The sequence below is a fragment of the Xanthomonas sp. NCPPB 1062 genome, assembly GCF_041481705.2.
Classification (GTDB): Bacteria; Pseudomonadota; Gammaproteobacteria; order Xanthomonadales; family Xanthomonadaceae; genus Xanthomonas; species Xanthomonas euvesicatoria.
In genome coordinates, this window is sequence record NZ_CM192987.1 from 2,678,537 (window position 1) to 2,791,584 (window position 113,048).

Annotated in this window: 99 protein-coding genes, 1 tRNA gene, 4 other RNA genes and 1 pseudogene (1 of these 105 cut by a window edge); 48 read left to right on the forward strand and 57 right to left on the reverse strand. The window is 65.7% G+C overall.

Features of this window, described 5'->3' with window-relative positions:
• Window positions 1-172, reverse strand: the 5' portion of a protein-coding gene (locus ACCQ16_RS11800; RefSeq protein WP_008573404.1) for an N-acetylornithine carbamoyltransferase. Its footprint begins 860 nt before the window's first position; the window shows 172 of its 1,032 coding nt (coding positions 1-172); it begins with the start codon at window positions 170-172; its stop codon lies beyond the left edge, outside the window.
• Between the two features lie 312 nt (window positions 173-484).
• Complete coding sequence (locus ACCQ16_RS11805; RefSeq protein ID WP_029819580.1) at window positions 485-979, reverse strand: hypothetical protein; 495 nt, start codon at window positions 977-979, stop codon at window positions 485-487.
• A gap of 177 nt (window positions 980-1,156) precedes the next feature.
• Between ACCQ16_RS11805 and cysS the strand changes: the two genes are divergently transcribed.
• The 3 genes from cysS (at window position 1,157) to ACCQ16_RS11820 (ending at window position 4,531) form a co-directional block, all read left to right on the forward strand.
• On the forward strand, window positions 1,157-2,581 hold the full coding sequence (cysS, locus tag ACCQ16_RS11810; RefSeq protein WP_039417123.1) for a cysteine--tRNA ligase: 1,425 nt from the start codon (window positions 1,157-1,159) through the stop codon (window positions 2,579-2,581).
• Window positions 2,582-2,846: 265 nt separating this feature from the next.
• The gene (locus tag ACCQ16_RS11815; RefSeq protein ID WP_008573408.1) at window positions 2,847-3,284 is read left to right on the forward strand and encodes a SufE family protein; all 438 of its coding nucleotides are present in this window, start codon (window positions 2,847-2,849) and stop codon (window positions 3,282-3,284) included.
• Window positions 3,281-4,531, forward strand: coding sequence for an MFS transporter (locus ACCQ16_RS11820; RefSeq protein WP_008573410.1), 1,251 nt, complete (start codon window positions 3,281-3,283; stop codon window positions 4,529-4,531). The genes ACCQ16_RS11815 and ACCQ16_RS11820 overlap by 4 nt, the downstream gene beginning before the upstream one ends.
• 214 nt (window positions 4,532-4,745) lie before the next feature.
• Here ACCQ16_RS11820 and dksA read toward each other — a convergent pair whose 3' ends face one another.
• The gene (gene dksA / locus ACCQ16_RS11825; RefSeq protein WP_228956689.1) at window positions 4,746-5,330 is read right to left on the reverse strand and encodes an RNA polymerase-binding protein DksA; all 585 of its coding nucleotides are present in this window, start codon (window positions 5,328-5,330) and stop codon (window positions 4,746-4,748) included.
• Here dksA and ACCQ16_RS11830 point away from each other — a divergent pair.
• The 8 genes from ACCQ16_RS11830 (at window position 5,224) to eutC (ending at window position 12,971) form a co-directional block, all read left to right on the forward strand.
• A complete protein-coding gene (locus ACCQ16_RS11830; protein ID WP_033478741.1) occupies window positions 5,224-5,871 on the forward strand; it encodes a hypothetical protein in 648 nt (215 codons plus the stop codon). The genes dksA and ACCQ16_RS11830 overlap by 107 nt on opposite strands.
• Window positions 5,871-6,164: a membrane protein insertion efficiency factor YidD gene (yidD, locus tag ACCQ16_RS11835; protein ID WP_011347711.1), complete on the forward strand. Its 294-nt coding sequence runs from the start codon at window positions 5,871-5,873 to the stop codon at window positions 6,162-6,164. Before ACCQ16_RS11830 ends, yidD begins: the two co-directional genes overlap by 1 nt.
• Complete coding sequence (locus tag ACCQ16_RS11840; protein WP_008573418.1) at window positions 6,161-7,510, forward strand: dihydroorotase; 1,350 nt, start codon at window positions 6,161-6,163, stop codon at window positions 7,508-7,510. The genes yidD and ACCQ16_RS11840 overlap by 4 nt, the downstream gene beginning before the upstream one ends.
• Window positions 7,510-8,352: a M23 family metallopeptidase gene (locus ACCQ16_RS11845; RefSeq protein ID WP_008573419.1), complete on the forward strand. Its 843-nt coding sequence runs from the start codon at window positions 7,510-7,512 to the stop codon at window positions 8,350-8,352. Before ACCQ16_RS11840 ends, ACCQ16_RS11845 begins: the two co-directional genes overlap by 1 nt.
• Before the next feature lie 118 nt (window positions 8,353-8,470).
• Window positions 8,471-8,971: a VOC family protein gene (locus ACCQ16_RS11850; RefSeq protein WP_051370116.1), complete on the forward strand. Its 501-nt coding sequence runs from the start codon at window positions 8,471-8,473 to the stop codon at window positions 8,969-8,971.
• A 417-nt stretch (window positions 8,972-9,388) separates the two neighbouring features.
• Window positions 9,389-10,753 (forward strand): ethanolamine permease, encoded by a 1,365-nt coding sequence (gene eat, locus ACCQ16_RS11855; RefSeq protein ID WP_014090351.1) that lies wholly within the window; start codon window positions 9,389-9,391, stop codon window positions 10,751-10,753.
• Window positions 10,750-12,159 (forward strand): ethanolamine ammonia-lyase subunit EutB, encoded by a 1,410-nt coding sequence (locus ACCQ16_RS11860; protein WP_277572720.1) that lies wholly within the window; start codon window positions 10,750-10,752, stop codon window positions 12,157-12,159. The genes eat and ACCQ16_RS11860 overlap by 4 nt, the downstream gene beginning before the upstream one ends.
• Entirely contained in the window at window positions 12,156-12,971 is an 816-nt protein-coding gene (eutC, locus tag ACCQ16_RS11865) for an ethanolamine ammonia-lyase subunit EutC (protein ID WP_136732629.1), read from the forward strand. Before ACCQ16_RS11860 ends, eutC begins: the two co-directional genes overlap by 4 nt.
• A 54-nt stretch (window positions 12,972-13,025) precedes the next feature.
• Here the strand turns inward: eutC and ACCQ16_RS11870 are convergent, their stop codons facing one another.
• The 3 genes from ACCQ16_RS11870 to ACCQ16_RS11880 all read right to left on the reverse strand — a co-directional run bounded on the left by ACCQ16_RS11870 (window position 13,026) and on the right by ACCQ16_RS11880 (window position 14,914).
• Complete coding sequence (locus ACCQ16_RS11870; protein ID WP_008573429.1) at window positions 13,026-13,316, reverse strand: hypothetical protein; 291 nt, start codon at window positions 13,314-13,316, stop codon at window positions 13,026-13,028.
• A 93-nt stretch (window positions 13,317-13,409) separates the two neighbouring features.
• Entirely contained in the window at window positions 13,410-14,291 is an 882-nt protein-coding gene (locus tag ACCQ16_RS11875) for an MBL fold metallo-hydrolase (protein WP_029819591.1), read from the reverse strand.
• A 119-nt stretch (window positions 14,292-14,410) separates the two neighbouring features.
• Window positions 14,411-14,914 carry a pyridoxamine 5'-phosphate oxidase family protein gene (locus ACCQ16_RS11880; RefSeq protein WP_008573434.1) on the reverse strand — a complete coding sequence of 168 codons (504 nt, stop codon included), beginning with the start codon at window positions 14,912-14,914 and terminating at the stop codon, window positions 14,411-14,413.
• A gap of 419 nt (window positions 14,915-15,333) precedes the next feature.
• Between ACCQ16_RS11880 and ACCQ16_RS11885 the strand changes: the two genes are divergently transcribed.
• A complete protein-coding gene (locus ACCQ16_RS11885; protein ID WP_218496398.1) occupies window positions 15,334-16,515 on the forward strand; it encodes a putative acyl-CoA thioester hydrolase in 1,182 nt (393 codons plus the stop codon).
• A 326-nt stretch (window positions 16,516-16,841) separates the two neighbouring features.
• Here the strand turns inward: ACCQ16_RS11885 and ACCQ16_RS11890 are convergent, their stop codons facing one another.
• The 6 genes from ACCQ16_RS11890 to efp form a co-directional block, all read right to left on the reverse strand.
• Window positions 16,842-17,531: an isoprenoid biosynthesis enzyme family protein gene (locus tag ACCQ16_RS11890; protein WP_008573439.1), complete on the reverse strand. Its 690-nt coding sequence runs from the start codon at window positions 17,529-17,531 to the stop codon at window positions 16,842-16,844.
• Window positions 17,532-17,559: 28 nt separating this feature from the next.
• Entirely contained in the window at window positions 17,560-18,252 is a 693-nt protein-coding gene (locus tag ACCQ16_RS11895; protein ID WP_277572719.1) for a phosphoglycolate phosphatase, read from the reverse strand.
• Window positions 18,253-18,337: 85 nt separating this feature from the next.
• Entirely contained in the window at window positions 18,338-19,057 is a 720-nt protein-coding gene (gene ubiG / locus ACCQ16_RS11900; RefSeq protein WP_277572718.1) for a bifunctional 2-polyprenyl-6-hydroxyphenol methylase/3-demethylubiquinol 3-O-methyltransferase UbiG, read from the reverse strand.
• Window positions 19,058-19,087: 30 nt separating this feature from the next.
• Window positions 19,088-20,425, reverse strand: coding sequence for a TRZ/ATZ family hydrolase (locus tag ACCQ16_RS11905; protein WP_277572717.1), 1,338 nt, complete (start codon window positions 20,423-20,425; stop codon window positions 19,088-19,090).
• A gap of 17 nt (window positions 20,426-20,442) precedes the next feature.
• On the reverse strand, window positions 20,443-21,423 hold the full coding sequence (locus ACCQ16_RS11910; RefSeq protein ID WP_506175197.1) for a PA3715 family protein: 981 nt from the start codon (window positions 21,421-21,423) through the stop codon (window positions 20,443-20,445).
• A 5-nt stretch (window positions 21,424-21,428) separates the two neighbouring features.
• Window positions 21,429-21,995 carry an elongation factor P gene (gene efp / locus ACCQ16_RS11915; protein ID WP_007962665.1) on the reverse strand — a complete coding sequence of 189 codons (567 nt, stop codon included), beginning with the start codon at window positions 21,993-21,995 and terminating at the stop codon, window positions 21,429-21,431.
• A 102-nt stretch (window positions 21,996-22,097) separates the two neighbouring features.
• On the opposite strand from efp, the gene epmB reads away from it, so the two are divergent.
• On the forward strand, window positions 22,098-23,126 hold the full coding sequence (gene epmB, locus ACCQ16_RS11920) for an EF-P beta-lysylation protein EpmB (protein WP_277572716.1): 1,029 nt from the start codon (window positions 22,098-22,100) through the stop codon (window positions 23,124-23,126).
• A gap of 232 nt (window positions 23,127-23,358) precedes the next feature.
• Here the strand turns inward: epmB and ACCQ16_RS11925 are convergent, their stop codons facing one another.
• The 3 genes from ACCQ16_RS11925 to ACCQ16_RS11935 are packed head-to-tail and all read right to left on the reverse strand — an operon-like array spanning window position 23,359 to window position 27,218.
• Window positions 23,359-25,476, reverse strand: coding sequence for a putative bifunctional diguanylate cyclase/phosphodiesterase (locus ACCQ16_RS11925; protein ID WP_277572715.1), 2,118 nt, complete (start codon window positions 25,474-25,476; stop codon window positions 23,359-23,361).
• Window positions 25,473-26,402 (reverse strand): phosphate/phosphite/phosphonate ABC transporter substrate-binding protein, encoded by a 930-nt coding sequence (locus ACCQ16_RS11930; RefSeq protein WP_014090361.1) that lies wholly within the window; start codon window positions 26,400-26,402, stop codon window positions 25,473-25,475. The genes ACCQ16_RS11925 and ACCQ16_RS11930 overlap by 4 nt, the downstream gene beginning before the upstream one ends.
• Before the next feature lie 51 nt (window positions 26,403-26,453).
• Window positions 26,454-27,218 (reverse strand): RNA methyltransferase, encoded by a 765-nt coding sequence (locus ACCQ16_RS11935; RefSeq protein WP_033479051.1) that lies wholly within the window; start codon window positions 27,216-27,218, stop codon window positions 26,454-26,456.
• Between the two features lie 117 nt (window positions 27,219-27,335).
• Between ACCQ16_RS11935 and ACCQ16_RS11940 the strand changes: the two genes are divergently transcribed.
• The gene (locus ACCQ16_RS11940) at window positions 27,336-28,169 is read left to right on the forward strand and encodes an inositol monophosphatase family protein (RefSeq protein WP_005913068.1); all 834 of its coding nucleotides are present in this window, start codon (window positions 27,336-27,338) and stop codon (window positions 28,167-28,169) included.
• A gap of 197 nt (window positions 28,170-28,366) precedes the next feature.
• Here ACCQ16_RS11940 and ACCQ16_RS11945 read toward each other — a convergent pair whose 3' ends face one another.
• Window positions 28,367-28,978: a superoxide dismutase gene (locus ACCQ16_RS11945; protein ID WP_003486056.1), complete on the reverse strand. Its 612-nt coding sequence runs from the start codon at window positions 28,976-28,978 to the stop codon at window positions 28,367-28,369.
• A 251-nt stretch (window positions 28,979-29,229) separates the two neighbouring features.
• Between ACCQ16_RS11945 and ACCQ16_RS11950 the strand changes: the two genes are divergently transcribed.
• Entirely contained in the window at window positions 29,230-29,670 is a 441-nt protein-coding gene (locus tag ACCQ16_RS11950) for a guanyl-specific ribonuclease (RefSeq protein ID WP_218490461.1), read from the forward strand.
• Entirely contained in the window at window positions 29,667-30,092 is a 426-nt protein-coding gene (locus tag ACCQ16_RS11955; protein WP_277572714.1) for a barstar family protein, read from the forward strand. Before ACCQ16_RS11950 ends, ACCQ16_RS11955 begins: the two co-directional genes overlap by 4 nt.
• A 285-nt stretch (window positions 30,093-30,377) precedes the next feature.
• On the opposite strand, the gene ACCQ16_RS11960 is transcribed toward ACCQ16_RS11955, so the two are convergent.
• Window positions 30,378-32,267 (reverse strand): ATP-binding cassette domain-containing protein, encoded by a 1,890-nt coding sequence (locus tag ACCQ16_RS11960; RefSeq protein WP_218496391.1) that lies wholly within the window; start codon window positions 32,265-32,267, stop codon window positions 30,378-30,380.
• 110 nt (window positions 32,268-32,377) lie between these two features.
• Here ACCQ16_RS11960 and dbpA point away from each other — a divergent pair, with 110 nt between their 5' ends.
• On the forward strand, window positions 32,378-33,754 hold the full coding sequence (gene dbpA, locus ACCQ16_RS11965; protein ID WP_277572713.1) for an ATP-dependent RNA helicase DbpA: 1,377 nt from the start codon (window positions 32,378-32,380) through the stop codon (window positions 33,752-33,754).
• Window positions 33,755-33,855: 101 nt separating this feature from the next.
• On the opposite strand, the gene ACCQ16_RS11970 is transcribed toward dbpA, so the two are convergent.
• The gene (locus tag ACCQ16_RS11970) at window positions 33,856-34,416 is read right to left on the reverse strand and encodes an adenine phosphoribosyltransferase (protein ID WP_014090366.1); all 561 of its coding nucleotides are present in this window, start codon (window positions 34,414-34,416) and stop codon (window positions 33,856-33,858) included.
• Between the two features lie 94 nt (window positions 34,417-34,510).
• Window positions 34,511-36,067 (reverse strand): protein adenylyltransferase SelO, encoded by a 1,557-nt coding sequence (locus ACCQ16_RS11975; protein WP_127167144.1) that lies wholly within the window; start codon window positions 36,065-36,067, stop codon window positions 34,511-34,513.
• Between the two features lie 281 nt (window positions 36,068-36,348).
• On the opposite strand from ACCQ16_RS11975, the gene ACCQ16_RS11980 reads away from it, so the two are divergent.
• Complete coding sequence (locus tag ACCQ16_RS11980; protein WP_372379966.1) at window positions 36,349-37,224, forward strand: alpha/beta hydrolase; 876 nt, start codon at window positions 36,349-36,351, stop codon at window positions 37,222-37,224.
• Between the two features lie 213 nt (window positions 37,225-37,437).
• Here ACCQ16_RS11980 and ACCQ16_RS11985 read toward each other — a convergent pair whose 3' ends face one another.
• Together ACCQ16_RS11985 and ACCQ16_RS11990 are read right to left on the reverse strand one after the other, a co-directional pair.
• Window positions 37,438-38,136 carry a glutathione S-transferase gene (locus tag ACCQ16_RS11985; RefSeq protein ID WP_277572711.1) on the reverse strand — a complete coding sequence of 233 codons (699 nt, stop codon included), beginning with the start codon at window positions 38,134-38,136 and terminating at the stop codon, window positions 37,438-37,440.
• A 171-nt stretch (window positions 38,137-38,307) separates the two neighbouring features.
• On the reverse strand, window positions 38,308-38,517 hold the full coding sequence (locus ACCQ16_RS11990) for a cold-shock protein (RefSeq protein WP_008576153.1): 210 nt from the start codon (window positions 38,515-38,517) through the stop codon (window positions 38,308-38,310).
• 552 nt (window positions 38,518-39,069) lie between these two features.
• On the opposite strand from ACCQ16_RS11990, the gene ACCQ16_RS11995 reads away from it, so the two are divergent.
• From ACCQ16_RS11995 to ACCQ16_RS12005, 3 genes are all read left to right on the forward strand, one after another.
• Entirely contained in the window at window positions 39,070-39,618 is a 549-nt protein-coding gene (locus ACCQ16_RS11995) for a YaeQ family protein (RefSeq protein WP_008576151.1), read from the forward strand.
• Entirely contained in the window at window positions 39,615-40,796 is a 1,182-nt protein-coding gene (locus tag ACCQ16_RS12000; protein WP_031423053.1) for a BaiN/RdsA family NAD(P)/FAD-dependent oxidoreductase, read from the forward strand. The genes ACCQ16_RS11995 and ACCQ16_RS12000 overlap by 4 nt, the downstream gene beginning before the upstream one ends.
• A 216-nt stretch (window positions 40,797-41,012) precedes the next feature.
• Window positions 41,013-43,082, forward strand: coding sequence for a GGDEF/EAL domain-containing response regulator (locus tag ACCQ16_RS12005; RefSeq protein ID WP_008576147.1), 2,070 nt, complete (start codon window positions 41,013-41,015; stop codon window positions 43,080-43,082).
• Between the two features lie 99 nt (window positions 43,083-43,181).
• On the opposite strand, the gene htpX is transcribed toward ACCQ16_RS12005, so the two are convergent.
• On the reverse strand, window positions 43,182-44,060 hold the full coding sequence (htpX, locus tag ACCQ16_RS12010; RefSeq protein WP_008576145.1) for a protease HtpX: 879 nt from the start codon (window positions 44,058-44,060) through the stop codon (window positions 43,182-43,184).
• A 97-nt stretch (window positions 44,061-44,157) separates the two neighbouring features.
• Here htpX and gluQRS point away from each other — a divergent pair, with 97 nt between their 5' ends.
• The 4 genes from gluQRS to ACCQ16_RS12030 all read left to right on the forward strand — a co-directional run bounded on the left by gluQRS (window position 44,158) and on the right by ACCQ16_RS12030 (window position 46,746).
• Window positions 44,158-45,057, forward strand: a complete 900-nt coding sequence (gluQRS, locus tag ACCQ16_RS12015; protein ID WP_277572710.1) for a tRNA glutamyl-Q(34) synthetase GluQRS — start codon at window positions 44,158-44,160, stop codon at window positions 45,055-45,057.
• 82 nt (window positions 45,058-45,139) lie between these two features.
• Window positions 45,140-45,880 carry a beta-ketoacyl-ACP reductase gene (locus ACCQ16_RS12020; RefSeq protein WP_011347745.1) on the forward strand — a complete coding sequence of 247 codons (741 nt, stop codon included), beginning with the start codon at window positions 45,140-45,142 and terminating at the stop codon, window positions 45,878-45,880.
• Between the two features lie 159 nt (window positions 45,881-46,039).
• Window positions 46,040-46,615, forward strand: coding sequence for a polyhydroxyalkanoate synthesis repressor PhaR (phaR, locus tag ACCQ16_RS12025; protein ID WP_031423057.1), 576 nt, complete (start codon window positions 46,040-46,042; stop codon window positions 46,613-46,615).
• 56 nt (window positions 46,616-46,671) lie between these two features.
• A non-coding RNA gene (locus tag ACCQ16_RS12030) (sX9 sRNA) lies at window positions 46,672-46,746 on the forward strand.
• Window positions 46,747-46,799: 53 nt separating this feature from the next.
• Here the strand turns inward: ACCQ16_RS12030 and ACCQ16_RS12035 are convergent.
• The 6 genes from ACCQ16_RS12035 to ACCQ16_RS12060 form a co-directional block, all read right to left on the reverse strand.
• Complete coding sequence (locus ACCQ16_RS12035; protein WP_218490454.1) at window positions 46,800-47,774, reverse strand: TraB/GumN family protein; 975 nt, start codon at window positions 47,772-47,774, stop codon at window positions 46,800-46,802.
• Window positions 47,775-47,807: 33 nt separating this feature from the next.
• On the reverse strand, window positions 47,808-48,743 hold the full coding sequence (locus ACCQ16_RS12040) for a DUF1684 domain-containing protein (RefSeq protein WP_277572709.1): 936 nt from the start codon (window positions 48,741-48,743) through the stop codon (window positions 47,808-47,810).
• Window positions 48,743-50,620, reverse strand: coding sequence for a DNA mismatch repair endonuclease MutL (gene mutL, locus ACCQ16_RS12045; protein WP_031423060.1), 1,878 nt, complete (start codon window positions 50,618-50,620; stop codon window positions 48,743-48,745). Before mutL ends, ACCQ16_RS12040 begins: the two co-directional genes overlap by 1 nt.
• A gap of 138 nt (window positions 50,621-50,758) precedes the next feature.
• Window positions 50,759-52,459: an N-acetylmuramoyl-L-alanine amidase gene (locus ACCQ16_RS12050; protein ID WP_277572708.1), complete on the reverse strand. Its 1,701-nt coding sequence runs from the start codon at window positions 52,457-52,459 to the stop codon at window positions 50,759-50,761.
• A 70-nt stretch (window positions 52,460-52,529) separates the two neighbouring features.
• Window positions 52,530-53,030 (reverse strand): tRNA (adenosine(37)-N6)-threonylcarbamoyltransferase complex ATPase subunit type 1 TsaE, encoded by a 501-nt coding sequence (gene tsaE / locus ACCQ16_RS12055; RefSeq protein WP_029819613.1) that lies wholly within the window; start codon window positions 53,028-53,030, stop codon window positions 52,530-52,532.
• Window positions 53,027-54,514, reverse strand: coding sequence for an NAD(P)H-hydrate dehydratase (locus ACCQ16_RS12060; RefSeq protein WP_277572707.1), 1,488 nt, complete (start codon window positions 54,512-54,514; stop codon window positions 53,027-53,029). The genes tsaE and ACCQ16_RS12060 overlap by 4 nt, the downstream gene beginning before the upstream one ends.
• 24 nt (window positions 54,515-54,538) lie before the next feature.
• Here ACCQ16_RS12060 and queG point away from each other — a divergent pair, with 24 nt between their 5' ends.
• Together queG and xseA are read left to right on the forward strand one after the other, a co-directional pair.
• Entirely contained in the window at window positions 54,539-55,606 is a 1,068-nt protein-coding gene (queG, locus tag ACCQ16_RS12065; RefSeq protein WP_011347753.1) for a tRNA epoxyqueuosine(34) reductase QueG, read from the forward strand.
• Between the two features lie 123 nt (window positions 55,607-55,729).
• Complete coding sequence (gene xseA, locus ACCQ16_RS12070) at window positions 55,730-57,067, forward strand: exodeoxyribonuclease VII large subunit (RefSeq protein ID WP_277572706.1); 1,338 nt, start codon at window positions 55,730-55,732, stop codon at window positions 57,065-57,067.
• Window positions 57,068-57,359: 292 nt separating this feature from the next.
• Here xseA and ACCQ16_RS12075 read toward each other — a convergent pair whose 3' ends face one another.
• The 3 genes from ACCQ16_RS12075 to ACCQ16_RS12085 form a co-directional block, all read right to left on the reverse strand.
• A complete protein-coding gene (locus tag ACCQ16_RS12075; protein ID WP_014090381.1) occupies window positions 57,360-58,622 on the reverse strand; it encodes a virulence factor in 1,263 nt (420 codons plus the stop codon).
• Between the two features lie 496 nt (window positions 58,623-59,118).
• The gene (locus ACCQ16_RS12080) at window positions 59,119-60,948 is read right to left on the reverse strand and encodes a formylglycine-generating enzyme family protein (RefSeq protein ID WP_228729617.1); all 1,830 of its coding nucleotides are present in this window, start codon (window positions 60,946-60,948) and stop codon (window positions 59,119-59,121) included.
• Window positions 60,940-61,015, reverse strand: a non-coding RNA gene (locus ACCQ16_RS12085) — sX9 sRNA. The genes ACCQ16_RS12080 and ACCQ16_RS12085 overlap by 9 nt, the downstream gene beginning before the upstream one ends.
• A 207-nt stretch (window positions 61,016-61,222) precedes the next feature.
• Here ACCQ16_RS12085 and rnd point away from each other — a divergent pair.
• Window positions 61,223-62,314 (forward strand): ribonuclease D, encoded by a 1,092-nt coding sequence (gene rnd / locus ACCQ16_RS12090; RefSeq protein ID WP_277572705.1) that lies wholly within the window; start codon window positions 61,223-61,225, stop codon window positions 62,312-62,314.
• 203 nt (window positions 62,315-62,517) lie between these two features.
• Here the strand turns inward: rnd and ligD are convergent, their stop codons facing one another.
• Window positions 62,518-65,136 (reverse strand): DNA ligase D, encoded by a 2,619-nt coding sequence (ligD, locus tag ACCQ16_RS12095; RefSeq protein ID WP_372379968.1) that lies wholly within the window; start codon window positions 65,134-65,136, stop codon window positions 62,518-62,520.
• A gap of 14 nt (window positions 65,137-65,150) precedes the next feature.
• Entirely contained in the window at window positions 65,151-65,327 is a 177-nt protein-coding gene (locus ACCQ16_RS12100) for a DUF3606 domain-containing protein (RefSeq protein ID WP_008576119.1), read from the reverse strand.
• Between the two features lie 219 nt (window positions 65,328-65,546).
• Between ACCQ16_RS12100 and ACCQ16_RS12105 the strand changes: the two genes are divergently transcribed.
• The 4 genes from ACCQ16_RS12105 to ACCQ16_RS12120 all read left to right on the forward strand — a co-directional run bounded on the left by ACCQ16_RS12105 (window position 65,547) and on the right by ACCQ16_RS12120 (window position 67,831).
• Window positions 65,547-65,948 carry an H-NS histone family protein gene (locus ACCQ16_RS12105; RefSeq protein WP_014090386.1) on the forward strand — a complete coding sequence of 134 codons (402 nt, stop codon included), beginning with the start codon at window positions 65,547-65,549 and terminating at the stop codon, window positions 65,946-65,948.
• Window positions 65,949-66,040: 92 nt separating this feature from the next.
• Window positions 66,041-66,116 (forward strand) — tRNA-Ala (locus tag ACCQ16_RS12110).
• 149 nt (window positions 66,117-66,265) lie between these two features.
• Entirely contained in the window at window positions 66,266-66,442 is a 177-nt protein-coding gene (locus ACCQ16_RS12115; protein ID WP_008576117.1) for a hypothetical protein, read from the forward strand.
• 282 nt (window positions 66,443-66,724) lie between these two features.
• Window positions 66,725-67,831 (forward strand): sensor domain-containing diguanylate cyclase, encoded by a 1,107-nt coding sequence (locus ACCQ16_RS12120; protein WP_031423069.1) that lies wholly within the window; start codon window positions 66,725-66,727, stop codon window positions 67,829-67,831.
• Window positions 67,832-67,873: 42 nt separating this feature from the next.
• Here ACCQ16_RS12120 and ACCQ16_RS12125 read toward each other — a convergent pair whose 3' ends face one another.
• Window positions 67,874-68,383: a chemotaxis protein CheW gene (locus tag ACCQ16_RS12125; RefSeq protein ID WP_011347768.1), complete on the reverse strand. Its 510-nt coding sequence runs from the start codon at window positions 68,381-68,383 to the stop codon at window positions 67,874-67,876.
• A gap of 11 nt (window positions 68,384-68,394) precedes the next feature.
• Window positions 68,395-70,053: a methyl-accepting chemotaxis protein gene (locus ACCQ16_RS12130; RefSeq protein ID WP_277572703.1), complete on the reverse strand. Its 1,659-nt coding sequence runs from the start codon at window positions 70,051-70,053 to the stop codon at window positions 68,395-68,397.
• A 312-nt stretch (window positions 70,054-70,365) separates the two neighbouring features.
• On the opposite strand from ACCQ16_RS12130, the gene ACCQ16_RS12135 reads away from it, so the two are divergent.
• Complete coding sequence (locus ACCQ16_RS12135; protein ID WP_211242527.1) at window positions 70,366-70,971, forward strand: DNA-3-methyladenine glycosylase; 606 nt, start codon at window positions 70,366-70,368, stop codon at window positions 70,969-70,971.
• On the opposite strand, the gene ACCQ16_RS12140 is transcribed toward ACCQ16_RS12135, so the two are convergent.
• The gene (locus ACCQ16_RS12140) at window positions 70,911-75,305 is read right to left on the reverse strand and encodes a DEAD/DEAH box helicase (protein WP_372379969.1); all 4,395 of its coding nucleotides are present in this window, start codon (window positions 75,303-75,305) and stop codon (window positions 70,911-70,913) included. The genes ACCQ16_RS12135 and ACCQ16_RS12140 overlap by 61 nt on opposite strands.
• A gap of 188 nt (window positions 75,306-75,493) precedes the next feature.
• On the opposite strand from ACCQ16_RS12140, the gene ACCQ16_RS12145 reads away from it, so the two are divergent.
• Window positions 75,494-75,569: non-coding RNA, sX9 sRNA (locus tag ACCQ16_RS12145), on the forward strand.
• A 76-nt stretch (window positions 75,570-75,645) separates the two neighbouring features.
• Window positions 75,646-76,026, forward strand: coding sequence for a DUF3301 domain-containing protein (locus tag ACCQ16_RS12150; RefSeq protein ID WP_008571309.1), 381 nt, complete (start codon window positions 75,646-75,648; stop codon window positions 76,024-76,026).
• A 192-nt stretch (window positions 76,027-76,218) separates the two neighbouring features.
• Here the strand turns inward: ACCQ16_RS12150 and ACCQ16_RS12155 are convergent, their stop codons facing one another.
• The 8 genes from ACCQ16_RS12155 to ACCQ16_RS12190 all read right to left on the reverse strand — a co-directional run bounded on the left by ACCQ16_RS12155 (window position 76,219) and on the right by ACCQ16_RS12190 (window position 83,606).
• Window positions 76,219-76,551 (reverse strand): hypothetical protein, encoded by a 333-nt coding sequence (locus ACCQ16_RS12155; RefSeq protein ID WP_277572701.1) that lies wholly within the window; start codon window positions 76,549-76,551, stop codon window positions 76,219-76,221.
• Window positions 76,552-76,741: 190 nt separating this feature from the next.
• Window positions 76,742-77,182 carry a ClpXP protease specificity-enhancing factor gene (locus ACCQ16_RS12160; protein WP_008571311.1) on the reverse strand — a complete coding sequence of 147 codons (441 nt, stop codon included), beginning with the start codon at window positions 77,180-77,182 and terminating at the stop codon, window positions 76,742-76,744.
• 78 nt (window positions 77,183-77,260) lie between these two features.
• Window positions 77,261-77,896 carry a glutathione S-transferase N-terminal domain-containing protein gene (locus ACCQ16_RS12165; RefSeq protein ID WP_005915265.1) on the reverse strand — a complete coding sequence of 212 codons (636 nt, stop codon included), beginning with the start codon at window positions 77,894-77,896 and terminating at the stop codon, window positions 77,261-77,263.
• A 409-nt stretch (window positions 77,897-78,305) separates the two neighbouring features.
• Window positions 78,306-79,064, reverse strand: coding sequence for a cytochrome c1 (locus ACCQ16_RS12170; protein WP_014090392.1), 759 nt, complete (start codon window positions 79,062-79,064; stop codon window positions 78,306-78,308).
• A complete protein-coding gene (locus ACCQ16_RS12175; protein WP_008571315.1) occupies window positions 79,057-80,316 on the reverse strand; it encodes a cytochrome b in 1,260 nt (419 codons plus the stop codon). The genes ACCQ16_RS12170 and ACCQ16_RS12175 overlap by 8 nt, the downstream gene beginning before the upstream one ends.
• Entirely contained in the window at window positions 80,316-80,960 is a 645-nt protein-coding gene (gene petA / locus ACCQ16_RS12180; protein WP_011347774.1) for a ubiquinol-cytochrome c reductase iron-sulfur subunit, read from the reverse strand. Before petA ends, ACCQ16_RS12175 begins: the two co-directional genes overlap by 1 nt.
• 506 nt (window positions 80,961-81,466) lie before the next feature.
• The gene (locus tag ACCQ16_RS12185) at window positions 81,467-82,450 is read right to left on the reverse strand and encodes a lytic transglycosylase domain-containing protein (protein ID WP_011347775.1); all 984 of its coding nucleotides are present in this window, start codon (window positions 82,448-82,450) and stop codon (window positions 81,467-81,469) included.
• 190 nt (window positions 82,451-82,640) lie between these two features.
• Complete coding sequence (locus ACCQ16_RS12190) at window positions 82,641-83,606, reverse strand: helix-turn-helix transcriptional regulator (RefSeq protein WP_014090394.1); 966 nt, start codon at window positions 83,604-83,606, stop codon at window positions 82,641-82,643.
• Between the two features lie 103 nt (window positions 83,607-83,709).
• On the opposite strand from ACCQ16_RS12190, the gene ACCQ16_RS12195 reads away from it, so the two are divergent.
• The 9 genes from ACCQ16_RS12195 to ACCQ16_RS12235 all read left to right on the forward strand — a co-directional run bounded on the left by ACCQ16_RS12195 (window position 83,710) and on the right by ACCQ16_RS12235 (window position 92,164).
• The gene (locus ACCQ16_RS12195; RefSeq protein WP_057681931.1) at window positions 83,710-84,354 is read left to right on the forward strand and encodes a glutathione S-transferase family protein; all 645 of its coding nucleotides are present in this window, start codon (window positions 83,710-83,712) and stop codon (window positions 84,352-84,354) included.
• Window positions 84,355-84,392: 38 nt separating this feature from the next.
• The gene (miaB, locus tag ACCQ16_RS12200) at window positions 84,393-85,847 is read left to right on the forward strand and encodes a tRNA (N6-isopentenyl adenosine(37)-C2)-methylthiotransferase MiaB (RefSeq protein WP_029819632.1); all 1,455 of its coding nucleotides are present in this window, start codon (window positions 84,393-84,395) and stop codon (window positions 85,845-85,847) included.
• Window positions 85,848-86,270: 423 nt separating this feature from the next.
• A complete protein-coding gene (locus ACCQ16_RS12205; RefSeq protein ID WP_008571321.1) occupies window positions 86,271-87,254 on the forward strand; it encodes a PhoH family protein in 984 nt (327 codons plus the stop codon).
• A 2-nt stretch (window positions 87,255-87,256) separates the two neighbouring features.
• Window positions 87,257-87,802 carry a hypothetical protein gene (locus ACCQ16_RS12210; RefSeq protein ID WP_031423083.1) on the forward strand — a complete coding sequence of 182 codons (546 nt, stop codon included), beginning with the start codon at window positions 87,257-87,259 and terminating at the stop codon, window positions 87,800-87,802.
• Window positions 87,803-87,901: 99 nt separating this feature from the next.
• On the forward strand, window positions 87,902-88,387 hold the full coding sequence (gene ybeY, locus ACCQ16_RS12215) for an rRNA maturation RNase YbeY (RefSeq protein WP_008571323.1): 486 nt from the start codon (window positions 87,902-87,904) through the stop codon (window positions 88,385-88,387).
• A complete protein-coding gene (locus ACCQ16_RS12220; protein WP_011347782.1) occupies window positions 88,387-88,905 on the forward strand; it encodes a hypothetical protein in 519 nt (172 codons plus the stop codon). Before ybeY ends, ACCQ16_RS12220 begins: the two co-directional genes overlap by 1 nt.
• 95 nt (window positions 88,906-89,000) lie before the next feature.
• The gene (locus ACCQ16_RS12225) at window positions 89,001-89,879 is read left to right on the forward strand and encodes a CorC family transporter (protein ID WP_008571326.1); all 879 of its coding nucleotides are present in this window, start codon (window positions 89,001-89,003) and stop codon (window positions 89,877-89,879) included.
• 14 nt (window positions 89,880-89,893) lie between these two features.
• A complete protein-coding gene (locus ACCQ16_RS12230) occupies window positions 89,894-91,147 on the forward strand; it encodes a lipoprotein N-acyltransferase Lnb domain-containing protein (RefSeq protein ID WP_277572791.1) in 1,254 nt (417 codons plus the stop codon).
• Between the two features lie 15 nt (window positions 91,148-91,162).
• Window positions 91,163-92,164, forward strand: a complete 1,002-nt coding sequence (locus tag ACCQ16_RS12235; RefSeq protein WP_011347784.1) for a magnesium and cobalt transport protein CorA — start codon at window positions 91,163-91,165, stop codon at window positions 92,162-92,164.
• Between the two features lie 186 nt (window positions 92,165-92,350).
• Here ACCQ16_RS12235 and ACCQ16_RS12240 read toward each other — a convergent pair whose 3' ends face one another.
• The 12 genes and pseudogenes from ACCQ16_RS12240 to ACCQ16_RS12295 form a co-directional block, all read right to left on the reverse strand.
• Window positions 92,351-93,742, reverse strand: coding sequence for an NAD-dependent succinate-semialdehyde dehydrogenase (locus tag ACCQ16_RS12240; RefSeq protein WP_277572700.1), 1,392 nt, complete (start codon window positions 93,740-93,742; stop codon window positions 92,351-92,353).
• A 183-nt stretch (window positions 93,743-93,925) separates the two neighbouring features.
• Entirely contained in the window at window positions 93,926-94,774 is an 849-nt protein-coding gene (locus ACCQ16_RS12245; protein WP_008571331.1) for an ABC transporter permease subunit, read from the reverse strand.
• Window positions 94,771-95,682 (reverse strand): ABC transporter permease subunit, encoded by a 912-nt coding sequence (locus tag ACCQ16_RS12250; protein ID WP_029819636.1) that lies wholly within the window; start codon window positions 95,680-95,682, stop codon window positions 94,771-94,773. The genes ACCQ16_RS12245 and ACCQ16_RS12250 overlap by 4 nt, the downstream gene beginning before the upstream one ends.
• Window positions 95,674-95,749, reverse strand: a non-coding RNA gene (locus ACCQ16_RS12255) — sX9 sRNA. The genes ACCQ16_RS12250 and ACCQ16_RS12255 overlap by 9 nt, the downstream gene beginning before the upstream one ends.
• 61 nt (window positions 95,750-95,810) lie before the next feature.
• Window positions 95,811-96,944: an ABC transporter ATP-binding protein gene (locus ACCQ16_RS12260; protein WP_017112535.1), complete on the reverse strand. Its 1,134-nt coding sequence runs from the start codon at window positions 96,942-96,944 to the stop codon at window positions 95,811-95,813.
• Between the two features lie 113 nt (window positions 96,945-97,057).
• Window positions 97,058-98,548: an efflux transporter outer membrane subunit gene (locus tag ACCQ16_RS12265; protein WP_162998437.1), complete on the reverse strand. Its 1,491-nt coding sequence runs from the start codon at window positions 98,546-98,548 to the stop codon at window positions 97,058-97,060.
• A 4-nt stretch (window positions 98,549-98,552) separates the two neighbouring features.
• Window positions 98,553-100,139, reverse strand: coding sequence for an MDR family MFS transporter (locus ACCQ16_RS12270; RefSeq protein ID WP_011347790.1), 1,587 nt, complete (start codon window positions 100,137-100,139; stop codon window positions 98,553-98,555).
• Window positions 100,136-101,338 carry an HlyD family secretion protein gene (locus ACCQ16_RS12275; protein ID WP_008571337.1) on the reverse strand — a complete coding sequence of 401 codons (1,203 nt, stop codon included), beginning with the start codon at window positions 101,336-101,338 and terminating at the stop codon, window positions 100,136-100,138. The genes ACCQ16_RS12270 and ACCQ16_RS12275 overlap by 4 nt, the downstream gene beginning before the upstream one ends.
• Window positions 101,339-101,587: 249 nt before the next feature.
• Window positions 101,588-102,703, reverse strand: a complete 1,116-nt coding sequence (locus ACCQ16_RS12280) for a polyamine ABC transporter substrate-binding protein (protein WP_008571338.1) — start codon at window positions 102,701-102,703, stop codon at window positions 101,588-101,590.
• A gap of 219 nt (window positions 102,704-102,922) precedes the next feature.
• Window positions 102,923-104,289, reverse strand: a pseudogene (locus ACCQ16_RS12285) (aspartate aminotransferase family protein).
• A 215-nt stretch (window positions 104,290-104,504) separates the two neighbouring features.
• A complete protein-coding gene (locus ACCQ16_RS12290; RefSeq protein WP_008571340.1) occupies window positions 104,505-105,890 on the reverse strand; it encodes a glutamine synthetase family protein in 1,386 nt (461 codons plus the stop codon).
• A gap of 6 nt (window positions 105,891-105,896) precedes the next feature.
• Entirely contained in the window at window positions 105,897-106,652 is a 756-nt protein-coding gene (locus ACCQ16_RS12295; protein ID WP_014090405.1) for a gamma-glutamyl-gamma-aminobutyrate hydrolase family protein, read from the reverse strand.
• Between the two features lie 143 nt (window positions 106,653-106,795).
• Between ACCQ16_RS12295 and ACCQ16_RS12300 the strand changes: the two genes are divergently transcribed.
• From ACCQ16_RS12300 to ACCQ16_RS12315, 4 genes are all read left to right on the forward strand, one after another.
• Window positions 106,796-108,175 (forward strand): glutamine synthetase family protein, encoded by a 1,380-nt coding sequence (locus tag ACCQ16_RS12300; protein ID WP_218196151.1) that lies wholly within the window; start codon window positions 106,796-106,798, stop codon window positions 108,173-108,175.
• On the forward strand, window positions 108,172-109,491 hold the full coding sequence (locus tag ACCQ16_RS12305) for an NAD(P)/FAD-dependent oxidoreductase (protein ID WP_218196152.1): 1,320 nt from the start codon (window positions 108,172-108,174) through the stop codon (window positions 109,489-109,491). Before ACCQ16_RS12300 ends, ACCQ16_RS12305 begins: the two co-directional genes overlap by 4 nt.
• Before the next feature lie 84 nt (window positions 109,492-109,575).
• Window positions 109,576-110,874 (forward strand): diguanylate cyclase, encoded by a 1,299-nt coding sequence (locus ACCQ16_RS12310; protein ID WP_011347797.1) that lies wholly within the window; start codon window positions 109,576-109,578, stop codon window positions 110,872-110,874.
• A 129-nt stretch (window positions 110,875-111,003) separates the two neighbouring features.
• Window positions 111,004-111,465 (forward strand): bacteriohemerythrin, encoded by a 462-nt coding sequence (locus ACCQ16_RS12315; protein ID WP_005915313.1) that lies wholly within the window; start codon window positions 111,004-111,006, stop codon window positions 111,463-111,465.
• Window positions 111,466-111,584: 119 nt separating this feature from the next.
• Here ACCQ16_RS12315 and ACCQ16_RS12320 read toward each other — a convergent pair whose 3' ends face one another.
• Window positions 111,585-112,865 (reverse strand): MFS transporter, encoded by a 1,281-nt coding sequence (locus tag ACCQ16_RS12320; RefSeq protein WP_008571345.1) that lies wholly within the window; start codon window positions 112,863-112,865, stop codon window positions 111,585-111,587.
• Window positions 112,866-113,048 lie beyond the last annotated feature (183 nt).

Below are 113,048 nucleotides of genomic sequence, written 5' to 3' on the forward strand. Positions count from 1 at the left end.
GCTCGAAGCTGGTACGGGTGCGCATGGACGGGTTGAAGAACACCAGCGCAATCGACTTGCCCTTCAGCTCGCTTCCCAGCTTGTTGCGTTTGAACAACGCGGCCTGGGTCAACAGCGCGTCCAGCTCGGCGCGGCTCCAGTCCTGGGTGTTCAAGAAGTGCTTCAGTGACATCGATCGATCCTTTGCTGCGTGCTACTGCTGCGTTGGTCCGCCAGGAGCGACGGGGTGCGCGACATGCGCGTTTCTTGCCGTTGAAACTTTTGTGACGCCAAAACGAAAAAACCCAGCCTGGGGGCTGGGTCTTCAACGTCGGAACAGCAAACGCCCCGGCTTACCCAGCGAAAATGTGGGATTCCGGTCGGCGGGCACGCGAGGTCATGCCGGAGGCCATCCGGGCGGCGCTGGTGTCGTGCTGAAAGGCGTTTGCTTGCATAGGGCGCGAATCCTCGCACGCATGTGGGCACGGCGCAACCGCTGCGCATCTCATCGCGGCGGCGCGACGATGGCGTCGGGAATGTACGGCGTCACCGAGACCCGGATGCGCAGCCGATTGCCCGGATCTTCGGGCAGGCGCGAACGGTATTTGGTGCCCTTGTAGACATAGTCCACGTCGAAGGCGATCGGCCGGCGGAACTCGCGCGGCACTTCCACCACCTTGCAGTTGCGCCGCGTGCTGGTCGGCGGCACCGCAGCGGGCGCGGCCGGTTCGGGGCGACGTGAGAACATTTCCTTGACCGAATCGACCATGCGGTTGATGCGGCCCTCGTCCTCGGCCGGCGCTGCCGCAGCCTGTGCCGCCTGCTCGGCTTCGCATTGCTCTTCGATACGCGTGGCGCGAAGCGTCTGGTAGACCGGCTCGACATTGAGCACCTGCGCATAATCCAGTTTCACGTTCTCGATCACCACGACCCGGTTCTTGGGGTCGGGCTCTGCCGCATACGCCGGAATCACTTGCCCGGCAAACGTACACAGCAGCATGAAGAACGGAGAAGGTCGCATCAGTACCGGGAACGCGCAGCCAGGCAGTACGTAAGTGTATGGAGCTTGCGGCCGCCTGGGCTGAACGCAACCCATCCGGTGGCCATCGTCGGGCTGGCGATTCGCCATCCCGCCACAACGGGCTAGAATCGCGCGATTGCCCTTTTTCGGATGCCGATGAGCCTGCGCCTGCACAACAACCTGACGCGGCGGGTCGAGCCGTTTGCGCCGCTCGATCCGTCCAGCCCCACCCTGTACGTCTGCGGTCCCACCGTCTACAACTACGCGCATATCGGCAACGCTCGCGGCCCGGTGGTCTTCGATGTGCTTGCCGCGTTGCTGCGCCGACGCTACGGCGCGCTGCGCTACGCGCGCAACATCACCGACGTGGACGACAAGATCAACGCCGCCGCGCAGGCGCAGGGCGTGCCGATTTCGACGATCACCGACCGCTTCGCGGCGATCTACCGGCAGGACATGGCGGCGCTTGGCGTGGTTCCACCGGACATCGAACCGGAGGCCACCGCGCACATCCCGCAGATCGTGGCGATGATCGAGCAGCTGATCGCCACTGGGCATGCCTATGCCGCGGAAGGCCACGTGCTGTTTTCGGTCTCCAGCTTCGAGGACTACGGCAAGCTCTCGCGGCGCGACCCGGACGAAATGTTGGCCGGCGCACGCGTGGACGTGGCGCCATACAAGCGCGACCCCGGCGACTTCGTGCTGTGGAAACCCTCCAGCGACGACCTGCCCGGCTGGCCATCGCCCTGGGGCCGCGGCCGGCCGGGTTGGCATATCGAATGCTCGGCGATGGCCGCCGCCCATCTGGGGCCGACCATCGACATCCACGCCGGCGGTGTGGACCTGCAGTTCCCGCATCACGAAAACGAGATTGCGCAGAGCGAGTGCGCGCATGGCGGTGCCACCTTTGCGCGCTTCTGGCTGCACAACGGCATGCTCAATTTCAGCGGCGCGAAGATGAGCAAGTCGCTGGGCAATATCGAAACCGTGCACGAGCTCATCGCCAGGCATCCGCCCGAAGCGCTGCGCTATGCGCTGTTGAGCGCGCACTACCGTCAGCCGCTGGACTGGTCGGATGGGTTGATCGAGCAGGCCAAAAACACGCTGGACCGCCTGTATGGAACGTTGCGGGATCTGGCTGCGCTGGAAGCGGAAAGCGGCAGCGATCTGGCGGTATCCATGACGATTCCCGCCGAGGTGGAGTCCGCTCTGGATGACGATCTCAACACGCCGCTGGCCTTGTCCGTCATGGCAAGCATCGCCTCCGATGCGCGTGCATTGCGCAGCGACCTGATGCAAAGCGGCCAAGCATCGGCGCGCATGATCGAGCTGCATGCGGCGCGCGCCAAGTTGCTCGGTGCCGGAATGGCACTGGGGTTGCTGCAACAAGACCCGGCTGCATGGTTCTCGCGCGGCACCGACGCCGGCGACGATGCACGCATCACCGCATTGGTGGAAGAACGCAGCGCGGCGAAGAAAGCCAAGGATTTCGCCCGCGCCGACGCCATCCGCAAGCAACTTGCCGAAGAGGGTATCGTGCTGGAAGACACGCCGCAGGGCGTGCGTTGGAAGCGTGCTTGATCCTTCTCACGTCTTCCTGCGGGAGAAAGTGCCCCCGCAGGCGGATGAGGGTGCGCTGCGGCGACAAGCAACCGTCGGTCATGGCAAACGCGTCGCCACGCGCCAGCCAAAAAGAATGACCGACGGCCCTCGCAGGCTGCCCTGCCCTGGCACCTGTGGACAGATGCAGTGGCCACAGCGCTCCAAGGCCAGGTGCCAGTGGCGCACACCGTGCCTTCTCGCCCCGCGGGAGAGGGACTTGATCGAATTGATTCTGGATTTTTAGATGACCACCTCCCCCTTCCCGCTTGAACCGACTGCTACCGAGGCGCAGGCCGCCATTGCCGAGGAATTTTCCTTCTTTGGCGACTGGTCCGAGCGCTACCAGTACCTGATCGACCTTGGCCGCAAGTTGCCCGCCTTCCCGGAACAGTGGAAAACCGAAGAGCACCGCCTGCACGGCTGCCAATCGATGGTCTGGATCGTGCCGGAGGGCAACGCCGAGCGGCTGGATTTCCATGCCGTCAGCGATTCGGCCATTGTCTCCGGGCTGATCTACCTTGCGCTGCGCGTGTATTCAGGGCGTAGCGCGCAAGAGATCCTGGCTACCGAGCCTGACTACATCGCCGGGATCGGCCTGGCCAAGCATCTGTCGCCGACCCGCAGCAACGGCGTGGCAGCGATGCTGGCCTTCATCCGCGATACCGCGCGCGCGCAGCAGTGAGCACGCCCGCCCCATCGCCCGCCGATTCGCTGCGGACGCTGCTCGCCCATCCAGGCTTCGGCCTGGTGCTGCTGTACCGCGTGGCGGCGATGCTGTCCTACCAGATCGTCGCGGTGACAGTCGGTTGGCATATTTACGAAATGACCGGCAACCCGCTCTCGTTGGGGCTGATCGGCCTGGCGGAAATCCTGCCGTTCTTCTGCATCGCCCCCTTTGCCGGCTACCTGGTCGATCACCTGCCGCGCCGCCGGCTGGGCATGGTCGCCGTGCTGGGCTTGGTCGCAACCGCGCTGTTGCTGTTGGCGATCACGCAAGGCTGGCTGCCGGTCAAAGGCGTGTGGCCCATCTATGCCGCCATCTCGCTCACCGGCGCGGCGCGCTCTTTCTTGTCGCCGGTCTACAACGCCTTGTTCGCACGGGCGCTGCCGCGCGACGCATTCGCACGCGGCGCCAGCATCGGCAGCGTCACCTTCCAGGCCGGCATGGTGATCGGCCCGGCGCTGGGCGGCGTGCTGGTCGGCTGGGGCGGCAAGGGCCTGGCCTACGGGGTCGCCGCCAGCGTGGCGATGCTGGCGATCCTGGCGTTGGCTTTGTTACGTGTCAGCGAGCCGGTCAGCGCCGGCCCGCGTGCGCCGATCTTCCGCAGCATCGCCGAAGGCGCGCAGTTCGTACTGTCCAACCAGATCATGCTGGGCGCCATGGCGCTGGACATGTTCTCGGTCCTGCTTGGCGGCGCGGTGTCGATGTTGCCGGCCTTCATCCACGACATCCTGCACTACGGCCCGGAAGGCCTGGGCATCCTGCGCGGTGCGCCGGCGCTGGGTTCGATCGTGGTTGGCGTGTGGCTGGCGCGGCACCCGCTGCAGCGCAATGCCGGACGCGTGCTGCTGCTGTCGGTGGCCGGCTTCGGGCTCTGCACCATCGCCTTCGGACTGTCGCGCCATTTCTGGCTGTCAGCGGCGATCCTGCTGGTGTACGGCATGTGCGATGGCGTCTCGGTGGTGGTGCGCCAGACCATCCTGCAGTTGGCCACCCCCGATGCCATGCGTGGCCGGGTGTCTTCGATCAACGGCATCTTCATCGGCTCGTCCAACGAGTTGGGCGCGTTCTACGACGGCGTCATGGCGCGCCTGGTCGGCCTGGTGCCGGCGGTGGTCATCGGCGGCTGCGTCACCCTGGGCGTGGTGGCCACCACCGCCTGGAAGGCGCCGCGCCTGCGCAAGCTGGACCTGCGCGATCTGCAGTGAGCGGCGCGATCGCGTGATTGCCGGTGCCCACTGCGCCGCTGTGGTGGCAAGGGGCTCGTGTTGCGGACCGCGCTCACGTGCCGCATGCAGCTGCGTGCGGCGGCGTCTCGCCAATGGGCGCTGCCTGACTCTCGGCCAGGCGCCAATACAACGAATCAGGCGACCATAAAAAACCCCGCACATGGCGGGGTCTTTCGGTGAGCCAGGCGGACGATCAGTCGCCCTGCTGCTTCTGCAAGTGCTCCCAACGCTCCTGGGCATCGATGGTGCGCTCGGCAGTCAGACGCGCTTCCAGGCGGTCCAGGCCAATCTCTTCACCGGTGTCCACGCAGTAGCCGTAGTCACCGTCTTCCAGACGCTTGAGCGTGCTGTCGATCTTGGAAATCAGCTTGCGGGCGCGATCACGCGCACGCAGTTCCAGCGAGTTTTCGGTCTCGCGGGTGGCACGTTCGGCTTCGTCGCCGATGTCGCGTACTTCTTCGCGCAGGTTTTCGATGGTCTGCTTGGATTCCTCCACCATCTCGTTGCGCCAGCTCTGCAGACGCTGGCGGAAATATTCCTGCTGCAACTTGTTCATGTACTCCTCGTCCGCGGAAGGCTTGTAGCCCTGCGGCAGGATCGGGCGACCGGTTGCTTCGTCGGTCTTGTACTCGACCACCTTGTACTTGGTCTTGGGAGCCGCGCTGGACGGCTTGGACGTCACGGCCACGGCCACCTTGCCGACCGGACGGGTCGCAGCAGGCTTGGCGGGGGCTTCGGTTTTAGTTGGCGTTTTTGCGGAAGATTTCGAAACGGGCACGGGATTCTTAGATGACGGGGTCGCAGGCTTTGCCGGCTTCGCAGGGACGGCCTTGGGGACCGGTGCGGGCGCGGGCTTTTCAGCCTTGACCGGGACTGACTTGGCCGGAGCCGGCTTGGTGGCCGGCTTCGGTACGGACTTGGACGCCACCGGCTTGGCGGCCGGTTTGGCGGCAGCCGGAGCTGCCTTTTTCGCCGCCGGCTTGGCAGCACTCTTGGCGACGGGTTTCACTGACTTGGGGGCTGCGGACGCGGTGGTCTTGGAAGCCGGCGCCGGCTTGGCAGCGGCTTTCTTCGCAGGTGCCTTCTTCGCGGGTGCCTTCTTGGCAGCCGGCTGCTTGGCCGGCGGTTTTGCGGCCGGTTTCGCAGCAGCGGACGTCGCTGCCTTTTTCGCAACGGGTTTGGCGGACTTCTTGGCGGCCTCTACGGCCTTTTTTGCAGGTTTTTTAGCAGCCACGAAACGCTCATCCTTGGTTCCCCCGGGGCCCGGGAAAGCGGGCCTTTATAACGTACCCCGCGGACCCCCGGCAACCACCTATTAATGCAAGTGGCATATCATTGGCAAGTGATCTCACGCCTGCTCATCGCGCTGCTGCGCGTCTACAAGCTCGTCATCAGCCCCCTGCTCGGGCCGCGTTGCCGTTTTGCACCAAGCTGCTCGGACTACGCGATGACCGCCATCGGCCGCTTCGGCCCGCTGCGCGGCAGTTGGCTTGCCGCGCGCAGGCTCGGCCGCTGTCATCCCTTCCATCCGGGCGGATTCGATCCGGTGCCCGATGCACCCGCCTCGCCCTCCCCGTCTTCTTCCTGCAGCTGCAAAGGACCCCATCCATGAGCCGAACCGTCATCGTCAATGCCCGCCTGGTCAACGAAGGCAAGGAGTTCGACGCCGATCTCCTGATCGAGGGCGGCCGCATCGCCAAGATCGACAGCAAGATCGCCCCTGCCCCTGGTGATACCGTCGTGGATGCCGCCGGACGCTGGGTGCTGCCAGGCATGATCGACGACCAGGTGCACTTCCGCGAACCTGGCCTGACCCACAAGGGAGACATCGCGACCGAATCCGGCGCCGCGGTGGCTGGTGGCCTGACCAGCTTCATGGACATGCCCAACACCAATCCGCCGACCCTGGATGCCGCCGCACTGCAGGCCAAGTACGACGCCGCTGCCGGGCGCGCCTGGGCCAACTACGGCTTCTACATGGGTGCCAGCAACGACAACCTGGCCCACATCCAGTCGCTGGACCCCAAGACTGCACCGGGCATCAAGGTGTTCATGGGCGCCTCCACCGGCAACATGCTGGTCGATAACCCGGAAACGCTGGACGCCATCTTCCGCGACGCACCCACGCCGATCATCACCCACTGCGAAGACACCCCGACCATCGACGCGACGATGGCGCAGTACAAGGAAAAGTATGGCGATGCGCTGACACCGGAGATGCACCCGGACATCCGTTCGCGTCAGGCCTGCCTGAAGTCCTCGCAGCTGGCGGTCTCGCTGGCGCGCAAGCACAACACCCGCCTGCACGTGCTGCACATTTCCACCGCCGACGAGCTGGCGCTGTTCGAAGCCGGCCCGCTGGTCGATGCCGATGGCAAGCTGCGCAAGCGCATTACCGCCGAGACCTGCATCCACTTTCTGCGCTTTGATCGCAGCGATTACGCACGACTGGGCAACCTGATCAAGTGCAACCCTGCGATCAAGGACGCCGAAGATCGTCTGGCGCTCATCGATGCGCTGGCCGAAGATGTCATCGACGTGCTCGCCACCGACCACGCCCCGCACACCTGGGAAGAAAAGCAAAAGCCCTATGCGCAGGCGCCCTCGGGCCTGCCGCTGGTGCAGTACGCGCTGGTCGCGGCACTGGAGCTGGTGCACGAAGGCAAGTTGCCGATCACCCGTATCGTGCAGAAGTTCGCGCATGCGCCGGCCCAGTTGTTCGATGTGCAAGAGCGCGGCTTCCTGCGCGAAGGCTATTTCGCCGACCTGGTGATGATCGACAACACCCCGTTTACCGTGAAGCGCGAGCAGGTGCTGTCCAAGTGCGGCTGGTCGCCATTCGAGGGCACCACCTTCCGTTCGCGCATCGCTGCGACGTGGGTCAACGGCCAGCAGGTGTGGGATGGCGAACAGCTGGTGGGCAGCGCTGCCGGCCAGCGCCTGACCTTCGACCGCTGATGCGCGCAGCCCTGTTTGGTGCCTGGTTGATCCTGGCGCCGGTCGCGCTGGTTGCAGGTCGCGCCCAAGCGCAGGGTGCGGCCGCCGCAACCGATGTCGTATTTCCGCAAAGCGCGTCGCAAGGCGCGCTGGTGATCGGCAAGGTGCCGGCAGGCAGCAAGGTGCAATATGCCGGCCGCAGCTTGCGTGTGAGCGGTTATGGAAGCGTCGTGTTCGGGATCGGCCGCGATGCGACCGGGCCCTTGCAGGTGCAGATCACCCAACCCGATGGCAGCACGCGCACCGTGAGCATCGCAGTAACGCCGCGCGACTGGCCGGTGGAACGCGTCAATGGCGTGCCGCCGAAGACGGTCAACCCGCCGGCCGAGATTGCCGCGCGCATCAAACGCGAACAGGCGCAGGTCACGGCGGCGCGCGACCGCGATGACGCACGCACCGATTTCGCCCAACCCTTCATCTGGCCGGTGCAGGGACGTATCAGCGGCCGCTTCGGCAATGCACGCGTGTACAACGGCCAGCCGGGCGCCGGCCATTCGGGCATGGACATCGCCGTGCCCACCGGCACCCCGGTGAAGGCACCGGCTGCCGGCGTGGTGACGTTCGCGGCGCCGGACCTGTATCTCACCGGCGGCACGGTGCTGCTGGATCACGGCTTCGGGGTGAGCTCGAATTTCCTGCACTTGTCGCGTATCGACGTGAAGGTGGGCGACCGGGTCGAGCAAGGCCAGGTGATTGCCGCGGTTGGTGCCACCGGGCGTGCCACCGGGCCGCATCTGCATTGGGGGATGAACTGGTTCGACACCCGCATCGATCCGTTGCTGGTGCTTGAGCGGACGAAGTAGAGCGTTCGAAAGATCGCCTCTTTGACGTGCGGTGGCATTGAAGACGCTGTTCTACGCTTCCTAGAAGAGCCTGCTTGGCCAGCCCGGTCTTCTGCTGACTCGAGTTTCCCTCACACAAATTATCGCGTCCCGGACGTACTGGAACGGAGCCGCAACAGTGGATGGCAATGCAGGCGTGGCCAACGTTGATCACATCGGGTTTGCCGTTTCATCTCTTGACGAGGCTATCCGGTTCTGGACCGAGGCCCTGGGGTTTACGCTCGAACGACAGGCACAGATGGGCGGCGATTTCCTGCATCAGGTCACCGGCGTGGATGATCCGAGCGTGCGAACGGCAATCGTGAAGGCTCCGGACGGATTCATCGTCGAGTTGCTGCAATATTCCAAAGGTCGTCGGAATGGGCAGTCGCCGGACAGCGCGGGTGCGATCGGGGCCGCCCATCTGGCGCTGACCGTCCGGGACATCCATGCGGCCATCTGCCGTGTCGAGGCGGCCGGATGGAAGGCGAAGGGCAAGCCGCTGCCGATTCCGGGAGGTCCGAGAACAGGAACGCTCACCGCCTACGTGTCCGGTCCCGACCATATTTCCATCGAGTTCATGCAGCCTGCTGGACCGTGACAGGACCGGCGCGCCCCGACTACCGGCGCAGTCGTCAGGGGGATGACACCGAATGGTCGCATCCCCGCCCCGTTGATGGACCATGATCCCGATCCGCCTTAGCGTGCGGCTGCAGAGTCATTCTGCGATGACCCCACTATTTGATGCATCGCGACCACTGAATCAGGCCCCCTCGATTTAACAACGGGCCACACCCTGCGACGACAGAAGAAAAACGCAACCCACGACCATTGCGCCGGAACGCTACACACCCGGTCGGCGGCGACCTACCCGTCGTGCTTGTGTCCGCCAGCGGGCTTTGCGGTATAACCGAAACGACCGTCGTGCGTCGCTGCAGGTGGACGCTTGGGCTGCCGACGGTCGGTCCGTCGCTTCGGCGTCGGGCGTGCTTCATCTCCCCTCCCCCGACTGCAGGAGATGTGCGACATGCGCAACGAGCACCTCAAACCGACCCTGGGTACCTGGCAGTTGTGGGGCATCGCGGTGGGGCTGGTGATTTCAGGCGAGTATTTCGGCTGGAGTTACGGCTGGGGCACCGCCGGTACGCTCGGCTTTCTGGTGACCACGCTGCTGGTCGCAGTGATGTACACCTGTTTCATCTTCAGCTTCACCGAATTGACCACCGCCATTCCCAATGCGGGCGGGCCCTTCGCCTATAGCCTGCGCGCGTTCGGGACCTATGGCGGCATGCTGGCCGGCCTGGCCACGTTGATCGAATTCGTCTTCGCGCCGCCGGCTATCGCGATGGCGATCGGCGCGTATCTGAATGTGCAGTACCCCACGCTGGATCCGCGTCTTGCAGCGGTTGGCGCCTACCTGGTCTTCATGAGCTTGAACATTGTCGGCGTGGCGATTGCAGCCACCTTCGAGCTGATCGTGACCTTGCTGGCGGTGATCGAACTACTGGTGTTCATGGGCGTGGTGGCACCGGGTTTCAGCGTGGCGCGCTTCGCGGCCAATGGCTGGGCCGGCAGCGACGTGTTCGGGCCGGCCGCCATTTCCGGCATCTTCGCTGCGATCCCGTTTGCGATCTGGTTCTTCCTGGCGATCGAAGGCGCGGCGATGGCGGCCGAAGAAGCCAAAGACCCCAGGCGCACGATTCCGCGCGCCTACATCGCCGGCATTCTCACCCTGGTGGTGTTGGCGCTGGGCGTGATGGTGTTTGCCGGCGGCGTCGGCGACTGGCGCCAGCTGTCCAACATCAACGATCCGCTGCCGCAGGCGATGAAGGCCGTGGTCGGCAACAGTTCCACCTGGTTGCACATGTTGGTGTGGATCGGCTTGTTCGGGTTGGTGGCGAGTTTCCACGGCATCATCCTGGGCTATTCGCGTCAGTTCTTTGCGCTGGCGCGTGCCGGCTTCCTGCCACATGGGCTGGCCAGGCTCTCGCGTTTTCGCACGCCGCATCGCGCCATCCTGGCCGGCGGCGTCATCGGCATTGCTGCTATCTGCAGCGACAGCGTGGTCAAGATCCAGGGCATGTCGTTGACCGCAGCGATGATCACCATGTCGGTGTTCGGCGCGATCGTGATGTATGTGATGAGCATGCTCAGCCTGTTCAGGCTGCGTCGCGCCGAACCGGGATTGGAGCGTAGTTTCCGCGCACCGTGGTACCCGGTGGTGCCGGCCATTGCGCTGCTGCTGGCACTGGTGTGCCTGGTGGCGATGGTGTGGTTCAACCCGATCGTGGCATTGATCTTCCTGGGCCTGCTGCTGTTCGGCGCGGCGTGTTGCGTCCTGAGCCTGCGCACGCAACACACGCCTGTGGCCAGCGCCGGATGAGCGGCTTTGCCTTCACCGCAGGCGGCGAACGCTTTCAGTTTGCCGATCTGAAGCAGCTGCTGGCCAAGGCGACGCCTGCGCGCTCCGGCGACCAGCTGGCCGGTCTTGCCGCCGACTCCGGTCTGCAGCGCGTGGCCGCACAGATGGCGCTGGCCGATCTGCCGCTACGGCACTTCCTCGACGAAGCAGTGGTGCCGTATGAAGCAGACGAAGTCACCCGGCTGATCATCGACCAGCACGATGCCGCTGCATTTGCCGCCGTGGCGCATCTCACCGTGGGCGGCTTTCGCGATTGGCTGCTGAGTGCGCAGGCCGACGAAGCTGCATTGACCGCGTTGGCACCCGGCCTGACGCCGGAAATGGTGGCCGCGGTGTCCAAATTGATGCGGGTGCAGGACCTGATCCTGGTGGCGCAGAAAACCCGGGTCGTCACCCGCTTTCGCAACACGCTGGGGTTGCGCGGACGCCTGTCGACGCGCCTGCAGCCCAACCACCCCACCGATGATGCAACCGGCATCGCCGCCAGCGTGCTCGACGGCTTGTTGTACGGCAACGGCGATGCGGTGATCGGCATCAACTCGGCCAGCGACAGCCTGGCCGCGACCACGGCCCTGTTGCGCATGCTCGATGCGGTGATCAGTGGGTATCAGATTCCCACGCAATCGTGCGTGCTTGCGCACATCACCACCACCATCGAAGCGATCGGCCGCGGCGTGCCGGTGGATCTGGTGTTTCAGTCCATCGCCGGCACCGAGGCGGCCAATGCCAGCTTCGGCATCAACCTGGCCTTGCTGCAGGAAGGGTATGAAGCGGGCCTGTCGTTGCGGCGCGGCAACGTCGGCGACAACGTGATGTACTTCGAAACCGGCCAGGGCAGCGCGTTGTCGGCCAATGCGCACCACGGCGTGGATCAGCAGACCTGCGAGGTGCGCGCCTATGCGGTAGCGCGCCACTACAAACCGCTGCTGGTAAACACCGTGGTGGGCTTCATCGGGCCGGAATATCTCTACGACGGCAAGCAGATCGTCCGCGCCGGGCTGGAGGATCACTTCTGCGGCAAGTTGCTCGGCGTGCCGATGGGCTGTGACATCTGCTACACCAACCATGCCGAAGCCGATCAGGACGACATGGACGTGTTGCTCACCCTGCTCGGTACTGCCGGCATCAACTTCATCATGGGCATCCCCGGCTCGGACGATGTGATGTTGAACTACCAGACCACCTCGTTTCACGATGCGCTGTATGCGCGCCAGGCACTCGGCCTGCGCGCCGCACCCGAGTTCGAACGGTGGCTGGAGCAGCACGACATCCTGCGGCTGCGCGATGGCCGCTTCGAGCTTGGCAGCGAGGTACCGGCGCCATTTCGGCTTGCATTGGCACAGGCCAGGGGTAGAGCGGCGCCATGAGCGCACCCTCCACACCGCCCCGCGATGCCTGGGCGCACCTGCGCCAACTGACGCCCGCGCGCATTGCGCTGGGCCGGGTGGGGACCAGCCTGCCTACGGACGCGCACCTGGAGTTCCAGCTGGCGCATGCGCAGGCACGCGACGCGGTGCATTTGGCCTTCGACCCGGCACCGCTGCAGGCCGCGCTGGAGCAACGCGGGCGCAGCAGCATCCTGCTGCAGAGCGCTGCCACCGATCGTCATCAGTATCTGCAACGTCCCGATCTGGGAAGGCGCCTGGCCGAAGATGCCGCCGCCCAGCTACGCGGCCTCACGGCCGTGCATGGCGGCGGACAGGATGTTGCGGTGGTCATCGCCGATGGGCTGTCTGCGCTGGCCGTGCATCGGCATGCCGCGCGCATGCTCGACCAGATCGATGCACTGGCATCGCAGGAAGGCTGGTCGCTCGCGCCGGCGGTGCTGGTGGCGCAAGGGCGCGTGGCGATCGGCGATGAGGTCGGCGAACTGCTCAACGCGCGCGCCGTGATCGTGCTGATCGGCGAAAGGCCGGGCCTGAGCTCGCCCGACAGCCTGGGCCTGTATCTCACCTACACGCCCCGCGTCGGGCTCACCGATGCAGCGCGCAACTGCATTTCCAACATTCGCGCCGAAGGACTGAGTTACGCCGAGGCGACCCACAAATTGGCGTATCTGCTGCGCGAGGCATTTCGCCGCAGACTCTCTGGCGTGCAGTTGAAAGACGAAGCCGAACAACCTGCGTCGCTGGCAGGGCCTGCCGACATCGCGCCGCGCACGTTCTTGCTGCCTGACTGAACTGCGCGGCGTGTGCTGACCAGGAGTCACACCGCGCAATTCGCAATCAATCCATCACTTCAATGCCCCATCCTGCGTGTTGCTGGCGGCATAGGTGCTGGTCTGCAGTTCGTTGTCATGCGGATGACGTAAGGCGTTGCGTACATCATCGGGAAGCTTGTCGACATCCAGCATCACCTTTCCCGAGTGCACATCACGCACCACCGAGGCAGGCAGCACGAAGTCGCCGCCATTTTCGATATTGATGACCAGTTCGTCCCCATCGTTGCGGATGTCGCGGACGGCACCGACGCCGACTTCGCCATCGCGTAGAAATACCATCTGGCCAATTTCGATCTGCTGCATGTTCAATCTCCTGGAATGGCGTCATCACGCAAGCGCGCTGTGCCGGTGGCAGATCATCGCGCTGCGGTGCGTTGGCGCGTGGTGAAGTGCGGATCACTGCGGCGTGGGTGCGTGCAGCAAGGCGCCGCTCGGCAGGCGGGCCGGCTGCCCGACGATACGCTCGAACTCGCTCACATCGTGCGAACAGAACACCTCCACCTCACCTGCATGCTGTTGCCGTAGAGCGCGCAGGCGCTGCTGGTTGCTCAAGCGCGCGGCGCGGTCCTTCTCCAACATCCATTGATATGCGCGCAGCCCTGGCGTGCAGTAAGGCGCGTCCGGATCCATTTCGCGATGGAAGAAATATGCATCGCCTGCCAGCAGCAGCCATCGTGCCGGCGTGTGCACCGCAACCGCGGCATGACCCAGCGTGTGCCCGGGAAGCGGCACCATCAGCAGCTCTGGCGGTAATCCATGCAGGTCGCGCACGCACTCCAGCCCCATCCAGCGCTCGCCTGCTGCACCGTCGTAGGTGCGCCACTGCCCGCGCGTAGACCACTGTTGCGGACGAAAGCGTTGGCGATCCATCCAGGTGCGCTGTGCCAGTGCGGCATCGCGTTCGCTCGTCATCATGTGCACGCGCGCATGCGGAAAGTCGTCCAGCCCGCCGGCGTGGTCGAAATCCAGATGGGTCAGCACGATGTGCCGCACATCGCGCGGGTCCAGCCCCAGCCGTTGTATCTGCCGGATTGCGGTCATCTCCTCGCGCAAGTCCGGCTTGACCAAGGCCAGAAAAAACCGACTCAGGCGCGCACCTGGCTCGGCCACATCGCGCAGGCCGAAACCGGTATCGATCAGTACCAACCCGGCGCTGGTTTCCACCAACAAGCAATGGCAACACAGATGGCCGCGATCCAGGACGCCTGGCGTACGTCCGTCCATGAGATGGCCGCCCAGCGGACAGGTGGAGATGCAGTTGAGGTGATGCACGCGCATCGGCACGCTCCGCTTGGCGGGCCAGCGTGGCAATGCGGCCGTCGCACAGCGGTGAGCGGAGCAAATCGCGCAACCAGCGCGCACACGCCACCTTGACGGTGGCGCGTGCGCCCCAGATTTCAGCGCAGCGGAACGTCCGCCACCTTGTCCTGATAATCCTTCTTCGGGTCGACGCCCAACAACACCTTGATCCCTGCCAGCAGGCTCGACTCGTTGAGCCAGATCTGCGCATGGTCGGCGTCCAGGCGCAGCAGCGCCAAGTTCGGATCGGTCTTGCCGCCTTCGTACCACGCAGCGACATATGGATTCCACAACCGGTCGACCATGGCCGGATCGGTGTCTTCGCGCAGCGAGCCGCTGATGCTGGCGAACAAATCGTGGCCCTTGCTGCTGAAGGCGCCGATGACGCGGCGGCCCTGCCCCAGCATGGCGATCAGCGCGTTGTCCTTGGATGTGAAGAACCAGATCGGTCCACCGCTATCGCCTTCGATCTGTGCGGTCATCGGACGCGCATGACCGTCTTCGACACCGTCCAGGCCCAGCATCACGGTGCGATCGGATTTGAGCGCCTTCCAGAATTTTTCCTGCAACTCTTTGGTGTCTGCCATTTCGATTCCTGACATGCGCGCGTACGCGGGTGAGTCAGTCTGAAAGGCCCTGCGCCCACGGCATGTGAGGACGCATCTCGAATCGCCGTCATTGTGCAACCGCAATATGGTCCGCGTGCGACATGGCCTGTAGCGCCAGTACCGGCCCGCAAAGCGTGACCGATTCGCAGTTCCGGCACATTGGCCGATACGTCATCAGCCGAAAAACGAACACGGCAGTAGGATCGGCCGGCCGCTGGTGCGGCACGAACGAGAACCGCGCATGGCAACGACCGTCGTTGCACCTGCGCTGCATTGCTTCCGAATCCTGAAGCGGCCGGACACCTGTTGCGATCGTTTATCAGGCGAGCGCGCACCGGCGTCGTCGTCGCTCCTGGCTTGCCGGCATCTGCAGCGTATTGCGCATACGTCCCCTTCTGAGAGAGCGCCACCACATGTCTGCAACGCACATCCGTTCGACCTGTCTCGCTGCCGCAGTGCTGAGCCTTGTTAGCGCCACTGCGCTGGCATTGACCGGCACTGCCACACGGCCGCAACTCACCAGCAGCGAAGCGAGCAGTTATACGATCGCCAAAGCCTTGGCCAAAGCCGGGCCGATCAGCGCATTGGTGACCGATAACTGGAACCCCACCGCAGGTGTCGCCCTACTCAGTGCCGATTACGCAGTGGCGGCCGACGGCTCAACACGCTACCGCACCGTGCAATCTGCCATCGACGCTGCCGTGGCTGCCGGCGGCACCACACGTCGCTATATCAGCATCAAGGCGGGCACTTACACCGAGCTGGTCTGCGTGCCGAACAATGCGCCACCGCTGACGCTGTTCGGGCTGGGCACAAATACCGGCGACACCGTCATCCGCTTCAACAATGCCAACCCCACTCCCAAGCCAGCCGGCACCGCAAGCCACCCGTGTGCGAGCAATGCGTCGGCGACCACGGTTGGCACCTCCAACAGCGCGACGTTCACGGTGCGCGCGGCGAATTTCGAGGCGCGCCACCTGCGCGTGGACAACAACTATGTGGAAGGCACCTACACCGACAACAATCAATCGGCGGTGGCGCTGGCTGTGCGTGGCGACAAGGCCAACTTCCAGGATGTCCTGGTGACCGGCAACCAGGACACCTTGTTGATCAGCGCGACCAGCGCGTCCAATGTGATCCGGGCGTATTTCAAGAACAGCACCATCGAAGGCGATGTCGATTTCATCTTCGGCTCCGGCGTCGGTGTTTTCGATGGCGCCACCATCCGTTCCACCGGCGCACGCCTGGGCAGCAGCCGCGGCGGCTATATTTTTGCGCCCAGCACGCGTCCTGGCAGCAGCTACGGATTTCTGGCGATCAACAGCAGCTTTACCGGTGTCTCCGGCTCCCCGGACAACAACACCTATCTTGGACGTGCGTGGGACGAGAGCGTCGGCAGCCTGAGTTCTTACGTCAACGGCACTTCGCCCAACGGCCAGGTGACGGTACGTGACTCGACCCTGGGCAGCCATATCCGCAAGACCGCGCCATGGAATGCATCAACGGTCGGCCGCCCGTATTGCAGCAGCAACTGCACCAATTCGGCCAACCGTTTCTACGAATACAACAATAGCGGGTCCGGCGCGGCCAACTGAGTCGGCGCTTCACCGCAACTGCGCCGCAAGCCCGGCATTGCCCGTGCTTGCGGCCTCGCGCGACGAGCTGGAATTCCTGCCGGGATCCCTGCGTGTGCGTGGCGTCGCGCGGGTCGTCTCGGCCGCGACAACGGCAGCGCACCGGCTGCCGATAAGAGTGCGTGCGAACGGCCTGACTGCGTCGCAAGGCCTACGCACGATTGGCGCTGTCATTACCTTAGCGCTGTGCTGCCAATCGGCCCGCTCCGAACACGACAGACTGGGCCGCCGCGCCCGTCACGCCACACACGCGCATGCTGCGCACGCAGCTGACGTACCGGCGCCGCTTAATCGGTGCCGCTGGCGGCACGCCAGCTATGCCAGAGCTGTTGCATCGGCGGCGGGTACGCAGGCTTGCCCGCCAGCTCGCGCTGCAGGCGCAGCCGTGCCAGACGCGACCACACCCGGTGCGGCCGCGCCAACGCGACCTTGCGCGGCCAGGCCTGCAGCAGCTGCGTGCGCCAGGCGGACGTGGCAACGCCACCGGGCGCTGCGCCGTCGCCGGCCACGCGTTGGCGTGCATCCAGCCATTGCACCGCCACCGCACTGGCATCGCCAGGCCGTGCCCGTGCGAACAGCACCGCTTCCACCGCAATCACCGCCTCGGCGAACGTGCGCAGTGCCCCTAGCGCGTGCTGCAGCGATTGTGGCTGGACGCGCGCGGCCTGCATGGCCGGCAAGGTGTCGGCCAGCTGTGACCACGGCGCACGCACCGGCTCAAGCACGCGCCCCAACGGATGGCGCGAGCGCTGGCTCGACCAGTCACGCAGCTCCTGCTGCCACCACGCCAGCTTGGCATCGGCCGGCAACGGGTCGCCGGCGATATTCATGATGTCTTCCCATTCCTGCAGCAACGCGAACCAGGCAACTGCCAGACGGCGTTGCGGCTCAGGCACGAACGGTTCGGCAACCGACCATTCCGGCCAGCGGGTGGCCCACTTGTCGAGAAAACTGTCGAGCGCGCTGGATTGGCTCATGGCGGGTCCGGAAAAATACGAAGAAAGATCAGATCTGCGGCCACGTTGCCGCATTCCAAAGTGCCTGCGGCTGCTCGACCAGCACATCGGCCTGCCAGTGCGTCGGGTCGTCGTCGTCTAGACGATAGCCCCACAACGCCGCGACCGACGCCATCGCCGCCGCGCGCGCAGCCACGATGTCGCGCTCATCGTCGCCCACATACACGCATTGCGCAGGTGCAACGCCGATGCGTTCTGCGGCTATCACCAGCGGCAACGGATGCGGTTTGCGCTCGGCCAGCGTGTCGCCACCAATCAGCACCGCGCAGCGCTGCTCCCAGCCCAACTGCGGCAGGATCAGGCGTGCCAGATATTCGGGCTTGTTGGTGACGATGCCCCACACGCAGCCGGCATCCTCCAGCCGCACCAGCATCTGTTCGATGCCATCGAACAGCTGCGATTGCGTGCCGATCAGGCCTTCGTAGCGCTGCAGGAATTCCGGCAGCAGCGCCGCGCTCGCCGCGGCATCGAGCTCGGCAAAGGCCACGCCGAGCATCGCACGCGCACCTTTGGAAACCACCGGGCGCAGCGACGCCAACGCAAGTGGTGCACGCCCACGCGCATCCAGCATGGCGTTGACTGTCGCGAGCATGTCCGGCGCGCTGTCCAGCAAGGTGCCATCCAGATCGAACAACGCCGCACGCGGGAAACTCACCACAGCGCCACGGGCATGCAACTGCATGCACTCCACCCGAAACGAGAAAATCTCAAACCCTCAGCGAACCGCCTTTGCGATTCCCGACTCCCGATTCCCGATTCCCCGCCCATCACGGCTTCACCGCATACGCCAGGTAATTCACCTCGGTACGCGAGGACAGGCGGGCGCGATTGCGCCACGGCTCGTACAGCATGCCGCTGACGTCTTCGAGCTGCAGCCCGGCGTTGCGCAGCCACGCCGCAAGCTCGGCCGGCTTGATGAAATCCTTGTAGTGGTGCGTGCCCTTGGGCAGCAGACGCGCGATGTATTCGGCGCCCACCACCGCCAGCGCGAACGCGGCAGGGGTGCGATTGAGCGTGGACAGGAACAGCTTGCCGCCCGGCTTGAGCAGGCTGGCGCAGGCACGAATGATCGCGGTCGGATCCGGCACGTGTTCGAGCATTTCCATGCAGGTCACCGCATCGAAGCTGCCCGGCTGTTCGGCGGCCAGGTCTTCCACCGATTGCACGCGATAGTCGACCTGCACGCCCGATTCCAGGCTGTGCAGACGCGCCACCTTCACCAGTTCCGGCGCCAGGTCGATCGCAGTCACCTGCGCGCCCAGACGTGCCATCGATTCGCTGAGCAACCCGCCACCGCAGCCGACATCGAGCGCGCGCGCACCGGCAAGTTCCAGCCGCGTGGACACATACTCCAGACGCACAGGATTGAGCGCATGCAGCGGCTTCTGCGGGCCGTCGGCATCCCACCAGCGGTTGGCCAGCGCGGCGAATTTATCCAGCTCGCTCTGATGGAAATTGCTGGATTTGGCGTGCGTATTCGAATTCATGCGGGGGCTCCGTGATGCGGTGACGCGCGCTCAGGCGCGGACGGTGCGGATGCGTTCGCGCCACTGCCGCGCATTGGCGAGAAGGGCGGCGGTATCCATGTCGATGAGCTCGCGCTGCACCAGTTTGGGCTTTCCGGCGATCCACACATCGGTGACCTGATGGCGGCCAGCCGCGTAGATCAGCTGCGACAGCACATGATGCAGCGGCTGGGTTTCCAGTGCGGCCAGATCCACGCAGATCAGGTCGGCCTGCTTGCCGATCTCGATCGAACCGATCCTGTCGCCGAAGCCCAAGGCACGCGCGCCGCCTAACGTGGCCGCACGCAACGTGGTCGCCGCGTCCAGCGCGGTCGCATCGTTGGCCACGGCCTTGGCCAGAATGGCGGCGGTACGGTTTTCGCTGAACATGTCCAGGTCGTTGTTGCTGGCACAGCCGTCGGTGCCGATGGCCAGATTCACGCCCGCACGCTGCAGCGCGCATGCCGGGCAAAAGCCCGAAGCGAGCTTGAGATTGGATTCGGGGCAATGCACCACGCTGACGCCGCGCTCGGCGCACAGATGGATTTCCGCATCGGTGAGCTGGGTCATGTGCACCGCGATCAGGCGGTCGTTGACCAGGCCCAGGCGATCCAGCCGCGCCAGCGGGCGCTGGCCGTACTGCTTGATCGAATCGGCCACTTCCTGCGCGGTTTCGTGCGTATGCAGATGCACCGGGATGTCGAGCTGGTCGGCCAGCATGCGTACGCGTTCGAAGTTGGCATCGTTCACGGTATACGGCGCATGCGGCGCGAACGCGGTGCTGATCAACGGATCGTCGCGCCATTGGTCGTGCAGTTCGCCGGCACGCGCGAAGTATTCGTCGTCCGACGATGCCCATGCGGTCGGGAAATCGATGATCACCGCGCCCACCAGCGCACGGAAGCCGTGCTGCTTGTAGACGGCCGCCTGCACATCGGCGAAGAAGTAGTTTTCGTTAACGCAGGTCGTACCACCGCGCAGCATTTCGGCGATTGCCAGCGTGGTGCCATCAGCCACGAATTCCGGCCCGATCACCGCCGCTTCCACCGGCCAGATGTGCTGCTGCAACCACACCATCAGCGGCAGGTCGTCGGCGACGCCGCGCAGCAGCGTCATCGGATTATGCGTATGCGCATTGACCAGTCCCGGCATCAACGCCGCATCGGGCCGCGACACGGTCTGCTTGGGCGCAAAACGCGTGCGTGCTTCGGCAGCCGGCAGCACGGCAACGATGACGCCGTGACTGACCGCGACCGCGTGGTCTTCCAGCACCACCGCATGCGGTTCGATCGGCACGACGTAGCCGGCCTCGATCAGCAGGTCGCAGGGTTCGGGCGGAGCGTTGGTCATGAGTGGATCCATTGAAGTTAGTTGCCGAACGGCCAGGAGTCGTCGGAGCGTGACACAGGCGCATACCGCGTGCCGTCGTAGCGCAGCACCTGGCGCTGGCGGTGCGTGCGCTCGATGTCGTCTGCATCCTCGACGGTGGTGGAAGTCACCAGGTTGGCAGTGACTGCGATGTCGGCATAGCCCGCGTGGACCGGCGCGTCCATCGACAGGGTGAGCGTGCCGCGCTCGGTCACCACACCCGTCGCGCCCCAGTTGCACGGTTCGCCTTTTACCCGCCGCCAGACAGTGAGATCCCGCTGCAGCACCGGGCGCAACCGGCGCTGTTCGCGCACCAGCAAGATCAATGCATCGTTGCTGTCGAAATCCGGACAACTGGGCCCGCGCGCAACGCTGTGCACCACCACGCCAACCGCACGCACGCCCTGCGCCAGGTCATAGCGTGCGGTATCCAGGCGCAGACTGTCGGCAGCAAGTTCGAAGCCGGCATCTTCGCCCATGTCCTGCGTGTACAAGGCAACGACCTGGGCAGTGCGGGCATCGAGCATGGCAACGCGCAACTCAAGGTTGCGTTCGCCTGCCTCGGTGGCGGCATCGCTGGCGAACGCAATGGCCGCCAGCCGTATCGATGGGTCGTACGGCCACGGCTTGCAGGTCTGCGCCACGGCATGGTCGACCGGCACCGCCCCTGCGGCGCCGGACGCCGCGCCAGCTGCCACCGCCGCCACGATTTGCGCGTCGCAGGCGGTGGCGGCGGCGGTTTGCGCAAGCACCGGACACGCCGCCAGCAGGCCGCTCAGCCCGGCCAGCAACGCGACGCACGCGGCCGTCAGGTGCGAGCCAATGGCGCACGGGACCGGCAGTGCACGCGTGGCCCATGCAGATTCCAGACACCGGCCGCCCAGGCCTGGCAACGGCGCAGTCGTTTCTTCGGCTGCTCCTGGCGTCATCAGGACACTGGCGCTGCGTACTGCTCGACCGGACCGGCGTCCCAGGCGCATCTGGATTACTTGACGCGCGCCGAGTATTCGCCCGAACGGGTATCGACCTTGATGATCTCGTCCTGGTTGACGAACAGCGGCACGCGCACCACCGCGCCGGTTTCCAGCGTGGCCGGCTTGCCGCCGCCGCCGGAGGTGTCGCCGCGCACGCCCGGATCGGTCTCGGTGATCTTCAGCTCGACGAAGTTCGGCGGCTGCACCCAGATCGGGGTGCCGTTCCACAAGGTCACGATGCAGTCTTCCTCGCCCTTGAGCCACTTGTCGGCGCCGCCCATGCCGGCCTTGTCGGTCTGCACCTGCTCGAAGGTTTCCGGGTCCATGAAGTGCCAGTACTCGCCATCGCTGTAGAGGTAGCGCATGTCGGTATCGACCACGTCGGCCACTTCCACATCGTCGGTCGCCTTCATGGTCATTTCGACCACGCGACCGGACTTGATGAAGCGGTACTTCATGCGGGTGAAGGCCTGGCCCTTGCCCGGCTTGACGTATTCGGTCTCGGTGATGACCGCCGGCTCGTTGTTGACCAGGATCTTCATGCCGTTCTTGACGTCGTTCATGCCAACAGTGGCCATGGTGCAGCTCCTCGATAAGACCACGACCCGCCACGCGGTGGCAGGTCGGATTAGAATGGGGCGCCCGCCGCAACCGGCGGGCATTTGGTTTTGTGACCGCACATGATAACCGCAGCCCCCCTCGCCTTACAGCCATCCCCGCCCCCCGCCCTGCAGCCAGCGCGCTGGCAACAGCAGTGGCGCGACGCCGTGCGCGACCCGCGCGTGCTGCTGCAGCTGCTGGGCCTGGATGCGCAAGCGGCGGCAATCAGCGCTGCCGCCGCCGCCCAGTTTCCACTGCGGGTGCCGCGCGCCTTCGTGGCGCGCATGCGCCATGGCGACCTGCACGACCCGCTGCTGCGCCAGGTGCTGCCGCTGGATGCGGAAATGCAGCCGGTGCCGGGCTTCGGCCTGGATGCGGTGGGCGATGCCGCCGCCCGGACCGCTGCCGGGGTGATCCAGAAATACCGCGGCCGTGCCCTGCTGATCGCCACCGGCAGCTGCGCGGTGCACTGCCGCTACTGCTTCCGCCGCCACTTTCCGTATGCCGAAGAGACCGCTGCGCGCGATGGCTGGCGTGAAGCGGTGGCCGCGATCGCCGCCGACCCCGGCATCGAGGAAGTGCTGCTTTCCGGCGGCGACCCGCTCTCGTTGGCCACACCCAAGCTGGTCGAACTCACCGACGCCCTGGCGCCCATCCCGCATCTCAAGCGCCTGCGCATCCACAGCCGCCTGCCGATCGTGCTGCCGGAGCGCGTGGATGCGCCACTGCAGGCCTGGCTGCGCAGCCTACCGTGGCCGGTGGCGTTCGTACTGCATGCCAACCATGCCAACGAATTCGACCCCGCGGTAGACGCCGCCGTGCGGGGGCTGCGCGACACCGGCGCACACTTGCTCAACCAGGCCGTGCTGTTGCGTGGCGTCAACGACAGCGTGGATGCGCTGGCGGCGCTGAGCGAGCGCAGCTTTGCCGCCGGCGTGCTGCCCTACTACCTGCATCAGCTCGACCGGGTCGCCGGGGTGGCGCATTTCGAAGTGGACGATGCGCGCGCGCGCGCGCTGCATGCCGAGCTGGCTGCCCGCCTGTCCGGCTACCTGGTCCCGCGGCTGGTGCGTGAAATCCCCGGCGATACCGGCAAGCGGCCGCTGTAACCGCCCGGACCTCAGCGCAACCGGTCGTAGGAGCGCACCCGGGCGCGATGGAGCTTTATCCAGTAAAGCCCGATCGCGCTCAGGTGCGCTCCTACGCTGTTATCCGGCACTGCGCGAAGTCCCCAGTGATGATCGCTGCAACGACCCAGACACGCTCTTCGCAGGAGCGCACCCGGGCGCGATGGCGCTTTACCGGTGACGCCCGTCGCGCTCAGGCGCGCTCCGAGGGCACTCACCCCGCCGCGATCAGCTTGACCATATCGGCCGGGCTCAACGGCCTGCTGAACCAATAGCCCTGCCCCAGGTCGCAACCGCGCTCGCGCAACAGATTGAATTGCGCTTCCTGCTCGATGCCTTCGGCAACCACGGTGATTCCCAGCGAGTGCGCCATGTTGATGATCGCGGTGGTCAGCGCCAGATCGTCCGGGTCGCGCTGCAGGTCGGCAACGAAACTCTTGTCGATCTTGACCCCGTCCACCGGCACCTGACGCAGATGGCTCAAGCCGGAGAAGCCGGTGCCGAAATCGTCCAGCCATACCTTCACGCCGGTGCGGTGCAGTTGGTCGAGCAGGCTGGCCGCCATCATCTCGTCGCCGATCACCGCGGTCTCGGTCAGCTCCAGATGCAGGCGCGCGGCCGGCAGCCCCGACTCGGCCAGGCACCCGGCCACGGTGTCGATCAGCGCACCGCTGCGCAGTTGCCGCGGCGAAACATTGACCGACACGAACAAACCCTCGCCCACCACTGGCCACTGCGCCGCCTCCAGGCAGGCCGCGCGCAGCACCTTGGGGCCGATTACTTCGATCAGGCCGCTCTGCTCGGCAATATCGATAAAGGTGGACGGCGCGATCGTTCCCAGCGCCGGATGCTGCCAGCGCAGCAGCACCTCCACGCCCACCAGCACACGGTCGCTGGTGCGGTAGATCGGCTGGTAGACCAGGCGCAGCTCGTCGCGTTCCCAGGCCCCGCGCAACTCGTGCTCCATGTGCACGCGGCGCTCCACCGCGTGATCGGCGGCGCGGCTGTAGAAGCGATGGCAGTTCTTGCCGGCGACCTTGGCCTGGTACATGGCGATGTCGCCGTTCTTCAGCAGCGCGGTGGCATCGCGCGCATCATCGGGGAACAGCGTGATGCCGATCGAGGTCCCCAGGAACACCTCGCGGCCCTGCACGTTCAACGGCCGGCTCAGTTCGTGCACCAGCCGGTCGGCCAGTTGCGCCGCCAGCAGGCTGACATCGCCGCTCTGCAGCAGGATCACGAACTCATCGCCGCCAAAGCGCGCCAGAATCGCATCGTCGCCGCCCAGCGCGGCAACTGCGCGGCTGATGCGGCTGGCGAACTGCAGCAAGGCCTCGTCGCCGGCCTCATGGCCAAGCGTGTCGTTGACGCGTTTGAAGTCGTCGATATCGGCAAACAGCAAGGCCAGCTTGCTGTCGGTGCTGCGCGCGGTGTGGAGCAGATGATCCAGACCCTCGCGAAAGCCCAGCCGGTTGGTCAGCCCGGTCAACGCGTCGGTGTAGGCCATGTGCCGCACTTCGCGGTCGTGCCGGGCGATGCTTTCGCTCATGCGCCCGAACGCGGAAATCAACTCGCCGATCTCGTCGTTGCGGGGGTGCGGCGGCAGCTGCACCGCATAGTCGCCCCGTTCGATCTGCCTTGCCGCTGCCGCCAGCAACCGAATCGGCGCCACCAGCGTGCGCTGCACGTAGATGGCCAGCAACACGCCCAGCCCGACCAGCGCAGCCAGCAGGACCAGCAACCAGCCCAGATCACGCTTGCCGATGGCGTTGAGGTTCTGCACCAGGGTGAGATTGGCGCCGGATTCGATCTTGCGCACCCGCTCGCGCGACATGCCCACGCGCACGCCACCGATGCGCTGGTCGCCGATCTTGATCGGCACCGTCACATCCAGCACCTCCGGCGAGGACTGCAACACCATCGCCTGCGCCGCCAGCGCCTTGGCGGCGAGCGGATCGGTCATGGCCTGCCCGTAACGCTGCAAGGTCGGCGTGCCGTCGTGCACCAGCCGGCCATGGCGGTCGAACACCAGCACATAGCTCACCACCTGCTGGCGCGAGGCATTGCGCACCAGCGCACCCATCGCGCCCAGGTCCGAGTAATACAAGGGGTTGGCCAAGCCGGAAGCCAGCTCGGTCGCCAGCGTTTCGCCGCGCGTGCGCAGGCTGCGATCGAACAGCTCGTGCAGGATCTGCGCACTCAAGCCGCGCACCTCGCGCTGCATCGCGCTTTGTCGCTGCAGCAGCGAAGCCAGGATCGCACCGACCAGCAGCAGCGTCAGCGCCATCACCAAGAGAAAGCGTGCCTGCAAGCCGAAGCGCACCTGAGTCATTCCACGTGATCCCTGACGCGTTGCACGCCCGCGCTCAACTCTTGCAGACGTCGGCGGCTAGCGGGATCCAGCGGATGGAACCCGGTAGTGTCGAAAAAGCGCTTCAGCGCCGGGCCCGCCTTGGGGTCGGAGGCGGCCTGCAGCAACACCACCCGCAGACGCTGCTCCACGGCCGGGTCCATTCCTGCGCGCACCATTTCCACCGCGCGCGGCACCGGCGCAGTGCGGTGCACGATGCGGAAGTCGCGCTTGAACACCGGTGGCATGTGGCGTTCGTCGTCCCAATCGACGTTGCTGAGCGCGCCCACGTCGATCAGATGTTTGTGCACGAACGCGGCAACGTTCAATTTCGACCCCACCATCAGATAGCCGGCCGATCCGCGTGCCGGGGTGTCGTCGGCCGACAGCAGCACATCGCATGCGATGCCGTTGCGCAGCAGTTCGAGCAACGGTAGCAGGTAGCCGCTGGTGGACGAGGCGTTCTGCAATGCCAGGGTATGGCCGCGCAACTGCGACAGCGACTGGATCGAGCTGTCGCGGCGCACGAAGAACACCGTGTGGAAGTCGCGCAGTCCGCCACGCTCGGTCATGAGCAAGGGATGCGCGCTGCCGCGCTGTTCCAGCAGCATCGCCGCGCCGGTCGTTTCGCTGACCCAATCGACCCGGCCGCGCCGCAGATAGCTGGACATCTGGCGCGCATCGGGCGCCATCAGGATTTCGCCGCGGCGGATCCCGACCTCGCGCATGCGCGGCACCACGTAATCCAGCAAGGGCTTGAGCTGCTCGTAATGGCTGGCGGGATCATCGCTGATCCGTCCAAGCACCAGGACCGAGGAAGGCGCTGCCGCAGCCGTCACGGCCAAGCCTGCCCCGGCAATCAGCCAGCAGGCAATCAGACACCATCGTAGACCGCGCAAAACGGACACTCCCCTAGAGCCGCGGACAGCCTAGCCGAATCTTTGAAGATGTGACAGACGTCAGTTTCCGGCCTGCTTGGCAAGCATGGCCATGCGCTGCGCATCGGACAGGATGCCGCGAATCAGCCGCACCTCCTGCTCGGTCATCTCTGCGCGCAGCAACAACCGGCGCAACTTGCGCATCGCCGACTCCGGCGCACGGCCCTTGTGGAAGTCGATCTCGTCCAGCGTGTCGCCCAGCTGGCCGAACATCCCTTCCAGCTGTGCGTGGCTGGCCGGCCCGTCGCGCAAGCCCGGAGCCGCTGCCGGCGCGCGTTCGGCCTCGCCTGCCGCCAGCTGCGCCAGTCGCACCTCGTACGCCAGCACCTGCACGGCCGCGGCCAGATTGAGCGAACTGAACTGCGGATCGGAGGGAATGTGGACCGCGGCGTGGCACAGCTGCAGCTCGTCGTTGGTCAGACCGGTGCGCTCGCGGCCGAACACGAAGGCCACCTCGGCCGGCTCGCCCGCCTTGGCCAGGGCACGCTGCGCGCCCTCGTCCGGCAGCAGTTCTTCCAGCGCTACCCGGCGCGCGCGCGCAGTGCAGCCAATCACCAGCGTGCAGTCGGCCACCGCCTCGCCCAGTGTCGCGAAGATCGGCGCCTGGCTCAGCACGTCTTCTGCGCCGGCCGAGCGCCGATAGGCGTCTTCGTCGAGTGCGCGCTCCGGTGCCACCAGCACCAGGCGCGAAACCCCCATGGTCTTCATCGCACGCGCTGCAGCGCCGATGTTGCCTGGATGCTGGGTACCCACAAGAACGAATCGGATGCGCTGGCTGACGGACATGAACGGAGATCGGGAAGCTGTTCGGCCGTAGATGGTAAACTGCGCGGCCGGCTTTCGCGCCGGACCGCTCTTTTACCTTCGCCATTGTCCGATTCTGCCTTCACGGGAGCTTTCACCATGCAGAAACCCGCCGTCACCGTCATGGTCAAAGCCGCCCGCCTCGCCGGCAATGTGCTGTTGCGCGGCATCAACAAGCTCGATGCGCTCAATGTGGTGCAGAAAGGCCGCATGGACTACGCCAGCGAAGTCGATGCCGATGCCGAGAAGGTCATCATCAAGGAACTCAAGCGCGGCTACCCCGAGTACGCCGTGTTCGGCGAAGAAGGCGGCGTGCAGGGCGGCAAGAGTGGCCGCTACACCTGGGTCATCGATCCACTGGACGGCACCAGCAATTATCTGCGCGGCTTCCCGCACTACTGCGTGTCCATCGCACTGGTGGAAAATGGCGAACCGACCGATGCGGTGATCTTCGACCCGCTGCGCAACGAGCTGTTCACTGCCAGCCGCGGCGCAGGCGCGGTGCTCAATGACCGCCGCATACGTATCGCAGAGCGCAAGGATCTGGAAGGCGCAATGGTCCACACCGGCTTCCCGCCGCGCGAGCGTGCGCGCGCCAGTGCGCAGCTCAAGTGCGTGGATGCGCTGCTGGTGCAGGCCGAAGACGTGCGCCGCACCGGCTCGGCAGCGCTGGACCTGGCCTATGTGGCCTGCGGCCGCGCCGACGCCTATTTCGAAGCGGGCGTCAAAGCCTGGGACATCGCCGCTGGTGTGCTGCTGGTACGCGAGGCCGGTGGCCGCGTTTGCGACTACAAGGGCGCCACCCCGCCGCGCATGGACAACATGGGCCCTGAGACGCAGCAAATCGTGGCCGGCAACATCAAGATCAGCGACGCGTTGCAGAAGGTCATCGTCAACACCGGCTACGCCCGCGAGTTCGACGCCAAGTTCTGATCGACCCGTTCGCACTACCGCTGCCCGGCAGACATCGGAACACGCCCGAGCACGGAGGCTTCCCTGCAAGGCCTCTCGCGACCGGGGTCGCTCCTACCCACAGCGCAGTAAACGTACAAGGCCGGGATCGCTCCCGGCCTTGTACGTTGGGTGCCGCTGTCACAGCGCTAGGCAGTGCCTGGCGCCGGTGCAGGACCTCAGGCGATCGCGGCGTGGTAGCGGCGCTCGACTTCTTCCCAATTGACGGCGTTGTAGAACGCGCCGATGTATTCCGGGCGACGGTTCTGGTACTTCAGGTAGTACGCGTGTTCCCACACGTCCAGACCCAGGATCGGGGTGTTGCCCTCGAATAGCGGGCTGTCCTGGTTGGCGGTGCTTTCCACCACCAGCTTCTTGTCGGGGGTCACGCTCAACCACGCCCAACCCGAGCCAAAGCGGCTGACGGCGGCCTTGGTGAAGGCTTCCTTGAATTTCTCGAAACCACCGAGATCCTTGTCGATCGCCTTGGCGACCTCGCCCTTGGGCTCGCCGCCACCGTTGGGCGACAGCACGGTCCAGAACAGGGAGTGGTTGGCGTGGCCGCCGCCATTGTTGCGCACCGGGCCCTGCAGGTTTTCCGGCAGGCTCTTCAGCTTGGAGACCAGTTCTTCGATCGGCAGATCGGCGTACTCGGTCCCTTCCAGCGCCGCGTTGACGTTGTTGATGTAGGTCTGGTGATGCTTGGTGTGATGGATTTCCATCGTTTGCGCATCGATGTTCGGTTCCAGCGCGTCGTAGGCGTAGGGCAACTGCGGAAGTGTGTAAGCCATGCGTATCTCCTGGACTTGCCGCCCGGCGAAGACCGGGCGTTGCGGGGTGAATGGTAAGGACGGCGGCAGCGCTTACCAAGGGTGCTGGCAGGGAAACTTCATCCCATCGCATGCCGCACGATGTTCGCCGCACACCTTGCACCAAGTCCCGGTTACTTGGGCGTGAACCGTCCCGGCGCCGGCCACGTTCAAAGTCGACACAGTCGCGCATCGGCATACTTGCTCTGCCGTATCCATTTCGGACTGTCTTCATGCGCAAGCCCGCTTTGCTCGTTGTCGCCATCGCGCTGCTCGTCGCCGGCCTGTGGGGCATGCGCACGATGCAGACGCCCAAGCCGCAGTTCGCGCCGCAACTCAACGCCCCGATCGCCGCGGACGCGCCGACGCGCGAGGTGCCGCGCCTGCCCGCCTTTCTGCCGACCGAGGCGATGGCCACCATCGTGTTGATCCAGCGCGGTGGCCCGTTTCCGCATCCGCAGGATGGCAGCATGTTCGGCAACCGCGAGCATCGCCTGCCCGAACGTCCGCGTGGCTATTACCGCGAATACACTGTCGATACCCCCGGCAGCCCGGATCGCGGCGCGCGCCGCATCGTCACCGGCGGCACTCCGCCCGAGGCGTGGTACTACAGCGACGATCATTACCAGAGCTTCAAGGCCTTCGATGGCCCGACCCCGGACCAGGCACCATGAACGCTGGCGACTTCGCGCTGGATCTGTCCGATCCGCAGCAGTCGGGGGTGTATCAGGCCGAGACCGACGATCTGGACACCATGGCAGCGCTTGCGCGCGATGCCGGCCTACGCATCGTGCGCGTGGATCTGGCCGCCTGCAGCGACAAACGCATGCTGCTGATGCGCCTGGCCACGCAACTGGATTTCCCGGCCAGCTTCGGCCGCAATTGGGACGCGCTCAGCGATGCCCTGCGCGACCTGGCGTGGCTGCCTTCGCCACATGGCTATGCGCTGCTCATCGACGGCGCCCAGGCGCTGGCCAGCACGGCACCCAACGACCGCGACACCTTGCTGGACATCCTCGATGACGTCGCCAACGCCTGGGCAGCACGCGGGCTGACCTTTGCGGCGTTCGTTGCGCCCGCAAGCGCCTGCGACTGAGAGCAGCCAACAGCACGCCTGCGCAGCCGGCGGAGCGGACACGCCTGGCGCCGGCACCACATGCCCCGTGCAGAAGCGATGGCTGCCTGCATGCCGCCCGCACCGACCTGATGAGCGCTCGCGATGTAGGCACCGCGCGGCGCGGTCGATCAGCGCTGGTATTTCCGGCGAACACGGATCGCCACGCACCCGCATCGGCCTGCATCCAGGCGCGATGGCAGACCACCATCGCCCTTCGTCGCGCCAGACGCGCGAACGGCACGCATTGCGCGTGCCGACCGACGATCAACTATCCAGCTCGCTCCAGCGCGCGTACGCCGCATCCAGGTGCTTTTGCGCATCGGCCAATGCTGCGGTGTGGGCCGCCATCGCCGCACTGTCGCGCTGATAGAAGGCCGGCTCGTTCATCGCCTCGGTGAGCGTGGCCACTTGCTGCTCCAGCGTCTCGATCAGGGCCGGCAGTCGCTCCAGCTCGCGTGCATCCTTGTAGCTGAGCTTGCGCTTGGGGGCGGTGTCCGCCGGCACTGCAGCCACGGGCGCGGTCGCCACCGCAGTGGCCGATGCCTTGGCCACCGCCATCGCATTGCCGACCGGCGTACGGCGCTGGCGCAGCGAATCGCTGTATCCGCCGACGTAATCGCCGATCAGGCCATCGCCCTCCATCACCAGCGTGGAGGTCACCACGTTGTCGAGGAAGTCGCGGTCATGGCTGACCAGCAGCAAGGTTCCGCTGTATTCGCCCAGCAATTCTTCCAGCAGCTCCAGCGTTTCCACGTCCAGGTCGTTGGTCGGTTCGTCCATCACCAGCAGGTTGGACGGCTGCGCGAACAGACGTGCCAGCAATAGGCGATTGCGCTCGCCACCGGACAGGCGCGTGATCGGCGCGCGCGCGCGCTCGGGGGTGAACAAGAAATCCTGCAGATAGGCATGCACGTGCTTGCGCTTGCCGTTGATTTCCAGGAAATCGCGGCCTTCGGCTACGTTTTCGATCGCGCTCCAGTCTTCGCGCAGGGTGGAACGGTATTGGTCGAAATACGCAATCTGCAGATTGGTACCGATGCGGATTTCGCCCTGCTGCGGCTGCAGATCGCCCAGCAACAGCTTGAGCAAGGTGGTCTTGCCGCTGCCGTTGGGGCCGATCAGGCCGATGCGGTCGCCACGCTGGATAATGGTGGAAAAATCCTTGACCATCGTGCGCGCACCGAACGCGAAGCCAACCTCCTTGGCCTCGATCACCTTCTTGCCGGACGACTCGCCCTGCGAGACTTCCATGCGCACGTTGCCGGTGAGCTCGCGCCGCTGCACGCGCTCGTTGCGCATCGATTCCAGGCGCCGCACGCGGCCCTCGTCGCGGGTGCGCCGCGCCTTGATGCCCTGACGGATCCAGATCTCTTCCTGCGCCAGCAACTTGTCGAAGCGCGCATTCTCCTGCGCCTGCGCATTGAGCCGTTCCTCGCGGCGGCGCTCGTAGTTGGCCCAGTCGCCCGGCCAGCTGGTGACCTGGCCGCGATCGATCTCGACGATGCGGGTGGCCAACGCACGCAGGAAGCGCCGGTCGTGGGTGACGAACAGCACGCTGCCGCTCCAGCCCTTCAGGAAGGTTTCCAGCCAATCGATGGCTTCGATATCCAGATGGTTGGTCGGTTCGTCCAGCAGCAGCACATCCGGCGAGGACACCAGCGAACGCGCCAACAGCACGCGTCGCTTCATACCGCCGGACAGCCGCGCGAACTCCGCATCGCCGTCCAGTTCCAGCTTGGTCAGCGTCTCGGTGACGCGTTGATCCAGCGCCCACCCGTCGGCCGCATCGATCTTGGCCTGCACCTTGCCGAACGCATCGGCGTCGAACACCTCGGCATGGCTGAGTTGATGGAATTCGGCCAGCCAATGACCCAACTCGCCCAGACCATCGGCCACCACGTCGAACACGCTGCCGCCGGTCCCTTGCGGTACCTCCTGCTCCAGCCGCGCGATGCGCACACCCTGTTGCACGCGCACTTCGCCATCGTCGGGCTTGAGCTCGCCGGCGATCAGTTTCATCAAGGTCGATTTGCCGGCGCCGTTGCGGCCGATCAAGGCGATACGCTCGCCCGGCTCGATCGTGAGGTCGGTTTTTTCCAGCAACAAGGGGCCGCCGACGCTGTAGTCGACGCTTTGCAGAGTGATTAAAGGCATGGCGCAATTGTACGGGATTGGTGATTGGGGATTCGGGATTGGCAAAAGCGCACGCTGTCACGGTGACGAATCCCGAATCCCTACTCCCCAATCCCGGGCTAAAATGCGCCATGAACGAATTCTGCGCGCTGCCGCTGTCGCCGGCCCTGGCCCCCGGCATCGACGCCCTTGGCTACACCGTCCTGACTCCCATCCAGGCGCAAAGCCTGCCGCCGATCCTGCAGGGGCTCGATGTCATCGCCCAGGCGCCGACCGGCAGCGGCAAGACCGCCGCGTTCGGGCTTGGCCTGCTGCAAAAGCTCGACCCTGCAGTGACCCGCGCACAGGCGCTGGTGATCTGCCCCACCCGCGAATTGGCCGACCAGGTCGGCAAGCAGCTGCGCAAGCTCGCCACCGGCATTCCCAACATGAAGCTGGTGGTGCTCACCGGCGGCATGCCGCTGGGCCCGCAGTTGGCCTCGCTGGACGCGCACCACCCGCAAGTGGTGGTGGGCACGCCCGGTCGCATCCAGGAACTGGCCCGCAAACGCGCCCTGCATCTGGGCGGCGTGCGCACGCTGGTGCTGGACGAGGCCGACCGCATGCTCGACATGGGCTTCGAAGAACCCATCCGCGAGATTGCCGGCCGTTGCGACAAACACCGCCAAAGCCTGCTGTTTTCGGCCACGTTCCCGGACAGTATCCGCGCGCTCGCACGCGAGCTGTTGAAGGAGCCGGTTGAGATCACGGTGGAAGGCGCCGATAGCGCACCGGAGATCGATCAGCAGTTCTTCGAGGTCGACCCGACCTATCGGCAAAAGGCCGTTGCCGGCCTGCTGCTGCGTTTCAATCCCGAGTCCAGCGTGGTGTTCTGCAATACCCGCAAGGAAGTGGACGAGGTGGCTGGCTCGCTGCAGGAATTCGGTTTCTCTGCGCTTGCCTTGCATGGCGACATGGAACAGCGCGACCGTGACGAAGTGCTGGTGCGCTTCGTCAACCGCAGCTGCAACGTGCTGGTGGCCAGCGACGTGGCCGCTCGCGGGCTGGACGTGGAAGACCTCTCGGCGGTGGTCAACTACGAGCTGCCCACCGATACCGAGACCTACCGCCATCGCATTGGCCGTACCGCACGTGCCGGCAAGCATGGACTGGCGCTGAGCCTGGTCGCCCCGCGCGAAACTGCCCGCGCGCAGGCACTGGAAGCCGAACAGGGCCAACCCTTGAAGTGGTCGCGTGCGCCACTGGCCACCGCGCGCCCGGCGCAACTGCCGCAGGCGGCAATGACCACCTTGCGCATCGATGGCGGCAAGACCGACAAGCTGCGTGCCGGCGACATCCTGGGCGCCCTGACTGGCGAAGCCGGGCTCTCGGGCGCGGCAATCGGCAAGATCGCCATCTACCCTACCCGCTCCTACGTGGCCATTGCCCGCGCGCAGGTCGCCAAGGCGCTGGCACATCTGCACGCAGGCAAGATCAAGGGACGCCGGTTTCGGGTCAGCAAGCTCTGAACGCAGCGCGGCCGGCATTGTGCCGGCCGCCTATGTTTCAGCTAGAGCAATCCTGGAAGCGCGCACGTCCACGCATCCAGGGTCGCTTCCAGCGCTTGGAATCAGTAAGAAAGTGTCGCCAACAGCGGCACATCGTTCGCCCATTTCTGGCGACCCTGCAGCACCTGCAATTCCACCAGCACGGCTGCGCCAACGACTTCCAGTTCGAGTTGGGCAGCAAGTCCCAGGGCCGCACGCAGCGTGCCGCCGGTGGCCAGCACGTCGTCGACAATCAGTACGCGCGCCCCGCGTGGCAGCGCATCCTCATGCATTTCGATGCGATCGGTGCCGTACTCCAGCGCGTATTCCTGGATCAGCGTGCGCCCCGGCAGCTTGCCCGGCTTGCGCACCGGCACGAAGCCGGTCCGCAGTTCGCGCGCCAGGGCAGCGCCCAGAATGAAACCGCGCGCCTCGATACCCAGCACCGCATCCAGCGGCGTGGTGCGCCACGGCTGCGCCATTTCGTCCAGCGCAGAGGCGAAATCCGGGCCGTCCGACAGCAACGGGGTAATGTCCTTGAAGACGATGCCCGGCTTGGGGAAATCGGCGATGTCGCGAATCCGCTCCGACCAATGGTTGGGTCCGGAAGTCGTGGTGCCGGCGCAGCGGCTGCAGTCAGTCATGAGGGCGGTGGCGTGGTGGCCGGTGGGGTTGCGCCTATTCTAGGCTGCGCACGCCATCCACGCCGGATTTACGGCATACCTGCATCTGAGCGCGTCAGGAACTGCACGACAGCATCGAACACCCGGCGCGATCGCGTGCCCAGTCCGGCCGCCGCGCCGCAAACGCGTCGCGCCCGTGCTGATCGTCGTAAGGGCGGCGCATGACCTCCAGCAACTCCTGCACCCCGGACGGGTCACCCTGCTCGGCACGGTCGATCGCCTGCTGCGCCAGATAATTGCGCAACACATAGCGCGGGTTGGCCAGGCGCATGCGCGCGCGCCGCTCTTCCGGCGACAGCGGATCCTGCTGCAGGCGCGCGGCATAGCGCTGCAGCCATTGCTGCAGCTGCGGCGCATCCGCCAGGCGTTTGTCTTCGTCGTAAAAGGCGTCGCGCAGCTGCGCGGGGTCCGGATGTTCGGGCGACAGGTCGATGAGCCCACGGAAGGTGAGCGTCATGTCCATCTCGGATTCGCGCATCAGGGCGCGCAGCGCGTCGATCAGCTGCAGATCCTCGTCGCGACACTCTGCCAAGCCCAGCTTGGCGGCGGTGTCGCGCCGGTCGCACGCCAGGTAGGTATCGCGAAAACGATCCAGCCCATATTGCAGCAGGGCCTGGTCGGCAAACAGCGGCGCCAGCGCCTGGGCAAGCCGGCCCAGGTTCCAGTAGGCCACTTGCGGCTGGGTGCCGAAGCGATAGCGCCGCCCCTGCGCGTCGGTGGTGTTGGGCGTCCAGTCCGGGTCATAGTCGTCGACCCAGCCATACGGGCCGTAGTCGATGGTCAGACCGAGGATCGACATGTTGTCGGTATTCATCACCCCATGCACAAACCCGACCCGCATCCAGTGCGCCACCATCACCGCGGTACGCTCGCAGACCTGCGCAAACCAGTCGGCGTAGAGCGCCTCGCTGGCACCGGCCAACGCCGGGAAATCGCGGGCGATGGTGAAATCCACCCACTGCTTCAGCAATGCGATATCGCCGCGTGCGCTGGGCAATTCGAAGTTGCCGAAACGGATGAACGAAGGCGCCACCCGGCACACGATCGCGCCCGGCTCGCGCTGCGGGTGGCCGTCGTAGAACATGTCGCGCACCACCGCCTCACCAGTGCCGACCAGGCTCAATGCACGCGTGGTCGGCACGCCCAGATGATGCATCGCCTCGCTGCACAGGAATTCGCGGATCGACGAGCGCAATACGGCGCGCCCATCGGCACCGCGCGAATACGGCGTCGGGCCGGCACCCTTGAGCTGCAATTCGTAGCGCCCACCGTCAGTTCCGATCGCCTCGCCCAGCGAAATCGCCCGCCCGTCGCCAAGCTGTCCGGCCCAATGCCCGAATTGATGCCCACCGTAGTTGACCGCCCAAGGCTGCATTCCCGGGTACAGCGCGTTGCCGCCGAACACCTGGGCGAACTGCGCACTGGCGATCTCGGCCGCCTCCAGGCCCAGCACCTGCGCCATCTCCGCCGAATGCGCGATCAGGTACGGAGCGGCGACCGGCGTCGGCAAGACAGACGACCAGGCCGCGCCCACCTCGCGCCGGCGTGCCCCCTCTTCCGGGTCGGCGGGCAGCTGCTGACGCAGACGATTATCGAAGTGCAAATGTGTCATGCCGGCAAGCCTAGGCCACCGGCAGTGAACCTGACATGGGCGAAGCCGCATCCGGCGCTGCGTGCGTACCGTATCTTCACTCGCCTGGCGTGTGCCGAGCGGGCTCGTCCTGCACATGCTTGCGACGTGCGATAGCCGCTAATAGCCGCCGGCTGCCGATCAGATGCGAACCAGACAGAGGCGAACGTTGCCGGGACGCCACTCTCTGGTCTGCACTTGCCGGCCTGTTGCGTTCGTGCCTGGTCCCCACCACCCTTCCTGCCCCCGTACCGATATTGCCCATGCCCTCGCGCGCTTCCCGCTGGTTCCGTCCTGCCCTCCTGTTGCTCGGTTCGTTGACCATGACGGCCTGCAGCAGCGTCTTTTTTGGTGGCATCAATGCCGCATCCAGCCGATCGGGCATTGTCGAGCATCGCGACCAGGTGTTCGATTCCGCGCACGGCCTGGCGCTGGATGTCTACCAGCCGCGCGGCGCAAGCGACGCGCCAGTGATGGTGTTTTTCTACGGCGGCACCTGGAAGCGCGGTTCACGCGCCAACTATCGCTGGGTGGGCCGCGCACTTGCGCGCCAGGGCGTGGTGGCGATGGTGGCCGACTACCGCAAGTATCCGCAGGTCGGATTACACGGTTTCATGTCCGACGCGGCAGGCGCCACCGCATGGAGCTACCGCCACGCGCACGAGTACGGCGGCAACCCGAATCGCCTCGCGGTGATGGGTCATTCGGCAGGCGCGCATATGGCCGCGTTGCTTGGCACCGATGCCCGCTGGCTGCAGGCGCAAGGCCTCAAACCTCACCAGTTGTGCGGCGTCGTAGGCCTGGCCGGGCCGTACGACTTCATGCCGATGACCGATCCCGAATTGGTCGAAATCTTCGGCGATGCGCCGGCAGCGCAACGGCAATCGCAACCGGTGCGTTACGTCGGCGGCGACGAACCGCCCATGTTGCTGCTGCATGGCGATGCCGACCGCGTGGTCGAACTACAGAACAGCGTCTCGCTGCAGCAGGCGCTCAAGCGCGAAGGCGGCAGTGCCGAACTGAAGGTCTACCCCGGCATGGGCCATCTCGGCATCCTGCTGGCGCTGCGCAAATCGCCCGAGCGCTCGCAGGTGCTGAACGATACGCTGCGGTTTGTGCGCCAGTGCCGGGTGCCTTGAAGCGCAATCCGCCCTGACGTCGTTGGGGATTGAGTGACTGCTGCGAACGGCTGATGGGCAGCGATACCGACGACGGTGTCGCTGGGTAGCCATTCGGATCCGGAATGAGCGGAATACATCGCGATGAGAGACGCCATGTCGTAGCAGCAGACAGCGGGCGAAACACAGTGCCGCCCACCTACTCGCACCCCGCTCTCCCTACTCCCCGATGCCTCAATTGGCCGGCTTGCTTCCCATCAGCTCGAACGGGCCGCCTTTCTTCAACGCAGCCTGATACGCCGGACGCGCTTGGATCCGCTGCAGAAACGCGTGCAAACGCGGGTATTTCTCCAGACCGCCGCCGCGTGCGGCCGCCGCCTGTACCGGGAAGCTCATCTGGATGTCGGCGGCGGTGAAGCGTTCGCCAGCGAACCAGTTGCTGGCCTGCAACGACTGCTCCATCCAATCCAGATGCAAGGTGAGCTGCGGCCCCACGAAACCCGACATCGCCTTGTCCACGATCGCACGTGCGATGGGTTTGGCGAAGAACGGCATCGGCGCGCTGCGGATGCGACCGAAGATCAGCGTCATCAGCAACGGCGGCATCGCCGAGCCTTCGGCGTAATGCATCCAATAGCGAAACTGCAGGCGCTCGGGCGAATCCAGCGGCCGCGGCGATGGCGACAGCGCGCACTCGGTGTCGTAGCGCTCGGTCAGGTACTCCAGGATTGCCCCAGATTCGGCTACGACCAGGTCGCCATCGACCAGCACCGGCGATTTGCCCAGCGGATGGATCGCGCGCAGCGCCGGCGGCGCCAGCATGGTCTTGGGGTCGCGTTCATGGCGCACGATCTGGTAAGGCAGCGCCAGTTCTTCCAGCAGCCACAGCACGCGCTGGGAACGGGAATTATTGAGATGGTGGACAGTGATCATGAGATAGCTGCGCGCGGAAAGCGCACATCCTACCGATCCAGGCGTCGTCGCTGTGCGCAAGCAGCGCCTGGTGGACGCGCCAGCGAGGCTGACCGCCTGTCGTGCAGACAATAAAAAACGCCAGCCGCTTGCACGGCCGGCGTTTTTGGCAACCCTAAGGTTGCAGGCGGATTAGACCGCCTGCACCTGGTCAGCCTGCATGCCCTTCTGGCCCTGCACGGCGACGAAGGTGACCTTCTGGCCTTCCTGCAGCGACTTGAAGCCGGTGCCCTGGATGGCGCGGAAGTGCACGAACAGGTCCGGGCCGCTTTCCGGGGTGATGAAGCCGAAGCCCTTGGCATCGTTGAACCACTTCACGGTACCGCTCTGACGCTCTGACATTTACTAACTCCTGAACTATTGATGGATAAATCGCAGCGTCCGAAAAGCCGGAGCTGAGACTGAGTTGCAGGCGTTGGTAAAGCGGAACGATGAAGCGAGATCTGTAACGATCCGGCTGCACCAGGCCACGATTCACGGTGACCCTTGCAAACACAGTGCGTGCACAGTACTCGTGTTTTCTGCAAAAAGCGACACCCTGCGTCAAATCTTTTGCAGTCGGGTCCAATCCGACGGCCTGTCGGGACTGTCCCCATCCCAATTGACCGGATGCCACTGCCTGACGCCCCCACAGCTGCGCAGATCATGGGGGCCGTTAACGACACCTGCCCGGCCATGGTCCGCGACGTCCTGGACCGCGCCTCAGCGCCTGTCGCCCCGCCGTGGCCCTTGCAGCCAACCGGCCTCTGAGCCAAGCCCACCCTGCCCTTGCTCGCACCATCCAGCTGTCAGCCAGCCCAGGCCCGGCCGACGACGCACCTCTGCCAGATGCGGGCAACACCCGGCGCATGAACCGGCCGCGTATCATAGGCGCCCTTTGCAACCGGCATCCTGATGGCCCTCACCGCCACCGTCCGCAGGGCGGAACTTCAGATCAGCGACATGGACCGCGGCTATTACGCCAACCATTCGCTGACCCTGGCCCAGCACCCTTCCGAGACCGACGAGCGCCTGATGGTGCGGCTGCTGGCGTTCGCGCTATTTGCCGACGATCGTCTGGAATTCGGCCGTGGCCTCAGCAACGACGACGAGCCGGACCTATGGCGGCGCGACTACACCGGCGACCCGGATCTGTGGATAGACCTCGGCCAGCCGGACGAAAGCCGCGTGCGCAAGGCCTGCAACCGCTCGCGCCAGGCGGTGGTCATCGGCTACGGCGGCCAGGCCACCGAAACCTGGTGGAAGAAGCACGCCAACGCCATGGGCCGGTACCGCAATCTGCGCGTGATCGAGCTCGACTCGCAGGCCACCGAAGCACTCGGCGCACTGATCCAGCGCGGCATGCGTTTTGACGTGATCATCCAGGACGGCGAAGTGCAGATGCTGGCCGACCACGGCAGCGTCACCCTGACCCCGATGGTGCGGCAAGCCCCGGCCGAATGAGCATGCGTTGCGACGTGCTGGTCATCGGCGCCGGCGCTGCCGGGCTGATGAGCGCCTTCACTGCCGGCCAGCGTGGCCGCAAGGTGGTGGTGATCGATCATGCCAACAAGGTCGGCAAGAAGATCCTGATGTCCGGTGGCGGGCGCTGCAATTTCACCAACACCGGCACCACGCCTGGCAACTTCATTTCGGCCAATCGGCATTTCTGCAAATCCGCCCTGGCGCGCTACAGCCCGGCGGATTTTGTGGAGATGGTCGAACGGCATGCCATCGCCTATCACGAGAAAGAGCTGGGCCAGTTGTTCTGCGACATCTCCTCCAAGCAGATCGTGCGCATGCTGCTGGACGAATGCGATGCGGCCGGCGTGCAGATCCGCACCCAGTGCGACGTGCTGTCGGTCCAGCGCGGCAGCGACGGCTTCCAGGTCCAGACCAGCCAGGGGGCCGTGCAGACGCAGTCGTTGATCGTGGCGACCGGGGGGCTGTCGATTCCCAGCATGGGGGCCAGCGGCTTCGGCTATACCCTGGCCAAGCAGTTCGGCCATGCGCTGCTGCCCACCCGCGCCGGGCTGGTGCCACTCACGCTGAGCGGCAAGCATCAGGAGCGTCTGCAAGCGCTGTCCGGGCTGGCGTTGCCGGTCCAGGCGCAGTGCAACGGAGTCAGCTTTCGCAATTCCATGCTGCTCACCCATCGTGGGGTCAGCGGCCCGGCGATCCTGCAGATTTCCTCGTATTGGCAGCCGGGCGACGATTTGCGGCTGGATCTGCTGCCCGGTCGCGATGCAGCGACGTGGCTGCGCGAACAAAAGCAGCAACGCGGCGCCACCGAGCTGCGCAACGTGCTGGCCGACGTGCTGCCGAAACGGTTTGCGCAACGCTTGTGCGAGCTCTGGCTGCCAGACAAGCCGGTGCGTCAGCTGGATCCGCCGCAGCTGACAGCCGCCGCCGAGCTGCTCGGCAGCTTTCCGCTGATCGCCAGCGGCACCGAAGGCTATCGGACAGCTGAAGTCACCCTGGGCGGGGTCGATACCCAACAGGTCTCCAGTGCGACCATGGAGTCGCGCCTGGTGGCAGGCCTGTACTTTGTCGGCGAGGTACTGGATGTCACCGGCTGGCTTGGCGGTTACAACTTTCAGTGGGCGTGGGCGTCCGGCCATGCAGCGGGGAGCGTGGCGTAACGGCGATGGCGGGGGGCTCGCCCACCGATCAGGTCAGGCGCCTTGAACGCGCTGTCGCGGCATGGACAGCACGCAGTGAAAACGGTCGATGCGCGCCAGAAGGCATCTTCCACGCGCAAATATTGTTCTACGTCTCACACTTGATGCGGCATGCTCCACACACATGGACGTGCCAAACCCCTTCGTGTATTAAAGCCCGTCTCTAGGGAGCCGCGCATGCAAAAAGGCAAAGATCTCACCCTCCGCCTGATGATCGTCGACGACAGCGTGGAGAGTGCGGAGACCATCGTCACCGCGCTGCGCAATGGCGGCATTGCGGTGCGTCCATCGCGACCGCAAAGCCAGGAGGAACTGGCCAGCATGCTGTCGGGCCAGATCGATCTGGCCATCTTGGGTCAGGCGCAGCAGATCCCCATGAGCGCCTTGCAGACCCAGATTGCGGGCAGCGGCAAGGACATCCCGATCATCTTGCTGGCCGAGCGGATCGAAGAGAACGCCCTGGTCGAGGCCGCTTCGCACGGGGTGCGCGCCATTGCATTGCGCCACCGCCCCGCGCATTTGCTTGCACTGGTGCGCTCGGAGTGGGACGACCTGCAGGCCCGCCGCGGACTGCGCCGCATCGAGGCGCAGATGCGCGAGACCGAGCGCCGCTGCGACGCACTCATCGCATCTTCGCGCGACCCGATCGCCTACGTGCATGAAGGCATGCATATCCGTGCCAACGATGCCTATCTGGAAATGTTCGGCTTCGAGTCGTTCGACGATGTCGAAGGCATCTCGCTGCTGGACATGATCGCCGCGCAGTACGTCGACGATTTCAAACAGCTGCTCAAGGCGATGTCCAAGGGCGAACCGCCGCCGGCACAGTACAAGCTCGATGCACGCCGCGTGGAAGGCGACACCTTCCCGGCCACGATGGAGTTCGCCACCGCCACCTATGAAGGCGAGCCGTGCATCCAGGTGGTGTTCCGGCGCCGCGAGGAGTTCGACCCGGAACTGGCGCGCGAAGTCGAAGACTTGCGCCAGCGCGACCAGGTCACCGGCCTGCTCAATCGCCCCACCTTCATGGTGGCGCTGGAACAGGCCGTGGCACAGGCCGGCCGCAGCGAGGGCCAATCCGGCTTCCTGTTGATCGAGCCGGATCACTACGCACGCATCCTGCCCGAGTTCGGGCTGGATTCGGCAGATGCGCTGATTGCTGCGCTTGCCGCGCACGTGGCGAGCGTGCTGGACGACAGCGTATTGGCCGCGCGCTTCGGCGAACACAGTTTCGCCCTGCTGTTGAATGGAAATTACGCGCGCACGCATGCGCTGGCCGAAACCGTGCGCAATGCGTTCGCGCAGCACGTGGTCAGCGTGGGGACGCGCTCGGCCACGGTGACGGTCAGCATCGGCGGCGTGCAGATCGGCGAAAAGATCGCCAGCATCGGCCAGGTACTCAATCGCGGCACCGAGGCGGTGCGCACTACTGCCGAGCTCGGTGGCAACGCGGTCAGCATCTACGACCCGGCTGCGGCGGATCGGGCCGAAGAAGAACGCATCGAACGTTGGGTCGAGCAGCTGCGCGAAGCGCTGGTCGGCGACGGTTTCCTGTTGCATTACCAGCCGGTGCTCAACCTGCAAGGCGAGCCGCTGGAGTTGTACCAGGCCTTCCTGCGCCTGGAACGCAACGGCGAAATGATGTCGCCGAACGCGTTCATGGCCATCGCCGAAGAGCACGACCTGGTCACCGAAATCGACCGCTGGGTGGTGGCGCGGGCCATCCGGCAACTGGGCGAACGCCAACGTGCCGGGCACAAGACCCATCTACTGGTACGCATCGGGCCGAACTCGTTCTCGGACCCGCAGATGATCGACACCATCCGCGAGCAATTGGCGGTCTACGGCGTCCCCGGCGAACGGCTGTGGCTGCAGACGCCGGAGTCGAAGGTGTTTACGCACCTGCGCAACGCGCAGCAGTTCCTGGCTGCGGTGTCGGCGATGGATTGCAAGGTCGGGCTGGAGCAGTTCGGCTCGGGCCTGGATTCGTTCCAGTTGCTGGCGCATTTCCACCCGGCCTTCCTCAAACTGGATCGCGGCATCACCGGCGACATCGCCTCGGCGCGGGAGAGCCAGGAAAAGATTCGCGAAATCACCTCGCGGGCGCAGCCGGCCGGCATTCTGACAATGGCCGAGTTCGTCGCCGATGCGCAGTCGATGAGCAGCTTCTTCAGTGCCGGAGTGGACTACGTCCAGGGCGATTTCGTGGCACCGACCGGGCCATTGATGAATTACGAGTTCGGCTGAAAGCCGGCGCGCCCGCTCGTTCGCAACCTCGCTAAGCAACAAAAAACCCGCACTGCGCGGGTTTTTTGTTGTCTGCCAGGCAGCCGGAGATCCGCCCCCTTACATTGCACTACCGCTGGCGGCGCGCAGTGCAGCGATGCGCTCGGTGAGCGGCGGATGGCTCAGGAACAGCCGGCGCAAGCCCTCGCCCACCCCACCGGAGATGCCGAACGCCTGCACTTGCGAGGGCAAGGTGTTCTGGCCATGGTTGAGCGACAGCCGCTCCAGTGCAGCGATCATCTTGCTGCGGCCGGCCAACTGCGCGCCACCGGCATCGGCGCGGAATTCGCGGCGCCGCGAGAACCACATCGCAATCATGGTCGCGAACAGGCCGAACACCATCTCCAGCGCGAACACGATGATGTAGTACGCAAAGCCACGACCGCCCTCGCGGTTGCCCGACAAGGCGCTGTCGATAATGCCGCCGACCACGCGGGCGAGCACGATCACGAAGGTATTGAGGACGCCCTGCAGCAGCGCCATGGTGACCATATCGCCGTTGGCCACGTGGGCGATCTCGTGGCCAAGCACCGCCTCGGCTTCATCCTGGTCCATGTTCTGCAGCAGGCCGGTGGACACCGCCACCAGGGCGTTGTTGCGGTTGGCGCCGGTGGCGAACGCGTTGATTTCCGGGCCGTCGTAGACCGCTACTTCCGGCATGCCGATGCCGGCAGCCTGGGCCTGGCGGCGCACGGTCTCCAGCAACCAGCGCTCGGTCGGCGTGCGCGGCTCGGTGATGACCTGCGCACCGGTGCTGCGCTTGGCCATGAACTTGGACAGCAGCAAGGAAATGAACGAGCCGCCGAAACCGAAGATGGCGGCCATCACCAACAGGCCACTCATCTGCGCGGGATTGACGCCCAGCAACGACATGACGATGCCGGCGAGCATCAGCACCGCAAGATTGGTCAGCAGGAACAGGAAAATGCGGTTGAACATGGCGCGATGGCTCCACGGATGCGGGGTGAACTGGTGCGGATCTGCGGGTGTTGCGGCTTGAAATCAAGCAAGCACCTGACCGACGATTCAGCTGCCCATGCCATCGCCCCCTTATCTCGGCCGCTTCGCGCCCTCGCCCACCGGCCCCCTGCACTTCGGCTCCCTGCTGGCTGCATTCGGCAGCTGGCTGCTGGCCCGGCATGCCGGTGGGCAGTGGTGCGTACGCATCGAAGACATCGACCCGCCGCGTGCCGAACCCGGCTCCAGCGAACGTCAGCTGCGCACGCTGGCCGCATTCGGGCTGCACTCGGACCTGCCGGTGATGCGGCAGTCCGAGCGCGATGCGGCCTACACCGACGCTATCACTCAGCTGCTGGAAACCGGCCAGGCATTCGAATGCAGCTGCAGCCGTGCCGATCTGGCCGGCATGGGCGGCATCCACCACGCCTGCGTCGCGCCACTGGGCGAGCGCCGTGCGGTGCGCCTGCGGGTGCCGCCGCAATCGCCGGTCGGCTTCGAGGACGCCTTGCAAGGCCCGGTGCTGCAGGATGTCTACGCCGAGGTGGGCGATGTGGTGCTGCGCCGCGCCGATGGGTATTGGGCGTACCAACTGGCAGTGGTGGTGGACGATGCGGCGCAGGGCATCACCGATGTGGTGCGCGGCGCCGACCTGCTCGACTCCACCCCGCGCCAGATGGTGCTGCAGCGCGCACTGGGCCTGCCGCAGCCGCGCTACCTGCACCTGCCGCTGATGCTGGATCGCGACGGCCGCAAGCTGTCCAAGTCACACGATGCACCCGCACTGGACGACGCCGATCCACTGCCGGCCCTGCACGCCGCCTGGGTCGCCCTGGGCCAACAGGCCGACGCACTGCCGCGGCATGCAGCCGTGGAAACCCTGCTGCAGCACGCCGTGCAGCATTTTTCGCCACGGCTGCTTCCACGCCAACGCCAGCTGGACCTCGATGCGCGCGCATCCGGCCTCCAGCGTGACTAGAATTGCGGCCCAGCACCGGCGTCCGGGCGCAGCAGTCCCGCACCCGAATCGCCCTCAGCCTCACTTGTTGATTGGAGTCGTCATGACATCTCGCGTCACATTGGTCACCGGCGGCACCGGCGGTATCGGTACTGCCATCTGCAAGCGCCTGGCCGACCAGGGCCACCGGGTCGCCAGCAACTTCCGCAACGAAGAAAAGGCACGCGACTGGCAGCAGCGCATGCAGGCGCAGGGGTACGAGGTCGCCCTGTTTCGCGGCGATGTCGCCTCGTCCGAGCATGCGCGCGCGCTGGTGGAAGACGTCGAATCCTCGCTGGGGCCGGTCGAGGTGTTGGTCAACAACGCCGGCATCACCCGCGACACCACCTTCCACCGCATGAGTGCCGAGCAGTGGCACGAGGTCATCAACACCAACCTCAATTCGGTCTTCAACGTGACCCGCCCGGTGATCGAGGGCATGCGTAAACGCGGCTGGGGCCGGGTGATCCAGATCAGCTCGATCAACGGGCTCAAGGGCCAGTATGGCCAGGCCAACTACGCTGCCGCCAAGGCTGGCATGCACGGCTTCACCATCTCGCTGGCGCGCGAGAACGCGGCATTCGGGGTCACCGTCAACACGGTCTCGCCCGGTTATGTGGCCACCGACATGGTGATGGCCGTTCCGGAAGAAGTGCGCGCCAAGATCGTGGCCGATATCCCCACCGGACGCCTGGGCCGTCCGGAAGAGATCGCCTACGCGGTGGCGTTTCTGGTTGCGGAAGAGGCTGCCTGGATCACCGGCTCGAATCTGGACATCAACGGCGGCCACCACATGGGCTGGTAACGTTTGCTGCAACTTTGCGGTGCAGCATGGATTTTGCTCAAAAACCATGCTGCGCAACATTTTTAATGTGTCCGCTTAAGCAAATAAGGCCTTTTGGCTGTTGCAAGCGCTGCTGCGGTGCGCCATCCTGCGCGCACTATCAGTGTGGGTGAACGTTCCATGGCCGGACTTCGCATCATCAAGAAGTATCCCAATCGCCGTCTCTACGACACGGAAATCTCCAGCTACATCACCATCGAAGATGTGCGCCAATTGATCATCGATGGCGAAGAATTCGAAGTACGCGATGCCAAGAGCGGCGAGGACCTCAGCCGCGCAGTGCTGCTGCAAATCATCGCCGACCGCGAGCAGGACGGCGAGCCGATGCTCTCCACCCAGTTGCTGAGCCAGATCATCCGGTTTTATGGCGACTCGCTGCAGGGCTTCATGGGCAATTACCTGGAGCGCAGCATGCAGGTGTTCCTGGATCAGCAGCAGCAGTTCCGTCAGCAAATGGGCAACCTGCTCGGGCAAACCCCGTGGGCGATGATGAACCAGTTGACCGAGCGCAACCTGGAGTTGTGGCAGGAGTTCCAGCGCAACTTCGGCGCCGGCTTCGGCCGCCCGGGTGGCCCGGGCACGCCGCCGAACCCGCCCGGGGCAAGCGGCCTGGGCAGCGGCCCGATGGGAACCGGCACGCATGGCTCGGCTGGCGGCAATCACGGCACGACCGGCAAGGCCCGCAACCGCGGCTAATAGACAACACGCCATTGCGCAGCCGCCAGGCAGGTGCGGCCGGCACCGGCATCCTCAGGTGCTACTCGGACACCCCTGCTCCGCTGCGCCGGCCATGCCAGCTGACGGCTGGTCGCGGTGTGATGTCGACCGCTTGAGATATCGAACGCTGCGCCAGGAGCCTCAGGCTCCCAGGCGCAGCCAATCAGTGGCCGGCCTGCGTTGTGCAGGCAGAGCAGATCCGCTCCACGTGGTAGCCGCGCGCACGCAGACGCTCCACTACCCCGTCATTGCCCAGCAAATGCAGCGCACCGACCACCACCAGCGTGGTTCCGCTGCCCTTGCCGAGCCGCCGCTCCAGCCGCGGCACCCAGCGCGCATTGCGCTCGACATTGATGTCCTGATACAGCGCCGGATACTGGCGGCGCATGTCTTCGGCCATCTGCGTGGACAGCGTATGCACATCGCCATTACGCCAGGCTGCATGCAGCTGGCGTAGCTGGTCGGTGGCATCGGCCTCGTCCAGCGACTCTTCCAGCAACTGATGCTGCTCGGTCGGCGACATGCCGTCGAGCAAGGCGATTTGCTCGGCGGCACGCTCCAGGCCGTCGGCCGGTTTGCCGCGCGCCTGCGCCTGTTCCATCAGGTAATGGTCCAGCCCCGCGTTCGGGTCCATGCCTTGCCGGGTCATCTCCGCCAGGCTGATCGTCAGCGCCACGAACCAGGGCTCGAGCGGCTGCAGGCTCGCCAGCGACATGCCGTACTTGCGCGCGTAGGCGCTCAGCGCCTGCCAGGTCTTCGCATCCAGCGTGTCCTGCAGCGTACGCCCGTCGGTGCGCCGCGCCGCCTGCAGCATGCGACTGGCCAGCTCGGGCGATTGCGCATCGTCAGGCGGCAATTCGAACAGCAGACGGTCGGCCTTGGCGAAGGCCTGCATCACATCCGGCGATAACGGGTAGTCGCTGGGCTTGAGCACATGAAACGAGCCCAGCAGATACAGCGTGCCGCCCTTGCCATCGACCTTCCACAGCAGCGGCACCGGCGGGCCTGCCGGCGCGTGGCCGGCACCGCGCGCCCACACCGGTACGAGCGCGCCGCTCCACAAGGCCAGGCCAAGCAGCGCGCTGCTGCACCAGGTGGCAATCCGCTGGCGCGTCAACGTGGTCCGTCGCCCGGTCACCAGGCTTCTCCGCACATGTGAATGGCGCGCATGTCAGTGCGGCACCTTGTAGGCCTTCTCGCCTGCCGACACCGCCAGATCGATGCGGTTTTCCGGCGGCGGCAGTGGGCAGGTGGCGAATGGGGTGAACGCGCATGGCGGGTTGTAGGCGCGGTTGAAATCGACGATGACATGCCCCGAGGCATCGGGCACGTCCAGATCCAGAAAACGTCCAGCCGGATAGCTGCCGTGACCGCTGGTGCGGTCGGCGAATACCACGAACATCGGCCGCCCTGGCTCGCCGATGGTTTCCAATCGGTAGGTCTTGCCGTCGCGCTCGAACTCGATCGCGCCCGCGTTCGGCTGCTCGCTGCTGATCCCGACGATGTCGACGATCGGGATGGTCTTGCCGACGGAGTTGGGCACATAGCGCGCGTTGATGCGCCAGGATGGATCCAAGGGCCAATAGTCCAGACCCGCGAAGTGCGTGCGCGAGCTCGCGTCGGCATGCTTGACCCGTAGCGCATACCGGTCGCCGCGATGGATTAGGCTCAACACGCCCTTGCCCTCGTCGAAATGGATCAGGGTGGGCTGCGGATCGCGATCGGACTGGAAGCGGATCCGGCTGGTCAGCGGCTTGCCATCGAGGGTCAGCGCGGCACCACGCTCGGGCACGAACCAGACCGCGTTGTTCTCGGTGGACACCATGCCCATCTTCGGTGGGCCTACCGCGAGTCTGATACCGCTGTCGGCGCTGCTGCCGATGTAATGCGCCTTCAGCGACAGCCAATGCAGGCCAACCAGGCTGGTCCAGCCATCGGGCGCGCGCAGTTCCTTCAGCCGCGCTTCGCGCCAGGCGGCGGTGTCGGCCAGAAATGTCTTGTCGAGTGCGACCGGCGCAGCCGGCGGTGGCGCATCGCACCCGCAACCGACTAACGCCGCTGCGACCAGCATGCCGAGCAGCCAGCCCTTCCCCCCGTGCACTGCCATCAACGCCCCCTCAGAAACCAACGATCGATATCGCTCAGCGTAAACCGCGCCCAGGTCGGTCGGCCATGGTTGCACTGGCCCGAGCGTTCGGTGGCTTCCATATCGCGCAGCAACGCGTTCATTTCAGGCACGGTGAGGCGGCGGTTGGCGCGCACTGCACCGTGGCACGCCATGGTGGAGAGCAGTTCGTCGCGTGCGCTGGCGATGCGGCGGCTTTGACCATGCTCGCGCAGATCGCCCAGCACATCGCGCAGCAGCGCCTCCGGCTCGGCATTGGCCAGCAGCGCGGGAATGCTGCGCACGTGCAGCGACTGCGGGCCGGCCCGGGTGATCTCGAAGCCGAGCGTGGCCAAGGTCTCCGCTTCGCGCTCGGCGGTGTCGGCTTCGCGCTCGCCCACTGCCAGCGTCATCGGCACCAGCAAGGGCTGCGCGTGCAGGCCGATGCTGTCGTGCGCATTTTTGAGCCGCTCATAGCCGATGCGCTCATGCGCCGCGTGCATGTCGACCACGATCAAGCCTTCGGCGTTTTCGGCCAGGATGTAGATGCCGTGCAACTGCGCGACGGCATAACCGAGCGGCGGAACACCGCTGTCTTGCGCAGTTGCCGGCAACCCGGTGCCGGCCATGCTCGGCATGCCTGCCGATTGCTGCGCACTGCTGGGCGGCGGCGCGTACAGCGCGCTGTAGGCGGCGCGCGCCTCGTCCACACGCAGTCCCAGCGGCGTTTGCGAAGGCGTCCAGCTCGGGTAGTTGTAGCCGCTACCGCTGCTGCCAGGTGCGTTGCCGTGGTTCGGAACACCGCTGCCAGCAATGTTGCCCAGCCCGCCAGCGGTCGCCCCTGGGTCGCCGGCACCATCGCTGCCGATACTGTTTGGCGTGACGCCGGCACGGGTATGCGCCAAGGCATCCTGCAGGGTGCGATAGACGAAATCGTGGATCAGCCGCGCTTCGCGGAAGCGCACCTCGTGTTTGGCCGGGTGCACATTGACGTCCACGCGTGCCGGGTCCAGCTCCAGAAACAGCACATAGGCCGGCTGACGGCCATGAAACAGCACATCGCCGTAGGCCATCTTCACCGCATGCGCCACGCTGCGGTCCCTGACCGAGCGGCCGTTGACGTAGAGGTATTGCTGGTCGGTGCTGGCACGCGAGTAATGCGGTTGCGCAACCCAGCCGTGCAGGCGCAGACCGGCACCGCTTTGGTCCACGCGCAAGGCCTGGCGCGCAAAATCGTCGCCGAGGGTTTCGCCCAGCCGCGCGTCCGAATACAGATCGCCCGGCTTGTAGCGACGCGACGGCTTGCCGTTGTGCGAGACGCGCAATTCCACATCCGGCCGCGCCAATGCCAACGAACGCAACCACTCTTCGATGTGGCCGAGTTCGGTGCGTTCGGCACGCAGGAATTTGCGCCGCGCCGGCACGTTGAAGAACAGTTCGCGCACTTCGACCGTGGTGCCCGGCGCATGCGCGCGCGGCACCACCTCGCCCAGGCGACCGCCGTCGATTTCCAATGCGGAGCCGTGCTCGGCGTCGTGGCGACGCGAGGTCAGGGTAAAGCGGCTGACCGAGGCGATCGACGGCAAGGCTTCGCCACGGAAGCCCAGCGTGGCGACGGTTTCCAGGTCGTCCAGCGAAGCGATCTTGCTGGTGGCATGCCGCGACACGGCCAGCGGCAGTTCGTCCGGGGCGATGCCGCCCCCGTTGTCGCGGATGCGGATCAGCCGGACGCCGCCCTCCTCGAGCTCGATATCCACGCGCGTGGCGCCGGCGTCGAGTGCGTTTTCGACCAGTTCCTTGACCACCGATGCGGGCCGCTCGACGACTTCGCCGGCAGCGATCTGGTTGATCAGAATCTCGGGCAGCTGGCGGATCGCCATCAGCGCACGCTCCATTGCAGCACGCGCGAAACGCGGTAGATCGGCGGTGTGACAGGCAAGACAGAACTCGGCACGGCAATCCGGCGGCGCACAGTCGCCGTCATCTAAGGAATCAGTGCGGAATGATAGCCGAGCGGGTCAGCGGCTGCCGCCGGCCACGGTGCTGACTGCATCGGCTTCGGCTTGCGCACGTGCTGCGAACAACGTGCCTGGCGGCGGTTGGCGGGTAAAGAAGGTATCGATGCCGTCCAGCACGGCGCCAGCGATCTTGCGCTGATAAGCCGGATCGATCAGGCGGCGTTCTTCGTCCGGATTGGAAATGAAGGCGGTTTCCACCAGCATTGCCGGCATGTCGGAGGTGCGCAGCACCGCGAAGTTGGCGCGTTCCAGTTGCGGCTTGTGGTTGTTGCCGATGCGCTTCAATCCTCCAAGCACATGGCCGGCGGCATCTTCGGATGCCTTCATATGGCCGCTCTGAGCCAGGTCCAGCAACACGTTGGCCAAGGTGCTTTCGGTCTGCTGCAGGCGCACGCCGCCAACCAGATCGGCCGCGTTTTCCTTGTCGGCCAGCCAGCGCGCACGTTGCGACGAGGCTCCCTTGGTCGACAGTACGTACACCGAGGAGCCGGTGGCGCTGCGGTTTTCGGCGGCGTCGGCGTGAATGGAAATGAAGATGTCGGCCTTGGCGGCGCGGGCTTTTTGCGCACGCATCGGCAACGGAATGAACACGTCCGTATCGCGGGTCAGGTAGGCCTTCATGCCCGGCGTGGCGTTGACCTGGCGTGCCAGTTCACGGCCGACCGCCAGGGTGACGTCCTTCTCGCGCTTGCCGGTGGGGCCCATGGCGCCCGGGTCCTGGCCGCCGTGGCCCGGGTCGATCGCCACGATCAACGGCCGCATGCCCGGCGCCATCTTGACCCGCGACGCTTCGCTTGGCAGCACGGGGCGCGGCGGCAGGTCGTCGTCGCCTGCAGCAACCACCGCGCTCGAGGCGCTATTGGGGGCATTTGCCGCGGCATTACCGGACGTTGCGCCCATCGGTGCGCTGCCGCCATTCAAGATGGCAGCTGCAGATGCGCTGCTGCCCGCCACCACCGCGCCGGACGTAACGTTGGCAGCGGCCCCGGCGGCACGGTTCGGCGCGTTGCCGGCAACGCCGGTCGGCGCTGGTGCACCGGAGGTGGCAGGCCGAGGCGTCGGCACACCGGTGGCGACAGTGGTCGGTACCGGGGCCTGAGTGACAGTGGGCAGCGCCGAAGCCGGCACAGACGGTGCAGGCGGCGGAGTCGACGGCTGGGACGGCGGCACCGAGGAGGCACGTTGCGCAGATGCGGCCAGGGCGGCCGTTGCGCGTGCAGCTTCGGCCTGCGCATTGAGCGGACGCGGCGCCGGGGCTGCCGTCAGTGCAGCCGCAGCAACGGCGGAGGCCGCCGCCGGCGCCGGATCGCCAGGCCATTCGATCACCAATGTCGACACGCTACCCAGCGTCTGCATCTGCGGCTTGAGCGGCGTCACCGGCGTTGCCAGTTCGAACACCACACGGAATGTGCCAGGCACCGGCTGACCGGTGCGTACCGAAGTCACCAATCCGGCAGCGGACGGCAGCTTGAGACCGCGCATGCCCGAGGATTCGGGAAAATCGACAACCAGGCGCGTCGGGTTCGCCAGCGAGAGCGTTTTGAAGCCGCCGCTGCCGGCCAGTTGAATTTCTGCACGGGTCCCGGTGGCCCCGGTACTGACGCCAACCCCCTTGATTTCGCCGCCCCATGCAGCAAAAACCGCCAGGCTCAAGCTGGCGGTCAGGGTGGAAAGACAGAGCTGGCGGATCCCCGGTGTCATGGCGCTGGATTCAAGCATCCAACTGTGTGAATTGCAAGGCAATTTCCCTTAATAATCCATAACCTGGCGTTCATTCTTCTCGTGAGGAGGCAAAAAGGGCCTGCAACTGGGGCTGCCGCGACAGCCTTTCCATCCAGGCATGTCCGATCGCACTGCGGCCCAGCAACCGAACGCTGCGGCCTTCGCCAGCCACGGCCAGTTCAACGTCCAGATCGACTGGCGGCAGCACGCCAGCACCGCGCTCCGGCCATTCGACCAGCCACAAGCTCGCACTGCCCTCGTCGAGCCCGAGAAAATCCAGCTCGCCGGCATGGCCAATGCGGTACAGGTCCAGGTGCCAGGCTTCATCGCCGGTTGCCAGCGGATAGCGTTCGACCAAGGTGTAGGTGGGGCTGCGAATCGGCCCGGTGACACCGAGTGCGCGCAACAGCGCGCGCGCGAGCGTGGACTTGCCCGCGCCCAGGTCGCCATGCAACTGCACCACCGCGCTGGCCGGTCGCACGGCGGCCAGCGCCTGGCCCAGGGTTTCGGTGGCCTGCACGTCGTGCAGCTGTCCGTTGAGGTCGATCATGCGATGGCTCCAGCGTTGGCGAGGCGGCGCAGCTCGGCAAGCAGGTCGGTGGGCAGCAGGCCGCGCTCGCCTGCGTGCGCGGCCGCATCGCCGGCACAGGCGTGCAACAAGGCGCCAAGGCTGGCGGCATCGAACGGCGAGAAGCCCTGCGCCAGCAATGCCGCGATGACGCCGGTCAACAGATCGCCCATCCCGCCAACCGCCATGCCGGGATTGCCCGCATCGATGATGCGCGGCAAGTGACCTGGCGACGCGACCACGGTGCCGGCGCCCTTGAGCACCACCACGGCGTCGTAGCGTTTTGCGAGTGCAGCGGCAGCAGCCGGACGATCGCGCTGAATCTGTCGGGTCGAAAGGCCAAGCAGACGACCGGCTTCGCCCGGATGTGGCGTCAAGATGCGCGGACCATGCGCTGCAACGTTGGTGGAGGCCAGCAGATTCAGCCCATCGGCATCGATCACCACTGCCTTAGCGGCGCCCAGCGCCGCACGCCACAACGCCTGCGCCCAGGCGTCCTGCCCTAGCCCGGGCCCGAGCGCGACTACATCTGCCGCCTCGGCCAATGTGGCGATGTCGTCATCGGCCTGCACGGCACGCGCCATCGCTTCGGGGCAGCGCGCCAGCAGCGGCGTGACATGCTCGGCGCGCGTTGCGACCTGCACCAACCCGGCGCCGCTGCGCAACGCCGCTTCGGCGGTCAGCATGATCGCGCCACCGCTGCCGAGATTGCCGCCCACGCACAGCACCCGCCCCGATTCGCCCTTGTGCGTGTTGCGGCGACGCGGGCGCAATTGCGCCGCAAGGGCCTCGCCACTCCAACTATGTGCGGCTGGCGTGAGCCCGTCGAACGCTGAAAGCGGCACCTCCAGCGCGGCGATCTGACGCTCGCCGGCATGTTCCAGCGCATCGCCGGTGTAGAGCCCCAGATGCGGCACGATGAACTGCAAGGTCAGTGCTGCGCGTACCGCCGCACCGAAGGCCACCCCATGGTCGGCATCGATGCCGCTGGGCACATCCAGCGCAAACACCGGCACGCCCGCCGCGTTGATGGCGTCGATCAGGGCGGCGGTTGCATCATCGGGTGCGCGATTCAGGCCGATGCCGAACAGCGCATCGACGATCACATCGGCCTGCGCCAGCGGATACGGAAACAATTCGATTGCCCCACCGACGGCGAGGTAGTCGGTACAGGCGCGCTGCGCCAGATCCGAGCCGGGGCCGTGTTCGGGCAGGTGCACCACGCGCACCTGACGCCCTGCGCGGTGTGCCAGGCGCGCCAGCACATAGCCGTCGCCCCCATTGTTGCCGGTGCCGCAGACCACCACGATGCGGCGCGCCTGCGGCCAGCGCTCCAGCAACCACTGCCAGGCCGCCTGCCCGGCGCGTTGCATCAGGGTGTAGCCGTCGCCGCCGAGCAGCGTGGTGGCCTGCGCATCGAGCGTGCGCGCGGCGGTGGTGTCGTAAAGATCGAGCGGTGCGTACATGCCGGGAATTCTATACTTGTCGCCATGTCTGCCGCCCTTGCCCACCCCGACCCTGCCGATGCCGCTGCGCGCATTCGCGTGCTTGCGCGCGAAGCCGGCTTTCAACGGTGCGGCATCACCGGCATTGAGCTGGGCGAGGACGAGGTGCATCTGCGTAGCTGGCTGGAGGAAGGACTGTACGGGACCATGCACTGGATGGCCCAGCACGGCGACAAACGCTCGCGCCCGCAGGAACTGGTTCCCGGCACCCTGCGCGTGTTGTCGGTTGGCATGGATTACGGCCGCAAGGACGACACCGAAGCCTGGAACACCTTGCACGACGGCAACCGCGCCTATGTGGCGCGCTATGCGCTGGGGCGCGACTATCACAAGCTGATGCGCAACCGGCTGCAGAAGCTCGCCGAGCGCATCCAGGGCGAAATCGGCCCATTCGGGTTCCGCGTGTTCGTCGATTCGGCGCCGGTGCTGGAGCGCGCATTGGCACGCAATGCCGGCCTGGGCTGGATCGGCAAACACACCTGCCTGATCGATCGTCATGGCGGCTCGTGGTTCTTTCTCGGCGAGATCTACCTCGACCTGCCACTGCCGATCGACACGCCCGCCACCGCGCATTGCGGCACCTGCACGCGCTGCATCGATATCTGCCCGACGCAAGCCATCATCGCGCCCTACCGGCTGGATGCGCGCCGCTGCATCGCATACCTCACCATCGAACACGACGGCGCAATTCCCGAAGACATGCGCAAGCCGATCGGCAACCGCATCTTCGGCTGCGACGACTGCCAGCTGATCTGCCCCTGGAACAAGTTCGCCAAGCGCACCGACGAAGCCGATTTCCGCGCCCGCAACGACCTGGACGTGGCCACGCTGCCGCAGTTGTTCGCCTGGAACGAGGACGAGTTCCTGCGCCGCACCGAGGGTAGCCCGATCCGCCGCAGCGGACACGAGCGCTGGCTGCGCAATATTGCCGTGGGCCTGGGCAATGCGCCTGGCACGCCAGAGGTCCTGGCCGCACTGCAAGCGCGTCGCCACGACGACTCGGCGCTGGTGCGCGAACACGTTGGCTGGGCGCTGGCGCAACACGACCTCTGACCCGCACGCGTCGCGCATGCAGCAGCCGCGGCCTGCACGTGCACGCGATCGGCGCAGCCACCGGCGGCATCGGCATTCGCAGCAGATCACCCATGACCGTCGTCGCTACGGGATAATGCAGCGATGGCCGACCGCAACGATCAGATCCTCACTCCCAGCCAGCTCAATTCACTGGCGCGCGACCTGCTGGAAGGCAGCTTCCCGCTGGTGTGGGTAGAAGCCGAGCTGAGCAGCGTCACCCGTCCCGCGTCGGGACATCTGTATTTCACACTCAAGGATGCGCGCGCGCAGATCCGCTGCGCGATGTTCAAGCCCAAGAGCACCTGGCTGAAATTTCAGCCGCGCGAAGGCCTGCGCGTGCTCGCGCGTGGGCGCGTGACCCTGTACGAAGCACGCGGCGACTATCAGCTGGTGCTCGACCATATGGAAGAAGCCGGCGAAGGCGCCCTGCGTCGCGCCTTCGACGAACTGCGCGCGCGTCTTGCCGCCGAAGGCCTGTTCGATGCCGAGCGCAAGCAGGCACTGCCTGCGCATGTGCAGCGGCTGGCGGTGATCACCTCGCCCAGCGGCGCGGCGGTGCGCGATGTGCTCAGCGTGCTGGCGCGGCGTTTTCCGCTGCTCGAAGTGGATCTACTGCCCTCGCTGGTGCAAGGCGACAGCGCTGCCGCACAGATCGCCTCACTGCTGCAACGCGCCGATGCTTCCGGGCGCTACGACGTCATCCTGATCACCCGCGGTGGCGGCTCGCTGGAAGATCTGTGGGCCTTCAACGACGAACGCCTGGCGCGCGCGATCGCCGCCGCGCAGACGCCGGTGGTGTCTGCAGTCGGCCACGAGACCGATTTCAGCCTCAGCGATTTCGTGGCCGACGTGCGTGCGCCCACGCCCTCGGTCGCGGCCGAATTGCTGGTGCCCGATCAACGCGAGCTGGTCGCGCGCGTGCGGCGTGCGCAGGCACGCATGACCCAACTGCAGCAACACGCCTTGGGCAATGCCATGCAACGCGCAGACAGACTGGCACTGCGGCTGCGTGCGCAGAGCCCGCAGGCGCGCCTGCAACTGCTCCATCGCCGCCAGCAAGACGCCGGTCGCCAGCTGCGTGCGCGCATGATGCAGGTGCTCGAACGCTTGCAGGCGCGTGTACAGCGTGGGCAAGCGCAGCTGCAAGCACACAACCCGCAACGTCAGCTGGCCGGCTTGCAGCAACGCCTGCGGGCACTGCACCCGCAGGCGGCGATGCAACGCCGCCTGCAGCATGATCAGCTGCAACTGCGCAGCATTGCACGCTCGCTGGAAGCGGTCAGCCCGCTGGCCACAGTCGCGCGCGGCTACGCCATCGTGACCCGCCCTGCCGACGGCAGCGTGGTGCGCAGCGCCGCCGAGGTGGTCACGGGCGAACGCCTGCGCGCGCAGCTGGCCGATGGCAGCATCCAGGTGCGTGTGGAGTCTGGCGAAAGCTGACCGCAAGCCATGCGCAGCGCCGTCGCTCCTGCAGCAATGTCGGCGCTAAGCGCTGACATGAACTCTTCGAAGGTGCCCATTGCACGGAGTGCCACAAGGATAGGCGCGGTGCCAGAGAGCGCCTTCGAAACACGCCACAGGGTCGGGCGAGTCCGCGGTTTCGCTGGAGCAGGGCCGCCAGCAGCACTTCAATGTTGAGCACCTTCGCAGGAAGGTGCTCATTGGCGATCACCGCTTGTCGATCAACCAATCCAGAAAACGTTATGCAACGCTTCGCCGGTTGCAAGCGGCTTCAGGAGCGGCTTGCTGTTTCCGCGATCGGCGTCTGCGCTGCATGCTGCCAGCCCTCCATCAGCAGATTGGCCAGCACCACCGGATCGTGGTCGAAGTGATGCCCACCCGGACGCGCCAGCACCTGCACGCCACGTGCGCGCAGCTCCGGGCACAGCGTGTCCTTTTCTTCGTTGCCGTAGATGCATTGCAGGCGGTGCGCGTCCAGCGCCTGGATGGCCGGCTCCACATCGCGCTCGGCGTCGTTATGCCAGCCCAGCCAGCCACCGACGCGCACCTTGAAGTCGGCCTCGTGGCCCAGGCCGAGCAGGCTGACGAACTGCACCGAAGCGCGTTGCTGGGGCGACAGTTCCGGATAGGCGAACGGCAACACATCGGCACCGAACGAGTACCCAACAAGGGCAACGTGCTGGATATGCCAGCGCTGGCGATAGCTGGCGATCACCCGATCCAGATCCGCCCCGACCTGCTGCGGCGTGCGGCTGCCCCAGAAGTAGCGCAGGCTATTCCAGCCCACCACCGACACGCCCTGCTGCTGCAACTGCGCGGCAATGCCTTTATCCAGCTCGCGCCAGCCGCCATCGCCGGACAACATCACCACCAGACGGTCGCTGCCAGGTGCGTGGAGTTCCACTAGCGGCAGGTCGCCCAGGCCCTGCGACTGCGCAGCCAGGAAGTGCCCGCGTGTGGCCGCTGCGATCTGCATCGGGCTGGATGCATCGGCCAGATCGTCCAGGAAGCCCTGACTGGCATTGGGCAGATCGCGCGAGCACGCCAGGCCTGGATCCTTGGTGCCGGCGTCGGCAACCACCGCGCCGCCCAGCACGTCGGGCGCGGCCGAGGCCACCGCCTGACGCGCCAGCACCGCGCCATCGCCCTGCCCCACCAGCACCGGCGGCAGGAACGCATCGACGTGTTCGGCGCGCAACAATTTCTTGCCCAGTCGCTCGGCATCGTCGGCCAGCGAGCTGCAGGCGGCTTGGTGCGAGCGCACGTGTTCACGATAGTTTGCGGTGTCGACCACTGCCACCAGCGCGCCATCGTCGCTCAGCAGGTCGGCCAGCTTCTGGCTGTCTTGCGGATGAGCGCTGTCGGGCAGCAGGATCACCATCGCCTTGGGCGTCCCTTCCGGGCGGAGAACTTCGACCGAGCCGTAATGCCCAGCCGTATTACTGTCCTGCAGATGCCGCGCCACGGCATAGCCGCTGCCGCCGATCAGCAAGATCGCAATCACCCAACGAAACATTTTGATCCCCATGCCCATGACGGCAGTCCCTTGATAGCGGTTGCGATTTGACCACAGCAGACACGGCCGGTTTCACTGCGCATGCACGCGGTGTTCATCGCTGTTAAGCCAACTGAACCCCACCTTGCGCACAACGCTTGGTCAGCGCGGCGCATCGCCTGCAAGCGCCCACTGCACCGCTAACGGCCGGGGATTGCCGCCTCGGAAATTTCGCTTGCGTTCGTCGTCCTCGGAACGTTGCTGGATGGAAGCGCCCGCCGTCCGCGGGTCCTCGATCCCCAGAGGCGCTCGCGCGACTGCAGCGCTCTTTCGGCAGTGTTTCTCGTCGTGCACGACAGATGCCTGTCTCGCCTAGCCGCGCCCCGAGCCGACTCTGTCGGAGCGAACACGCCCCCGCCAAGGCGTCCCCAGATTTTAGGGCCGAGCCGAAAGCGCTCGCGGCGACAGCGACGGCAAGCCGAAGCCTGCAGTCACGAACCGCACGATCGACGCGCCCATCCGCCGTAGGTCGTCGCTAGATTCCGCGTGCCACGCGAAAGCCGATACGGGCACTGGTGGTGTCCGAATCCTGCGACTGCCGCCAGGCCGCGCGCGTCTGTTGCGGCGAATTGGCCCAGCTGCCGCCACGGATCATGCGTTGCCGGCAGCCCGGGTTGTACCAGGCAGCGCCATCGGCCGGTGCACGCCGGTAGCTGGCGTGCCAGCAGTCGGCCACCCATTCGCTCAGGTTGCCGCCCATGTCGTGCAGACCCCAGGCGTTGGCGCGAAAACTGCCGACCGGCGCCGGACCCCAGAAGCCATCGCCGTAGCCGACGAAGCCGTTGTTCCAGTGCCGGCCGCTGCGCGAAACGTCGTTGCCGCCGGTGAAATTACCGGCGTCGGCCGGCGGCGAGCCCGCGTTGCCCCACGGGTAACGTCCGGTGGTGCCGGCACGGACCGCATACTCGAACTCGGCCTCGCTGGGCACGTGGTAATGGCGGCCGGTCTGTTCCGACAGCCAGCTCGCATACGCTTCGGCGTCGCGAATGCTGACGTGCATCACCGGGCTGTTGGGCGCGGCCTGGGCGCCGTTGTAGTCGGACTGCCAATCCACGCCGCTGCGGCGGATGAAGTTGCCGCTGCGCTCGTCGTAAACCACCGAATGCCCACGCCGGGTGGCACGCGGGCGTGCGCCGGTGGCATCGACGAACTGGCGGAACTCGGCAACCGTGACCTCGGTGATCGACAACGCAAAGCCGCGTGCGAAGCGCACGTAATGGGCGGGGCGCTCGTTGTCGGAAGCGCCCGGCTCCGCATCGCCGGCTCCCATCTGGAATGCGCCATGCGGCACCACGATCATCTGCGGCCCGCGCCCGCCGACCTTGAGCCCGTCGGTGAACACCTGCCCGGGACGGAAGCTGCCGTAATGCGTGGCCAGTTCCAGCCGGCGGCGCAGATCGCCGGCCACCGGATCTCCGGGGTCGGCGATGCGCAACACTTCGGCAAGCTTCTCGCCGGCCGCCTTGAGCCCGCGCGGCGAGGTCAGATCGTGCAGACCGGCGTCGTGCAACGCCGCGATCTGCGCCCGGCGCACGCGTTCCACCCGCGCGCGCGCATCGGCGATGGTGGGCGCACGATCGCGTACCTGCCCCGCCATCTGCAGCCAGTAACGTGCACCGATGAAGTCGCTCGCCTGCGCCGCCTGTTCGGCGCGCTCCAGCAGGCCGCTTTCCACGGCGGCCAGGCCCTGCCGGGTGCGCGGGTTGTCGGGATCCAATTGCGCGGCATCGCGAAAATTCACCAGCGCGCCATTGCCGTCTTCGCCCAGCCGCCCGCCGCGCAGGTCTTCTTCGCCGGCGCGGTTGAACGCCAGCACGCGCTGCGCGGTTTCCACCTCGCGCTGCAGTGCGCGCACCTTCGGGTCCTGTGGCGCAAGGGCAAGCGCGACGAAGGCCACCTCACGCGCCTGCTCCAACGCGTCATCCTGGCGCTCGGTTTGTGCGATCAGCGCCGCGCCGCGTTCGAGCAACCGGTCACGCGCCTGCTCCAGGCCACGCCGGCTGGCTGCATCCTTGCCACCGGCGCGCTGCTGGATCGCCAGATACAACGGGATCGCATCACCGGCGTCGCGATACAGGCGGTCTTCCCGCAATGCCTGGTCGGCACGCTTGCGCACCTGCGCCAGGGGCTCGTCGCCCAACTCCACCACCGGCGGTTGCCATTGCGCCACGGTTTCGGCGGATTCTTCGCCACCGATGGAAACGTTCGGCTTGCTCGGCACGGCGGCAGGTGCCGGTTGCGGCGCAGCCGCAGGCGCGGGTGTCGGCGTGCGCGAACAGGCGCACAGGCTAAGAGCGGCCAACAAAACGCAGCGAGCAGCGCTCGGGCGGGCAAGGCGGGCGCGCAGGAACCGGAGCGTAGGCGTGCCAGATGCCGATTCCGCACCGCGGCCGCGCCCGCCTGCTGGCTGCGCAGGAATTTTGCCAGTCGCCCTCAGCGCGACCATTGCCCACGCTGCCATCCGGTCACCGCACTCACCCACCACCTGCTCCTTCCAGTGCTCTGCCGCACGACAGGCGATCGCGACGTTAGGCTATTCTGCGCGCTCTGCGCAAACCCTTGCCGCCGACGGAAATCACGTGCCCCATTGGATCATCCACCCCTCCGAGCTGACTGACCGCCTGCAGGCAGCGCGACCGTCGCGCATCGGCCTGGATACAGAATTCATTCGCGAGCGCACCTACTGGCCGCAGCTGGCCCTGGTGCAGATGGCCATCGGCGATGAGATCCTGCTGATCGACCCGCTGATCCCGGGCATGAACGCGGCGCTCAAGGAGTGGTTGACCGCCACCGACATCGTCAAGGTGATGCATAGCGCCAGCGAAGACCTGGTCACATTCAAATGCGCGTGTGGCGCCTTGCCGCGGCCGTTGTTCGACACCCAGATCGCCGCGGCCCTGACCGGTGTCGGCGGCGGCATGGGCTACCAGAAACTGGTGCAGGAAGTCACCGGCACCTTGCTGACCAAGGGCGAGACACGCTCGGACTGGATGCGTCGCCCGCTGTCGCCGGCGCAACTGGAATATGCCGCCGACGACGTGCGCTATCTGTTTGCGATCCACGACGCGCTCACCCGCCGCCTCGCCGAGCAGGGCCGTCTGGAGTGGCTGGCCGAAGATGCCGAGCGCCTGCTCGCCACGGTGGAGCACGACGATGGCGAGCGCTGGCCGCATGTGAGCCTGCGTGCCGCACAGTTCCTGGAACCGGCCGCGCAACGACGCCTGCTGCGCCTGCTGCGTTGGCGCGACCTGCAGGCGCGGCAGAGCGATCGACCGCGCAGCTGGATCCTGGACAACGAACTGGCCAGCCAGCTGGCGCGGTTTCCGCCCGCCGACCTGGAAGCCTTGCTGCGCCAGTTCGATAAATTCCCCAAGGCGCCGCGCAAGCTTGCCAACGCGGTGTGGGATGCGCTCAACATCCCGCTGCCGGACGAAGAGCACGCGCCGCTGGCGCAGGCCGCCACCGACGGCAACAAGGCCGTACTCAAACGGCTGCAGGACGCCGTGGCGCAGCGTAGCCGCGAACTCGGCCTGCCGGACGGCCTGCTGGCCTCGCGCCGCCACCTGGAAACCCTGATGGAACAACGCAGCTGGCCTGCGGCGCTGGGCCAATGGCGTCGTGCCCTGCTGGAATCACAGCTGATGCCGCTGCTGGACGACACTGCGGCTTAGGATTGCCGCGGTGATGGCGCGGAGCCTGCAGCGATGCGGGCTCTTCGTCAGGTACAGGCGAGCGGCGCCGAACCGGCGAAGACCGCCTCGCAAGCAGTATTGGAAGGCGTGAGGACCTTGCGAAGCGCCTGCGTCGCACGGCGATTTCGCTACCGGTCGCGCCCGCGCGGCGGCGACGCCGGCATTCTCTCCGTCGTAGCACGTCACTCCTCGTCCTGCTCTGCCCAGCGCGCCAGGTTTTGCCGGATGCCGTCCATGTCTGCCCAGGGATCCTTGCGCCGACGGCGCAGCTTCTCCGGGACATCGCGCAAGGTGAATGCATCGGCGCGCTGCAGCTTGGACAGGTCCGACCACGCCAGCGGCAACGCGACTGGCGCCCCCGGGCGGCCGCGTAACGAATAGGACGCAACCGCAGTGGCGCCACGGCCGTTGCGCAGGTAGTCCACGAAGATGCGCTTGTTGCGCAGCCGCTTGGTGGCAGTGGCGATGAACCGCTGCGGCTGCGCCTGCGCCAGGGCATCGGCAAATCCCTTGGCGAAACGCTTGGTCACCTCCCAATCGCAGCCGGGGTTCAGGGGCACCACCACGTGCAGCCCCTTGCCGCCAGACACACGCAGGAACGATTCCAGCTCAAGCTGCGCCAGCAGCTTGCGAATATCGTTGGCCGCGCGTTTGACCTCGGCAAACGGCACGTCCGGGCCCGGATCGAGATCGAAGACCACCCGGTCGGCCACGTCCGGGCGGTCCGCATGCGAGCCCCAGGGGTGGAATTCCAACGCATTGAATTGCACCAGTTCCAGCAGGCCAGGCGCGTCTTCGACCACCAGGTAATACGCGTTGGTTCCGGTCTCTTCGGTCAGCTTGACCGAGCTCACACGCTCGAGGCCGGCAGTATGGTGCTTCTGGAAAAAACACGGTTTTTCCGCGCCGCTGGGGCAGCGGATGATGGACAGCGGCCGTCCCACGATCTGCGGCAACAGGTGGTCCATCACCGCCTGGTAATAGTCCCAGACATCGCCCTTGGTCGCGCGGATATCCGGGTAGATCAGCTTGGTCGGGCTGGACAGCGTCGGCAGCGCAGCCGAGGAAGGTGTGGCAACCGCAGATTTAAGCGCAGGCGCTGTTGCCCGCGTCGCTGCACGTTTGGGCACCTGCGTTGCTGCGTCTTTGGCAGCACGCGTTGTTGCCGAACGCCTGGCAGAGAACGGTGTAGCCGGGCCATTTCCGGCATCGCTGTCGGCCAGATCGGCAATGCGCTTATCCGGGCGCAGCGCCTTGAACGATGCCTGGCGCAACAACTGTTGCCCACCAATGCCGCGATAGAACACCTCCACCACAAAGCGCGGCGCAAACCAGGTGGCGCCGCGCAGGTCGGTGTCTTCGGTGGGAATATGCGCGGTGGGTTTGCGCCCGCCACCTTCCAGTTGCGGGGTGACCTCGCGCATCAAGGCATCGGAGAACCCGGAGCCCACACGGCCCACATACAACCAGCCATGCACCGGATCCGGCGCGGCCAGCAACAGCGAGCCGAAGCCACTGCGGCTGCCCTTGGGCGCGGTGTGGCCGACCACCGCATACTCCTGGCTGGCCAGTTGTTTGGTCTTGCGCCAATCGTCGCTACGCCCATCGCGATACGGGCGATCTGCGCGCTTGGAAATGATGCCTTCGAAGTGCTGTTGCCCGGCCACCCGGAACGCCTCGGTGCCATCGCCTTCGACGTGCGAGCTATAGGCCAGATGCGTGTGAGGTGCAGCCTCCAGCACCTGCTGCAACAGCCGCTTGCGTTCGCGCAGCGGCGCCTCGCTGATGTCCACCCCGTCCACATGCAACAGGTCGAATACCGCCAGCGCCAGCGGCACCTGGCGCTCGCCGGACAAGGTGGCCTGCAGCAGGTTGAAGTCGTCCTTGGTGCCGCGTCCGGCGATCAGTTCGCCATCGATCTGCGCGCTGCGCAGGCCCAGCGACCGGATGGCATCGGCAATTTCCGGCGTCTTGTCGGTCCACTCCAATGCATTGCGCGACCACAGCCTCACCTTGCCGTCGGTCACGGTGGCCAGGATGCGATAACCGTCCCATTTGATTTCATGCAGCCACTGCGCCCCTTCTGGCGGGGACTGCCCCAGCTTGGCCAGCTGCGGTGCAAACGGGGCATCTTCCATCTCGGCGCGACGTGCATTGCTCAGCGCCAGCGCCTGTTTCGCCCAGGTACCACGCCTCTTCGCCGCCGGCGGCGGCACGGTCGTCAGCGCCTTGCGCTGGGTCTTGCCGGCGCCTGCGCGGCGTACATCCTCGGCAGGCGCGGCAGCGACGTCGGCCAGCAGGTCATCGGCCTCCAACGTGCCGGCGTAGGCATCGTCGTCCTTGAACAACAGCCACTGCGGCTGCCGCGCCGGCTTGCCCGAGCGCACCAGATGCCAACCGCCCTTGAGCTTGTTGCCGAACAACTCAAAGCGCAGATGTCCCTTGGCCAACTGCGCTTCGGGGTCGCCCGCGGTGGCCCACACGCCATGATCGAACTGCGCCACATGCCCGCCGCCGTATTCGCCTTTGGGAATCTCGCCCTCGAAACTGGCGTAATCGACCGGGTGGTCTTCCACCTCCACTGCCATGCGCTTGACCTTGGGGTCGTAACTGGGACCCTTCGGCACCGCCCAGCTCTTGAGCGCATCGCCCACCTGCAGGCGAAAGTCGTAATGGCGGCGGCTGGCGTGGTGCAGTTGCACCACGAAGATCGCACGCTGCCCCGGCGGCAGGGCCTTGCCCGGCTCCGGCTCGCGGGTCTTGTTAAAGCTGCGCTTGCGGCGATATTCGCTCAGGCTCATGACGGACCTTCCGCTTATTTGCCCAGGTGCTGGCGTACGCTGGCGGCCATTGGCCCCACCTTCTGCACGGCCGCGCGCAACTCCTCGGCGCTGACGCCCAGGGTCTTGGTCCAGTACTGCAGCTCATAGGCTTCATTGACGTTGATGCGGTCGCGGTCTGGCGAACCGACGTTGCGTTTGTCGTCACTCATGACATGCTCCTGTATCGTCGTGGTCGGGTCTGCTAACGTGAGCCTTCGGCCCAGCAGCGCCCGTAGCGACAATGCGAAAGCGTTCGAACAGGCGTCGTGAAAAGCCTGTTCACGCCATGTGCAAGCCCCTGTTCCACAACGGCCGCTCCCGGGCCACATGCCATAATGCCGCGCGCCCTTCGGGCGGCGTGTCCACTCTTATTCCGAGGCCATACCTCTGTGAGCAATACCTCTTCGAAACTGGATTCCATCGCGCAAGCCAAAGCCAAGCTGCTGGACGAATTGCAGAAGCTGGAAGAACAGGAGAAAACCGAGCGCGCGAGCGAGGCATCCTCTGCGCATGCCACCATCGTTTCGCTGCTCGAGCAGTTCGCCGGTCACTTCAACACCAAGCAGCGCAACGACATTGCCGCTTACCTGGGCACCACTACCGCGCGCAAGGAAGTGGTCAAGAGCGGCCGCAGCGAAGTGAAGCCCAAGTACGAGCTACCGCACACCGGCGAAACCTGGTCCGGTCGTGGCCGCACGCCGAAGGCTTTCGCTGCCTGGGAAGGGTCGGTGTCGTACAAGGAATGGAAGGCCAAGAACCCGGACCTCAAGTTTCCGCTGGTTCGCGAGTAAGGCGACAGCCCGCACGACAGTGCCGCCTCGCACCGTCGGCCGCGCCCTTCGCTTGGCGAACCGCGCGGCTTGTGGGTAGAATCGAAGCACGTGGGGCGGTAGCTCAGCTGGGAGAGCGTCGCGTTCGCATCGCGAAGGTCGAGGGTTCGATCCCCTTCCGCTCCACCATCGAGTCAAACGCACAAGCCCTGGAGACGTCATGTTTCCGGGGCTTGCGCGTTTTGAGGGTGTTGCGGTGCAGGGCCGGCCGGTCGCCGTGGCGTGGGGATCACATCGCGCGCGCTAACGTCCGGCTTCACTCCACAGCGGACCACACCATGAGCAAGAAAGACCAGCAGCCCGATGACGTCGCCGACGATGCGCACGGCGTGACCGAGAGCCAGCAAGACCGCAAGCACGACGATGCCGCCAAGCAACGCCCGGGCCAGGAAGATCTGAAGGTGCACGACGAGCAAAGCCGTCGCCCCACCGGCAAGGCTGGCCAGGGAGAGTGAGTTGGCCAAGCATGCTGCCTGGCATCGGGCAGCGCCGCGGCACGCCGATGCGGTGAACTTCCGTGCTGCATCGCCGGAGGCGCGTTGCACCCTGTCGTGCAGCTGAGACCGCTGCGTCCGTGGGACTGAAAGCCCGGCACCGGCCAGCCACGCGTTCCTGTGGCAAGATCCGGACAGGCGCTCGCCGATATGCCGCTGCCCTGGGAACCGGTGCCTTGCCAAGGTTGCAGTCGCATCGGCCAGTGCGTTGTCGCGTCAAACCCTCATCGCCTTGATGGCGCCTTGTTCCCGGTGGTGCTTTGCATGCAGATACCCGATGCACCCGCGTTGAACCTGATCCAGGCAACGTTACTGCCAGGAGGCGTCAACGCCATTCCGGGGGCGCGCCTGCCGGCCAACGAAGATGAGCGCGTGGAGGCACTGCATGCCTACCGCCTGCTGGACACCGCACCGGAGCCGAGCTACGACGCGTTCACCTCGATCGCAGCCGCGCTCTGCCGGATGCCGATGGCGCTGATCTCGCTGGTCGATACCCATCGGCAATGGTTCAAATCCAGGCTCGGCATGCAGCAGAGCGAGACGCCGCGTGAATTGTCGTTTTGCGCGCATGCCATCCTCGAACCCGATCAGGTGATGGAAGTCGGCGATACCCACCTGGACAAGCGGTTTGCGCGCAACGCGCTGGTGACAGGCGAGCCGCAGATCCGCTTCTATGCAGGCGCGCCGTTATTGACCCCGGACGGCATCGCACTGGGAACCCTGTGCGTGCTGGATCGCGTTCCGCGGCGCCTGTCGGTAACCGAGCGCGACGCGCTGCAAGCCTTGGCCAGGCAAGTCGTCAGCACCATCGAACTGCAACAGGCCGCGCGGCTGGTGGAGCTGGATGCACTGCGCGATGCGCTCACCGGGCGATGGAATCGCGCCGGGCTGGAGCACGCTTTGCACGCGCTTGCCGACGCGCCCAGCTCTGCCGCCGATGCGCCCCTGGGTTTCATGCTGCTCGAACTGGACGGCTTCAAGCGGCAAAAATTGCAGGCCGGCGCGGCAGCGGCCGATGCCACCTTGCTTCAGGTGGCTGCATTGCTGGAAGCGCAGCTTCCGGCTGACGCACTCGTGGCGCGTCTGGCCTGCGATCAATTCTGCGTGGCGCTGCCGGAGACCGCTGCATCTGCAGCCCTTGCCACTGCCGAAGACTTGCGCAAGGCAGTGGAAGACGCGCACTGGCCCACCGGCCCGTTGACGCTCAGCGCAGGTGTGGTGGACGTTGCCACGCCAACCGCGCTCGACAGCAATACCCTGCTGGCCCGTGCGCGGCACGCGTTGCAGCAGGCGCGTGGCGATGGCCGCAACCGCGTGCACGGCTTCGACGGTTGGCAGCTGCGGGCCTGATCGACGCAGACTGCGCCGATCGCCCTGCTGCACGGCTGTCGCTCAGGCCGCCAGTGCGTCGGTGTTTCCGGCGATCTCGTCCACCTGCAGCACCTGCTCCATCTCCAGCAGTACCACGAAGCGCTCGCCGACCTTGCCCATGCCGCGCAGCAGATCGCGGCGGATATGCGTGCCGAACGACGGCGCCGCTTCGATGTCCTGATCGGCCAGTTCGATCACTGCATTGACCGCATCGACCAGCACGCCAATCACCTGCGTGCCCTGCGCCTGTTCGGTGGCCACAATCACGATGCAGCTGCGTTTGCCGATCGTGCTGTCTGCGCGCCCCAACCGCGATTGCAGATCCACCACCGGCACCACCGCGCCGCGTAGATTGATCACCCCGCGCACGCAATCCGGCATCGACGGCACCGGTGTGGGAGCGCGGTATTGAATGATCTCGCGGATGCCGAGAATGCTGGTGGCGAAGGTTTCGCCATCCAGTTGAAAGGTCAGATATTGCGCGGCGACATCGGCGTCGCCGGGCATCACATCAAGCGTCGGTGCGGTCATTGGTCGCTCTCTCAGAAACGCGCGAACTGGCCTTCGTCCGGGCCCTCGGACATCGCATACGCCGGCGCTGCGTTGCTGCGCCAGCCACGCGTACCCGCCGCACGCGCCGGACGCGCAGCGACCTGCTTGCGGCGCTTGGGCGGCGGAGTCGGCGCGCCCTGCCCGCCCAGCCGGAAGAACGCCATGCTCTGCTGCAGCTGTTCGGCCTGCGCGCTCATTTCCTCGGCAGTGGCGGCCAGCTCTTCGGATGCGCTGGCGTTCTGCTGGGTGGTCTGGCTCAACTGCACGACCGCCGAATTGATCTGGCTGACGCCGGAAGATTGCTCCTCGGAGGCGGCGGAAATTTCCTGCACCAGGTCGGAGGTGCGCTTGATGCTGGGCACGATCGAATCCAGCAAACGACCGGCGCGGTCGGCCAATTCCACGCTGGAACTGGCCACCTCGCCGATTTCCTGCGCGGCCACCTGGCTGCGTTCGGCCAGCTTGCGCACCTCGGCGGCGACCACGGCAAACCCCTTGCCATGTTCGCCGGCGCGCGCGGCTTCGATCGCGGCATTGAGCGCAAGCAGGTTGGTCTGGTACGCGATGTCGTCAATGATGCCGATCTTCTGCGCGATCTGCTTCATCGCCTGGGTGGTGGCCACCACCGCTTCGCCGCCTTCCACGGTTTCTTTCGCGGCCTGGGTGGCCATGCCGTCGGTGACGCGCGCGTTCTCGGTGTTCTGGCTGATCGATGCGGTCATCTGCTCCAGCGACGCACTGGTTTCTTCCACACCGGCGGCCTGTTCGCTGGCCGCCTGCGACAGCGACTGCGCAGTGGCGCTGACTTCCTCCGACGCGCTGGCAAGGGTTTCGGCACTGGTATTGACCTCGCCGACCACCTGCGACAACTTTTGCACCATGGTGCGCATCGCTTCGAGCAGTTGCGCAGTTTCGTCGCGGCCATGCACATCGATGCGCATGGTGAGATCGCCTTCCGACAAGCCGTTGGCCACCGCCACCGCGCGGCGGATCGGCCCGGTGACGCTGCGGCTGATCACCACGCCGAGAATGGCACCGAGCAACACGCCGCTGCAGATGATGGCCACCAACAGCCTGGAACTGCGTGTGTGGATCGCGTCGGCTTCGGCGTTGGCCGCCGCGGCGCTGCGCTCGCGCAGGCCGCTCAGGTCGGTCATCAGGTTATCCACTTCGTCCGAACTGGCACGTACCGCGCGCGAGAGCGCGGCCAGTTCCGGATTGGCCTCGCGCAACGCTTCGCGGTTGGCGACTTCGATGAAGCGGCCGCGCTCGTCCAGATACTTCTGCCAGGCGCGATCGAATTGCGCCAGCTTGTTCTTGCCTTCCTCGCTCTGGAAGCTCTCCCGCGCACGGGCCATGTGATCGACCACCTTGGCGGTGTATTTGTCGATGTTCTGCACATGCGACTGGCGCTCTTCTGCACTGCTGGCCAACAACAGGTTGGCGCGCGCGCGGCCGGCATAGATGAGGTTGATGTTGGCTTCCTTGACATGGGACATGCCGAGCAACTCGCGCTCGTACAACGACGTCGACAGCGCGCTGATGCGGCCGGAGTTGGAATAGCCCACCCACCCGATGCATGCGCCGATGGCCGAGACGATCAGGAATGCCACGATCAGTCTGGTTCCGATTCTGAAGTTGCCTAACATTGGGGAGTTCTCTCAAGAAGGATGCGTGGGCGACATGCGCTACAGGAAGGCGATGGCGCTGCGCGTACCGCGCATGGCGATACGGCGGGTCTAACCCATCGCTAATGGCTATCGGCGACGACAAAACGCGCTTGAGATGCATCCAGAGCCGGAGTGCCTATTCATCAAATCGAATCTGCGCTTTTGTGACAGATCACGCGCTCATCACCGCCCATATTCGGAAAAACCCTACCCCCGCCCGTGCGCTGTCCAGGCCACACCGCTGGGACATCACGTCCGCGCAGCTGTGCTTTGGCCATGCCTGCAAAGCCCTTGCCCCGCACGTTCTATGCCCACGATGCCCGCCACGTCGCGCCGCAATTGCTCAACAAGGTGCTGGTCAGTGCTGACGGACGCCGCGGGCGCATCACCGAAGTGGAAGCCTACTGCGGCAGCGACGACCCGGCCGCGCACTCGTTCCGCGGCATGACTCCGCGCACGCGGGTGATGTTCGGTGCGCCGGGGCACCTGTATGTGTATTTCATCTATGGCATGCATTGGGCAATCAATGCGGTGTGCGGCGGTGCGCCCGGGCATGCGGTGCTGATCCGCGCACTGGAACCGCTGGCCGGTATCGATCGCATGCAGGCCGCGCGCGGCGCCGCGCCGGTCACCGCCTTGACCACCGGCCCAGGCCGCCTGGCGCAGGCGTTCGGCGTGACCGCCGCCGACAATGGGCTGGATCTCAGCACTGCGGCCGCGCGGCTCTGGATCGAAGACGACGGCGTGCCGCCCCCCTCCCATCCAGTGGCAACGCCGCGCATCGGCATCCGCAAGGCCGTGGACGCGCCATGGCGCTGGGTGGTTGCAGATAGCCGCTATGTGTCGCGTCCGCTTCCGCGCGTGACCGGAAAAGGCACGCCGCCCGCGGGCGATTGAGCCAACCAGCGCTCCATCGGCGATTGCTCGGCCGCGCCCGGTCCGCGCTGTAGCAGACGCAACGCCTGCTCGGCCTGCTCGGGGGTGAGCTCCTGCAAGGCCTGGAAGCGGTCTGCCGCCCAGACCGCCATCGGCAGCCCATCCAGCGAAGCGACGCGGTTGCCCGGCACGCGCGCGACCCGCTCGCCGGGCAGCAGACTGCCGAGCAGGTTGCTTGGGTCGCTGGCACTGACGCAGATCCATTGCTGCGGCAACGGCTGCGCGCGCACACGGCGCAGGGCCGCAATCGCGTCCGGCAACGCAAACTGCTCGCCGGACAGCCCGGCGATAAACCGCCCGCCGCGGATTTCGCCACGCGCTTCCAGCCGTTGATACATGCGCAGCAATTCCCGCCATGGCGGCAGCCATGCGGCCTCGCGTTCGAGCAGCCGCCAGCACACCACGCCGTAGCGCCGCAGCAGCGTGCGCGCGACGTGTTCGAGCGTGTCCTGATGGCGCTGCGCGGCTTCGGCAAGCGGCAGGTCGGGCAGCGCCCGCACCGGCGCCCAGCGGCCCGCATCGCGGATGCCCAGTGCGCTGGCACGGCGACGCTGCCGCGACAGTGCCGACGGCCGCTTGGACGCCGGCACCAGCAGCGCGCGCAGGCCGGCATAGCTGTCGCAATGCGCGCGGCCACGCATCACCAGCTCGCTCAAGGCATCTTCCAGCTCGGTGTTCATCAGATGTGCCGCGTCGGCGATTTCGTCGAAGAACAGCGCGCCTTGCTGCTGCAGCACCTGCATGACCCGTTGCGCGCGGGAGCCCAATGGCGCGTCGTCGGCATCGCGCGCCAACGCGCTCCAACGCTGCGCTTCGCGTCGTGGCAGCAGCACGATCGGCGTACTGCGCAGTGCAGCGCCGCTGCGGCCGCCGCCGGGCCGCAGGCGTGCCCACAGCGTGCGCCCGGCAGTGCACAACTCATCCAGCCAGGCCGGTTGATAGTCGCGGATGCGCGCCGGCAATAGCTCGCTCTCCCACAGCACCGCAGGCGCCTCGAAGCCCTCGAGTTGCCCCACCACACCGGCCAGCGCATCCGGCCCGGCCACCCGGCTGCTGCTGTCCACGTGCTGCCACTCGAACAGAAAACGCGCGTAATCGCGTTGCGATACCGGTTCGATCTCGCGGCGCAGGCGCCCCAGCGTGTAGCGGTGGATGCGTGCCAACAGATGGCGCTCGCACCACTCTTCGCCCTGCACATGCGCATTGAACTGCCCGGCCATGACGTAGCCCTCGCGTTGCAAGGCCGCCAGTGCGAGCGCGATTTCTGCTTCCGGCACCTGCAATGCGTGAGACAAGGCCGGCACCTGTGCCGGGCCGACCGCGGACAAGCGCCCGCGCAGCAGTTCGCGTACCGCCCAGTCGCGCTGCCAGTCGGCAACGCGGCAATCGGCCGGCGCCTGCAACGGCGGCTGCACAGTTGCTTGCCGATACAACGGCAAGAACCAGTCGATACGCTCGGCGCTGACCCACAGCGCCGGGCTGCCGTGCAAGGCAATGCAGCTGGCACGACCCGCTGCGGCCAGCGCGGCCAACCATGCCTGCCACTGCGCGTCGGTAGCCTCTGCGACCGGCAACACGCCCAGCACCACCAATGCCTCGTGCATTTCTTCGGCATCGCGCGGCTGTGGCCAGGCCTCTTCGCACACTGCGGCAATCGCCTGCGGATCGAGCTGGCCCAGGTCGTCGCTGGTCTGCGGCGTGTAGCGGCGACTTTGCACGGCCTGGGTACGGCGTTCTTCCAGTGGCGCATCGTCGAGAAATGCATACGGACGCGCATTCAAGGCTTCGGCGGCCAGCGGCGACGGCGCCGCCAGGTCGCGCGCGACCAGCGTCACCGCGCCCGATTCCAGGCCGCGCAACACCTGCAGCCAGCCGTCGCTATCCATGGCGTGATGCAGGCAATCTTCCAGGGTCTGTGCCACCAACGGGTGGTCGGGCACCTCGCGTTCGCCGACCAGATTCTCCGCACAGGCCACCTGGTCCGGGAATACCGTGGCGAGCAAATCTTCGGACTTCATGCGTTGCAACTGCGGCGCCACCTTGTTGCCGCCACTGAAGCGCGGCAGCGCCATCGCGTTGGTGGCGTTCCAGCGCCAGCGCACGCCGAACAGTGGTGCGTCCAGCAATGCCTGGATCAATACATGCTCGGCCGACGACGAATGCAGGTAACGGCCAACCTCTTCCAGCGCAAAGCTATGACTGGTCGACAGCGACAACACAATCGCATCTTCGGTGGCCGCCGCCTGCAATTCGAAATTGAAGGTGCGGCAGAAGCGCTTGCGCAGCGCCAGCCCCCACGCACGATTGATGCGGCTGCCGTATGGCGAATGGATGACCAGCTGGGTACCGCCGCTGGCATCGAAGAAGCGCTCCATCACCAGGCACTGCTGGGTGGGCATCGCGCCCAATGCCGTGCAAGCGTTTGCCAGATAATCCACCAGTTGCCGCGCCGCTTCGGCGGACATCTCCAGCTCGCGCTGCAGCCAGTCGCGAGCCGCCTGGTGCGGCGCGGTGTCCAGCCGCGCGGCAATCTCGCCACGCAGGCGCGACACCGCCGCAGACAGCTCATCGCTGCGGCCCGGCGCTTCGCCCAGCCAGAACGGAATGTTCGGCGGCGCGCCCTTGGCATCTTCCACGCGCACGCGCCCGGCCTCCACGCGCAGGATGCGGTAGCTCGCATTGCCGAGCTGGAACACATCGCCGGTGAGGCTTTCAACGGCGAAATCCTCGTTCACCGTGCCGATCTTTTCGGCCTGCGGTTCCAGCACCACGCTGTAGTCGCCGGTTTCGGGAATGGTGCCGCCGGAAGTGAGCGCCGTCATGCGCGCACCGCGCCGTGCATGCAGGCGCCGGTGCACGGCATCGCGATGCAGATACCCGGCGCGCGGACCGAGGCGGGTGCTGAAGCCATCGCACAACATGCGCACCACGCTGCCGAAGGTGGCACGGCTCAACCCGGCGAACGGCCACGCGCGCCGCACCAGCGCGAACAGCGCATCTTCGTCCCAGTCTTCGCATGCGGCTTCGGCAACGATCTGCTGCGCCAGCACATCCACCGGCGCCGTCACAATGCGCAAGGCATCCAGTTCGCCGCGGCGGATGCTGTCCAGCAGCGCGGCGCATTCGACCAGTTCGTCGCGGGTCTGCGGAAACAGGCGCGCCTTGGGCGTACCGCCGACCTTGTGTCCGGAACGCCCGGCGCGTTGCAGGAAGGTGGCAATCGAGCGCGGCGAACCGAGCTGGCAGACCAGATCGACATCGCCGATATCCAGTCCCAGTTCCAGCGATGCGGTCGCCACCAACACGGTGAGATCGCCGGCCTTGAGCCGTTGCTCGGCCAGCAGGCGCGTCTCGCGCGACAGGCTGCCGTGATGCGCCGACACGCGCTGCTTGCCGAGCAGATCGCCCAGATGCCGCGCCGCGCGTTCGGCCATGCGCCGTGTGTTGACGAACACCAGCGTGGTGCGATGTTGCTGCGCCAGTGCGGCCACATCGGCATACACCTGCAGCCACTGGTCGTTGGACATCACCACGCTCAGCGGCGTGGGCGGCAACGCCAGGGCCAGATCACGCTTGCGGGTGTAGCCGATATCGACGATCTCGCACGGCGGCGGCACGCCGTCTGCGTCGACACCGACCAGGAATTGCGCCACCGTTTCGATGGGCTTCTGGGTGGCCGACAGCCCCACCCGCGTGATCGGCTGCGCGACCAGCCGCTGCAAGCGCTCCAGCGTCAGGCTCAGGTGGCTGCCGCGCTTGTCCGACGCCACCGCGTGGATTTCATCGACGATCACGGTGCGCACATGCTGCAGCGACGCGCGCCCGGATGCCGACCCCAACAGTACGTACAGCGACTCCGGGGTGGTCACCAGAATATGCGGCGGCGTGCGACGCGCCTGCGCGCGCTCGCGCTGCGGGGTATCGCCGGTACGCACCGCGGTACGAATCGGCACATCCGGCAAGCCGCCGGCGACCAGCGCCGCACGGATGCCCTGCAAGGGCGCGTCCAGATTGAGGTGGATGTCGTTGGACAAGGCCTTCAACGGCGAGACGTAGATCACACGGGTTTCGTCGGGCAACGCACCGCCGTTGGCCAGCCCGTCGCGAATCAATGCATCGATGGCGGCGAAGAAGGCCGTCAGCGTCTTGCCCGAGCCGGTCGGCGCGGCCACCAGCGTGTGGCGTCCGGCCTGGATCGCCGGCCACGCGGCGATCTGCGCCGGTGTCGGCGCAGCGAAGGTCTGCGCGAACCACGCAGCGACCACAGGATGGAAGTGTTGCAGGACAGGATGCATTGGCAATGCCCGACACCATTGCTCATCATGACGGCAAGGCGCGCGGATGTAACTCGGCGGAACCATAATCAATGGGGCTGCGCAGCGGTCCAGACAAGCCACGGGCCAGGCCGGCAGTGAACGATTTAGAGCGGCTACAAAACGACTGCACAGCCGCCAGGCGGGCGCGGCCGGTGCTCGGAATCGGCCTGTACCACTCGTACACTCCGGTCTGAGCGCGCCGTCCGCGCCCACCTGACAGCTGCTCGCTAGGTTTTGTTAGCCGCTCTTAGCGCAATGGTGGCGGCCTCTGCCGTCGGCAAGGCGACGCCTTCGCAACGTTGCGGCGCCGGCCCGGCGATTGTCCGCCGGCCACGTGCCGTGGCACATTGGCGGCATGCCCAGCCTGATTCTTTTCATGATCGCCGGCGCCGCGCTGTTCGCGTTCTGGAACTCCTCGCGCGCGGCTGCCGAACGCGCCGACATTCTTGGCCGCAATGCCTGCCGCGCGGCCGACGTGCAATGGCTGGACCAGAGCGTGCATTCCACCAATATCCGCGTGTGCAGGATGCCCAGCGGCTGGCTGGGCTTCGAGCGCACCTTCCGCTTCGACTATTCCTACGACGGCGTGGATCGCCATAGCGGCAAGCTGGTGCTGCGCGGCGATCAACTGATTGCCTTCACCGGGCCGCAGGTCGCTACCGTCAGGGCATTGCACCCGGAGCATGAGCGTCTGGAGTGAGGCGCGCAGCTGCAGCTCACCGCGCGCTGACACCTGACATACCTGCAGCTTCACATGTCTGGGTTACAGCGATTGGCCGGCCAGCTTCCCTCTGGATTCCAGCAATCATCGAGCTATTGCTGCGCGCTTTCGCCGTCTGTGCACGCGGCTGGCCATTGCATCAGTCGGCGGCACTCCACACAGCCGGCCACTTCATTCCAAAGACGTCGAATCCGCGGGAACGGGCTCGTAGCCATTGTCCCTGCCGCTCAGCCAGCACAACTGCAGCTTGCCCTCTCGACGCAGCTGCGCCTGGGCAAACAGCCACAACGGATCCAGCAGGCCGGCATCCTTCAATAGACGCGACTTGCCGGCAATTTCCATGCTGAGAAAATGCGCCTCACGCGGCGTGTCGATGTAGCTGCGCGCAATCAGACAACGCTCGCCATCCACGAAGTGATAGATGTCGTACTCGTACACGTCGTCGAGTGCGCCGGACGGATCCGGCGCGCTGCAATCGACATGACGGGTGCGCTCTACGTGCAATCGAACCCTCCACTTGGCGAGTCTGCAGGTCATACGCTTGCCGCTTTCAGCGCAGCCAACAGAACCTGGGACGCCGTCACCGGTAGCCGTGGACGGCACGCAGGAACTTCAGCTTACACGTGGTCCCTGCTGATTCCGCGCACCGGCCTGCACTCGCCGTGCGGCGGCGCAGGCGTGTGGTGTGCTGTCCTTACTTCACCACGCGAAGATGCGGGCGCTTGCCACCGCTGGACGGTTCGTCCGGCGTCGGCGCACTCGGTGGGGGCGAGCCCGGATCCGGCGGCTCGCTGTTGGTGCCGGGGATGTCGTCCGGCAGCGCCATGCCCTGCCCGGTTTCGCGCGCATAGACCGCCAGTACGGCGGCCATCGGCACCATCACCGGGTGGCTCACGCCACCGAAGCGCGCGGTAAAGCTCACGCTTTCGTTGTCCACCTGCAGGCCGACCACGGCACGCTCGGCGATATTCAACACGACGCGACCGTCCTTGACGGCACTGGCAGGCACCTGCACACCGGGCAGGCCGGCATCCACCAAAACGTGCGGCGTCATGCCGTTGTCGTTGATCCATTCGACCAAGGCCCGCAACAGGTACGGGCGATGGCTGGTCATGCGGGGGAAATCTTCGCTCATTGCGTCATTTTACCCGCACATGGCCCGTCGCGGCGGCCACGCGATCGGAAGTCGGTCTGTTGGCATACAGCCGTCGCATCAGCCCGGCAGATCGCGCAGCTTCTTTTCCTGATCGGTCAGGCTGCGGATAAAGCCCGGGTTGCGGAAGATCCGGTTGCCGTAATCCTCGATCGCCTTACCGTCCTTGGGCAGGCTGATTTCCAACGCGTCCAGTCGCCAGATGATCGGCGCCATCGCGCAATCGGCCAGACTCATTTCCGGATTGAGGAAGAATTTGCTGGCCTTGAACAACGGCACCGAGGCGGTAAGCAGTTCTTTCAGACGCTTGCGGCCGGCCTCGGCCTGCGTCTTGTTGCCGAGCTGGATCGCCTGCACTTGCGGCACCCAGTCATGCTCGATGCGCAACATCGCCAGGCGCAGACGCGCGCGCGAAAGCGGGTCGACCGGCATCAGCGGCGGATGCGGATAGCGCTCGTCCAGGTATTCGCTGACCACCGAGGCGGCGTACAGCACCAGGTCGCGTTCGACCAGCGTCGGCACCGAATGATAGGGATTGAGATCGATCAGATCTTCGGGAGGATTTTGCGGGTCGACCGGCACCAGGTCGTAGGTCACCCCTTTCGCCGCCAGGACCAGACGGACCCGGTGGCACAACACGTCGTCGTTGGACGAAAACAAAGTCAAGGTATTCCGCATACGCACACTCGTCGCCATTCAAGGCTCTCCGACGACCGGAATCCGCCGGCCGCATCGGCGCGGCCGGCCCAACGCCGACAGTCACCACGGTCTATCGAGTGTGCAATCACGTCACGCAAAAGCCAAGAGTGATAGGGCTTATTAATGTTCCGATAAGCCAGCTGCTGCGCTGCTCCCGCGGGACCGCAGGAGATGTGGGCGCTGCAACCCTGTTGCAGGGATCTACGCTGACGGCCCCGATCGACATGCTGTTCGCTTGCCAACCATCAGCCCGCCCCCTCTCCGCACGGGAGGTGGGGGCTAGCGCTTTCTGTTGGGAGCGCCCACAAGGCTCGGCGACAAATAGAGGTATCCCAAGCACCTGCGATACCTGCCTGCCCTGCACTGCATTGTTCGCTCCCGCAGCCGATGACGGCCTACGCAGCGTTCAGTGCACGTCCTTCCAGTATTCCTTCTTCAACAAATAAGCGATGAAGGTGAGCAGCGCCAGGAACAGGACCACCCACACGCCCATGCTTTGGCGCTTCAATGCGGCCGGCTCGCCGGCATACTCGAGGAAGTTGGCGATATCACGCACGGTCTGGTCGAATTCCACCGGTGTTTGACGCCCTGGCTGCCCAAGCTTCAATGCCTCTACCGGCTTGTCGCCGGTGGCCTTGTCGGCCGGGCCGAATTGCGCCTGCTGCAGGCCTTGCAACTCCCATAGCGGGTTGGGCATGGAGGCGTTCGGAAACAGCTTGTTGTTCCAGCCCAGCGGGCGGGTCTGGTCCAGATAGAACGACTTGAGATAGGTGTAGACCCAGTCCGTACCGCGCACGCGTGCAATCAAGGTCAGATCCGGCGGCGCCTTGCCGAACCACTTGGTCGCCGCGTCGTGCGGCATGGTGCCTTCGATATGTTCGCCGACTTTGGCGCCGGTGAAGTTGAGGTTGGTCATGACCTCCTCTTCGCTCAGGCCCAAATCGCTGGCCATGCGCGAATAGCGCAGGTACTTCAACGAATGGCAGCCGGAGCAGTAGTTCATGAACAACTGCGCACCACGTTGCAGCGATGCGCGATCGCTCAAGTCATTACCTGCTTGCTGCACCGCCCCGCCTTCGGCCGCCATCGCACCACCAGCGATTACCAGGCCGCAGAGCAAGGCGACCACGCGCGACTTCCATGACGTCACGTTGGAATTAGTCATGGGTCGTCACCCGCTCCGGAACCGGCTTGGTCTTGTCCAGCCGCGTCCACACCGGCATGGTGATGAAGAAGGCGAAGTACAGGAAGGTCAGCACGCGCCCGACATAGGTCTCGTGCGCGTCGGTGCCGGGGCCGGAACCGATCACACCCAGCCAGACGAAGCACACCACCAGCACGCCCAACGCCAGCTTGGAAATCCAGCCGCGGTAGCGCACCGAGCGCACCCTGGCGCGATCCAGCCAGGGCACCAGGAACAGGATCGCGATGGCCGAGAACATCACCAGCACCCCGCCCAGCTTGTTGGGCACCACGCGCAACATGGCGTAGTACGGCGTGTAGTACCACACCGGCTTGATGTGCTCCGGCGTCACCAGCCGGTTGGCTTCGGTGAAGTTGTCGTGCTCCAGGAACAGGCCGCCGAACGCCGGCGCGAAGAAGATGATGAAGGCAGCGATCAACAGCAGGAATCCAACGCCGACCAGGTCCTTGACCGTGTAATACGGATGGAACGGAATGCCGTCCGCCGGCTTGTGCGCATCCCAGCGATTGCCCTTTGGACCTTTCTTGATGTCCACCCCGTCCGGGTTATTGGAACCCACTTCGTGCAGCGCACCGATGTGCAGCACGATCAACAGCAGCAACACTAACGGCAGTGCGATCACGTGCAAGGCGAAGAAGCGATTGAGCGTGGCATCGCCGGGCAGGTAGTCGCCCATGATCCATTCGGTCAGCCCATTGCCGATCACCGGAATGGCGCCAAACAGCGAGATGATCACCTTCGCGCCCCAGAACGACATCTGCCCCCACGGCAACACGTAGCCCATGAAGGCTTCGGCCATCAGCACCAGGTAAATCAGCATGCCGAGAATCCACACCAGCTCGCGCGGCTTCTGGTAACTGCCGTACATCAAGCCGCGGAACATGTGCAGATACACCACGATGAAGAACAGCGAGGCACCGGTGCTGTGCATGTAGCGGATCAGCCAGCCCCACTCCACGTCGCGCATGATGTATTCGATCGAAGCGAATGCATCGGCGGCGCTGGTCTTGTAGTGCATCGTCAGGAAGATGCCGGTGACGATCTGGTTGACCAGCACCACGATGGCCAGCGAGCCAAAGTAGTACCAGAGGTTGAAGTTCTTCGGCGCGTAGTACTCGCTGATGTGCTTGCGGTACATGGGCATCAGCCCGGGCGCGCGCTCGTTGACCCAATCAAACACGCCATTGGCGGTACGGACCAGAACATTGCTCATCAGGCAGCCCCCGTGGTTTTGGCCGACGCACCGGCATCGTCAGGATCGACGCCGATCACCAAGGTGTTGTCGTCCACGTAGTGGTGTGGGGGCACCAGCAGATTGATCGGTGCCGGCACGCCGTCGAAGACGCGGCCAGACATGTCGAAGCGCGACTTGTGGCAAGGGCAGAAGTAACCGCCCTTCCACTGCGGGTCGTAAGGCTCGGGGCGGATTTCGGCGACCATCTCCGGCGAGCAACCCAGATGCGTACACAGCCCCACCAGCACCGAAATGTCGGACTTGATCGAGCGATATTCCGGGTTTTTCAGCACGTACTCCGGCTGCTGATCCTTGTTCTCGGACTTGGGGTCCTTGAGCCGGTCGTCCAGCGACGGGAGCGCGTCGAGCATGGCCTTGGAGCGCTTGACGATCCAGATTGGCTGACCGCGCCATTCAAGGACCATGCGCTGGCCTTCCTGCAAGGCGCTGATGTCGGCGGTGACCGGTGCGCCAGCCAACTTGGCACGCGCACTGGGATTCCACGACTTCACGAACGGAACTGCAACGAATCCTGCTCCGACCGCACCGACCACGGCCGTTGTCGCGGTTAAAAACCGACGACGCCCGATATCAGCAGGTGCGTTAACCCCATCGTTGGCCATCCGGCTCTCCGATCTTGATTAGGTAGCGTGAGGCTGCCAACGGCTGGCGGGGGGTCCAGCCGCGATGAATCGACCGCAGTGTAGCGGAACGCTTAATGCACAGACAACGCAATGTACGCAGTCGGCCCTATGCGATGCAACGGCCCATGCAAGCGGCAGCCGCTCCGATGGAGTTCAACGCGCGTGGGAGACGGATGGCTGTGACGTAGTGCCCTTGCGTGGGCTGCAACGGCAATGCGCGCGTGCGGTGGATGCGTGGATATGGTGCAAGCGCAGCAATACGCTCGTTCGCGACTGGCTATGGGCGCTGCAACCGATGTTGCGGAGACCGAAGCACTTGCCCCACCGCACTCGGCGCAGCGCCGTGGCAAAGATTCCCAAGAGCAGCGACCAAGACGTCAAGGAGGGGGCCGGGAATGGATCGCGCAGACGCCGCGCTGCTTATGACATGCCAGGAGCACCGGCCGCGCCCGCCGGGCGGCTGCGCGGTCGTTTTGCCAGCCGCTTCAGTTGGCTGCTGTGGCCTGGCCACGATAGCGGCCGGCCAATACGCCCACGCGTTGCACGTAGCGCTGGGTTTCGCTATACGGCGGTACGCCGCCGTAACGGTCGACTGCGCCCTCGCCGGCGTTGTAGCCGGCAGCGGCCAGGGTGAGGTCGCCATTGAAGCGTTTCAGCAGCCAGGACAGATATTGCACGCCGCCACGAATATTTTGCGTTGCATCATAGGCATCGCTGACACCGAAGCGGCGCGCGGTGCCCGGCATCAACTGCATCAGGCCTTGCGCGCCGGCACGACTGAGCGCGAGCGGGTTGTAGGCCGATTCGGCGTGGATGATCGCGCGCACGATCGATTCTTCCACCCCGAACTCGCGCGCCGCCGCTGCGATTTCCTGCTGATAGGCGTTGGTGTTGAGCCGGATCGCACCAAAATTGACCCCGGGCTTGGCACCGCAGGCGTAGCAGGTTTCGATAAAGCTGTAATGGATGGTGCGCAGGCCTTCGATGCTGGCGACCTGGCGCGGCCGGGCGCTGGTGTAGTGGCGCACGCCGTCCTTCATATAAGAGTACACCTGCCCGCTGACGACCCGGCGCGGATTGGTTGCTGCTGCCGCTGGCGGTGTGACGACCGAGACGGACGACTCCGGCAAGGCACGCGGAGCCGGCGCCGAAGCGACCTCGGCAGCGTGCCGCGGCGGCTGGCTGACTGGCTGGCTGATAATGGTGGCCGGCGCGCCGCTGTCGACATTGGCCATGCGGGGCGCGGGGCTGACGGCCAGACGCCCGGCCGAGGGAGATGACGGCAGGCGGCGGGCCGCACGATCGGGGGTATAGCTGCTGATGACGCTGCAGGTGGAGCCGCTCTGGCGCTTGCTCAGGTAACTGGTGATACCGTCAGCGCCGACGCACTTGTACAGCGTGCCGGCGCTGACCGGCGCAGCCGACAACGTGACGAGCATCAGCCCCAGCAATCTTGACATCCCCTTCATGCGCGGAGTGTCCCAGCTTGCCCAGGGCTTGCCAAGTGTCGGCCAGCGTCTGGAGCAGCGCGCAAGGCGCCCGCGCCGCGGCCAGGCGTGCGGGACCGGTGCTCGAAATCCTCAAGTACCCATCCCGCACTCCCGATAACGCGTTCGCCGCGCCCACCTGACGCCCACGCGCGATGGCCTGTTGGCCGCCTCACTGGGGCAGCCGGTCCAGCTGCGTGCGCAACGTGTCCAGCGCCTGCGTCAAGGTGTGGCGGGCTTGGGCCGGCGCAATCGCGTCGAACGGCAGGTCCAGCAACAACAGGTTGGCCGCCAGCGCAGGCATGCTCGGGGCGCCAAGACCCAGCCAGCAATGTGCGGGACCATCGGCCTGCAAGGCACCCAGCCAGGGCGGAATGCGCGCTGCCAATGCCTCGACCGTGCCGGCCAGACGCACCCGCGCCCGGCACGGAAACGGCGCTTCGCCGATCGCCTTGCGCAATAGCTGTAGCGGCTCTTCGGGCAATGCGCGGGGGGCGAACCGCGCGCCGGTGGCGACCGCCTGATCGATCCGGTCCGCGCGCAGGCTGCGCCAGTCCTGGCGTTCGCAGTCCCAGACCAGCAGGTACCAACGCCGCCCGTAGTTCACCAGCAGCGCCGGCTCGACGCTGCGGGTGATGGCCGTACCCGAATGGCGCCGATAGTCCAGCCGCAGCGTGGCCCGGTCGCGGCAGGCGGCAGCCAACTGGGCAAGCAGGCCCGCATCGACCAGCGATTCCGTTTCGGAAGCCGGCATGCTGGCCATGGCGGCATGCGCGGCACTGGCGCGCTGGCCGCTGCGGCGCGGCAGCAGGGGATCCAGCTTGGCCATCACGCGTGCCGCCGCGGCGTCCATCCCGCGCACCGCTGGCGCGGCGGCGCGCAAAGCGACCGCCACGGTCAGCGCCTCGTCTTCTTCCAACAACAGCGGCAATGCCGCACCGCCCTGCCCCAGCCGGTAGCCGCCGCCGCTGCCGGGCGCTGCATGCACCGGATAACCCGCTTCGCGCAGGCGCTCGATATCGCGCCGCAGGCTGCGCGGATGGATGTCCAAACGTTCTGCCAGCGCCACACCGGACCAACTCCGGCCACCTTGCAGCAGGGAAAGCAGACGCAACAGGCGAGCAGCGGTAGAGGCCATCGCGCCACCGTATTGCGGACAGAAACTGTCCGCAAGTGGTCCGTAAGATCGCGATACCCGCCATCCCACTCGCTTCGCCACCGCAGCCACCCTGGAGACCGCAATGTCCGACGACCGCCACGTCACCCTGTTCCACAACCCCCGCTCCCGCTCGCGGGGGGTCCTGGTCTTGCTGGAAGAATTGGGCGCACGCTACAGCCTGCAGCCCATCGATCTGGAAAAGGAGCAGCAGCGCACGCCGGAATTCCTTGCGATCAACCCGATGGGCAAGATACCGACCATCGTTCACGGCACCAGCGTGGTCACCGAGCAGGGCGCCATCTATCAGTACCTGGCCGAGCTGTATCCGGAGGCCGGCCTGTCACCGGCGCCGGGCGATGCCGACCGTGGCGCCTACCTGCGCTGGCTTGCGTTCTACGGCTCGGCCTTCGAACCGGCGATCATCGATCTTGCGCTCAAGCGTAGCGCCCCGCCGCGCTCGCTCTCGCCTTATGCCGACGCCGACACGGTGCTGCAGGTGGTTGATGCGCAGCTGGCCAAGGGCGATTACCTGCTGGGCGAGCGCTGCAGTGCGGCCGATGTGCTGTGGGGCGGCGCCTTGGCGTGGATGGTGGAGTTTGGCCTGATCGACCCGCCCGCCCCGACCCGCGCCTATATCGCCCGGATGGCCGCGCGCCCGGCAGTGGCGCGCGCCGAAGCCGTCGACGCCGGGCGTGCGGCCGCGGACGGCGCCAGCGCAAGCGGGTAAACTGCGCGGCTCTCTTCTACCCGCCTGGAATAAGCGCCATGCCCGGGACACCCGTTTCCGACCTGTCCGCGGCCGCTGCCGTGGACGCACCCGCCCTGTTGCCCTTGCCCGTCGCGCGCCCATCGGCGCCTGCCGTGGTACGCGGCAAGCTCTATATCAAGACCCACGGATGCCAGATGAACGAGTACGACTCGGCCAAGATGGCCGACGTGCTTGCCGCTTCCGAAGGCCTGGAGCTGACCGACAACCCCGAGGAAGCGGATGTGGTGCTGGTCAATACCTGTTCCATTCGCGAAAAAGCCCAGGAAAAAGTCTTCAGCCAGCTGGGTCGCTGGAAGGCGCTCAAGGCCGGCGGCAAGCCGGTGATCATCGGCGTCGGCGGCTGCGTGGCGTCGCAGGAAGGCGAAGCCATCGTCAAGCGTGCGCCCTACGTGGACCTGGTGTTCGGCCCGCAGACCCTGCACCGGCTGCCGGAACTGATTCGCGCGCGACGCGAATCGGGCAAGTCGCAGGTGGACATCAGCTTCCCGGAAATCGAGAAGTTCGACCGTCTGCCCGAGCCGCGTGCCGAAGGTCCGTCGGCCTTCGTCTCGATCATGGAAGGCTGCTCCAAATACTGCTCGTTCTGCGTGGTGCCCTACACCCGTGGCGAAGAAGTCAGCCGGCCGTTCGAGGACGTGCTGGTGGAAGTGGCGCAATTGGCGGCGCAAGGCGTGCGCGAGATCAACCTGCTCGGCCAGAACGTCAACGCGTACCGCGGTGCGTATGGCGCCGATGCCGGCGACGCCGCGCAGTACGCCGATCTGGGCCTGCTGATCCGCACCATCGCGCAGATCGACGGCATCGGCCGTATCCGCTTCACCACGTCGCATCCGCTGGAGTTTTCCGATTCGCTGGTGGATGCCTACCGCGATGTACCGCAGCTGGCCAACTACCTGCACCTGCCGGTGCAGGCCGGCAGCGACCGCATCCTGTCGGCGATGAAGCGTGGCTACACCGCGCTGGAATTCAAGTCGAAGATCCGCAAGCTGCGCGCAGTGCGCCCGGACATCTCGATCAGTTCGGACTTCATCGTCGGCTTCCCTGGCGAGACCGAAGCGGACTTCGAAAAGACCATGAAGCTGATCGAGGACGTGGGCTTCGACCAGAGCTTTTCGTTCGTGTATTCGCGCCGTCCCGGCACCCCGGCATCGGACCTGCAGGACGACACGCCGGAGGCGGTGAAGCAGGCGCGTCTTGCGCGTCTGCAGGCGCATATCAACGCGCACGCGGCGAGCATTTCGCAATCGATGGTGGGCAGCGTGCAACGCGTGCTGGTGGAAGGCCCCTCGCGGCGCGACCCGAACGAACTGACCGGCAAGAGCGAGAACATGCGCCCGGTGAATTTCCCAGGCAACCCGCGTTTGATCGGACAGTTCGTCGATGTGTTGATCACCGAGGCGATGAGCAATTCGCTGCGTGGCCGGATTCAACTGGACGACAGCGCACAGTGATGGCGCGCGGGCGCTGCGCAATGCGGCGCCCCTTCAAGCAAGGCGACCACGCGCCGAAGCGTCTCGCGGGAAATGGTCAAAATTTCACCACACATCCGTAGCGCCTTGCAGCGCAAGGCCTCGTCTTACTTACCCACAGGCTTTGCCGAATTCGATCCACATCCTGTGTGGACAACCCTGTCGGTACTGGCGTTTTTTTCGCCACCAACCCGGCAAACCTTGCGCCAGTAAGCGCGGCGAGTTTTATCCACAGGTTAGTGATGCGTGACTCCACAGCGGTTGTGGAAAACCTGCATGCCTGTGCGGACCGGCGCGTCGCCGAGGTGCCGCGCCGCCCGCTGTGTTGGTGGGATCACATGCCGCGCGCTACCCTTTCGCTCCCGCCCTACCGACGCGCACCCAGGTGCGCCGTCCGATCCAACCATGAACGCACCCGCACATCGCGATTTCACCCTGGAACCCGAGGACATCGAGCGTCTGGCCAATCTGGCCGGTCCGTTCGATGCGCATCTGCGCCAGATCGAACTCAAGCTTGGCGTCGAGATCGCCAACCGTGGCAACGTCTTCCGGGTGACCGGACCGGAGCCGGCCATCGCCGCCGCCCAGTCGCTGTTGACCGCGTTGTACGACGAGGCCGCAACCACCACGTTCGACACGCACGCAATCCACCTGCGGCTCAACGATGCCAACCTCGAGCATGTGGCCGAGCGCGCATATCAGGCCCAGGATGTGGCGATCAAGGTCAAGCGCGGCACCGTGCGTGGCCGTGGCGCCAACCAGGCCAAATACCTGCACGCGATCGCCACCCACGACATCAATTTCGGTATCGGCCCGGCCGGCACCGGCAAGACCTTCCTGGCGGTAGCAAGCGCGGTTGAAGCACTCAACGAGTCGCGGGTGCAGCGGTTGATCCTGGTGCGCCCGGCAGTGGAAGCCGGCGAAAAACTCGGCTTTCTTCCGGGCGATCTCAGCCAGAAGGTCGACCCGTACCTGCGCCCGCTCTACGATGCGCTGTACGAAATGCTCGGCGTGGAAAAAGTGGTCAAGTTGCTGGAGCGCAACGTCATCGAAATCGCGCCGCTGGCCTATATGCGCGGTCGCACGCTCAACGATGCATATGTGATTCTGGACGAAGCGCAGAACACCACCATCGAACAGATGAAGATGTTCCTGACCCGCCTGGGCTTCGGCTCCACGGCGGTGGTCACCGGCGACCTTACCCAGATCGATCTGCCCAAGCACGTCAAATCCGGCCTGCGCGATGCGATCGAAGTGCTGCGCGATGTGGAAGGCACCAGTTTCACCTTCTTCGAAGCGCGCGACGTGGTGCGTCACCCATTGGTGCAGCGCATTGTCACCGCCTACGACAAGCGCGATAACGCGCTGCAGCCTCCTGCGGCCGACTGACCGTGCAAGGCCGCGCCCTACTGTTGGGAGTCTGGTTGGCGCTGGCTTGCCATGAACCTGCGCATGCGCAGGCACGCCAGCAGGCCGACACGACCACGCACGTCATGTTGCGGCAGCAACTTGCCGCGTCCTGTGTCTCGGTGGCCGCTGGGCAAGCGACCATCCTGTTGGATCGGGCCGAACTGGAACACCTGGCAGTGGCGAAGGCTGCAGCCGGTGCGGGGGTTGATGAGGATGCGCAGCGACAAGCGCTGCTTGCCGGCACGCGAGCGCAGGCGCTACTTGCCTCTACCGGCAAAGCGCACGACCGCTTCGGCTGCGCGGTGGCTCAAGATGACAAGGAAAGCGCCGACACGCGCTATCTGGTAGGTCGCCTGCTGGAGCGCGGCCAAGCCGCAATCTGGACACAATCGCCACCAGGTTTCGCGCCGGCCCTGGAAGTCAACCGGGTCGATCCGCATTGCCAGAACGGGCCGATGGGCAGTGCGTTTTATCGTGTTGCCAACGGTGGCGCGCTTGTCATGGTGCTGGTCGAGTGCGTTCGCTGATCCCGGACCGGCGGGCCAAGCACGCACACGCAGGCGTCGCCGCAAGACGCTACTCGGGCGATACTGTCACCTCTGTCTGATCTGAATGCTGGTGTTCCCATGACCAAGGGCCCTGTCCGCCTAGACGTTGCCGTCAGCTATGCGCTGCCGCGCGCCGGCCTGCCGTCGGCGGTGAGTTTTCGCAAGTGGGTGGCCGCGGCGTTGAAGGGACGCATCCGCGAGGCCGATCTGGCAGTGCGCGTGGTCGACGAGAAGGAAGGCTGCTCGCTCAATCACCATTACCGCGGCAAGGATTACGCCACCAACGTGCTGAGCTTCCCTGCCGAACTGCCGGAAGGCCTGCCCAAGGGCATCAAGATGCCGCTGCTGGGCGATCTGGTGATCTGCGCACCGGTGGTGGCGCGCGAGGCCGCAGAGCAAGGCAAATTGCTGGCTGCGCACTATGCGCACCTGACCGTGCATGGCACCTTGCACCTGCTTGGCTGGGATCACGAAGACGACAAGGAGGCCGAGGCGATGGAGCAACTGGAGCGCGAGATCCTGGCCGACCTCGGCATCGACGACCCTTACGCAGGAGAACACTGATGCGTTTTTGCATTGCCGGCGCCCTGCTGCTGTTGAGCGCGCCCGGCGCCTGGGCGCAGACCGCGCCGGTGCGCCCGGACCTTGCCGCCTTGATCGAATGCCGCCAGCGCATCGGCGATTTCAGCGCGTTGGCGCCGGTACTGGCCGACCCGCTCAAGGCGGTGGCGCTGGGCTGGACGCCGCTGGACCAGTCCAACCTGTTCATGACCGAGTACACTCTCAACACGCCCATTCGCGTGTTCGGCCACAGTACCAATCACATCGCGTTTTCCGGCGCCAGCATCATGGCGATCCTGGACCTGCCCGACCCGCGCCCGCTCGCCAAGCAGCTGGATCTGGAACTGGGCGTGGATAACGCCGAGAAGGTCATGTACGGGCGCGAGCTGGTCAGCGAAGACACAACCAATCCCAAGACCGGCGAGGCGATGATCGAATCGGTCGTGCTGAGCGTGACCAACGTCAAATCGCACCCGGGCAAGACCGTGGTCGGCTGCGGCTACAGCCTGGATCTGCCCTGAGACCGGCCAGGTAACGGCGCATCCACAGCGCCTTGCCGGCTTCCTGCTAGACTGATGACTAACGCCTGGTTTGCCGGGTGCCCTTCCCCGTCACGATGTCCGAAGACGACAGTAGCCAATCCCCAGAAACACCGGAAAAACGCCGTAGCTGGCTCGAGCGCCTCAGCGCTGCCTTCTCCGGCGAACCCCACACCCGCGACGAACTCGTCGCCTTGCTGCGGACCGCCGAACAGGACGGTCTCATCGCCGCAGACACCTTGCGCATGATGGAAGGCGCGATCTCCGTGTCCGAGCTCACCGTGGGCGATGTGATGATCTCGCGCTCGCAGATGGTCTCGCTGCCGGTGGAGGCGCGTTTCATCGACCTGATGAAGCAGGTGGTCGAATCGGGCCATTCGCGCTTCCCGGTCCACGGCGAGAACAAGGACGAAGTGCTCGGCATCCTGCTGGCCAAGGACCTGTTGCGCGGCGTGGTGGCCGACAACGGCCCGGGCAACGTGCGCGAACTGCTGCGCCCGGCAGTGCTGATCCCTGAGTCAAAGAAGCTCAACGTCCTGCTCAAGGAATTTCGCCTCTCGCGCAACCACATGGCGATCGTGGTGGACGAATACGGCGGTGTTGCCGGGCTGGTCACCATCGAGGACGTGCTGGAGCAGATCGTCGGCGAGATCGACGACGAGCACGACGATGCCGAAGAAGAGAATTCGCTCATTGCGATCCAGGCTGATGGGCGCTATGTGGTCGATGCGCTGACGCCGATCGAAGACTTCAACGAACGCTTTGGCGCCGAGTTCCCCGACGACGAGTACGACACCGTGGGTGGGCTGGTCACCGATGCGATCGGGCACCTGCCCGAAACCGGCGAAGAGTTGACGCTGGGGCGCTTTGCATTCCGCGTGGCCAAGGCCGATGCGCGGCGCGTGCATGCCTTCCACGTCACCATTCTGCCGCCCGATCCGCAGGACGACGCTTGAACCTGTCGCATGGCATGACCGCTGCAGCGCAGGCGCGCTGCAGTGCCCGGCGTTGGGCTGCGTGCTGGCTGCTGGCGTTGCTGTCGCTGTTGGTGACACCGGCGTCCTTCGCGCAGGCGCCCGCCCCGGAAGCCGACCCTGCGTCCCAGTCGGCGCCGCGGATCGGCGTGGTGACCATGCAACCGGGCGAAGTGTTTTTCGAACGTTTCGGCCACGATGCCATCGTGGTGGTCGATCCGCGCACGCAGCAGGCCACCTCGTACAACTTCGGCTTCTTCGACCCGAGCGAGCCGGACTTCGTACCGCGTTTTGCGCGCGGCGAAATGATGTATTACCTGGTCGCGCTGCCGCTGGAAGAAGACCTGTCGCAATATCGCGATGCCGGGCGCGGTGTCAGCATCCAGTGGCTGGATCTGCCGCCAGATCAGGCGCTTGCGCTGGCCGAGGGCTTAGCGGTGCGTAGCCAACCGGAAAACGCGCGCTACCACTACGATTACTTCATGGCCAACTGCGCCACCATGGTCCGCGACACGCTGGACCGTGCAATGGGCGGCGCGCTCAAATCGCAACTGGCCGGTCGTTCGCGCGGCAACACCTTCCGCAGCGAAGCGGTGCGCCTGGCCTCCCCTGCCCCGTGGATGTGGCTGGGCTTCGACCTGGGCCTGGGACCGTACGCCGATCGCCCATTGTCGCGCTGGGAAGAAGCCTTCGTGCCGATGCGGCTGGCCGACAGCCTGACCCAGGTGCACAACAGCGCCGGTCGCCCGTTGGTGCAATCCACGCAGGTATTGCTGCCGCATCGCATCGCGCCCGAGCCCGCCGAACAGCAGCGACACTGGTGGCCGTGGTTGCTGACCGGGCTCATCTTGGCCGCAGGCGTGCTGGCCTTGGGCAGCAGGCAGCGCCTGCTGGCTGGACTGGCGTTACCGTTCTGGCTGGCGTGCGCCATCGGCGGCGGCCTGCTGGTGTATCTGTGGGGATTCACTGCACATCAATCGGCATGGGCCAACCGCAACCTGCTGCTGGTCAACCCGCTGTGCGTACTGCTGTGGTTCGGTGGCATACGGCTGCAGCTGGGCCATCGGCCGGGCCGCTGGTTCAACGTGCTGTCCTGGGTGGTGGCGGCGTGCGCGCTGGCGGCGTTGGTGATCCATTGGCTGTCCTTCCAGGCGCAGGACAACCTGCAATGGGTGATGCTGCTGTTGCCGATCCACACCGCACTTGCCATTGCCCTGCGACCGCGTGACCTGCCCGCACGTACGCGCTGATTGAAGGATGCGCTCATGAACAGCAACGGCCATCATCCCGATAATCCGTCCTGCGTCATCACCTGCGCTTATTACGACGGCGACGGCAAGCGCCACGACATCAGCCTGGAGCACATCAGCGACGTGCTGCAGCGGCCGGATGGCTTCGTCTGGGTGGGGCTGTACGAGCCGCAGGAATCGGTGCTGCGCAAGTTGCAGGACGAATTCGGCCTGCACGATCTGGCGATCGAAGACGCGCTCAAGGCGCATCAGCGCCCCAAGGCCGAGAGTTACGGCAATTCGCTGTTCGTGGTGGTCAACACCGCGCAGCTGGTCAACGAGCGCATTCGCTATGGCGAGACGCACGCGTTCCTGGGAAGGCGCTTCCTGTTGACGGTACGGCATGGCGCGTCGCTGTCGTACGCGCCGGTGCGGCATCGGGTCGAACGCGAGCCGGCGATGCTGCACATGGGCGCGTCGTTCTGCCTGTACGGCGTGCTCGATTTCGTGGTCGACAATTACCTGCCGATCATGGACGAGTTCCGCGACACGCTGGAACGCCTGGAAAAAGACATCTTCGCCGACGACTACAAGCGCGAGACGGTGGTGCGCCTGTATGAGCTCAAGCGCGAACTCAACAAGATGCGGCTGGTGGTGGCGCCGTTGCAGGACGTGCTCTCGCACCTCAAGCGCAACCCCGGCTCCCTGATCCACGAAGAAGTCGGCATTTACCTGCGCGACGTGCTCGATCACGCAGTGCGCATCAACGATGCCATCGACACCTTGCGTGAGATGCTGGGCACGGCGCTCAGCGTCAACCTGTCGATGGTGACGCTCGCCCAAGGCGAAACCGTCAAGCGCCTTGGTGCCTGGGCCGCCCTGTTGGCCGCCCCTACCCTGATCACCAGCTGGTACGGCATGAACTTCGCCCACATGCCCGAACTCGATGCCCGCTACGCCTACCCATTGCTGGTCGCCGGCGTCGTGGGCTCGTGCCTGGTGCTGTATCGCCTGTTCAAGCGCGCCAAGTGGCTGTAGGGCCGCTGCGCGGCCCGGGATTCGGGATTGGGCATTCGGGATTGGTTTGAGCAGTTGGCCGGTTGTTGATTTTCAACCTAGGCCAGGGTGCTCATAAGTCGCGAGCGCCTGCTCTTGCGAATCTCCAATCCCAAATCCCGATTCCCGATTCCCGATTCCCGATTCCCGATTCCCGATTCCCCGCCATCAAGCCACATAGATCGTCTTGACGTTCATGAACTCATGGATGCCGTGCTCGGCCAGTTCGCGGCCGAAGCCGGAGCGCTTGATGCCGCCGAAGGGCAAGCGCACATCGCTCTTGACCACTGAGTTGACGAACGCCGCGCCGCACTGCAGCTGCTGCGCCACGCGCTCGCCGCGCTTGGGGTCGGCCGTCCACACGCTGCCCCCCAGCCCGAAGCTGGTGTCATTGGCCACGCGCACCGCTTCGGCCTCGTCGGCCACCCGGATGATCGAAGCGACCGGGCCGAAGAATTCTTCGTCGTATGCCGGCATGCCGGGGGCGACGTTGTCGAGGATGGTGGCCGGATAACCGGCATGCGAGCCGGCGACCGGTTCGCCGCCCAGCAAGACCTTGGCGCCCTTCGCCACGCTGGCCTGCACCTGCTTGTGCAATTCCTCGCGCAAGTCGGCACGGGCCATTGGCGCCAGCGTGGTGCTGTCCTGCTGCGGGTCGCCCACCATGCGCTTGGCTGCCGCTGCCACGAAGCGCTCGATGAACCGGTCGGCGATCGCATCCACCACGATGAATCGCTTGGCGGCGATGCAGGTCTGCCCACTATTGTCGAAACGTGACTGCACGGCCGATGGCACGGTGTGCTCCAGATCGGCGTCTTCCAGCACCACGAAGGCATCGCTGCCGCCGAGCTCCATCACGCACTTCTTGAGCTGGTCGCCCGCATTGGCGGCCAGCGAGCGACCGGCGCGTTCGCTGCCGGTCAGCGTTACCGCAGCAATGCGGGCATCGCGCAGTACATCGGCAGCCTGGTCGTTATCGATATGCAGGACATCGAACACGCCCGGCGGAATGCCGGCGGCGTCCAGCACCTCTTTCATGGCGTCAGCGCAGCGCGGCACGTTGCTGGCGTGCTTGAGCAGCGACACGTTGCCGGCCATCAGGCTTGGTGCCAGGAACCGGAACGCCTGCCACAGCGGGAAATTCCACGGCATCACTGCGAACACGCAGCCCAGCGGTTCGTAGCGCACATAGCTGGATTGCGCTTCGGTGGGAATGTCGCGCGGCGCCAGATAGTCGGCGGCGTGCTCGGCGTAGTACGCGCAGGCCTGCGCGCACTTGTCGACTTCGGCCAGGGCCTCGGCGCGCAGCTTGCCCATCTCGGCGGTCATGATGCGTTGCAGGTCCTCGCGGCGCTTGGTCAGCTCCTCGCCAATGCGGCGCAGCAAGGCGCCACGCTCGGCCAGCGGCAACGCGGCCCAGGCCGGAAATGCCTTGGCGGAAGCGGCCAGACGCGCTTCGATGGCAGCGGCGTCCAGGGTCTGCTGGGTGTGCTCGACCTGGCCGTTGGCGGGGTTGACGGTGTCGTAGGACATGACGGTCTCCTGTTGCGAGGCGGTCATGCTAGACGCCGGCAAGTTCGGGGCGCGTCACAATCGCCTGAAACTGCTGCAACACTGTGTTCGCAAGCACCACGGCCGCCACCACACTGGATGCATGCAGCCGCATCGGTTTTCGAAGCAGTGCTGCCGAAGGCTTACTTGCCCTCGCACGCCTCTGCACCTCGCGCGCCCCTGCGGAAGCGCTCAACCTTCGCGTTGCAACGCCAGCTGCGCATCGCGCATGCGGCGCTTTTCGCTGCGCGCCAGCAGCCACCAGCCAATCACCGCGGCAATCGACACCGCCAGCACCATCACCGTGGCCAGCGCATTGATCTTGGGGCTGATGCCTAGCCGCACCGACGAAAACACCTTGATCGGCAAGGTGGTGGAACTGGGCCCGGCCAGGAAACTGGCGATCACCACATCGTCCAGCGACAGCGTAAAGGCCAGCAGCCAGCCCGACGCCAGGGCCGGCGCGATGATCGGCAAGGTGATCTGGAAAAACACGTGCAGCGGCGTGGCACCGAGATCCATCGCGGCTTCTTCCAGCGAGCGGTCCAGTTCCTGCAGCCGCGAAGAAATCACCACGGTCACGAACGAGACGGTGAAGGTGACATGCGCCACCCAGATCGCCACTGCGCCGCGCGGCGCGATGCCGAGCACGCCCCCCATCGACACCAGCAACAGCAGGATCGACAGACCGATGATGACTTCGGGCATCACCAACGGCGCGGTGATCAATGCGCCGAACAGGGTTTTGCCGGGAAACCGCCGCAGGCGCACCATCGCCATGGCGGCCATCGTGCCCAGCACCGTCGATGCGCAGGCCGTCCAGAACGCCACCTCCAGGCTGACCCAGGCTGCGTCGAGCAATTGCCGGTCGCGCACCAATTCGCCGTACCACTTGGTCGAAAACCCGCCCCACACCGTTGCCAGGCGCGAGGCGTTAAACGAATACACCATCAACAACAGGATCGGCAGGTACAGGAAGCCGAAACCCAGCGCGAGCACGCTGCCGCCGAGCAGGCGCCCACCGCGCGAAGCGCGCATCATGTCAGCCGCCCTTCCAGCTCACGCTGCTGGTAGCGGTGGAAGATCACGATCGGCAGCAACAGCAGCAACAGCATCACCGTGGCCACGGCCGCTGCCACAGGCCAGTCGCGGTTATTGAAGAACTCGCCCCACAGCACGCGCCCGATCATCAGGGTGTTCGGCCCGCCGAGCATTTCCGGGATGACGAACTCGCCCACCGCCGGAATCATCACCAGCATGCAGCCGGCCACGATGCCGTTGCGCGATAGGGGCAAGGTGATGCGCGCGAACGCCTGCCATGGCCGCGCCCCCAGGTCGTAGGCCGCTTCGAGCAGGCGCTGATCGTGCTTGACCAGGTTGGCGTACAGCGGCAACACCATGAACGGCAGATAGCAGTACACGATGCCGATATAGGCGGCGATCGGCGTGTACAACAACTGCAACGGCTGCTTGATCACACCCAGCGCCAACAGCACCTGATTGAGCACGCCATTGCCATCGAGAATGCCGATCCACGCGTACACGCGGATCAAAAACGAGGTCCACGACGGCAGCACCACCAGCATCATCGCCACGTTGCGTGTGGCCAACGGCAGGCGCGCGATCACATACGCCATCGGATAACCGATCAACAACGCAAGCGCCGTGGAAATGGCCGCGATCTTGATCGAACTCAGGTAGGCAGCCACGTACTGGCTGTCGCGCAGCAAGGCCAGATAGTTGCCCAGATGCAGTTTGAGGCTCACCGCACCGTCGGCAGCAACCGCCAATAGCGGCGTATACGGCGGCATCGCGGTGGCGCGCTCGGCGAAGGAAATCTTCAGCACGATCAAAAACGGAATCGCGAAGAACACCAGCAGCCATAGATACGGTGCGGCGATCACGCCCCAGCGCGCGCCCGGCAAGCCACGGCTAAGAGTGGCTAGCAGAACGTAGCGAGCAGCCGCCAGGGGGGCGCGGACGGCGCGCAGGAACCGCAGTGTACGAGTGGTACATGAGGATTCCGAGCACCGGCCGCGCCCCCCTGGCGGCTGCGCAGTAGTTTTGCTGGCCGCTCTCATGCGGTGAGCACCACGCCGTCGTCTTCGCCCCACCCGACCCACACGGTGTCGCCCCAGGTCAGCGCTTCGCTGGCCCAGCGCTGGCGATTGGCGAAATTGGCCATCAGCTTGACCCCGCTGGGCAGGCGCACGTGGTAGACCGAGTGGCTGCCGAAATAGGCGATGTCTTCGATCACGCCCTGGGCCTTGTTGCAGGCCTGGGCCGGCTCGTCCTTGCCGATGGCGAGCTTTTCCGGGCGCAGCGCGAACGCCACTGCCTGCCCTTCGAAGCCGGTGATGCCGTGGCCGATGCGGATGCAGGCATCGAACGCAGGCGTTTTCAAGGTGACGTACTCGGGCGCGTCGTCGGCGATGAGCGCATCGATCAGATTGACCGAGCCGATGAACTCGGCCGCAAACCGGTTGGCCGGCTGCTCGTAGATTTCATCGGGCGTGCCCACCTGCTGGATCCAGCCCTGGTCCATCAGCGCGATCCGGGTGGCCATGGTCATGGCCTCTTCCTGATCGTGGGTGACCATGACGCAGGTCACGCCGGAGGTTTCGATGATGTTGACCAGTTCCAGCTGCATCTGCGAGCGCAGTTTTTTATCCAGCGCACCCATCGGTTCGTCCAGCAACAGCAGCTTGGGGCGCTTGGCCAGCGAGCGCGCCAGGGCCACGCGTTGCTGCTGCCCGCCGGAGAGCTGGTGCGGCTTGCGCTTGGCCAGCGCGCCAAGCTGCACCAGTTCGAGCATCTCGCCGACGCGGCTGGCGATCGCAGCCTTGGGCAAGCCTTCCTGCTTCAACCCGAAGGCGATGTTCTGCTCCACACTCATATGCGGAAACAGCGCGTACGACTGGAACATCATGTTGATCGGGCGCTCGTACGGCGGCAGTGCGTCGATCGGTTGACCATCCAGGACAATGCGCCCCTTGGTCGGCCGCTCGAACCCGGCAAGGCAGCGCAGCAGCGTGGATTTGCCGCTACCGGAACCACCGAGCAACGCGAAGATCTCGCCCTTGCGAATCTGCAGGCTGACCTCGTCGACCGCAACGAAGCCGTCGAACTCCTTGCGGACCGCGTCGATGCTCAGGTAGCCGCCGTCGCCAGCGGTGAGGTGGGGCTGCGGGGTGGCCTCGGGGGATGCCATTGAACCTCTCGATTGCGCATTGCATGCGCCACAACGGCCAATGCCGACCATGATGGCAAAACCCGGACGCGGCCGCGCATGGGCTGCCGCGTCACAGATTGCCCTGGCTGCTCTCAGCGCGCGTCCTGCGCCGGTGCGCTCCAGCCCAGCCCCAGACTCTTCTGCAGGGCCACGTAATTCACCAGCAACTGCACCTGCGCCTGTGCGGCAGCGTCCTGCGCCGACAACTGCTGGCGCTGCACATCCAGCAGATCGATCGATGAGGTGGCACCGGCATCGCGACGCTGCTGCATCAGCCCGGCCGAGCGCGTGGCCGAGGCTTCGGCCTGGCGTGCGACCACCAGCTGCTTGCGTGCCGAACCGAAGCGCGCCAACGCCGAATTGGCATCCTGCAAGGCAGCCAGCACGGTCCCTTCGTACGCTGCCGTACGCCCCGCATTGCCGGCACGCGCCTGCTCCACCTGCGCGCGGGTCTTGCCGAAATCGAAGATCGACCAGCGCAGCATCGGCACGGCCAATGTGGTCAGCGCGTCGGAATTGAAATCGCTTGGCGAGCCGGCGACCCAGCTCAGCCCGCCCAGCAGACTCACCTGCGGGAAGTAGCCGTTCAACGCCTCGCCGATCTGCGCGCTGGAGGCGGCCAGCTCGCGCTCGGCCTTGCGCACGTCCGGGCGCCGGCGGATCAACGCGCCGGCATCGTCCACGCGCACCTGTGTCGGCAGCATCGGCAAGGGCTGCGGCGTGCTGAGCTGGGCATCCAGCGCACCGGGCTCGCGCCCGACCATCAGGGCCAGCTGGTCCTGCGCTTCCTGCGCCTGCATTTCCAGCGGCAAGCGTTGCGCCTCCTGCTGCTGCACTTGGGTGGCGATCTGCTCGACCTGCAGGTCCGAGGCGGCGCCCTGCCCGCGACGTTGCTGCACCAGCCGTAGCGACTGGCGGATCTTGTCCAGGTTGGCATCGGCAATGGCCAGGCGCGCCTGCAAGCCGCGGTAATTGAGATAGACCTGCCCGACTTCGGCGGCCAGCTGCACCTGCGCATCGGCCAGCTCGGCTTCGGAGGCCTGTGCCTGCGCCAGCGCGCCTTCGGCGGCGCGACGGCGGCGGCCGAAGAAATCTAGCTCCCAGCTCGCATCGAAGCCGGCGCTGTAGATCTGCGTCTCTTCCAGGTTCAGCGCCTGGTTGCCGGCCGCCGGCGGCTGGCCGGGTTGACCCTGTTGCAGCCCGCCGAGCGTATCGACAATGGTCTGCGGCGGTTCGGCGTAGGCATACACCGCGCTGGCGTTGAGCTTGGGCAGGCGCTCGGCGCGGCGTTGCTGGGCCAGCGCGCGGTTGGCACGCAGCCGCGCCTGTGCCGCGCGCAGGTTGGGGCTGTCGGCCAATGCCTGGGTGACCAACTGGGTCAGGAGCGGGTCGTGCAATTCCTCCCACCAATGGTTCAACGGTGCGGCGGCGACCACGTCCGCGCCGCTGGCACGATGCAGGGCGGGTGCCTGCATCGCCGCGTCGGCAACCGCTGGTGGCTTGGTGTAGTTGGGGCCGAGCATGCAGCCGCCAAGCAGCAGCATGCCCAACGCAGCAGCCAGCGGCATGCGGATCAGGCGCATGGAATCAGTGCATTGCAAGGTGCGCCCCCTTGGGTAACGGCTTGAGCAAAAAGGCCAGCGGAATCGTGCAGACCACGATCACGCCAAAGATCCAGAACAGGTCGCTATAGGTCATCACCAGGGCCTGCTGCTGCACGACGCGGGCGAACTGGGCGATCGAGCGGGCTGCCGCCTCGCCGCCGGCGCTGCCCTGCATCTGTGCGGTCAGGCCGGCCAGCGCCTCCTGTGCACGGCTGGCATTGGCGGTGATCGAGCTGCCGATGGTTTCGGTGTGGAAGGTCATGCGGCGCTCCTGAAAGGTGGAGATCAGCGCCAGCCCGACCGAGCCGCCCAGGTTGCGGCCGGCATTGAACAGGCCCGAGGCATCGCCCGCCAGTTCCGGCGGCACCGAGGAGATCGCCGCCTGGTTGAGCGACATCATCGCCAACGCCAGGCCGCAGCCCTGCAGCAGCTGCCCGGCGACAAAATGGGTGCCCACGGTGTCGGCAGTCAGCGACAGATTGACGAAGCAGGCAGCGGCAAAGCAGATCAGCCCGGCAATGACCAGGATGCGCACATCCACCGTTTCCAGCAGCTTGGGCATCATCGGCATCAGCAGCACGGTCGGCAGGCCGGACAGCAGCAGCACGTACCCGGCCTGCTCGGTGTTGTAGCCGGAGATCACCGCCAGGAACTGCGGAATCATGTACATGACGCCGAACAGGATCATGCCCACCGCCATGACCATGATGAACACCGCGCCGAAGCTGCGCTGCAGCAACAGCGACAGCCGGATCACCGGAGGGCGCCGCCGGAACTGGCTGATCACCAGGGCGATGAAGCCGCTCAACGCAAGCAGGCTCAGGGTATTGATCTCGCTGGATTCGAACCAGCGCTCGCGCTGGCCTTCTTCCAGCACCACGGTCAGCCCGCCCAGACCCGCGGTCAACCCGTAGATGCCCAGCCAATCGGCGTCGAGCAGGCCTGCCCAGTCACCCTTTTCGTGCTTGAGGCCGAGCAGCAGCAGCGCAACCAGGCCAACGCAGATCGGCACGTTGATGAAGAACGCGTAGTGCCAGCTGACGTTTTCGGTCAGCCAGCCGCCGAGCAGCGGGCCGATCACCGGGCCCATGATCACGGTCATGCCGAACAAGGCGGTGCCCATGGTCTGCTGGCTGGGCGGCAACCGCGTGGCGACGATGGTCAGCGCGGTCGGAATCAGGGCGCCGCCGGCCAGGCCCTGCCCGACGCGGCCGATGATCATCATCGAAAGCGACGTCGACAGCCCGCACACCACCGAGAACGCGGTGAACATCACCGCACAGATCAGCAGGAAATTGCGCAGGCCCAGCGTGCGCACGAACCAGCCGGTCAGCGGGATCATGATGATCTCGGCCACCAGGTAGGCGGTGGAAATCCAGGTGCCTTCTGTACCGCTGGCGCCGACCTCGCCCTGGATGGTGGGCAGCGCGGCATTGACGATGGAAATATCCAGCGTCGCCATGAACGAGCCGATGGTGCCGGCCAGCACCGCCAGCCAGGCGCCCGGCTCGGCCTTCTCGCGCTGGGCGCTGCCGCCGGCACGCGGGCCGGTGGCGGCCGCTGCACTCATCGCGCGCGCTCCTGCTCCTGCACGCGGTCGGATTCTTCTTCGGCACGCTGCTTGGCGTCCTTGGCCGAGCGCGTGTCCACGGTGACCTCCACCGACATGCCCGGCACCAGCACCTTGCGCGCCTCTTCACCGGCCAGCACACGGATGCGCACCGGCACACGCTGTACCACCTTGGTGAAATTTCCGGTGGCGTTTTCCGGCGGTAGCAACGCGAACTGCGAGCCGGTGCCCGGCGACAGGCTCTCGACCTTGCCGTGCAACTTCACTCCGGACAGCGCATCGACCTCGATCTCGGCCGGCTGGCCGGGACGCATCAGGCCGACCTGGGTTTCCTTGAAATTGGCAACCAGATACAGCGATTCCTGCGGCACGATGGTCATGGTGCGGGTGCCGGCGCCGAGGAACTGGCCCACCTGCACGGTCTTGTCGCCAACCCGGCCATGGATACGGCTGGTCAGACGGGTGTCTTCCACCGCCACCCGCGCCTGGTCGGCATCGGCGGTGGCCTGTTTCACGCCGGCCTGTGCCTGTTCCAGTTGCGCGCGGCTGGCCTGGATCTGGCTCTCGCCGGCCTTGGCCTGCGCCTGCGCGGCGTCGTACTGCGCACGTGCGCGTGCCAGATCGTGCTGCAGGCTTTCCTGATGTTCGTGGGTGTCTGCGCCGGAGGCGGCCAACGGCGCGAAGCGCTTCACTTCGGCCTGGGCGAACTTGAGGCTGGCAGCAGCGGCGGTGACCTGGGTGCGCGCCTGCAGCAGCGCCGATTCCTGCGCGGAGACATTGGCGGTGGCGGCGACGATATCGGCCTGGCGTGCGGCAATGGCGGCTTCGGCTTGCTGCAGGGTGGCCTGGTAGGTGCGATCGTCGATCTGCAGCAACGGCTGGCCGGCTTCCACGATCTGGTTGTCGCTCACCAGCACCTTGGTCACGTAGCCGCTGACGCGCGGTGCCACCGCCACCGAATCGGCCTGCAGATAGGCGTTGTTGGTGTCCTGCATGTAGCGGCCCTTGATCAGGTAATAGGCCAGCCACACCACGAGCAGGATCAGCACCAGCACCCCGACCAGGATCAGCGTCCACTTCACCTTGGGGTTCTTCAACGGCGAGGGCTTGGGCGCCTGCTGCTCGTCGCGCGCGCCGGCGCCCTGCGCATCCGTGGCCGAGGACTGGCCGTCATTGGACTGATGGTCGTGGTTGCTCAAAAGGATGCGTCCTGTGTGATGGGCGAGGCGCGCCACGCAGCGGCCGTCTCGGCGGCGTCGGCAATGGCGGCGCAACCATACAATTATTTGAACTGCCCGGTACAGATTGCGTGATGACCCGACCGGCCAACAACCGGCCCACCAAGTCGCGATGGTGCCATTCCTACGCAGTGCGCTTGGCCCCTGGGATGGGCCGTCGCACGGGGCAGCACTGCGCTCGGGCGCAGCACCCGCCGCCGACGCAGCCGGTCAATGCCCGGTCTTGATCTCGGTCCACAGCCGCGTGTACAGCCGGTCCACGTCCGGCGGATTGATCGCGTAGGTAAACATCTTGGCCGTCACTTCCGGCGGCGGGTAGATGGTGGGGTCGTTGCGGATCACCGCATCCACCAACGGCGTGGCCGTGCGCACCGGGTTGGCGTAATGGATGAAGTTGGTGTTGGCCGCGGCCACGTCCGGCTTCAACAGATAATTGATGAAGGCGTAGGCGTTGTCAGGGTGCTTGGCATCCTTGGGAATGGCCAGCATGTCAAACCACTGCGGCGCGCCTTCCTTCGGAATGGCGTAAGCCACCTTGATGTTGTTGCCGGCTTCCACGGCACGGTCGCGCGCCTGGATGATGTCGCCGGACCAGCCCACCGCCAGGCAGGTATTGCCGTTGGCCAGCGAGGTCACGTACTGGCTGGAGTGGAAGTTCTGCACGTACGGGCGAATGGCCTTGATCAGCGCGGCGGCCTTTTCGATCTCGGCCGGCGCCGTGCTGTGCGGATCGAGCCCGAGATAATTGAGCGCGATCGGAATCATGTCCGAAGGCGTGTCCAGGATGGTCACGCCGCAGTCCTTGAGTTTGGACAGATTCTCCGGCTTGAACACCAGATCCCAGCTGTTGGCGACATCGGTGTTGCCGAAGATCGCCTTGAGCTTGTCGACGTTGTAGCCGATGCCGGTGGTGCCGATCATGTACGGCACGCCATAGGCATTGTTCGGGTCCTGCGCGGCGATGCGGCGCATCACGTCCGGATCCAGATTGACCAGATTGGGGATCTTGCTCTTGTCCAGCGGCAGGAAGACGCCGGCCTGGATCTGACGGCCAAAAAAGTTCAGCGTGGGCACCACCACATCGTAATCGCTGCCGCCGGCCAGCAACTTGGTTTCCACCATTTCGTCGCTGTCGAAGACGTCGTAGGTGACCTTGATGCCGGTGCTCTTTTCGAACCCGGGAATGGTGTCCTCGGCGATGTAATCGGAATAGTTGTAGACGTTGAGCACCTTGGCCTGCGCGTCGGTCTTGCCGGGCGCGCCAGCGCCGCCACAGCCGGACAACAGGGTGATGGACAGCGTCAGGGCGAGCAGTCGCAGCGTCATGTGGGTCTCCAGGCAGCGCGATGGGGCGGCCGGTATCGAATCCGGTCTCTTCCCAGCCTACTCACCACGCCCGGGTTTGCCCAGCGCAGCGGGACCGGCGCGGACCGACCTTGCCGGCTGACCAGCGCGGCAGCCGCCGCGAAGGCACCGCTGCGCGCATGCGTGCTCACCGACCTCGTCACTGCCCGCTGCCGTGCGGTGGGACGGCTTGTGCAGGAGCTATCGACCCAAGGCCTGCGCGGTGTCGTCCAGCGCGGCCCAGGCCTTGTCGAACAGTTCGTCGACCTGCTCCCGGGTAATGATCAACGGCGGCGACAGCAGCATGGCATCGTAGGTCGCGCGCAGGATCAGCCCGCGGCGCAGCGCGAAATCGCGGCACATCGCCCCTACCCGCCCGCGCCCGGGGAAATACACACCACGGCGCTGCTTGTCCGGCACCAGCTCCAGCGCCCCGACCAGCCCGGCGATGCGTGCCTCGCCCACCAGCCGGTGCTCGCCCAGCGCGGCCCAGCGCTGCGCCAGGTACGGCGCAACCTGCGTGCGCGCGGTCTCGACAATGCCCTCGTCCTGCAGCAGGCGCAGGTTTTCCAGCGCCACCGCCGCGCACACCGGATGCCCGGCATAGGTACCACCGTGCGCCAGCTCGCCGCCTTGGGTCTTGAGCACGCCGGCTACGCGGTCGTTGAACATGGCTGCCGCCAGCGGGATGTAGCCGGAAGTGATGCCTTTGGCCAGCGTCATCACGTCGGGCTGGAAGCCGAAGTACTCCGCACCGAACCACTCGCCGGTGCGGCCGAAACCGCAGATCACTTCATCGGCGACCAGCAGGACGTCGTAGCGCCGACAAATCCGCTCAATTTCCGGCCAGTAACTGCGCGGTGGGATATAGACGCCGATCGCGCCCATGATCGGCTCACCGATGAACGCAGCCACATGTTCGGGGCCGAGTTCCAGAATCTTGTCCTCCAGACGACGTGCCGCCAGCAACCCGTAGTCCTCCGGATCCATCTGCCCGCCATCGCCGAAGTGATACGGCGGTGCGATGTGCTGGATATCGGCAATCGGCAACCCGCCCTGCTGGTGCATCCCCTTCATGCCGCCCAGGCTGGCGCCGGCCATGGTGGTGCCGTGATAGCCATCGTGGCGGCCGATGAAGATGCGTTTTTGCGGCTGCCCCTGCACGGCCCAGAAATGCCGCACCAGGCGCAGGATGGTGTCGTTGGCCTCGGACCCGGAGTTGGCGAAGAACGCATGATTCAAATCGCCCGGCGCCAACGCCGCCAGCTTGGCCGCCAGCTGGATGGTGGGTTCGGTGGTGCACTGGAAGAAGCTGTTGTAGTAGGCCAGCTGCTCCATCTGCCGCGCCGCTGCCTGCGCAGTTCCTTGCGCCCGTAGCCGACATTGACGCACCACAGTCCGCCGAACGCATCCAGCAACTGGTTGCCGTCGGCATCCCACACGTACACGCCCTCACCGCGCGTCAGGATGCGCGTGCCCTTGTGCGCCAATGCCGCATTGTCGTTGAACGGATGCAGATGATGGGCGGCGTCGAGCCGCTGCAACGCCTTGAGCACCGAAGGATCCACGACCTGCTCCGCGCGTGAGGGGTTACAAGCATACCCAGGCCCTGTTGCCGGACCGTGGACGGTTTTGCAGAACGCCCGGCTAATCGCTTGCACACCGGGCAGGCAGCTTGGCCGCGAGAACTTCCGTTGCCGCCGAGGTCGCCCTCATCCATCCTTCGGGCATTTTCTCCCGGGAGGAGAAGGAACACAGCACGCGCGTGAGATGCAAGAACGCCTCACACATTCAACAACAAGAACTCCCGTTCCCACGAACTGATGACCCGGAAAAACGTCTCGTACTCTTTCCGCTTCACCGAGATGTATGCACGCACGAACCGCCGCCCCAACATCTCCTGCAACGCCTCGCAGCCTTCCAGTTCATCCAGCGCTTCGCCCAGCGAGCGCGGCAAATCGTAGCCCTGCTCCTTGCCATTGCTGCTGATCGGCGCGGTCGGTTCGAGCTTTTCGCCGATCCCCAATAACCCGCAGGCCAAGGTCGCTGCCATAGCCAGATACGGGTTGGCGTCGGAGCCGGCAAAGCGGCTTTCCACCCGCATGTTCTGCGGCGCATCGATGGGCACGCGCAGCCCGCAGGTGCGGTTGTCGAAGCCCCACAGCACATTGCTCGGCGACACCTCGCCGAACATCAACCGCCGGTATGAATTGACGTTGGGCGCCAGCAGGCCCATCGCCATCGGAATGTATTTCTGCAAGCCGCCCAGATAATGCGCGAAGGTATCGCTGAAACCGCCCTCGCGCTTGCCGCTGAACACGTTCTTGCCGGTGCCGGCATGCAACAGGCTCTGGTGGATATGCATCGCACTGCCTGGCTCGGTTTCCATTGGTTTGGCCAGGAACGTGGCATACACACCGTGCCGCAGCGCGGCTTCGCGCATGGTGCGCTTGAACAGGAACACCTGGTCCGCGCGCGACATCGGGTCGGCATGGGTGAAGTTGACTTCCAACTGCGCGGCGCCGGATTCGTGGATCAGCGTGTCCACGTCCAGCTCCATCGCATCGCAGTAGTCGTACATCAGGTCCAGGATGGGGTCGAACTCGTTGACCGCGTCGATCGAGTACGACTGCCGCGCCGTTTCCGGCCGCCCGGAGCGCCCTGCCGGCGGCAGCAACGGGAAGTCGGGGTCGGTATTTTTCTGCACCAGGAAGAACTCCAGCTCCGGTGCCACCACCGGTTGCAGCTTGGCCTGGGCATAGGCGTCCAGCACGCGGCGCAGCACGTTGCGCGGGGCAAGTTCGTGCGGCTGGCCATCCTTGGTATAGCAGTCGTGGATGACCTGCGCGGTGGGGTCGGCCGCCCACGGCACCATGCGCACGGTGCTGGCATCCGGGCGCAGATGCATGTCCGAATCCGACGGTGAGGTGAGCGCGTAATAATCGTCGGGGAAATCGCCGGTCACGGTGGTGGCGAAGATGCCTTCCGGCAGGCGCGTCCCGTAGTCATGCGAGAACTTGTCGGCGGGAATGATCTTGCCGCGCGCGTTGCCGGTAATGTCCGGCACCAGGCATTCCACCTCGGTGATGCTGCGCTCCTTCAGCCAGCGGCGCAGCGCGCTCTCCGGCTGCTTGGACGGGGTCTTGCGCGAACGCGTGCGGATGGACATGCAACCTCACTTGCCGCGTCGCGCGGCGTATTGGCGACAGGCCTCGCCGAAGGCCTGAAAGATGGCACGGTAGAACGGATGCTGTGTGACACGCCATTCCGGATGCCATTGCACTGCCAGCAGAAACCCCGGGCCGGAGCCGCGGAACGCTTCGATCAGCCCGTCCGGCGCGGTGGCTTCGATCAGCAAGCCCTCAGCCAGCGTGGCAATGCCCTGCCCGTGCAGGGAATTGACCCAGACCTGGGCGCTATCGCTCATGCCCGCCAGCCAGCCGCCGGGATGCAGGTGCACCACATGCGCCGGGCCATATTGCATGTCTATCGGTGTGCCGCGGTCTTCCCGGTGGTCGGCCAGGCCGGGCACGTCGTGCACGCGCTGATGCAGGCGCCCGCCCAGTGCCACATTGACCTCCTGCAGCCCGCGGCAGATCGCCAGCACCGGCAGGCCACGCGCGAGCGCCTGCGGGATGAGCGCGAGGCTGGTGGCATCGCGCGCCGGGTCGTGCGGGTTTCCTTCCCAGCTGGGCTCGTCGCTGTAGTGATGCGGCTCCACATTGCTGACCGCTCCGGTCAACAACAGCCCATCCAGCCGCTCCAGCCACGCGCCTGCATCCAATGCCGGCTGCAGGCTGGGCAACAGCACCGGCATCGCAGCGGCTGCCTCGACCACCGCGCGGATGTACTTCTCGCCGGCAGCCAGAAACGGATGAGGCCCTTGCAGGATGCGATCGGTCGGCAGGCCGACCAGCGGAACGACTGCCATGCGCGAAAATCTGATACGTTCGGTGGAACGTCGATACGCTCGACGTTACCGCGCCATTGCCGGCATTGCCAAGCGTGCCACTGCGCTTGCGATTACTCACGCGCGCTTTGCTACGCTGCGCGGCGACTTCGCAGGTGTTGCCCATGGCTTCCGAAAACTCCATCGCCTCCCTGCCCGCTGCCGATGCCCACACCCTCTCTCGCATCGCCGGGTGCGAGTCTGTCGATCTGTTATTGCCCGATACCAACGGCGTGCTGCGAGGCAAGCGGGTGACCGCCGAGGCCCTGGGCAAGGTGTATCGCGAGGGCGTGTGCCTGCCGATGTCGCTGATCGCCACCGACATCACCGGCAACACGGTGGAAGAGACCGGGCTTGGCTACGCGATCGGCGACGCCGACCGCATCTGCCGGCCGATCGAAGGCTCGCTACGCCCGGTGCCCTGGGCGCCAAGGCCGATGGCGCAACTGCTGCTGGCGATGCATACCCCCGAAGGCGCGCTGTTCGAAGTCGCCCCGCGTGCGGTGTTGCAGCGCGTGTTGCAGGGGTTTGGCGCACTCGGCCTGAACCCGGTCATTGCAGTGGAGCTGGAGTTTTACCTGTTCGACGCCATCGCCGATGCACAGGGGCGCCCGCAGACCCCGCGCGACCCGATCACCGGCGAACGCAGCGACAGCACGCAGGTGTATTCGCTGCAGGATCTGGACGACCAGCGTGGTTTTACCGATGCGGTCACCGCCGCTTGCAGACAGCAAGGCATTCCGGCCGACACCGCCGTGGCCGAGTACGCACCCGGCCAGTTCGAAATCAATCTGCACCACCGTGCCGATGCGGTGGCCGCCTGCGACGAGGCGATTCTGCTCAAGCGCACCATCAAAGCCATTGCGCAGCAGCAGGGCAAGCTGGCCAGCTTCATGGCCAAGCCTTTCCCCGGCCAGGCCGGCAGCGGCCTGCATCTGCATGTGAGCCTGCTCGATGCCGCCGGGCACAACGTGCTGGCCAGTGCCGCCGACGCGCCTGCGCAGCCGCTACGCCACGCCATCGCCGGGCTGCAGCGGCATGCGGATGCCTCGCTTCTGATGTTCGCCCCGCATGCCAACAGCTATCGCCGCTTCGTCAGCAACGCGTTCGTGCCGCTGGATGCGAGCTGGGGTTTCAACAACCGCACCGTGGCGCTGCGCATCCCGCACAGCGATGCGCACAACACCCGCATCGAACACCGCATTGCCGGTGCCGATGCCAACCCGTATCTGGCCGCTGCAGCCGTGCTGGCCGGGATGCTGGACGGCCTGCGGCAGCCGGCCGAACCCACCGCGGCGGTCACCGGCAATGCGTACGCGCAGTCGGTGTCCACCCCGCGCAGCTGGCAAGGCGCGGTGGATGCGTTTCTCGGCAGCGACTTCATCGCCGAGCAGTTCGGCACGCGGTTCCAGCACGTATTCGGCCAGCAGAAGCAACGCGAGCTGCTCGACTACCAGGCGCAGGTCCCCGACCTGGATTACGCGCGGTACCTGCGCACCGTGTGATGGCTTACCCGCACGCGCCACCGCCGCACAGCGATTCACCGGGCAACGGGTATCCGGACAGCTGGTACGCACGCAGCACGCCGGCCCTGCCCCAACAACCGCGCCTGCAAGGCGCCGAGCACGCCGACGTCTGCATTCTCGGCGGTGGCTATACCGGCCTCGCCGCCGCGCTGGCGCTGGCCGAGGCCGGTTACGCCGTCATCGTGCTGGAAGCCCGGCGTGTGGGCTGGGGCGCGTCCGGGCGCAATGGCGGCCAGGCCATCGTTGGCTATGGGTGCGAGCAGGAAACGCTGGAAGCGCTGGTCGGCAACGACGATGCTCGCCTGTTGTTCGATTTCTCGCGCGACGGCATGCGCCTGCTGCGCGAGCGCATCGCGCGCCATGCCATCGCCTGCGACTGGCGCGACGGCCACGCGCATGTGCCGCTGAAGCCGCGTCAGGTGCAGGCGCTGCAACACGGCATCGTGCGCATGGCCGAACGCTACGACTACCCGCTGCAATGGTGGGACCGCGCACGCACCCGCCAGGTGCTGGACAGCCCGCTGTACCTGGGTGCCATGTTCGACCCTGCCAGCGGCCATCTGCAGCCGCTGGCCTATGCACTGGGCCTGGCACGGGCCGCGCTGGCCGCCGGCGTGCGCATCTACGAGGACTCGGCCGTGACCAGGCAGCAGCCCGGCGCGCGCGTGGTGATGCATACCGCCCACGGCAACGTGACTGCCGCGTTCGGTGTGATCGCCGGCAATGCACTGCTGCGCGGCATCGCCCCGACGCTGGAGCAGCGCATCATGCCGGTCGGCACCTATGTCGGCGCCACGCCGCCGCTGGGCCAGGCGCGTGCACGCGCCCTGATCGCCAACGACATGGCGGTGGCCGATACCAACTGGGCACTGGATTACTATCGGCTCAGTGCCGATCACCGCCTGCTGTTCGGCGGGCGCGCCAGTTACTCCTCGCGTCCGCCTGCGGGCTTGCAGCGCCTGATGACCCAGCGCATGCATACGGTATTCCCGCAGCTGCACGACGTACCGCTGGAAACGCTGTGGGGCGGCTACGTGGACATCTCGCGCAACCGTGCGCCGCACTGGGGCCGGCTGGCGCCCAATCTGTACTTCGCACAGGGCTTTTCCGGACATGGCGTGGCGGCCACCGGCCTGGCCGGCCAGGTCATTGCCGAGGCCATCGCCGGCCAGAGCCGGCGTCTGGACGTGTTCGAACGCATTCCGCACCGCCCGTTCCCCGGCGGGCAGCGGCTACGGACCCCGCTGCTGGTGGCGGCGATGAGCTGGTATCGGCTGCGCGATGCGCTGTGGTGAGCGCCACGCTTTGGAACGTGGTGCTCAAGTTTTGGCGAGCAGGGCCGTTAGCTGACCTGACGGTTCGATCCAGACGGCCAGCCGATGTCCCCAGGTACCCTACATCGCAATAGTGAAAGTGCAGTCCTGCCGCAGCGCGTGCTGTTGGTGGAGAACTCGCGCACGTTCACCAGCATGCTGCGCGAAGCCATCGAGCAACGCGTGGAACTCCCGGTCACGGTCGTCTCGACCCTGGCCGAAGCCGCGCGCGTGCTCGACGAAGAGGACGGCTGGTTCCTGGTCCTCACCGGCCTGGTACTGGTGGACGGCGACCGCGACAAGGTCGTGGAATTCTTTCTCTCGCGCAAACTGCCCACCGTGGTGGTCAGCGGCGTGTACGACGAAGACCTGCGCCAGCGCGTGCTGCAGCAGCAGATCATCGATTACGTGCTGAAAAATGCACCGGGCAGCATCGAATACCTGGCATGGCTGGTGCAGCGCCTGGAGCGCAATCGCCGGATCGCCGCCCTGGTGGTGGACGACTCGCTGTCGGCACGCACCTATGCCGGCGCGCTGCTGTCGATGTACGGCTACCGCGTGGTGCTGGCGGCCGACGGTGCCGCCGGGCTGGACGCGATCGAACGCGACCCCGGCATCCGCCTGACCATCGTCGACCAGGAAATGCCTGGGATGGATGGCGTGGAATTCACCCGCCGGCTGCGCGCGATCCGCTCGCGCGACAAGGTGGCGGTGATCGGCATTTCCGGCAATAGCGATTCGTCGTTGATTCCGCGTTTCCTGAAGAACGGCGCCAACGACTTCCTGCGCAAACCCTTCTCGCGCGAAGAATTCTTCTGCCGCGTATCGCAAAACGTGGACCAGTTGGAACTGATCGGCACGCTGCAGGATCTGGCCACCCGCGACTTCCTCACCGGCCTGCCCAACCGGCGCTACTTTCTGGAACAAAGCCAGCGCGTCATTCCCAAGCTGCTGTTGCAGGACCAGACGGTGACCGCCGCGATGGTGGATATCGACCATTTCAAGCACATCAACGACACCTGGGGCCACGAAGCCGGCGACCAGGCGTTGCGTGCGGTGGCCGCTTCGGTGTCCGGGCATGCGCGGCCGCAAGACCTGGTCGCACGCTTCGGCGGCGAAGAGTTCTGCCTGCTGGTGCCCGGGCTGGATGCGGCCAATGCCACCAGCTATTTCGAAACCCTGCGCGAACGCATCAGCGCCCTGCGCGTGCGCGTGGGAGACGAGACGTTGAGCATGACGGTGAGCATCGGCGTATGCATCGCCAGCGAAAGCGACCAATCGCTGCATTACCTGCTGAACGAAGCGGACAAGCACCTGTATCTGGCCAAGGCCGGCGGCCGTAACCAGGTGCGTCTGGCAAGCTGATCCAGCGTCGCCTGCAGGCCCAAGCGGCGCGTGCGGATGACGCGCCTGCCGACATGCCTTGATCCAGATCAACGCACTGCCGGCGCGCGCGGCTTACCGTATGCCCATCGCATTGGGCAAGGTACTTCGATGGCACTGCTGGTCTGGCAGGACGACCTCAACACCGGGATCGAGGTCATCGATCATCAACACCGGCGCATTGTGGACATGATCAATCAGCTGCATGTTGCGCAGACCAGTCTGCAGCAACTGGCAGTGGCGGAGGTGATCGACGAACTGATCGATTACACGCTCTCGCACTTCGCCTTCGAAGAAGAACTGATGCAGGAAGCCGGCTATCCCTTCAGCCAGGCGCACCAGCGCGTGCATGCGGTGTTCGGCAAGCGTGTCGGCGAATACCGCCTGCGCTTCCAGGCCGGCGAAGACGTCAGCGACGAACTGCGCAACATGCTCTCACGCTGGCTGTTCAACCATATTCGCGGTGACGATCAGGCCTACGCACCGCAGGTGATCGCACACCTGGACCGGTTTTCGCGCACCCATCAGCATGGTGGCTGGCTGGGCCGCACGCTCAAGCGGATCTTCGGCTAGCAGCCAGATCAACGCCTCGGCTCTGCAGCAGCGCACCGAAGCGCGCACGCCATCGCGTCATCGTGGGCCGCCGCGTTGCTGCACGATCGCAGACTCCATCAACCGTTGCGATCTGCCGCTCAGCGACGCCAGCGCCGCGCCACGACCAGCGCCATCAGGCTCAGCACGGCCGCCCCGCCCAGGTAATACCCTACCGATTGCACGCCGTAACTGGCCGCCAGTTGCGTGGCCACGTAGGGCGCCGGCGCCGCGCCCAGGATGCTGGCCAGATTGAACGACAGCGATGCGCCGGTGTAGCGCACCTCGGTGGGATACAGCTCGGCCAGCAACGTGCCGCAGGGACCATAGGTCAGGCCCATGAAGAAAAATCCCAGCGACAGGAACGCCAGCACCTGCAACGGGTGACTGGCCTGAAACAGCGGCGCAAACGCCAGGCCGAATGCCACGATGGCGATGCTGGCCAGCATCATCGCCAGCGGCGCGCCGTGCCGGTCGCCAAACTTGGCCGACAGCGGAATGCCGAGCGCAAAAAATACGATGCCGGCCATCTGCAACAACAGGAATTGTTCCTTGTCGTAGCCCAGCGTCTTGGTGCCATAGCCGAGCGCGAACACCGTCATCAGATAAAACAGCACGAAGGTGGCGAACGCGCCCAGCGTGCCGACAATCAGCGCCGGCCAATGCTGCGCGACCACGGTGCCCAGCGGCAGCCGGACACGCGTCTTGCGGTCCAGCGTCTTCTGGAAATCGGGCGTCTCGGTGATGCTCAGGCGCACCCACAGCCCCGTCAGGACCAGCAATGCACTGGCCAGAAACGGCACGCGCCATCCCCACTGCATGAACTGCGCATCGTCCAGCACTGCGCCCATGCTCAGAAAGGTGCCGGTGGACAACAAGAACCCCAGCGGCGCGCCCAGTTGCGGAAACATGCCGTACCACACCCGCTTGCCCGGCGGCGCGTTCTCGGTGGCCAGCAGCACCGCCCCGCCCCACTCGCCGCCCAGGCCCAACCCCTGGCCGAAGCGGCATAACGCCAGCAACGCAGGCGCAAACACGCCGATCTGCGCGTAACTGGGCAGCAGGCCGATGGCCACGGTGGACAAACCCATCGTCAGCAGCGCTGCCACCAGCGTGGCCTTGCGCCCTACCCGGTCGCCGAAGTGACCGAACACCGCCGAGCCCACCGGCCGCGCAACAAACGCGACCGCAAAGGTCGCCAACGACTGCAGCATCGCCGCACTGCCATCGCCGGCGGGAAAGAACAGCGTGGGAAACACCAGCACTGCGGCGGTGGCGTAGATATAGAAATCGAAGAACTCGATGGTGGTGCCGATCAGGCTGGCGAATAGCACGCGCGCAGGTGAATTGGTGGGTGCGGCAAGCGGCGCAGCGGCAGTCATGGTTGATCGGCATCCGGGAAGCAAGACGGCCGATTCTGGCAGATCGCGGCACTGCTTTGCGCAGGCCAGGCGGGAGCAAAAAGTTGCAGGCGTGACCGACGGTGCTGTGGATCGCGCCCGACTCGTCTTGGAGCAGACGCGTTCGCAGAGGAGAGGTGTCCGGCAACGCGTAGCCGGAGATCG

What these genes read in the sequence shown, in the direction of transcription:
- ACCQ16_RS11805 (WP_029819580.1), bottom strand. Translation starts at nt 979, where the DNA reads ATGCTGCTGTGTACGTTTGCCGGGCAAGTGATTCCGGCGTATGCGGCA.
- cysS (WP_039417123.1), top strand. Translation starts at nt 1,157, where the DNA reads ATGAGCCTGCGCCTGCACAACAACCTGACGCGGCGGGTCGAGCCGTTT.
- ACCQ16_RS11815 (WP_008573408.1), top strand. Translation starts at nt 2,847, where the DNA reads ATGACCACCTCCCCCTTCCCGCTTGAACCGACTGCTACCGAGGCGCAG.
- yidD (WP_011347711.1), top strand. Translation starts at nt 5,871, where the DNA reads ATGCAAGTGGCATATCATTGGCAAGTGATCTCACGCCTGCTCATCGCG.
- ACCQ16_RS11840 (WP_008573418.1), top strand. Translation starts at nt 6,161, where the DNA reads ATGAGCCGAACCGTCATCGTCAATGCCCGCCTGGTCAACGAAGGCAAG.
- ACCQ16_RS11845 (WP_008573419.1), top strand. Translation starts at nt 7,510, where the DNA reads ATGCGCGCAGCCCTGTTTGGTGCCTGGTTGATCCTGGCGCCGGTCGCG.
- eat (WP_014090351.1), top strand. Translation starts at nt 9,389, where the DNA reads ATGTGCGACATGCGCAACGAGCACCTCAAACCGACCCTGGGTACCTGG.
- ACCQ16_RS11860 (WP_277572720.1), top strand. Translation starts at nt 10,750, where the DNA reads ATGAGCGGCTTTGCCTTCACCGCAGGCGGCGAACGCTTTCAGTTTGCC.
- eutC (WP_136732629.1), top strand. Translation starts at nt 12,156, where the DNA reads ATGAGCGCACCCTCCACACCGCCCCGCGATGCCTGGGCGCACCTGCGC.
- ACCQ16_RS11870 (WP_008573429.1), bottom strand. Translation starts at nt 13,316, where the DNA reads ATGCAGCAGATCGAAATTGGCCAGATGGTATTTCTACGCGATGGCGAA.
- ACCQ16_RS11875 (WP_029819591.1), bottom strand. Translation starts at nt 14,291, where the DNA reads ATGCGCGTGCATCACCTCAACTGCATCTCCACCTGTCCGCTGGGCGGC.
- ACCQ16_RS11880 (WP_008573434.1), bottom strand. Translation starts at nt 14,914, where the DNA reads ATGTCAGGAATCGAAATGGCAGACACCAAAGAGTTGCAGGAAAAATTC.
- ACCQ16_RS11885 (WP_218496398.1), top strand. Translation starts at nt 15,334, where the DNA reads ATGTCTGCAACGCACATCCGTTCGACCTGTCTCGCTGCCGCAGTGCTG.
- ACCQ16_RS11890 (WP_008573439.1), bottom strand. Translation starts at nt 17,531, where the DNA reads ATGAGCCAATCCAGCGCGCTCGACAGTTTTCTCGACAAGTGGGCCACC.
- ACCQ16_RS11895 (WP_277572719.1), bottom strand. Translation starts at nt 18,252, where the DNA reads ATGCAGTTGCATGCCCGTGGCGCTGTGGTGAGTTTCCCGCGTGCGGCG.
- ubiG (WP_277572718.1), bottom strand. Translation starts at nt 19,057, where the DNA reads ATGAATTCGAATACGCACGCCAAATCCAGCAATTTCCATCAGAGCGAG.
- ACCQ16_RS11905 (WP_277572717.1), bottom strand. Translation starts at nt 20,425, where the DNA reads ATGACCAACGCTCCGCCCGAACCCTGCGACCTGCTGATCGAGGCCGGC.
- ACCQ16_RS11910 (WP_506175197.1), bottom strand. Translation starts at nt 21,423, where the DNA reads ATGCGCCTGGGACGCCGGTCCGGTCGAGCAGTACGCAGCGCCAGTGTC.
- efp (WP_007962665.1), bottom strand. Translation starts at nt 21,995, where the DNA reads ATGGCCACTGTTGGCATGAACGACGTCAAGAACGGCATGAAGATCCTG.
- epmB (WP_277572716.1), top strand. Translation starts at nt 22,098, where the DNA reads ATGATAACCGCAGCCCCCCTCGCCTTACAGCCATCCCCGCCCCCCGCC.
- ACCQ16_RS11925 (WP_277572715.1), bottom strand. Translation starts at nt 25,476, where the DNA reads ATGACTCAGGTGCGCTTCGGCTTGCAGGCACGCTTTCTCTTGGTGATG.
- ACCQ16_RS11935 (WP_033479051.1), bottom strand. Translation starts at nt 27,218, where the DNA reads ATGTCCGTCAGCCAGCGCATCCGATTCGTTCTTGTGGGTACCCAGCAT.
- ACCQ16_RS11940 (WP_005913068.1), top strand. Translation starts at nt 27,336, where the DNA reads ATGCAGAAACCCGCCGTCACCGTCATGGTCAAAGCCGCCCGCCTCGCC.
- ACCQ16_RS11945 (WP_003486056.1), bottom strand. Translation starts at nt 28,978, where the DNA reads ATGGCTTACACACTTCCGCAGTTGCCCTACGCCTACGACGCGCTGGAA.
- ACCQ16_RS11950 (WP_218490461.1), top strand. Translation starts at nt 29,230, where the DNA reads ATGCGCAAGCCCGCTTTGCTCGTTGTCGCCATCGCGCTGCTCGTCGCC.
- ACCQ16_RS11955 (WP_277572714.1), top strand. Translation starts at nt 29,667, where the DNA reads ATGAACGCTGGCGACTTCGCGCTGGATCTGTCCGATCCGCAGCAGTCG.
- ACCQ16_RS11960 (WP_218496391.1), bottom strand. Translation starts at nt 32,267, where the DNA reads ATGCCTTTAATCACTCTGCAAAGCGTCGACTACAGCGTCGGCGGCCCC.
- dbpA (WP_277572713.1), top strand. Translation starts at nt 32,378, where the DNA reads ATGAACGAATTCTGCGCGCTGCCGCTGTCGCCGGCCCTGGCCCCCGGC.
- ACCQ16_RS11970 (WP_014090366.1), bottom strand. Translation starts at nt 34,416, where the DNA reads ATGACTGACTGCAGCCGCTGCGCCGGCACCACGACTTCCGGACCCAAC.
- ACCQ16_RS11975 (WP_127167144.1), bottom strand. Translation starts at nt 36,067, where the DNA reads ATGACACATTTGCACTTCGATAATCGTCTGCGTCAGCAGCTGCCCGCC.
- ACCQ16_RS11980 (WP_372379966.1), top strand. Translation starts at nt 36,349, where the DNA reads ATGCCCTCGCGCGCTTCCCGCTGGTTCCGTCCTGCCCTCCTGTTGCTC.
- ACCQ16_RS11985 (WP_277572711.1), bottom strand. Translation starts at nt 38,136, where the DNA reads ATGATCACTGTCCACCATCTCAATAATTCCCGTTCCCAGCGCGTGCTG.
- ACCQ16_RS11990 (WP_008576153.1), bottom strand. Translation starts at nt 38,517, where the DNA reads ATGTCAGAGCGTCAGAGCGGTACCGTGAAGTGGTTCAACGATGCCAAG.
- ACCQ16_RS11995 (WP_008576151.1), top strand. Translation starts at nt 39,070, where the DNA reads ATGGCCCTCACCGCCACCGTCCGCAGGGCGGAACTTCAGATCAGCGAC.
- ACCQ16_RS12000 (WP_031423053.1), top strand. Translation starts at nt 39,615, where the DNA reads ATGAGCATGCGTTGCGACGTGCTGGTCATCGGCGCCGGCGCTGCCGGG.
- ACCQ16_RS12005 (WP_008576147.1), top strand. Translation starts at nt 41,013, where the DNA reads ATGCAAAAAGGCAAAGATCTCACCCTCCGCCTGATGATCGTCGACGAC.
- htpX (WP_008576145.1), bottom strand. Translation starts at nt 44,060, where the DNA reads ATGTTCAACCGCATTTTCCTGTTCCTGCTGACCAATCTTGCGGTGCTG.
- gluQRS (WP_277572710.1), top strand. Translation starts at nt 44,158, where the DNA reads ATGCCATCGCCCCCTTATCTCGGCCGCTTCGCGCCCTCGCCCACCGGC.
- ACCQ16_RS12020 (WP_011347745.1), top strand. Translation starts at nt 45,140, where the DNA reads ATGACATCTCGCGTCACATTGGTCACCGGCGGCACCGGCGGTATCGGT.
- phaR (WP_031423057.1), top strand. Translation starts at nt 46,040, where the DNA reads ATGGCCGGACTTCGCATCATCAAGAAGTATCCCAATCGCCGTCTCTAC.
- ACCQ16_RS12040 (WP_277572709.1), bottom strand. Translation starts at nt 48,743, where the DNA reads ATGGCAGTGCACGGGGGGAAGGGCTGGCTGCTCGGCATGCTGGTCGCA.
- mutL (WP_031423060.1), bottom strand. Translation starts at nt 50,620, where the DNA reads ATGGCGATCCGCCAGCTGCCCGAGATTCTGATCAACCAGATCGCTGCC.
- ACCQ16_RS12050 (WP_277572708.1), bottom strand. Translation starts at nt 52,459, where the DNA reads ATGACACCGGGGATCCGCCAGCTCTGTCTTTCCACCCTGACCGCCAGC.
- tsaE (WP_029819613.1), bottom strand. Translation starts at nt 53,030, where the DNA reads ATGATCGACCTCAACGGACAGCTGCACGACGTGCAGGCCACCGAAACC.
- ACCQ16_RS12060 (WP_277572707.1), bottom strand. Translation starts at nt 54,514, where the DNA reads ATGTACGCACCGCTCGATCTTTACGACACCACCGCCGCGCGCACGCTC.
- queG (WP_011347753.1), top strand. Translation starts at nt 54,539, where the DNA reads ATGTCTGCCGCCCTTGCCCACCCCGACCCTGCCGATGCCGCTGCGCGC.
- xseA (WP_277572706.1), top strand. Translation starts at nt 55,730, where the DNA reads ATGGCCGACCGCAACGATCAGATCCTCACTCCCAGCCAGCTCAATTCA.
- ACCQ16_RS12075 (WP_014090381.1), bottom strand. Translation starts at nt 58,622, where the DNA reads ATGGGCATGGGGATCAAAATGTTTCGTTGGGTGATTGCGATCTTGCTG.
- ligD (WP_372379968.1), bottom strand. Translation starts at nt 65,136, where the DNA reads ATGAGCCTGAGCGAATATCGCCGCAAGCGCAGCTTTAACAAGACCCGC.
- ACCQ16_RS12100 (WP_008576119.1), bottom strand. Translation starts at nt 65,327, where the DNA reads ATGAGTGACGACAAACGCAACGTCGGTTCGCCAGACCGCGACCGCATC.
- ACCQ16_RS12115 (WP_008576117.1), top strand. Translation starts at nt 66,266, where the DNA reads ATGAGCAAGAAAGACCAGCAGCCCGATGACGTCGCCGACGATGCGCAC.
- ACCQ16_RS12125 (WP_011347768.1), bottom strand. Translation starts at nt 68,383, where the DNA reads ATGACCGCACCGACGCTTGATGTGATGCCCGGCGACGCCGATGTCGCC.
- ACCQ16_RS12130 (WP_277572703.1), bottom strand. Translation starts at nt 70,053, where the DNA reads ATGTTAGGCAACTTCAGAATCGGAACCAGACTGATCGTGGCATTCCTG.
- ACCQ16_RS12140 (WP_372379969.1), bottom strand. Translation starts at nt 75,305, where the DNA reads ATGCATCCTGTCCTGCAACACTTCCATCCTGTGGTCGCTGCGTGGTTC.
- ACCQ16_RS12160 (WP_008571311.1), bottom strand. Translation starts at nt 77,182, where the DNA reads ATGAGCGAAGATTTCCCCCGCATGACCAGCCATCGCCCGTACCTGTTG.
- ACCQ16_RS12165 (WP_005915265.1), bottom strand. Translation starts at nt 77,896, where the DNA reads ATGGCGACGAGTGTGCGTATGCGGAATACCTTGACTTTGTTTTCGTCC.
- ACCQ16_RS12170 (WP_014090392.1), bottom strand. Translation starts at nt 79,064, where the DNA reads ATGACTAATTCCAACGTGACGTCATGGAAGTCGCGCGTGGTCGCCTTG.
- ACCQ16_RS12175 (WP_008571315.1), bottom strand. Translation starts at nt 80,316, where the DNA reads ATGAGCAATGTTCTGGTCCGTACCGCCAATGGCGTGTTTGATTGGGTC.
- petA (WP_011347774.1), bottom strand. Translation starts at nt 80,960, where the DNA reads ATGGCCAACGATGGGGTTAACGCACCTGCTGATATCGGGCGTCGTCGG.
- ACCQ16_RS12185 (WP_011347775.1), bottom strand. Translation starts at nt 82,450, where the DNA reads ATGAAGGGGATGTCAAGATTGCTGGGGCTGATGCTCGTCACGTTGTCG.
- ACCQ16_RS12190 (WP_014090394.1), bottom strand. Translation starts at nt 83,606, where the DNA reads ATGGCCTCTACCGCTGCTCGCCTGTTGCGTCTGCTTTCCCTGCTGCAA.
- ACCQ16_RS12195 (WP_057681931.1), top strand. Translation starts at nt 83,710, where the DNA reads ATGTCCGACGACCGCCACGTCACCCTGTTCCACAACCCCCGCTCCCGC.
- miaB (WP_029819632.1), top strand. Translation starts at nt 84,393, where the DNA reads ATGCCCGGGACACCCGTTTCCGACCTGTCCGCGGCCGCTGCCGTGGAC.
- ACCQ16_RS12205 (WP_008571321.1), top strand. Translation starts at nt 86,271, where the DNA reads ATGAACGCACCCGCACATCGCGATTTCACCCTGGAACCCGAGGACATC.
- ybeY (WP_008571323.1), top strand. Translation starts at nt 87,902, where the DNA reads ATGACCAAGGGCCCTGTCCGCCTAGACGTTGCCGTCAGCTATGCGCTG.
- ACCQ16_RS12220 (WP_011347782.1), top strand. Translation starts at nt 88,387, where the DNA reads ATGCGTTTTTGCATTGCCGGCGCCCTGCTGCTGTTGAGCGCGCCCGGC.
- ACCQ16_RS12225 (WP_008571326.1), top strand. Translation starts at nt 89,001, where the DNA reads ATGTCCGAAGACGACAGTAGCCAATCCCCAGAAACACCGGAAAAACGC.
- ACCQ16_RS12230 (WP_277572791.1), top strand. Translation starts at nt 89,894, where the DNA reads ATGACCGCTGCAGCGCAGGCGCGCTGCAGTGCCCGGCGTTGGGCTGCG.
- ACCQ16_RS12235 (WP_011347784.1), top strand. Translation starts at nt 91,163, where the DNA reads ATGAACAGCAACGGCCATCATCCCGATAATCCGTCCTGCGTCATCACC.
- ACCQ16_RS12240 (WP_277572700.1), bottom strand. Translation starts at nt 93,742, where the DNA reads ATGACCGCCTCGCAACAGGAGACCGTCATGTCCTACGACACCGTCAAC.
- ACCQ16_RS12245 (WP_008571331.1), bottom strand. Translation starts at nt 94,774, where the DNA reads ATGATGCGCGCTTCGCGCGGTGGGCGCCTGCTCGGCGGCAGCGTGCTC.
- ACCQ16_RS12260 (WP_017112535.1), bottom strand. Translation starts at nt 96,944, where the DNA reads ATGGCATCCCCCGAGGCCACCCCGCAGCCCCACCTCACCGCTGGCGAC.
- ACCQ16_RS12265 (WP_162998437.1), bottom strand. Translation starts at nt 98,548, where the DNA reads ATGCGCCTGATCCGCATGCCGCTGGCTGCTGCGTTGGGCATGCTGCTG.
- ACCQ16_RS12270 (WP_011347790.1), bottom strand. Translation starts at nt 100,139, where the DNA reads ATGAGTGCAGCGGCCGCCACCGGCCCGCGTGCCGGCGGCAGCGCCCAG.
- ACCQ16_RS12280 (WP_008571338.1), bottom strand. Translation starts at nt 102,703, where the DNA reads ATGACGCTGCGACTGCTCGCCCTGACGCTGTCCATCACCCTGTTGTCC.
- ACCQ16_RS12290 (WP_008571340.1), bottom strand. Translation starts at nt 105,890, where the DNA reads ATGTCCATCCGCACGCGTTCGCGCAAGACCCCGTCCAAGCAGCCGGAG.
- ACCQ16_RS12295 (WP_014090405.1), bottom strand. Translation starts at nt 106,652, where the DNA reads ATGGCAGTCGTTCCGCTGGTCGGCCTGCCGACCGATCGCATCCTGCAA.
- ACCQ16_RS12300 (WP_218196151.1), top strand. Translation starts at nt 106,796, where the DNA reads ATGGCTTCCGAAAACTCCATCGCCTCCCTGCCCGCTGCCGATGCCCAC.
- ACCQ16_RS12310 (WP_011347797.1), top strand. Translation starts at nt 109,576, where the DNA reads ATGTCCCCAGGTACCCTACATCGCAATAGTGAAAGTGCAGTCCTGCCG.
- ACCQ16_RS12315 (WP_005915313.1), top strand. Translation starts at nt 111,004, where the DNA reads ATGGCACTGCTGGTCTGGCAGGACGACCTCAACACCGGGATCGAGGTC.
- ACCQ16_RS12320 (WP_008571345.1), bottom strand. Translation starts at nt 112,865, where the DNA reads ATGACTGCCGCTGCGCCGCTTGCCGCACCCACCAATTCACCTGCGCGC.